This is a genomic window from Pseudobutyrivibrio sp. YE44 (assembly GCF_900104335.1).
In the GTDB taxonomy this organism is placed as follows: Bacteria; Bacillota; Clostridia; order Lachnospirales; family Lachnospiraceae; genus Pseudobutyrivibrio.
The window spans coordinates 576,716-692,058 of sequence record NZ_FMXT01000001.1 but is presented as its reverse complement, the minus strand read 5'-3'; the positions used below and the strand labels follow the sequence as shown (position 1 = coordinate 692,058).

115 protein-coding genes and 1 tRNA gene (2 of these 116 running past the window's edge) are annotated in these 115,343 nt (G+C 38.4%); 104 read left to right on the top strand and 12 right to left on the bottom strand.

Going from position 1 to position 115,343, the window contains the following annotated elements; translation table 11 throughout:
* The 9 genes from xseA to BLR54_RS03155 all read left to right on the top strand — a co-directional run.
* Positions 1–455, top strand: the 3' end of a protein-coding gene (xseA, locus tag BLR54_RS03195) for an exodeoxyribonuclease VII large subunit (protein ID WP_090416848.1). The gene continues 757 nt to the left of window position 1, outside the view; only the last 455 of its 1,212 coding nucleotides appear in the window; its start codon lies beyond the left edge, outside the window; the stop codon is at positions 453–455.
* Between the two features lie 16 nt (positions 456–471).
* Positions 472–705: an exodeoxyribonuclease VII small subunit gene (gene xseB / locus BLR54_RS03190; protein ID WP_090416846.1), complete on the top strand. Its 234-nt coding sequence runs from the start codon at positions 472–474 to the stop codon at positions 703–705.
* A 1-nt stretch (position 706) separates the two neighbouring features.
* Complete coding sequence (locus BLR54_RS03185) at positions 707–1,600, top strand: polyprenyl synthetase family protein (RefSeq protein ID WP_090416844.1); 894 nt, start codon at positions 707–709, stop codon at positions 1,598–1,600.
* A gap of 7 nt (positions 1,601–1,607) precedes the next feature.
* Positions 1,608–3,467: a 1-deoxy-D-xylulose-5-phosphate synthase gene (gene dxs / locus BLR54_RS03180; RefSeq protein WP_090416842.1), complete on the top strand. Its 1,860-nt coding sequence runs from the start codon at positions 1,608–1,610 to the stop codon at positions 3,465–3,467.
* A gap of 4 nt (positions 3,468–3,471) precedes the next feature.
* Positions 3,472–4,269 (top strand): TlyA family RNA methyltransferase, encoded by a 798-nt coding sequence (locus tag BLR54_RS03175; RefSeq protein WP_090416840.1) that lies wholly within the window; start codon positions 3,472–3,474, stop codon positions 4,267–4,269.
* Complete coding sequence (locus BLR54_RS03170; protein ID WP_090416839.1) at positions 4,269–5,114, top strand: NAD(+)/NADH kinase; 846 nt, start codon at positions 4,269–4,271, stop codon at positions 5,112–5,114. Before BLR54_RS03175 ends, BLR54_RS03170 begins: the two co-directional genes overlap by 1 nt.
* Positions 5,115–5,567 carry an arginine repressor gene (gene argR, locus BLR54_RS03165; RefSeq protein ID WP_090416837.1) on the top strand — a complete coding sequence of 151 codons (453 nt, stop codon included), beginning with the start codon at positions 5,115–5,117 and terminating at the stop codon, positions 5,565–5,567.
* A 31-nt stretch (positions 5,568–5,598) separates the two neighbouring features.
* Entirely contained in the window at positions 5,599–7,278 is a 1,680-nt protein-coding gene (gene recN / locus BLR54_RS03160) for a DNA repair protein RecN (RefSeq protein WP_090416834.1), read from the top strand.
* A 129-nt stretch (positions 7,279–7,407) separates the two neighbouring features.
* Positions 7,408–8,088 (top strand): DUF5688 family protein, encoded by a 681-nt coding sequence (locus BLR54_RS03155; protein ID WP_090416832.1) that lies wholly within the window; start codon positions 7,408–7,410, stop codon positions 8,086–8,088.
* A 148-nt stretch (positions 8,089–8,236) separates the two neighbouring features.
* Here the strand turns inward: BLR54_RS03155 and BLR54_RS03150 are convergent, their stop codons facing one another.
* From BLR54_RS03150 to BLR54_RS03130, 5 genes are all read right to left on the bottom strand, one after another.
* On the bottom strand, positions 8,237–9,304 hold the full coding sequence (locus BLR54_RS03150) for an ABC transporter substrate-binding protein (RefSeq protein WP_090416830.1): 1,068 nt from the start codon (positions 9,302–9,304) through the stop codon (positions 8,237–8,239).
* Positions 9,304–10,089 (bottom strand): ABC transporter permease, encoded by a 786-nt coding sequence (locus tag BLR54_RS03145; protein WP_090416828.1) that lies wholly within the window; start codon positions 10,087–10,089, stop codon positions 9,304–9,306. Before BLR54_RS03145 ends, BLR54_RS03150 begins: the two co-directional genes overlap by 1 nt.
* The gene (locus BLR54_RS03140; RefSeq protein ID WP_090416826.1) at positions 10,086–10,913 is read right to left on the bottom strand and encodes an ABC transporter permease; all 828 of its coding nucleotides are present in this window, start codon (positions 10,911–10,913) and stop codon (positions 10,086–10,088) included. The genes BLR54_RS03145 and BLR54_RS03140 overlap by 4 nt, the downstream gene beginning before the upstream one ends.
* Entirely contained in the window at positions 10,906–11,988 is a 1,083-nt protein-coding gene (locus BLR54_RS03135) for an ABC transporter ATP-binding protein (protein WP_090416824.1), read from the bottom strand. Before BLR54_RS03135 ends, BLR54_RS03140 begins: the two co-directional genes overlap by 8 nt.
* A 12-nt stretch (positions 11,989–12,000) precedes the next feature.
* Positions 12,001–12,073: transfer RNA gene (locus tag BLR54_RS03130), tRNA-Thr, on the bottom strand.
* Between the two features lie 223 nt (positions 12,074–12,296).
* Here BLR54_RS03130 and BLR54_RS03125 point away from each other — a divergent pair.
* The 5 genes from BLR54_RS03125 (at position 12,297) to asd (ending at position 17,796) form a co-directional block, all read left to right on the top strand.
* Entirely contained in the window at positions 12,297–14,036 is a 1,740-nt protein-coding gene (locus BLR54_RS03125; RefSeq protein WP_176761840.1) for a sensor domain-containing phosphodiesterase, read from the top strand.
* 128 nt (positions 14,037–14,164) lie between these two features.
* Entirely contained in the window at positions 14,165–14,512 is a 348-nt protein-coding gene (locus tag BLR54_RS03120; protein WP_090416820.1) for a hypothetical protein, read from the top strand.
* Entirely contained in the window at positions 14,512–15,138 is a 627-nt protein-coding gene (locus BLR54_RS03115) for an epoxyqueuosine reductase QueH (RefSeq protein ID WP_090416818.1), read from the top strand. The genes BLR54_RS03120 and BLR54_RS03115 overlap by 1 nt, the downstream gene beginning before the upstream one ends.
* A 2-nt stretch (positions 15,139–15,140) precedes the next feature.
* On the top strand, positions 15,141–16,514 hold the full coding sequence (gene argH / locus BLR54_RS03110) for an argininosuccinate lyase (protein ID WP_090416816.1): 1,374 nt from the start codon (positions 15,141–15,143) through the stop codon (positions 16,512–16,514).
* A gap of 196 nt (positions 16,515–16,710) precedes the next feature.
* On the top strand, positions 16,711–17,796 hold the full coding sequence (gene asd / locus BLR54_RS03105; RefSeq protein ID WP_090416814.1) for an aspartate-semialdehyde dehydrogenase: 1,086 nt from the start codon (positions 16,711–16,713) through the stop codon (positions 17,794–17,796).
* A 325-nt stretch (positions 17,797–18,121) separates the two neighbouring features.
* Here asd and BLR54_RS03100 read toward each other — a convergent pair whose 3' ends face one another.
* The gene (locus tag BLR54_RS03100; RefSeq protein WP_090416812.1) at positions 18,122–19,351 is read right to left on the bottom strand and encodes an argininosuccinate synthase; all 1,230 of its coding nucleotides are present in this window, start codon (positions 19,349–19,351) and stop codon (positions 18,122–18,124) included.
* Positions 19,352–19,619: 268 nt separating this feature from the next.
* Here BLR54_RS03100 and argC point away from each other — a divergent pair, with 268 nt between their 5' ends.
* From argC to holA, 25 genes are all read left to right on the top strand, one after another.
* A complete protein-coding gene (argC, locus tag BLR54_RS03095) occupies positions 19,620–20,672 on the top strand; it encodes an N-acetyl-gamma-glutamyl-phosphate reductase (RefSeq protein WP_090416810.1) in 1,053 nt (350 codons plus the stop codon).
* A 20-nt stretch (positions 20,673–20,692) separates the two neighbouring features.
* Positions 20,693–21,193, top strand: a complete 501-nt coding sequence (locus tag BLR54_RS03090) for a GNAT family N-acetyltransferase (protein ID WP_242871189.1) — start codon at positions 20,693–20,695, stop codon at positions 21,191–21,193.
* Positions 21,194–21,309: 116 nt separating this feature from the next.
* Positions 21,310–22,533: a bifunctional ornithine acetyltransferase/N-acetylglutamate synthase gene (gene argJ, locus BLR54_RS03085; protein WP_090416808.1), complete on the top strand. Its 1,224-nt coding sequence runs from the start codon at positions 21,310–21,312 to the stop codon at positions 22,531–22,533.
* A gap of 154 nt (positions 22,534–22,687) precedes the next feature.
* Positions 22,688–23,584 (top strand): acetylglutamate kinase, encoded by an 897-nt coding sequence (argB, locus tag BLR54_RS03080; protein ID WP_330388126.1) that lies wholly within the window; start codon positions 22,688–22,690, stop codon positions 23,582–23,584.
* Positions 23,577–24,782, top strand: coding sequence for an aspartate aminotransferase family protein (locus tag BLR54_RS03075; RefSeq protein WP_090416805.1), 1,206 nt, complete (start codon positions 23,577–23,579; stop codon positions 24,780–24,782). Before argB ends, BLR54_RS03075 begins: the two co-directional genes overlap by 8 nt.
* Positions 24,783–24,918: 136 nt before the next feature.
* Positions 24,919–25,512: a helix-hairpin-helix domain-containing protein gene (locus BLR54_RS03070; protein ID WP_176761839.1), complete on the top strand. Its 594-nt coding sequence runs from the start codon at positions 24,919–24,921 to the stop codon at positions 25,510–25,512.
* Between the two features lie 19 nt (positions 25,513–25,531).
* Positions 25,532–26,230, top strand: a complete 699-nt coding sequence (locus BLR54_RS03065) for a response regulator transcription factor (protein ID WP_090416802.1) — start codon at positions 25,532–25,534, stop codon at positions 26,228–26,230.
* A gap of 41 nt (positions 26,231–26,271) precedes the next feature.
* A complete protein-coding gene (locus BLR54_RS03060; protein WP_090416800.1) occupies positions 26,272–27,708 on the top strand; it encodes a sensor histidine kinase in 1,437 nt (478 codons plus the stop codon).
* Positions 27,708–28,709, top strand: a complete 1,002-nt coding sequence (locus tag BLR54_RS03055) for a GerMN domain-containing protein (RefSeq protein ID WP_090416798.1) — start codon at positions 27,708–27,710, stop codon at positions 28,707–28,709. Before BLR54_RS03060 ends, BLR54_RS03055 begins: the two co-directional genes overlap by 1 nt.
* A 14-nt stretch (positions 28,710–28,723) precedes the next feature.
* The gene (locus tag BLR54_RS03050; protein WP_090416796.1) at positions 28,724–31,165 is read left to right on the top strand and encodes a ComEC/Rec2 family competence protein; all 2,442 of its coding nucleotides are present in this window, start codon (positions 28,724–28,726) and stop codon (positions 31,163–31,165) included.
* A gap of 163 nt (positions 31,166–31,328) precedes the next feature.
* Positions 31,329–31,568 (top strand): hypothetical protein, encoded by a 240-nt coding sequence (locus tag BLR54_RS03045; RefSeq protein WP_143008393.1) that lies wholly within the window; start codon positions 31,329–31,331, stop codon positions 31,566–31,568.
* Between the two features lie 37 nt (positions 31,569–31,605).
* Entirely contained in the window at positions 31,606–32,397 is a 792-nt protein-coding gene (locus BLR54_RS03040; protein ID WP_090416790.1) for a hypothetical protein, read from the top strand.
* Between the two features lie 175 nt (positions 32,398–32,572).
* Positions 32,573–33,214: a peptidoglycan recognition protein family protein gene (locus BLR54_RS03035; protein ID WP_090416787.1), complete on the top strand. Its 642-nt coding sequence runs from the start codon at positions 32,573–32,575 to the stop codon at positions 33,212–33,214.
* A 193-nt stretch (positions 33,215–33,407) separates the two neighbouring features.
* Positions 33,408–34,379 carry a lysozyme inhibitor LprI family protein gene (locus tag BLR54_RS03030; protein WP_176761838.1) on the top strand — a complete coding sequence of 324 codons (972 nt, stop codon included), beginning with the start codon at positions 33,408–33,410 and terminating at the stop codon, positions 34,377–34,379.
* A gap of 15 nt (positions 34,380–34,394) precedes the next feature.
* Positions 34,395–34,853: an NUDIX hydrolase gene (locus BLR54_RS03025; RefSeq protein WP_090416783.1), complete on the top strand. Its 459-nt coding sequence runs from the start codon at positions 34,395–34,397 to the stop codon at positions 34,851–34,853.
* A gap of 5 nt (positions 34,854–34,858) precedes the next feature.
* On the top strand, positions 34,859–35,149 hold the full coding sequence (locus tag BLR54_RS03020) for a hypothetical protein (protein ID WP_090416781.1): 291 nt from the start codon (positions 34,859–34,861) through the stop codon (positions 35,147–35,149).
* A gap of 172 nt (positions 35,150–35,321) precedes the next feature.
* Positions 35,322–35,960, top strand: a complete 639-nt coding sequence (locus tag BLR54_RS03015; RefSeq protein WP_090416779.1) for a hypothetical protein — start codon at positions 35,322–35,324, stop codon at positions 35,958–35,960.
* A 396-nt stretch (positions 35,961–36,356) separates the two neighbouring features.
* Complete coding sequence (gene thrS / locus BLR54_RS03010) at positions 36,357–38,123, top strand: threonine--tRNA ligase (protein ID WP_090416777.1); 1,767 nt, start codon at positions 36,357–36,359, stop codon at positions 38,121–38,123.
* Positions 38,124–38,147: 24 nt separating this feature from the next.
* The gene (locus BLR54_RS03005) at positions 38,148–39,041 is read left to right on the top strand and encodes a radical SAM protein (protein ID WP_176761837.1); all 894 of its coding nucleotides are present in this window, start codon (positions 38,148–38,150) and stop codon (positions 39,039–39,041) included.
* Positions 39,042–39,059: 18 nt separating this feature from the next.
* Positions 39,060–40,067 carry an SGNH/GDSL hydrolase family protein gene (locus BLR54_RS03000; RefSeq protein ID WP_090416773.1) on the top strand — a complete coding sequence of 336 codons (1,008 nt, stop codon included), beginning with the start codon at positions 39,060–39,062 and terminating at the stop codon, positions 40,065–40,067.
* A gap of 113 nt (positions 40,068–40,180) precedes the next feature.
* On the top strand, positions 40,181–40,972 hold the full coding sequence (locus BLR54_RS02995) for a transporter substrate-binding domain-containing protein (protein ID WP_090416770.1): 792 nt from the start codon (positions 40,181–40,183) through the stop codon (positions 40,970–40,972).
* Between the two features lie 72 nt (positions 40,973–41,044).
* Positions 41,045–41,716, top strand: coding sequence for an amino acid ABC transporter permease (locus BLR54_RS02990; protein WP_090416768.1), 672 nt, complete (start codon positions 41,045–41,047; stop codon positions 41,714–41,716).
* A complete protein-coding gene (locus tag BLR54_RS02985) occupies positions 41,706–42,449 on the top strand; it encodes an amino acid ABC transporter ATP-binding protein (RefSeq protein ID WP_090416765.1) in 744 nt (247 codons plus the stop codon). The genes BLR54_RS02990 and BLR54_RS02985 overlap by 11 nt, the downstream gene beginning before the upstream one ends.
* Positions 42,450–42,468: 19 nt before the next feature.
* Positions 42,469–43,056, top strand: a complete 588-nt coding sequence (locus tag BLR54_RS02980) for a cytidylate kinase-like family protein (RefSeq protein WP_090416763.1) — start codon at positions 42,469–42,471, stop codon at positions 43,054–43,056.
* 43 nt (positions 43,057–43,099) lie between these two features.
* Positions 43,100–44,083 (top strand): DNA polymerase III subunit delta, encoded by a 984-nt coding sequence (gene holA / locus BLR54_RS02975; protein ID WP_090416761.1) that lies wholly within the window; start codon positions 43,100–43,102, stop codon positions 44,081–44,083.
* 16 nt (positions 44,084–44,099) lie between these two features.
* Here holA and BLR54_RS02970 read toward each other — a convergent pair whose 3' ends face one another.
* Positions 44,100–45,869 (bottom strand): sensor domain-containing diguanylate cyclase, encoded by a 1,770-nt coding sequence (locus BLR54_RS02970; RefSeq protein ID WP_090416759.1) that lies wholly within the window; start codon positions 45,867–45,869, stop codon positions 44,100–44,102.
* A gap of 173 nt (positions 45,870–46,042) precedes the next feature.
* Between BLR54_RS02970 and BLR54_RS02965 the strand changes: the two genes are divergently transcribed.
* On the top strand, positions 46,043–46,774 hold the full coding sequence (locus tag BLR54_RS02965; RefSeq protein WP_176761836.1) for a PilZ domain-containing protein: 732 nt from the start codon (positions 46,043–46,045) through the stop codon (positions 46,772–46,774).
* Between the two features lie 62 nt (positions 46,775–46,836).
* Here BLR54_RS02965 and rpsT read toward each other — a convergent pair whose 3' ends face one another.
* The 3 genes from rpsT to lepA all read right to left on the bottom strand — a co-directional run bounded on the left by rpsT (position 46,837) and on the right by lepA (position 50,240).
* Positions 46,837–47,100 carry a 30S ribosomal protein S20 gene (gene rpsT, locus BLR54_RS02960; protein WP_090416755.1) on the bottom strand — a complete coding sequence of 88 codons (264 nt, stop codon included), beginning with the start codon at positions 47,098–47,100 and terminating at the stop codon, positions 46,837–46,839.
* A 130-nt stretch (positions 47,101–47,230) separates the two neighbouring features.
* Entirely contained in the window at positions 47,231–48,433 is a 1,203-nt protein-coding gene (gene hemW, locus BLR54_RS02955) for a radical SAM family heme chaperone HemW (RefSeq protein WP_090416753.1), read from the bottom strand.
* A 1-nt stretch (position 48,434) separates the two neighbouring features.
* Complete coding sequence (lepA, locus tag BLR54_RS02950; protein WP_090416752.1) at positions 48,435–50,240, bottom strand: translation elongation factor 4; 1,806 nt, start codon at positions 50,238–50,240, stop codon at positions 48,435–48,437.
* Positions 50,241–50,441: 201 nt separating this feature from the next.
* On the opposite strand from lepA, the gene hrcA reads away from it, so the two are divergent.
* From hrcA to dnaJ, 4 genes are all read left to right on the top strand, one after another.
* On the top strand, positions 50,442–51,491 hold the full coding sequence (hrcA, locus tag BLR54_RS02945; protein ID WP_090416749.1) for a heat-inducible transcriptional repressor HrcA: 1,050 nt from the start codon (positions 50,442–50,444) through the stop codon (positions 51,489–51,491).
* Positions 51,492–51,536: 45 nt separating this feature from the next.
* Positions 51,537–52,142: a nucleotide exchange factor GrpE gene (gene grpE, locus BLR54_RS02940; protein ID WP_090417296.1), complete on the top strand. Its 606-nt coding sequence runs from the start codon at positions 51,537–51,539 to the stop codon at positions 52,140–52,142.
* A 35-nt stretch (positions 52,143–52,177) separates the two neighbouring features.
* Positions 52,178–54,073, top strand: coding sequence for a molecular chaperone DnaK (gene dnaK / locus BLR54_RS02935; protein WP_090416747.1), 1,896 nt, complete (start codon positions 52,178–52,180; stop codon positions 54,071–54,073).
* Between the two features lie 138 nt (positions 54,074–54,211).
* Positions 54,212–55,381: a molecular chaperone DnaJ gene (dnaJ, locus tag BLR54_RS02930; protein ID WP_090416745.1), complete on the top strand. Its 1,170-nt coding sequence runs from the start codon at positions 54,212–54,214 to the stop codon at positions 55,379–55,381.
* Between the two features lie 41 nt (positions 55,382–55,422).
* On the opposite strand, the gene BLR54_RS02925 is transcribed toward dnaJ, so the two are convergent.
* Positions 55,423–56,487, bottom strand: a complete 1,065-nt coding sequence (locus BLR54_RS02925) for a GGDEF domain-containing protein (protein ID WP_090416743.1) — start codon at positions 56,485–56,487, stop codon at positions 55,423–55,425.
* A gap of 192 nt (positions 56,488–56,679) precedes the next feature.
* Here BLR54_RS02925 and BLR54_RS02920 point away from each other — a divergent pair, with 192 nt between their 5' ends.
* The 5 genes from BLR54_RS02920 to BLR54_RS02900 all read left to right on the top strand — a co-directional run bounded on the left by BLR54_RS02920 (position 56,680) and on the right by BLR54_RS02900 (position 62,729).
* Positions 56,680–57,375 (top strand): polyphosphate polymerase domain-containing protein, encoded by a 696-nt coding sequence (locus BLR54_RS02920; RefSeq protein ID WP_090416741.1) that lies wholly within the window; start codon positions 56,680–56,682, stop codon positions 57,373–57,375.
* Positions 57,376–57,387: 12 nt separating this feature from the next.
* Positions 57,388–58,077, top strand: coding sequence for a DUF4956 domain-containing protein (locus BLR54_RS02915; RefSeq protein ID WP_090416738.1), 690 nt, complete (start codon positions 57,388–57,390; stop codon positions 58,075–58,077).
* Position 58,078: 1 nt separating this feature from the next.
* Positions 58,079–59,335 (top strand): carbohydrate-binding domain-containing protein, encoded by a 1,257-nt coding sequence (locus BLR54_RS02910; RefSeq protein WP_176761835.1) that lies wholly within the window; start codon positions 58,079–58,081, stop codon positions 59,333–59,335.
* A gap of 93 nt (positions 59,336–59,428) precedes the next feature.
* Positions 59,429–60,877, top strand: a complete 1,449-nt coding sequence (gene gltX, locus BLR54_RS02905) for a glutamate--tRNA ligase (RefSeq protein WP_090416732.1) — start codon at positions 59,429–59,431, stop codon at positions 60,875–60,877.
* 46 nt (positions 60,878–60,923) lie between these two features.
* Positions 60,924–62,729 carry an ATP-dependent helicase gene (locus BLR54_RS02900; RefSeq protein WP_090416730.1) on the top strand — a complete coding sequence of 602 codons (1,806 nt, stop codon included), beginning with the start codon at positions 60,924–60,926 and terminating at the stop codon, positions 62,727–62,729.
* Between the two features lie 7 nt (positions 62,730–62,736).
* Here BLR54_RS02900 and BLR54_RS02895 read toward each other — a convergent pair whose 3' ends face one another.
* The gene (locus tag BLR54_RS02895) at positions 62,737–63,045 is read right to left on the bottom strand and encodes a DUF1292 domain-containing protein (protein ID WP_090416728.1); all 309 of its coding nucleotides are present in this window, start codon (positions 63,043–63,045) and stop codon (positions 62,737–62,739) included.
* Positions 63,046–63,174: 129 nt separating this feature from the next.
* On the opposite strand from BLR54_RS02895, the gene BLR54_RS02890 reads away from it, so the two are divergent.
* The 55 genes from BLR54_RS02890 to BLR54_RS02620 form a co-directional block, all read left to right on the top strand.
* Entirely contained in the window at positions 63,175–65,034 is a 1,860-nt protein-coding gene (locus BLR54_RS02890; protein ID WP_090416726.1) for an alpha-amylase family glycosyl hydrolase, read from the top strand.
* A gap of 15 nt (positions 65,035–65,049) precedes the next feature.
* Positions 65,050–65,583, top strand: a complete 534-nt coding sequence (locus BLR54_RS02885) for a DUF5662 family protein (protein ID WP_090416724.1) — start codon at positions 65,050–65,052, stop codon at positions 65,581–65,583.
* 15 nt (positions 65,584–65,598) lie between these two features.
* On the top strand, positions 65,599–66,606 hold the full coding sequence (gene trpS, locus BLR54_RS02880) for a tryptophan--tRNA ligase (protein WP_090416722.1): 1,008 nt from the start codon (positions 65,599–65,601) through the stop codon (positions 66,604–66,606).
* A gap of 81 nt (positions 66,607–66,687) precedes the next feature.
* Positions 66,688–68,217: a YifB family Mg chelatase-like AAA ATPase gene (locus BLR54_RS02875; RefSeq protein ID WP_090416720.1), complete on the top strand. Its 1,530-nt coding sequence runs from the start codon at positions 66,688–66,690 to the stop codon at positions 68,215–68,217.
* Positions 68,217–69,314 (top strand): DNA-processing protein DprA, encoded by a 1,098-nt coding sequence (gene dprA, locus BLR54_RS02870; RefSeq protein ID WP_090416718.1) that lies wholly within the window; start codon positions 68,217–68,219, stop codon positions 69,312–69,314. The genes BLR54_RS02875 and dprA overlap by 1 nt, the downstream gene beginning before the upstream one ends.
* A gap of 130 nt (positions 69,315–69,444) precedes the next feature.
* Complete coding sequence (gene topA, locus BLR54_RS02865; protein WP_090416716.1) at positions 69,445–71,514, top strand: type I DNA topoisomerase; 2,070 nt, start codon at positions 69,445–69,447, stop codon at positions 71,512–71,514.
* 185 nt (positions 71,515–71,699) lie between these two features.
* The gene (gene codY, locus BLR54_RS02860; RefSeq protein WP_090162189.1) at positions 71,700–72,476 is read left to right on the top strand and encodes a GTP-sensing pleiotropic transcriptional regulator CodY; all 777 of its coding nucleotides are present in this window, start codon (positions 71,700–71,702) and stop codon (positions 72,474–72,476) included.
* 260 nt (positions 72,477–72,736) lie between these two features.
* Positions 72,737–73,135 carry a flagellar basal body rod protein FlgB gene (gene flgB, locus BLR54_RS02855; RefSeq protein ID WP_090416714.1) on the top strand — a complete coding sequence of 133 codons (399 nt, stop codon included), beginning with the start codon at positions 72,737–72,739 and terminating at the stop codon, positions 73,133–73,135.
* A gap of 32 nt (positions 73,136–73,167) precedes the next feature.
* A complete protein-coding gene (gene flgC / locus BLR54_RS02850; protein WP_090416711.1) occupies positions 73,168–73,623 on the top strand; it encodes a flagellar basal body rod protein FlgC in 456 nt (151 codons plus the stop codon).
* Between the two features lie 47 nt (positions 73,624–73,670).
* A complete protein-coding gene (fliE, locus tag BLR54_RS02845; RefSeq protein WP_090416708.1) occupies positions 73,671–73,973 on the top strand; it encodes a flagellar hook-basal body complex protein FliE in 303 nt (100 codons plus the stop codon).
* A gap of 264 nt (positions 73,974–74,237) precedes the next feature.
* The gene (gene fliF / locus BLR54_RS02840) at positions 74,238–75,851 is read left to right on the top strand and encodes a flagellar basal-body MS-ring/collar protein FliF (protein WP_090416706.1); all 1,614 of its coding nucleotides are present in this window, start codon (positions 74,238–74,240) and stop codon (positions 75,849–75,851) included.
* Positions 75,852–75,855: 4 nt separating this feature from the next.
* Positions 75,856–76,863, top strand: coding sequence for a flagellar motor switch protein FliG (gene fliG, locus BLR54_RS02835; RefSeq protein ID WP_090416704.1), 1,008 nt, complete (start codon positions 75,856–75,858; stop codon positions 76,861–76,863).
* Entirely contained in the window at positions 76,847–77,749 is a 903-nt protein-coding gene (locus BLR54_RS02830) for a FliH/SctL family protein (RefSeq protein ID WP_090416702.1), read from the top strand. The genes fliG and BLR54_RS02830 overlap by 17 nt, the downstream gene beginning before the upstream one ends.
* A 26-nt stretch (positions 77,750–77,775) precedes the next feature.
* On the top strand, positions 77,776–79,068 hold the full coding sequence (gene fliI, locus BLR54_RS02825) for a flagellar protein export ATPase FliI (protein ID WP_090417293.1): 1,293 nt from the start codon (positions 77,776–77,778) through the stop codon (positions 79,066–79,068).
* A gap of 13 nt (positions 79,069–79,081) precedes the next feature.
* A complete protein-coding gene (gene fliJ, locus BLR54_RS02820) occupies positions 79,082–79,537 on the top strand; it encodes a flagellar export protein FliJ (RefSeq protein ID WP_090416700.1) in 456 nt (151 codons plus the stop codon).
* Between the two features lie 2 nt (positions 79,538–79,539).
* A complete protein-coding gene (locus tag BLR54_RS02815) occupies positions 79,540–80,430 on the top strand; it encodes a MotE family protein (protein WP_090416698.1) in 891 nt (296 codons plus the stop codon).
* Positions 80,431–80,493: 63 nt separating this feature from the next.
* Positions 80,494–81,957, top strand: a complete 1,464-nt coding sequence (locus tag BLR54_RS02810; protein ID WP_090416696.1) for a flagellar hook-length control protein FliK — start codon at positions 80,494–80,496, stop codon at positions 81,955–81,957.
* 21 nt (positions 81,958–81,978) lie between these two features.
* Positions 81,979–82,887, top strand: coding sequence for a flagellar hook capping FlgD N-terminal domain-containing protein (locus BLR54_RS02805; protein ID WP_090416694.1), 909 nt, complete (start codon positions 81,979–81,981; stop codon positions 82,885–82,887).
* 9 nt (positions 82,888–82,896) lie between these two features.
* The gene (locus BLR54_RS02800) at positions 82,897–83,298 is read left to right on the top strand and encodes a TIGR02530 family flagellar biosynthesis protein (protein ID WP_090416692.1); all 402 of its coding nucleotides are present in this window, start codon (positions 82,897–82,899) and stop codon (positions 83,296–83,298) included.
* A gap of 87 nt (positions 83,299–83,385) precedes the next feature.
* Positions 83,386–85,050 carry a flagellar hook protein FlgE gene (locus tag BLR54_RS02795; RefSeq protein ID WP_090416690.1) on the top strand — a complete coding sequence of 555 codons (1,665 nt, stop codon included), beginning with the start codon at positions 83,386–83,388 and terminating at the stop codon, positions 85,048–85,050.
* A 520-nt stretch (positions 85,051–85,570) separates the two neighbouring features.
* On the top strand, positions 85,571–86,368 hold the full coding sequence (locus tag BLR54_RS02790) for a motility protein A (RefSeq protein WP_176761834.1): 798 nt from the start codon (positions 85,571–85,573) through the stop codon (positions 86,366–86,368).
* Positions 86,368–87,297, top strand: a complete 930-nt coding sequence (locus BLR54_RS02785) for an OmpA/MotB family protein (RefSeq protein WP_090416686.1) — start codon at positions 86,368–86,370, stop codon at positions 87,295–87,297. Before BLR54_RS02790 ends, BLR54_RS02785 begins: the two co-directional genes overlap by 1 nt.
* A gap of 20 nt (positions 87,298–87,317) precedes the next feature.
* Positions 87,318–87,842 carry a flagellar basal body-associated FliL family protein gene (locus BLR54_RS02780; protein ID WP_090416684.1) on the top strand — a complete coding sequence of 175 codons (525 nt, stop codon included), beginning with the start codon at positions 87,318–87,320 and terminating at the stop codon, positions 87,840–87,842.
* A 41-nt stretch (positions 87,843–87,883) separates the two neighbouring features.
* Entirely contained in the window at positions 87,884–88,864 is a 981-nt protein-coding gene (gene fliM / locus BLR54_RS02775; protein ID WP_090416682.1) for a flagellar motor switch protein FliM, read from the top strand.
* 1 nt (position 88,865) lies between these two features.
* Positions 88,866–90,050, top strand: a complete 1,185-nt coding sequence (gene fliY, locus BLR54_RS02770) for a flagellar motor switch phosphatase FliY (RefSeq protein ID WP_090416680.1) — start codon at positions 88,866–88,868, stop codon at positions 90,048–90,050.
* 24 nt (positions 90,051–90,074) lie between these two features.
* Positions 90,075–90,437, top strand: coding sequence for a response regulator (locus BLR54_RS02765; protein ID WP_028243865.1), 363 nt, complete (start codon positions 90,075–90,077; stop codon positions 90,435–90,437).
* Complete coding sequence (locus BLR54_RS02760) at positions 90,437–90,799, top strand: flagellar biosynthetic protein FliO (RefSeq protein WP_176761833.1); 363 nt, start codon at positions 90,437–90,439, stop codon at positions 90,797–90,799. The genes BLR54_RS02765 and BLR54_RS02760 overlap by 1 nt, the downstream gene beginning before the upstream one ends.
* A gap of 26 nt (positions 90,800–90,825) precedes the next feature.
* On the top strand, positions 90,826–91,677 hold the full coding sequence (fliP, locus tag BLR54_RS02755; RefSeq protein WP_090416677.1) for a flagellar type III secretion system pore protein FliP: 852 nt from the start codon (positions 90,826–90,828) through the stop codon (positions 91,675–91,677).
* A 30-nt stretch (positions 91,678–91,707) separates the two neighbouring features.
* The gene (gene fliQ, locus BLR54_RS02750) at positions 91,708–91,977 is read left to right on the top strand and encodes a flagellar biosynthesis protein FliQ (RefSeq protein ID WP_090416676.1); all 270 of its coding nucleotides are present in this window, start codon (positions 91,708–91,710) and stop codon (positions 91,975–91,977) included.
* A gap of 6 nt (positions 91,978–91,983) precedes the next feature.
* Positions 91,984–92,763 (top strand): flagellar biosynthetic protein FliR, encoded by a 780-nt coding sequence (locus BLR54_RS02745; RefSeq protein ID WP_090416675.1) that lies wholly within the window; start codon positions 91,984–91,986, stop codon positions 92,761–92,763.
* Positions 92,763–93,896 (top strand): flagellar biosynthesis protein FlhB, encoded by a 1,134-nt coding sequence (gene flhB, locus BLR54_RS02740; RefSeq protein ID WP_090416674.1) that lies wholly within the window; start codon positions 92,763–92,765, stop codon positions 93,894–93,896. The genes BLR54_RS02745 and flhB overlap by 1 nt, the downstream gene beginning before the upstream one ends.
* A gap of 35 nt (positions 93,897–93,931) precedes the next feature.
* Positions 93,932–95,980, top strand: coding sequence for a flagellar biosynthesis protein FlhA (gene flhA, locus BLR54_RS02735; RefSeq protein WP_090416673.1), 2,049 nt, complete (start codon positions 93,932–93,934; stop codon positions 95,978–95,980).
* Positions 95,981–95,985: 5 nt separating this feature from the next.
* Entirely contained in the window at positions 95,986–97,377 is a 1,392-nt protein-coding gene (gene flhF, locus BLR54_RS02730; RefSeq protein ID WP_090416672.1) for a flagellar biosynthesis protein FlhF, read from the top strand.
* Positions 97,378–98,253: a MinD/ParA family protein gene (locus BLR54_RS02725; RefSeq protein ID WP_090416671.1), complete on the top strand. Its 876-nt coding sequence runs from the start codon at positions 97,378–97,380 to the stop codon at positions 98,251–98,253.
* Positions 98,254–98,256: 3 nt separating this feature from the next.
* Entirely contained in the window at positions 98,257–99,000 is a 744-nt protein-coding gene (locus BLR54_RS02720; protein WP_090416670.1) for a flagellar brake protein, read from the top strand.
* A 3-nt stretch (positions 99,001–99,003) separates the two neighbouring features.
* Entirely contained in the window at positions 99,004–100,338 is a 1,335-nt protein-coding gene (cheB, locus tag BLR54_RS02715; RefSeq protein WP_090416669.1) for a chemotaxis-specific protein-glutamate methyltransferase CheB, read from the top strand.
* Positions 100,339–100,343: 5 nt separating this feature from the next.
* Complete coding sequence (locus BLR54_RS02710) at positions 100,344–102,491, top strand: chemotaxis protein CheA (RefSeq protein WP_090416668.1); 2,148 nt, start codon at positions 100,344–100,346, stop codon at positions 102,489–102,491.
* A gap of 14 nt (positions 102,492–102,505) precedes the next feature.
* Positions 102,506–102,973 carry a chemotaxis protein CheW gene (locus tag BLR54_RS02705; RefSeq protein ID WP_090416667.1) on the top strand — a complete coding sequence of 156 codons (468 nt, stop codon included), beginning with the start codon at positions 102,506–102,508 and terminating at the stop codon, positions 102,971–102,973.
* A 13-nt stretch (positions 102,974–102,986) separates the two neighbouring features.
* Entirely contained in the window at positions 102,987–103,601 is a 615-nt protein-coding gene (locus tag BLR54_RS02700; protein WP_072914342.1) for a chemotaxis protein CheC, read from the top strand.
* A 12-nt stretch (positions 103,602–103,613) separates the two neighbouring features.
* Positions 103,614–104,102, top strand: coding sequence for a chemotaxis protein CheD (locus BLR54_RS02695; protein ID WP_090416666.1), 489 nt, complete (start codon positions 103,614–103,616; stop codon positions 104,100–104,102).
* A gap of 29 nt (positions 104,103–104,131) precedes the next feature.
* Positions 104,132–104,431 (top strand): hypothetical protein, encoded by a 300-nt coding sequence (locus BLR54_RS02690; protein ID WP_090416665.1) that lies wholly within the window; start codon positions 104,132–104,134, stop codon positions 104,429–104,431.
* A 37-nt stretch (positions 104,432–104,468) separates the two neighbouring features.
* The gene (locus BLR54_RS02685) at positions 104,469–105,236 is read left to right on the top strand and encodes a FliA/WhiG family RNA polymerase sigma factor (RefSeq protein WP_090416664.1); all 768 of its coding nucleotides are present in this window, start codon (positions 104,469–104,471) and stop codon (positions 105,234–105,236) included.
* A 67-nt stretch (positions 105,237–105,303) separates the two neighbouring features.
* Positions 105,304–105,630 (top strand): hypothetical protein, encoded by a 327-nt coding sequence (locus BLR54_RS02680; protein ID WP_090416663.1) that lies wholly within the window; start codon positions 105,304–105,306, stop codon positions 105,628–105,630.
* A gap of 76 nt (positions 105,631–105,706) precedes the next feature.
* Positions 105,707–106,363, top strand: a complete 657-nt coding sequence (locus tag BLR54_RS02675) for a DUF6115 domain-containing protein (protein WP_143008390.1) — start codon at positions 105,707–105,709, stop codon at positions 106,361–106,363.
* Between the two features lie 4 nt (positions 106,364–106,367).
* A complete protein-coding gene (locus BLR54_RS02670; RefSeq protein ID WP_090416661.1) occupies positions 106,368–107,003 on the top strand; it encodes an endolytic transglycosylase MltG in 636 nt (211 codons plus the stop codon).
* Between the two features lie 151 nt (positions 107,004–107,154).
* The gene (gene rpsB / locus BLR54_RS02665; protein ID WP_090416660.1) at positions 107,155–107,886 is read left to right on the top strand and encodes a 30S ribosomal protein S2; all 732 of its coding nucleotides are present in this window, start codon (positions 107,155–107,157) and stop codon (positions 107,884–107,886) included.
* 4 nt (positions 107,887–107,890) lie between these two features.
* Positions 107,891–108,820: a translation elongation factor Ts gene (gene tsf / locus BLR54_RS02660; protein ID WP_090416659.1), complete on the top strand. Its 930-nt coding sequence runs from the start codon at positions 107,891–107,893 to the stop codon at positions 108,818–108,820.
* Positions 108,821–109,000: 180 nt separating this feature from the next.
* Positions 109,001–109,855, top strand: coding sequence for a polysaccharide deacetylase family protein (locus BLR54_RS02655; RefSeq protein ID WP_242871187.1), 855 nt, complete (start codon positions 109,001–109,003; stop codon positions 109,853–109,855).
* Positions 109,856–109,878: 23 nt separating this feature from the next.
* On the top strand, positions 109,879–110,661 hold the full coding sequence (locus BLR54_RS02650; protein ID WP_090416657.1) for a polymer-forming cytoskeletal protein: 783 nt from the start codon (positions 109,879–109,881) through the stop codon (positions 110,659–110,661).
* Between the two features lie 25 nt (positions 110,662–110,686).
* Positions 110,687–111,382: a UMP kinase gene (gene pyrH / locus BLR54_RS02645; protein WP_090416656.1), complete on the top strand. Its 696-nt coding sequence runs from the start codon at positions 110,687–110,689 to the stop codon at positions 111,380–111,382.
* A gap of 9 nt (positions 111,383–111,391) precedes the next feature.
* Positions 111,392–111,946: a ribosome recycling factor gene (gene frr / locus BLR54_RS02640; RefSeq protein WP_090416655.1), complete on the top strand. Its 555-nt coding sequence runs from the start codon at positions 111,392–111,394 to the stop codon at positions 111,944–111,946.
* Between the two features lie 67 nt (positions 111,947–112,013).
* Positions 112,014–112,712, top strand: coding sequence for an isoprenyl transferase (locus BLR54_RS02635; RefSeq protein WP_090416654.1), 699 nt, complete (start codon positions 112,014–112,016; stop codon positions 112,710–112,712).
* A gap of 13 nt (positions 112,713–112,725) precedes the next feature.
* Positions 112,726–113,529: a phosphatidate cytidylyltransferase gene (locus BLR54_RS02630; RefSeq protein ID WP_090416653.1), complete on the top strand. Its 804-nt coding sequence runs from the start codon at positions 112,726–112,728 to the stop codon at positions 113,527–113,529.
* A gap of 10 nt (positions 113,530–113,539) precedes the next feature.
* Positions 113,540–114,688 carry a 1-deoxy-D-xylulose-5-phosphate reductoisomerase gene (locus tag BLR54_RS02625; protein WP_090416652.1) on the top strand — a complete coding sequence of 383 codons (1,149 nt, stop codon included), beginning with the start codon at positions 113,540–113,542 and terminating at the stop codon, positions 114,686–114,688.
* Positions 114,682–115,343, top strand: the 5' portion of a protein-coding gene (locus tag BLR54_RS02620) for a M50 family metallopeptidase (RefSeq protein WP_242871186.1). 385 nt of this gene lie beyond the right edge of the window; only the first 662 of its 1,047 coding nucleotides appear in the window; its start codon is at positions 114,682–114,684; the stop codon falls past the right edge of the window. The genes BLR54_RS02625 and BLR54_RS02620 overlap by 7 nt, the downstream gene beginning before the upstream one ends.

Sequence of the window (115,343 nt, the reverse complement as noted above, 5' to 3'; positions counted from 1 at the left end):
CTCCATCCCAGGCGGCGGAGTTGGCTAATTTTGTATATCAGGATTTTGCTGGAAAGCTTGAACGATATTCCGACAAGCTTAACAGAGATTTAGATTTCAAAATTACGGCTTATGAAGAACGTTTGATGAGCATGAAGCAACGTCTTCAGCTTCTTAGACCTGAAAATAAAATTAAGGCCAATGAGGAGAGGTTTAAGCATTTAAGTCTTCTTATAAACAATCTTATGGATTCGAAGCTAGATAGATATTCCAATAGATTAGTAGCTCTTTCTGGTAGATTAGACGGCTTGTCCCCGGCTAAAAAGCTGGCAACAGGCTTTGGATATGTAACAGACGACTCTGGAACAAGAGTTGATTCTATTGACCAGCTCAGTGTTGGAAATGGTCTTTCAATCAGAATAAAGGATGGCCAAATAAACACTGAAATTACAGAGCTTATACCATACAAAGACTAAACATAGGAGATTTTAAGTGGGTACTAAAGAGGAAAAAAACGAAACAACAATAGAGCAGAGCTTTGAAATCCTTGAGGATATTATCACTAAAATGGAATCTTCAGATATTTCCCTGGATGAATCCTTTGCTTTGTATAAAACAGGCATGGAGGAATTACAGCATGCCTCTTCAAAAATAGAACAAACAAAAAAAGCTGTTATGGCTATTAGTAAAGACGGCAGCTTAGAAGTATTCGAAGGGGATGAATAGCATGGATTTTAAGAACGAGCTAAGCCTTAGGGTAGAGGCTGCAGAAGATGTGGTTTGCAGATTCTTACCTGATGTTGAAGGCTATCAATCAGTTGTTTTTGAGGCAATGGAATATGGCATTACAGCCGGCGGCAAAAGAGTAAGACCTATTCTTATGAATGAAACCTTCCAGCTGTTTAATGGTGAGGGAGATGTGATAGAGCCTTTTATGGCAGCCATCGAAATGATTCACACCTATTCCCTTATTCATGATGATTTGCCAGCTATGGATAATGATATGCTTCGACGAGGCAAGCCTACAGTGCATGCCGCTTATGGTGAGGCAATGGGAGTGCTTGCGGGTGATGCACTTTTAAACTATGCCTTTGAAACAGCACTTAATGCCTATGATGCAAAAACAGATGTTGTGGCAGTTACAGAGGCCATGAGAATACTTGCCAGAAAGGCCGGGGTCTTTGGTATGATTGGCGGTCAGGTGGTAGATGTTGAGGCTGAGAAAAAAGAGCTTGAAATGACAGAAGACAGGCTCAATTTTATATACGAGTTAAAGACCGGAGCCTTAATAGAGGCATCAATGATGATTGGCGCAGTGCTTGCTGGTGCAGACGAGGAGCAGGTTGAGCTTATTGAAGAAGTGGCCAGCAAAATCGGAATGGCCTTTCAGATACAAGATGATATTCTTGATGTGGAAGGTGATGAGGCAAAGCTTGGCAAGCCAATTGGTTCAGATGAACGAAATGAAAAGATAACTTATGTTACATTTGCAGGTATAGAAAAATCTAAAGAAGAGGTAAAGCGTCTTACAGATGAGGCAGTAGAGAAGCTTAACAGTTTATCATCTCACAATGATTTCCTGATCGAGCTACTTAACTACTTGGTCTATAGAGACAACTAAGACAAATATGGTTCTTGAAAAAATAAAGCAACCTAATGACATAAAGAAATTAACAGAGCAGGAGCTTAACGAACTTCCAGGAGAGATTCGTCAGTTCCTAATAGAGCATCTTTCTAAAACAGGAGGTCATTTAGCCTCTAACCTTGGAACAGTTGAGCTTACAATTGCACTTCATTTGCTTATGGACTTTCCACACGATAAGCTTGTTTGGGATGTTGGTCATCAGGCCTACACACACAAGATTCTTACAGGAAGAGCAGATGAGTTTGAGCATTTAAGACAGTTTGGTGGAATCAGTGGTTTCCCTAAACGTGTGGAAAGTGATTGCGATAGCTTTGATACTGGTCACAGTTCAACCTCTCTTTCAGCAGCTTTAGGTTATTGTGTAGCCAGAGATTTAAAGGGAGAGGATTATAAGGTTTGTGCTGTAATTGGTGATGGTGCTCTTACAGGCGGCTTGGCCTATGAGGCTCTTAATAATGCTTCCTGCCTTAAGAATTCAAACATGCTAATTATTCTTAACGACAACGAAATGTCCATCTCAAAGAATGTGGGTGGTATGTCTACCAATCTTGAGAGACTTCGTACCAGCTCAAAATATGTAGGTCTTAAGAATAATGTGCTTGCCTCTCTTGAAAACTGGCCTCATGGTGAGGGCATTATAAGAAAGATTCGAAGCACTAAAAATGGAATAAAATCCCTTATGGTTCCTAATATGGTATTTGAGGATTTAGGGGTTATGTACTTGGGTCCTGTAGATGGACACAATATAAAGGATATGCTAGAGACCTTCCAGATGGCAGTTAGAATTGAAGGTCCTGTTTTGGTTCATGTTATCACCAAAAAGGGTAATGGTTATGAGCCAGCTGAACGTCATCCATCGCGTTTCCATGGAACAGATATTTTTGAGATTGAGACTGGTCTGCCAAAGCGTAGCAATCAGCCTGGATACACAGATGTATTCTCCACTGTTATGCGAAAGATGGGAGACAGAAACCCAGAGGTAGTTGCAATCACTGCAGCCATGGCTGAGGGTGCTGGTCTTAAGCGTTTCAGAAATATGTTCCCGGACAGATTCTTTGATGTAGGTATTGCAGAGGAGCATGCAGTTACCTTTGCTGCAGGTCTTGCCTTAGGTGGACGAGTTCCGGTGTTTGCAGTTTACTCATCCTTCTTACAGCGTGCCTACGATCAGATTTTAGAGGATGTTTGCCTACAGAATCTTCATGTGGTATTCGCTATTGATAGAGCTGGTTTGGTAGGTGCAGATGGAAGTACACACCAGGGTGTATTTGATGTATCCTTCCTTACAGCTATGCCAAATATGACTGTTATGGCTCCTAAGAACAAATGGGAACTTTCAGATATGATGAAGTATGCGGTTGGAGAACATAATGGTCCTATTGCAATACGTTACCCAAGAGGAGAGGCATATTGTGGCCTGAAGGAGCATAGAGCAAAGATTGAGCTTGGCAAGGCTGAAGAAATCAAGGCTGGTTCTAAGGTAATGCTTTTTGCTTACGGTTCAATGGTTAAGAAGGCCGAAGAGGTTGAACAGCTTTTGAAGGAACATGGAATAGACGCAGGAATTTGCAATGCCCGTTTTGCAAAGCCATTTGATAAAGATTATCTTCAGTCAATAAAGGATAATTACGACCTTATTGTTACAATGGAAGAGAACGTTAATACAGGCGGCTTTGGTCAGCAGGTTCAGACATATCTTAACGATATTGGCTATAAAGGACAGGTGCTTAAAGTTTCTGTTCCTGACGAGTTTATCCAGCACGGAAGTGTTACTCTCTTATTTAAAGAGCTCAGAATGGATGCACCTTCAATTACAGAACGTATTTTAGAAGTTATAGGATAGTAGAATGAAAGAAAGACTTGATATTGTTTTAGTTGATAGAGGTTTTGCTCCTTCACGTGAAAAGGCAAAGACAATGATTATGGAAGGCAATGTTTTTGTTAAAGGAAATCGTGAGGATAAGGCCGGTACAAAAATTGATGTTGACGCAGACATTGAAATCCACGGTCAGCAGCTTAAATATGTTAGTAGAGGTGGCCTTAAGCTTGAAAAGGCTATGACTCACTTCGACCTCACTCTTGATGGAAAGGTTTGCATGGACATAGGAGCTTCTACTGGCGGGTTCACAGATTGTATGCTTCAAAACGGAGCGTCAAAGGTTTTTTCTGTAGACGTTGGCTACGGTCAGTTTGCCTGGAAGCTTAGACAAGATCCTCGAGTAGTATGCATGGAAAAAACAAATATCCGCTATGTGACTTTAGAGGATATCGGAGAGCAGCTTGACTTTGCGTCTGTAGATGTTTCTTTTATCAGTCTTACAAAGGTTTTAGGTCCAGCTAAGGCGCTGCTCAAAGATGATGCTGAAATGGTTTGCCTTATTAAACCACAGTTTGAGGCCGGCAGAGAAAAGGTTGGTAAAAAAGGTGTAGTTAGAGACCCTGCTGTTCATGAAGAAGTTATTAACACAATTATAGATTTTGTTAAAGAAATTGGTTTTTATGTGCTCCATTTGGAGTTCTCTCCAATAAAGGGGCCAGAAGGAAATATAGAATATCTTATACATATATCAACGGCAGAAAAAGAGGGGGAAGCTATTGATGTTGCAGCAACTGTAGCAGCAGCACATGGTAGTTTGGACAAATAATGAAAAACTTTTTAATTGTTGCAAGATCTTTTGGTGATTTACATGAGAAATACATTAACCTGATTCGTGATTACATAAAGTCTCATGGTGGAATGTGTATTTTAGATTTAGATACTGTATCTGACAGTTCTGACAATACCATTCATGTGGATGACGCTATTGAATGTATCATCACTGTTGGTGGAGATGGCACTGTAGTTAGAGTTGCTCAAAATGTTAATAATCGCCAGGTTCCTATTGTAGGACTTAATTGTGGTCATCTAGGTTATCTGTGTGATATGTCAATAGACAATATTGAACATTGCCTGGACCAACTTCTTTGCGACAATTATAAATTAGACAAGCGAATGATGCTTGAAGGAGAGTGCTCAAACGATTTGACTTGCAATTATAGAGCACTTAATGATATTGTAGTAGTTCCTGTGGCGGCAGGTTTATATGTTCTAAATCTTACTGTTAAGGTTAATGGAATTAGACTATATTCCCACAATTGCGATGGGCTTATAGTTTCAACACCGACAGGTTCTACAGCCTACAATCTTTCAGCAAATGGACCAATCGTTAGCCCGCATGCTGATTGTCTCATTCTTACTCCAATTAATCCTCATACCCTCAATTCCAGAAGTATTATTTTATCTTCTACAGATGAGGTGGAGGTTTCAATTGAAGCAAGACATGATGAGGATGAACCTCAGGCCAATATTGTTTATGATGGAACACTTAGGCAGACCCTTCGTAAGGGAGAAAGCCTTAGAATATATCGTTCAGAAGTAACATCAAATATGGTCATGCTTGAAAATGTAAATTTCTTGGAACGCATAAGAGCAAGAATGCAGGAGATTTAGATGAAAATAGAAAGACAGACTAAAATATTAGAATTAATTGTTAAAAATGAAATCGGTACCCAGGAGGAGCTTACTGCAAAGCTTGAGGAAGCTGGCTTTAATGCCACTCAGGCAACAGTTTCACGTGATATTCGTGAGATGAAGCTTACAAAGGTTGCCGATGCTTCAGGAAAGCTTCGCTATGTGGCTTTTAAGACCACAGAAGAAGATATGAATGAGAAATATATTCGCATTTTCCTAGATGGTTTTGTATCTATGGACAATGCTCAGAATATGCTTGTCATCAAAACTGTTTCTGGTATGGCGATGGCTGTGGCGGCAGCTCTTGATCACATGGATTTCCCAGAAATTGTTGGTTCAATTGCAGGAGACGACACTATTATGTGTGCCATCCGCTCTATTGATGACACTGTGCTTTTAATGGGTAAGCTTAAACGTATTATTGAAAAATAAGGGTTGGCTATGATTAAAAAAGGAGAATAACATGCTAGCTAGTTTGCACGTTAAAAATTTAGCCCTTATTGATGAAGAGGAAATTATTTTTTCTAAGGGGTTAAACATTCTGTCAGGAGAAACCGGTGCAGGTAAATCAATCATTCTTGGTGCACTGCATCTTTCCCTTGGTGATAAGGCTTCAAAAGATTTTCTTAGAGATAGTGATTCTGAAGCTTTTGTTGAGGCGGTATATCTTGTTAAAGACGACAAGACAAAAGAGGCTCTCAGAGATTTAGGGGTTGAGCCTTACGATGATGAAGTGATTATGAGTAGAAAAATCACAGAGTCTCGTAGTATAGCAAAGATTAATGGAGAACAGGTTCCGGCTGCCAAAATGAAAGAGGTAGGTGATATACTTCTTGATATTTATGGTCAGAAAGAACATCAGTCTTTACTTAACACACACAAGCACATGGAGTTTCTTGATGAATTTGCTAAAAAGGATATTGGCGATTTAAAGAGTCAGGTATCTGCTGCATATCGAGAATATAAAGCTCTTACAGCTGAGCTTGAGGAGGCTAAGAAAAGCGATATTTCAAAGGAACGAGAGATTGTTCTCTTGGATCATGAGATAAATGAAATCGAGTCAGCAAACCTTAAGGTAGGTGAAGATGAGGAGCTGGAAGAAGAGTATAAGCGCCTTTCTAATTTTGGTAAAACAATGGAAGCATTTGGGAAGGCACATGAGGCTATTTCAGGTGACGGAGGAGCTTCGGATGCAATTAGCGCTGCAATCTCAGAGCTTCGTCATATAGAGGCTATCGATACAAAGGCAGCTGAATATCTTTCAATGCTTAATGATGCAGATAGCATTCTTTCCGATTTTGGGCGAGATTTATCTTCTTATATGGGTGATACATCCTTCGATGAAGGCACCTTTATTCAAATTGAAAATCGATTAAATGAGATTAATAGATTAAAGGATAAATATGGTTCATCTATCGAGCTTGTTCTTAGTGCCCTTAAGGAAAGACAAGATAAAAAGGCTAAATTCGAAAGCTTTGATGAATATCTATCAGAGCTTAAAGCTAAGGTGAACGCTGCAACAGACAAGCTTGAAAAGCTTTCTACAAAGCTCTCAGATATCAGAAGTAAAAACGCTAAGATTCTTTCAGAACGAATGCAGGATGCAATGTCAGATTTGAATTTCCTTAATTCAGAGTTTGGTGTTGAGCTTAAGCGAATGGATCACTATACAGAGAATGGTTTTGATGAAGGTCAATTCCTTATTTGTACAAATCCCGGCGAGCCGCTTAGACCACTTAAGGATATTGCTTCTGGCGGTGAGATGAGTCGAATAATGCTGGCTATTAAGACGGTGCTTGCTTCTGGTGGTGGAATAGATACCCTTATCTTTGATGAGATTGATGCGGGTATTTCAGGTCGAACCGCACAGGCTGTATCTGAAAAGCTAGCAGCAGTTGCTTCAGCCCATCAGGTAATTTGCATTACCCATCTTCCTCAGATAGCAGCCATGGCTGACACACATTTCTTAATTGAAAAGAACGTGGAGAATGGTCATACAATTTCTGGTATTAAAAAGCTTTATGACAACGATACTGTATCAGAGCTTGCCAGAATGCTTGGCGGTAGTGCCATTACAGAAGCTGTTCTTACAAATGCTAAGGAAATGAAAGATATGGCTGTTGGTTTCAAACGAACGTTATAAAAATTTGTGCAAAATCACAGTTGAATAAAAATGTAATTCTTGATATATTTATGTCCGCATGTTTCTCATGCGGACTATTTGTTTTTCTTTATTATTTCCATTTTTACTTACGTCATTAGTGGAGGCTAAATGACAAACGAACAATTAAATAAAGCAACTATTAAGGTTTCAGTAGATAAAGTTCTTGATTTAGGAAAAGTTGTGTTCAAGGTAGTAGGAAAAGAGCGAAATGAAGAGCTTCTTAAAATGGTTCCTCATATTGATTATCTTGATTTAGCAATTATTTTTTATCTATATTTTAAAGAAGATGAATTATATGGTTATGGAGAGACTGGTGGCCTATTAATACAGAATTCTTTTTTGGATTATTGGAAGGTAGATGTAAATACTCTTATGATGGCTGCTATGGAAAACACTCCAAAGCATTTAGGTTTAAAGATTCGTGGTATTTTTAGTACTATTGCAACTTACCTTAATGATGACAGTCTAATGGATATTGCAGAAGAAGAGGATAAGGCCACTCCTTTATATGTGGCAACTAACAATAGTGCACTTTATGGTGCAGGAGTACTAATCTATAAAGATATGTTAAAGGCAATGGCTGCCAAGCTCGATTCAGATCTTTTTATTATTCCGTGCTCCGTACACGAAATCATAATTGGAAAGATTATGGAGGATTGCGATTATTCTCTCGATAGCCTGAAGGAGATGATTTGGTACGTAAACCGTCACGACCTACTTGAGGAGGATGTACTTAGCGATAATCTATATTACTATAAACGTAGCACCGGCGAATTAGGAATAGTTTAGGTTGCATGATTTCCTATTATGCATTTGGAACAAAAAAAGCTGGTAGGCATCAAGCTCTTAGATGTCTCAAGCGAAGCATTCTACGCTGAGCGGAGATATCTAAGGCTTGTAGCCGTAACCAGCTTATGTGTTTATTATTGAAAATATTTTAGTATGCCTTTAGCTTCTTCCAAAGGTTGGTCGTGTAGTTTAGGGTTTCGTCGTCGTAGGCTTCGTAAAGCTTGCAACGATCGAGAGTTTCTTTGGTAGGGAAGACGGTTTCATCTGCAAGTGTTTCCTCGTCTTCGTGGGCTGCAACTTTTGTGTTAGGAGTTGCATACCATACATACTCAAAGTTTTCTGTGGCTGCCTCTTCCTCGCACATGAAATCAATCCATTTCATAGCTGCATCGTAATGTTTGCAGGTACGTGGGACGAACCAGGAATCAATCCAAAGATTACCACCTTCCTTTGGAACGGTATAACTAAGGTTTTCGTTGTATTCCATTCCCATTGCAGCTTCACCAGAATAACAAACAGCCATTGCCGCATCTTCTGAAATCATACATTCATAGGTTTCATCCTGAAGATATGCATATACATATTTCTTTTCAGCACAAAGAAGGTCATAGGCTTCATCAAGCTGTTTTTTATCGGTGGTATTAATATCGTAGCCTAACTTTTCAAGAGCAACCATCATGGCATCTCTTTGAGAGTTAATCATTACGATTTTGTTTTTGTATTCTGGATTCCACAGAGAATCCCAAGATGATACAGTTTCTTCATCCACCATTTCAGTGTTGTAAAGAATACCTACAGTTCCATAAAAATAAGGAACGGTATATTCATGAGTTGGATCGAAGGCTGCTGATGCATCGATAATCTGTTTATCAATGTTTTTGTAGTTTGGAAGAGAGCTGTAATCGATTGGAATAAGCTCACCTTCATTACGAAGAGTTTCTATCATGTAATCAGAAGTACAGATTACATCATAGTTGATTGAGCCTGCTTTGTACTTAGCGTACATGTCTTCAACCTGCTCGTATTCCTCGTATTTAACAGTAATGCCGGTTTCTTTTTGGAAACGCTTAAGAACATCACTTTCTATATATTTACCGTAGTTTAATACTACTAGTGTGTCAGTAGCTTCAGCATCTGAGCCACAGCCAGTGAAGCTAAGAATAGGCGCTGCTGTCAAAATCAATATGCTAAGGAAGCTTAATAATTTATTTTTCATTATTTATGAGCCTCCTTTCTGCCTTCACCCTTGTAGTTGATTACGAGAAGTAAAACAAAGGCAAGCAAGAAGAGAATAGTAGATAAAGCATAAAGCTCTGGTTGAATACCCTTTCTTAACTGGGTGTAAAGCATTGTTGAAAGTGTGTTTACACCGGCTCCCTTTGTAAAGTAGGTGATTGTAAAGTCGTCAAGTGACATTGTAAGTGCCATTAAAAATCCTGATAAAACTCCAGGGAAAATTTCCGGCCAAACAACCTTTGCAAAGGCATAGGCAGGTGTTGCACCTAAATCCATAGCGGCTTCGTAGCAGGCTTCAGAAAGAGACTGAAGACGTGGCAATACGTTGAAGATAACGTATGGTACGGAAAAAGCTATGTGGGCAAGTACAACTGAAAACTCTCCAAGAGGAGTGAAACGGGTGAATAAAAGCATAAGAGAAATACCCGTAACAATATCAGCGTTTAAAAGTGGAATATTGGTGGCACCAAGCATTATTGCTGCATGTCTTTTTTTCATGTAATGAATACCAATGGCTGCAGAAGTACCCAGTATTGTTGCAAGGATAGATGAAGAAAGGGTAATTCTGATTGTGGTGCCAAGGGCATCCATTATATTGTCGTTTGCTGTTAGGTTAAGATACCATTTTAAGGTGAATCCGCCCCAAACAGTTCTAGACATTGAATTATTAAAAGATAAAACAATTAATACTAAAATTGGCGCGTATAAAAACAAAAATACAAGTCCGAGATAGAAGTAGGATGCTCCCTTTTTAACCTTTGTCATACAAGCATACCCCCATTCTCAGAATCATCTACCTTATTCATGATAGACATAGAAAGAAGTACGAATATCATGAGAATGATAGAAAGGCCGGAACCTAAATTCCAGTTTCTTGCAAGAGTGAACTCCTGCTCAATTACATTACCAATAAGAAGTACCTTACCGCCTCCTAAGAGGTTTGATACAACGAATGATGATAATGCAGGAACAAATACCATGATAATGCCTGAAAGAATGCCATCCTTTGAAAGAGGAACTGTGATTTTGGTGAAGGTGGTTAACCAGTTGGCACCAAGATCTGCTGCAGCCTCAATTACCTGATCATTAATCTTTGAAAGGGCATTATAAATAGGCAGAATCATATAAGGAAGGAAATCATATACCATACCAAGAGTAACAGCTGACTTGGTATAAAGAATATGAATTGTTGGTAAGCCAATAGCTGAAAGTATGCTGTTTAGTATACCGTTGTTTGAAAGAATAATCTGCCAAGCAAGGATACGAAGCATAAAGTTCATCCACATTGGAAGGATAAATAAAAACACTATAAAACCTTTGTTGGTTATCTTGAGATTATGCAAAATAAGAGCAACAGGATAAGCAATAACAAGACAAATAACTGTTGTCAAAAAAGCAACCTTTATAGATAACCAAAGAGACTTAAGATGAACAGGCTCAGCAATTGCTGTAAGGTTCTCTAGTGTAAAGCTTCCTGTGCTGGTAGTAAGGGCATATCCTAATATATAAAGCAGTGGAAGAATAGTACAAATAAGTACCCATAAAGCATAAGGACCTGCAAGGAAGCTGGTTTTAATTTTATTAGTCATCTTCCTTCATAACCTCCTCATCCTCTGACTCAGGTTTGTTCATGATCTGAATATTAAATGGAATTACATTAAGGGATACGTGCTGACCAATCTCAAAGTATTTTGTGGTGTGAACTAACCATTCGTAGCCACCGCACTGAACATCAAGCTCGTAGTGAACACCCTTAAAGAGGCAATCTGTGATAACACCATCCATAAAGCCTTTTCCTGGATAGCCAAGCTCTACATCCTCTGGACGAATTACAACGTCTACAGGCTTCATTGTACCAAAGCCTTTATCTACACAAGGAACCTGTACTCCCAGGAAGGAAACAAGCTCATCCTTAATCATTATTCCTTCTATAATATTGCTTTCACCAATGAAGTCGGCAACGAAAGCATTTTCAGGCTCATTGTAAATATCTTCTGGTGTACCAATCTGCTGAATATATCCTTGGTTCATAACAACGATTGTATCAGACATAGTAAGAGCTTCTTCCTGATCATGTGTAACATATAGGAAGGTGATTCCAAGCTCTTGCTTGATTTTCATAAGCTCGTACTGCATGTTCTGTCGAAGCTTCAAATCAAGGGCGCCAAGTGGCTCGTCTAAAAGAAGAACCTTAGGCTCATTTACAATAGCTCTTGCAATGGCGATACGTTGCTGCTGACCACCAGAAAGAGAGTCGATAGCTCTTTTTTCGAAGCCATCAAGATTAACTAGCTTAAGAGCATATTTGATTTTATCCTGGATATAATCCTTTGATTTTTTCTGGATATTTAAACCAAAAGCTATATTTTCTTCGATAGTCATGTGTGGGAAAAGTGCATACTTCTGAAAGACCGTGTTGATTGGTCTTAAGTTTGCAGGAAGTGCAGTGATGTCATTTCCGTTAAGATAGATTTTACCTGAATCAGGCTTTTCAAATCCGCCAAGAAGACGGAGAGTGGTTGTCTTGCCGCAACCAGATGGACCAAGTAAGGTGACGAAAGTGTTTTCCTTTATGTAAAGGTCAAGTTCGTCAAGAACGAGCTGCTTGTCATAGCTCTTTGAAACGTGGTCAAACTGAATAAATTCCAATAGATTACCCTCCATTATTAAATAATAAGCTCCGAATCAGACTCGAACTGACGACCCCCTCATTACGAGTGAGGTGCTCTACCAACTGAGCTATCGGAGCGTAATAAAAAATACAGGTATTTGTTTCTCAAAAAAGTTGCAAGAAGTTCAACCTTTATATAGCTTAACGCGAGTTTTAGTGTAATATAATCACCCTAAAAAATCAATTAAAAAACCACAGAAAATCAAGAAAATGAAGGTATCATATTTTTTTAATAAAATGAACACTTTTATTTGTTAAAATTCCTTATATGTGCGAAGTTGACTTTTCGTTGGAGGTTAGCATGGGGCGTGGATTTTATCAAAGCGAAAACGGTGGACAGATTCCGGTTGGATTGCCGGGTGGTTTCTTTATTTATGAGGCAGAAGGCGATGGAAAGATTCTTTATGCCGAAAATAATGTGGTCGAAATGTTTGGCTGTAGCTCCTACGAAGAGTTTCTTGACTATGTTGGGGGAACCTTTAAAGGCATGATTCATCCTGACGATTTGCCAAAAATCGAGACTCAGATAGAGGCTCAAACTGTGTATGCCGATAAGCGACATGATTATGTTCGCTACAGGATTATTGCTAAGGATGGAACCATTAAGTATTTAGAGGACTTTGGTCATCTTCTTAATTGGGATGATGGCACAAGGTTTTACTATGTATTTATAGTTGATGTAAATCAAAATCAAGATTCTGATGAGGTAAGAAGTGCCTATAATGCTGCTCAGATGCAGTCGGCAGCAAATGGTATGGATACCCTTACAGGTTTATTTAATATGCCTTTCTTTTATAGTAAGGTTCAGGCTTTGCTGTCAGCTGTTGACATTTCTAGAAAGGACATTTCCTTTATTCATTTTGATGTGCCAAACTTTAAGCTTTATAACGAACGAAATAGCTTTGCATCAGGAGATGAATTATTACAGCGTCTCGGTGAAACTATTCAAAAAACTTTTCCTAATGATGTGATTGCAAGGTTTTCAGACGATCATTTTGTGGTATATTGCACCTTGCCAAAAAATGAGGTGATTGACAGAGTTACCAAGGTTTATCAGAAGATGCTTATTAATAAGGACATTGAAAAGAAGATAAAGATTAAGGCAGGTATTTTTTTCATGGAGGATCAAAAGGTGGAAGTTGGTCTTGCCTGCGATCATGCACGCCTTGCTTGTAATAGTATTAAGAAAAGACATGATATTTTTTATTGCATTTATGAGGATATTATTAGAGATAGTCTTAGAAGGCAGCAGTTTGTTGTTGACCATATAGATGATGCTATAGCCAACGATTATCTTAGAGTTTTTTATCAGCCAATTGTAAGACTTGCAACTGATGAAATCTGTGGATACGAAGCCTTGGTAAGATGGGTGGATCCAAAGAATGGAATGCTTTCGCCAGGATATTTTATCGAGACTTTGGAAGATTTTCATTTGATTCATTTTGTAGATGAATTTGTAATAAAAAAGGTATGTCAGGACTATGTGAAAATGATTAATGATGGAGAGGCACTTGTTCCTATATCTATCAATATATCCAGACAGGATTTTGAAGTATGTGATGTTTTCAAGATGCTGGATGATTATTGTAGGATTTACGACGTACCTAGATACATGATTGATGTTGAAATCACGGAAAGTGCTTTTAACGACAATACTGGATTAATTAAAGAAGAGACTAAGCGAATCAGAGAAGCTGGATTTGAGGTGTGGATTGACGATTTTGGTAGTGGATATTCTTCATTAAATACCTTGGCGGATTACGAGTTTGATGTTTTAAAACTTGATATGGTTTTCTTGAAGAGTTCAGAGGTGAATCCTAAAACAAAACCACTTATGAGAAGCATTATCCAGACCACAAAGGAGCTTGGAGTATCGCCATTATGTGAAGGTGTTGAGACACAGGAAAACTATAATTTCCTTAAAGAGATTGGTTGTGACCGTGCCCAGGGATACTTTATTGGAAAGCCAATGCCATTAAATGATCTTTTAGATGAAATGTATGCTAAAGGAATGCAGTGGGAGTATTTTTATTATAACTAGATTCCTAACATAAAAATAAATATGGAGTTGTTTATTAAGCAGCTTTTTATTATAATCAAAAAAGATGTTTTATGGACTTTCGTATAGATTCATTACATAAATTATAAAAAATAGGAGACTAGTTTCTTATGGAGAATAATAAAAAGATTACTGTTGACACAAAGGCTATAAAAGCTTTCTTTTCAAAGGATAATTTACCAATGCTTTGCCTTATTGGCTTAGCTATTTTTGCAGTTGCTGCAATCATTGCTTCAACGGTTGCCTTCCATGTAAGCGTTGTTATTGCTTGTATTATGGTGGTACTTGAGGCATGCCTTTCAGCTTGTCTCAATAGAATTCCAATTTGGGTTCATGGTCTTGTGTTTATTGCGCAGGTTGTTTGTGGAATAATGGCATCACAGGTTCCATTCATGGTTCTTATGGCCTTTATTTATGTTTTTGCAATTACATTCTTATATATTTGGTCAAATAAATAATGAATAAAATCAATTATCAAAAGGAATTAGATAAAATAATATCAAAAATAGATAAAGAAGGCCTAGTGCCTTCTTTATTGTTACACAGCTGTTGCGGTCCATGTAGCAGCTATTGTATTGAGTACTTATCTCAGTATTTCAATGTTACCGTTTTCTATTACAATCCCAATATTTATCCAGAGGAAGAATATTATCATCGTGTAAAGGAACAGCAGCGGTTTATTAATGAGTTTCCAACAAAGTATCCTGTTTCTTTTATTGAAGGCGATTATGATACTGATAGCTTTTATAAAATGGCTAAGGGGCTAGAGAAAGAGCCTGAAAAAGGTTTACGTTGTCATAAGTGTTATGACCTTCGATTAAGAAGAACAGCTATTGTTGCAAAAGAAAAAGGGTTTGACTTTTTTACAACAACGCTTACAATATCACCAATGAAGGATTCTCAGGTCCTTAATGAAATCGGAATTCGCATAGGCGAAGAAGAGGGGATTGAGTGGCTTCCTAATGATTTTAAAAAGAAGGAGGGCTATAAGCGTTCCACTGAACTTTCAAAGGAATATGATATGTACCGACAGGACTACTGCGGCTGCGTATATTCATATAATGATAGACACAAGGAGGATTAGTTATGGCACAGTTGTGGGGAGGTAGATTCACAAAATCTACTGATCAGATGGTTTATGATTTCAATGCGTCAATTAGCTTTGACAAGAAGCTTTTTGCACAGGATGTTAGAGGTAGCAGAGCACATGTAAAAATGCTTGCTGCAGTTGGCGTTATCACTGATGCAGAAAGAGATGAAATTCTTAAAGGCTTAGATGGTATTGAAGCTGATGTTAATTCAGGAAAGCTTGAAATTACATCAGAATACGAGGATGTCCACAGCTTTGTGGAAGCTAATCTTATTGATAGAATTCGTGATGCTGGTAAGAAGCTTCATACAGGACGAAGCAGAAATGACCAGGTGGCTTTAGATATGCGCCTTTATACAAGAGACCAGGTGGAGACCACAGAGGAAGCTTTGAAGCATCTTCTTAATACTATCCTTGGCATAATGGAAGAGCATATCGATACAATTATGCCTGGCTTTACACATCTTCAGAAAGCTCAGCCAATCACCCTTGCACATCACATGGGTGCTTATTTTGAAATGTTTAAAAGAGACGTTCTTCGTCTTCAGGACATAAGAGTTCGAATGAATTATTGCCCACTTGGTTCAGGTGCCTTAGCTGGTACAACATATCCTCTCGATAGAAATATGACAGCTGAGCTTTTAGGTTTTGATGGTCCTACTCTCAACTCTATGGATGGTGTTTCTGATAGAGATTATCTTATAGAGTTTTTGTCTGCCCTTTGTACAATTCAGATGCACCTTTCTCGTTTTTCAGAAGAGGTTATTATCTGGAACAGCAATGAGTACCGTTTCGTAGAAATCGACGATGCTTACTCAACAGGCTCATCAATAATGCCTCAGAAGAAAAACCCTGATATTGCTGAGCTTGTACGTGGTAAAACAGGCCGTGTTTATGGTGCCCTTACATCACTTCTTACTACAATGAAAGGTATACCACTTGCGTATAATAAGGATATGCAGGAAGACAAGGAAATGGCCTTTGATGCCATGGAGACAGTTCAAAACTGTATCGTATTATTTGACGGTATGCTTGCTACAATGAGCTTTAATAAAGAGGTTATGGCTGACAGTTCTAAAAATGGTTTTACAAATGCCACTGATGCTGCAGATTATCTTGTAAATCACGGTGTACCATTTAGAGATGCCCACAGTATTATCGGTCAGGTTGTACTTTATTGCATAGATAAAGGCATTGCCATTGATGATATGTCTCTTGATGAGCTTAAGGCGATTTCCCCAGCCTTTGAAGAGGATATTTATGATGCTATTTCCATGGAGACTTGTGTAAATAAGAGACTTACAGTTGGTGCTCCAGGACACGATGCAATGTTAAATGAAATTGCAGCATGCAAGGATTTTTTAAAATAAAATAGACAAGTATTAGACTACATTTTCAAGAAATAAAGAGCTAAAAATGTTGAAAATGTAGGATAATACTTTTTTTGTGAGAAATTCTCAAAAAGTCCTTGCAAAAGTTAGACAATTTAATTATAATACTGTCTAAATTACTGTTACGGCGGACAAATGTCCGTGACAGAAAAACAAAATAAGGAGATTGTTTGAAATGAGCGAGAAGTTAAAAGTTGGTATTCTTGGTGGAACAGGTATGGTTGGTCAGAGATTTATATCTCTTCTTGAGAATCATCCTTGGTTCGAAGTTACTACAATCGCTGCTAGCCCAAGAAGTGCTGGTCAGAGATATGAGGATGCTGTAGGCGGAAGATGGAAGATGGACACTCCAATGCCTGCTGCTGTTAAGGATATCATCGTAAAGAATGTTAATGAGGTTGAGGAAGTTGCTAAGGAAGTAGATTTCGTTTTCTCAGCTGTTGATATGTCTAAGGATGAGATTAAGGCCATTGAGGAAGCTTATGCAAAGACAGAAACTCCAGTAGTTTCAAACAACTCTGCACATAGATGGACTCCAGATGTTCCAATGGTAGTACCTGAAATCAATCCACAGCACATGGATGTTATCGAATTCCAGAAGAAGAGACTTGGTACAACAAGAGGATTCGTTGCTGTTAAGCCTAACTGTTCAATTCAGTCATATGCTCCAGTTCTTACTGCTTGGAAGGAATTTGAGCCATATGAGGTAGTTGTTACAACATATCAGGCTATTTCTGGCGCAGGAAAGACATTTAAGGATTGGCCAGAGATGGAGCACAACATCATTCCATTTATCTCAGGCGAGGAAGAAAAGTCAGAGAAAGAGCCACTTAGAATCTGGGGCGAAATCAAAGACGGCGTTATCGTTCCAGCTGACGATGTAAAGATTACAAGCCAGTGCATCCGTGTACCTGTACTCAACGGACACACAGCAGCTGTATTTGTAAAGTTCAAGAAGCAGCCTACAAAGCAGCAGCTCATCGATGCAATCAACAACTTCTCAGGCGTACCACAGGAGCTTAAGCTTCCTAGCGCACCAAAGCAGTTTATCCGCTACATGGAAGAGGACAACCGTCCACAGGTAGCTCTCGATGTTGACTACGAGAACGGAATGGGAATTAACGTAGGTCGTCTTCGTGAGGACAGCATCTACGACTGGAAGTTCGTAGGACTTTCACACAACACAGTACGTGGTGCCGCAGGTGGTGCCGTACTTTGCGCAGAGCTTCTCAAGGCTCAGGGCTACATCACAGCAAAATAAATATCAAACCATCGGCCCCTGGATTTACTTCCAGGGGTCTTTTTTATACCCTATAACATGCCATACAGGGCCTCCCTAGCCTAATCCATGCCCGGCTCCGCCCGCCCTCCCTGGCCCGACCCCGCCCCTGTCTCTAGCATGATTGACAATGAATTTTGCATTTTCTATTCCACTAGGTTCATTTCAAAATCAGACACTTAATCCTGTATATAGTTTGAAAGAGAATAATTTATATATATAGTGTGTCTGTGTGATACATACAGTAGCGATAAAAGTGCAACGAATTGAAAAGACCCTCGAGAATGTACGAGGGTCGATGGTTTGATTAGTTGTTGTTCTGATTTTTGTTTTCCTGAAGCTTCATAGCACGAACCTTAAGTGGGAGGCCCCAAAGGGTGATGAAGCCTTCTGCGTCGTGGTGATCGTAGAGGTCGCCAGTTGTGAAGCTTGCAAGTGACTCTGAGTAAAGTGAGTATGGAGAAGTTGTGCCGGCCTTGATGATGTTGCCTTTGTAGAGTTTGAACTTAACTTCGCCAGTAACGTATTCCTGAGTGGATTTAACAAAAGCTTGGATTGCATCGCAAAGTGGTGTGAACCATTTGCCTTCGTAGCAAACCTGTGCAAGCTTGTTACCCATTTCCTTTTTCATTTCCATTGTCGCGCGGTCGAGACAAAGCTCTTCAAGCTGAGCATGTGCCTCCATAAGGATTGTTCCACCTGGTGTTTCGTATACGCCACGAGATTTCATACCAACAACACGGTTCTCAACGATATCTACAATTCCGATTCCATTTCTTCCACCAATCTCGTTAAGCTCCTTGATGATGTCTGATACCTTCATTTTCTTTCCGTTTACAGAAGTAGGTACACCTTTTTCGAATGTCATTGTTACATACTCAGGCTTTTCAGGTGCCTTCTCTGGTGGAGTAGTAAGCATGAGAAGGTGTTCGTAATTTGGTTCCTGAGATGGATCTTCAAGCTCAAGACCTTCGTGGCTGATATGCCAAAGGTTTCTGTCACGGCTGTATGACTGGTCTGTTGAGAATGGAAGATTAATACCGTGAGCCTTGCAGTAGTCAATTTCATCCTGACGAGACTGAAGCTTCCATTTGTCATTACGCCATGGAGCAATTACCTTGATGTCTGGAGCAAGAGCTTTGATACCAAGCTCAAAACGAATCTGATCGTTTCCTTTTCCTGTGGCGCCATGGCAGATAGCAACAGCACCTTCTTTTCTAGCAATTTCAACAAGCTTCTTTGCGATTCCTGGACGAGCCATTGCTGTACCAAGTAGATATTTGTTTTCATATATTGCACCAGCCTGAACACATGGAACAATATAATTATCACAGAAGTCATCTACAATATCTTCAATGTATAATTTAGAGGCTCCGGATGCTTTAGCTCTTTCTGAAAGTCCGTCTAATTCTTCTCCCTGTCCACAGTCGATGCAACAGCAAACAACTTCGTATCCATAGTTTTCCTTTAACCAAGGGATGATTGCTGTGGTGTCTAATCCACCTGAATAAGCAAGTACAACTTTTTCCTTTGCCATAGTGAGTTCTCCTTTATAAATGTATTTGTAATTTTAATCCTTCCGAATTGAAGTCTGAAAATACTGTACTACAATAAAGTGATTAATTCAAGTGGTAATTTATGCATAATCTAGGTATAAATATCAACTTTGTGCAAATTTCTATTGAAATATATATTAATCGGGTGTATATTTATGCAAAAATAATTCATAAAATTTCGCTGTAACACTTTACTTTGTGAAAGTGAAGTACTAAAATGAATTAAAAATCAATGAAAAGGAGCTTGCTATGATAAAAGTTGGAATTATAGGTGCAACTGGTTATGCAGGAGCAGAGATTGTTAGATTGCTTTATAGCCATCCAGAAGCAGAAATTATATGGTATGGATCAAGATCTTATGTGGATGAGCGTTTTGCTTCTATATATAAAAACATGTTTAAACTAGTCGAAGATAAATGCTTAGATGACAATATTGTTGAATTATCAAAGCAAGTCGATGTGATTTTTACAGCAACTCCTCAGGGATATTTGGCTGGAGTTTTGACAGAAGAGATTCTTAATAACTGCAAGGTTATAGATTTATCAGCAGATTTTAGAATTAAAGATGTTGCAACCTATGAAAAGTGGTATGGAATTGAGCATAAGTCCCCACAGTTTATAGAAGAAGCTGTATATGGCCTCTGTGAAATTAATAGAGATAAAGAAAAGAAGGCAAGACTTATTGCTAATCCTGGATGCTATACAACATGTTCTATTCTTACAGCATATCCTCTTGTTAAGGCAGGCTTAATTGATACAGATACATTAATTATTGATGCTAAGTCTGGTACATCAGGGGCTGGTAGAGGGGCAAAGCTTCCTAATCTGTATTGTGAGGTAAATGAAAGCATTAAGGCTTATGGTGTTACAAGCCATAGACATACACCGGAAATTGAAGAACAGCTTGGCTACGCTTGTGGAAAGGAAATAATGTTAAATTTCACTCCACATCTAGTTCCAATGAATAGAGGCATTCTTGTTACAGAATACGCAAATCTGGTAAAGACGGATGGAAAGCTTCCTACAAAAGAAGAGGTAATGAAAGCGTATCACGATATGTATGATTCGGAATTCTTTGTAAGAGTTTTGAATTATGGTGAATGTCCAGAAACAAAATGGGTTGAGGGCAGCAATTTTGTGGATGTAAGCTGCATGATTGATGAAAGAACTGGACGAATTGTAATGATGGGAGCCTTAGATAATCTTGTTAAGGGAGCGGCAGGACAGGCCGTACAGAATATGAATATTATCTTTGGTCTTGATGAAAAAATGGGACTTGATTTTGCACCAATGTTCCCATAAGGCAACAGAACGGAGTAGTTATGATTACAAAAGAAAGCATTAATTTTACAGTTGATTTAGGTGTTCGTTTGGATTATCAAATCAGAACCATGCACCAGGATGATTATGATGAAGTGTATAAGCTTTGGACTACAATTCATGGCTTTGCAATGCGTTCCATTGATGATTCAAAGGCAGGGGTTTCTGCTTTTCTAAATCGAAATCCTGATTTGTCTGTGGTTGCTGTGGTAGATGGAAAAATCGTCGGTACGATTTTAGTCGGAACAGATGGTAGACATGGAAGCTTTTATCATGTTTGCGTCCAGGAGGAATATCGTAAACACGGAATAGGAAAAGCTATGGTCACTGAAGCAATGTTTAGACTGAAGGATCAAGGAATAAATAAAATTCAATTAGTTGCTTTCGCAGGTAATGAGGTTGGAAATCAGTTCTGGCACGCGGAAGGCTGGCGTGAACGTGTCGACTACAACACGTACGACTTCGTATTAAACGACGAAAACATTATAAGGTTCAATAGTTAATTTGTGTTTTATGTGAGGTGGTAGGTATAAATAATGGTTGATTTTGAGAGTATAGTGAAAACGATGAAAAATCAATTATTATTTATATCTACCACCGGACATGGAGGTATAAGAGTATGAAGGTTATAGATGGAGGCATTACAGCCCCTAAAGGTTTTAAGGCAGCTAGCACAGCTGCAGGAATAAAATATCAGGGGCGCACTGATATGGCTATGGTTTATTCAGAAGTGCCAGCAGTAAGTGCAGGAACTTTTACGACTAATGTAGTGAAGGCAGCTTGTGTTCAGTGGGATATGAATATTGTTAAGAAGTCAGAGAAGATGCAGGCTGTTGTTGTTAACTCTGGTATAGCAAATGCTTGTACAGGTAAGGAAGGTTTTGATGCTTGCGAAGCTACTGCCAAGGCTGTTGAGGAAAAGCTTTCAATTCCTTATGACACAGTGGCAGTTGCATCAACAGGTGTTATAGGAATGCAGTTGCCAGTAGAAAAGCTAGTGGCTGGTGTAAATGTCATGGCTGATAATTTGGATGAAGGCCTTGTAGCAGGAACTGATGCGTCAAAGGCTATTATGACCACAGATACAGTCAATAAAGAGATTGCTGTTGAATTTGAGGTTGGAGGAATAAAGGCAGTTCTCGGTGGCATGAGCAAAGGCTCAGGAATGATTCATCCTAATATGTGCACAATGCTTGCCTTCCTTGGTACAGATGTTGCTATTACCAAAGAAATGCTTCAGAAGGCAGTAAGCGAAATAGTTTCTGATACCTTCAATATGATTACAGTAGATGGTGATACTTCTACAAATGATACTTTACTTTGTATGGCAAATGGTTTGGCAGAGAATAAATTGATTTCTTCCGAAGGAGATGACTACGAAGCCTTTAAAGAAGCTCTTGGTTTTGTTTGTGAATATCTTGCAAAGAAAATGGCCGCAGATGGAGAGGGCGCAAGTAAACTTTTTGAAGCTACTATCGTAAATGCGAAGTCCAAGGAAGATGCTAAAACATTGGCAAAGGCAATTGTTGGATCAAATCTTTCAAAGGCTGCAATCTTTGGATGTGATGCAAACTTTGGTCGCTTCCTTTGCGCAATGGGATATTCTGGAGCCCAGTTTGATCAAAATGATGTGGAACTTTTCTTTAAAGGCAGAAATGGAGAGCTTAAGGTTTTTGACAAGGGCACACCTCTTGATTTTGATGAAGATAAGGCCTTAGAAATCATGAAAGAAGATACTGTTACAGTATTTGTAAATATGAACGAAGGCAACGCTAGTGCCACAGCCTGGGGCTGCGACCTTACGTATGACTACGTCAAAATTAATGCAGATTATCGATCATGACAAATGCCTGGAGAAAAACCAGGTAAGCGCGAGCAAGAGGGTCCCATGCAAGCCAGGAGGGAGCCCCGAAGGGGAAAGTTGCCTGGCGAAGTATGGGAGATGGCTTGCGGGAGCATGAAATAGTATAGAGCAGGCATTTAGTAAGGAGGATATTATGGATAGTAGTATGCAACCAATTTTGGATAAGGCGGCAGTTTTAATTGAGGCTTTGCCATATATTCAAAGATTTAATCGTAAAATCATCGTTGTAAAGTATGGTGGAAGCGCCATGGTTGATGAAGAATTGAAAAAGCAGGTTATTCAGGATTGTACTTTGTTGAAGCTTGTAGGCTTTAAGCCTATCATTGTTCATGGTGGAGGAAAAGAAATTAGCCGTTGGGTTGAAAAAACTGGTATGGAACCAGAGTTTATCAACGGTCTTAGAAAGACAGATCTTCCTACAATGGAAATTGCTGAGATGGTTCTTAATAAGGTTAATAAATCCTTGGTGCAGAACGTTCAGGCTTTGGGTGTAAATGCTGTTGGCGTTTCAGGTAAAGATGGTGGTCTTTTAAAGGTTGAGAAAAAACTTTCCAATGGTCAGGACATTGGTTATGTTGGCGAAATTACAGAGGTAAATCCAAAGATTATCATGGATCTTCTGGATAACGATTTTCTTCCAATTGTATGTCCTATCGGTATGGATGATAATTTCGAAACCTATAATATTAATGCCGATGATGCCGCCTGTGCGATAGCAAAGGCAGTGGATGCTGAAAAGCTTGCATTCCTTACAGATATTGAGGGTGTATATAAGGATAAGGACGATCCAAATACACTTATTTCTGAATTAACTGTTGAGGAGGCAAAGGCATTGATTGGAGAAGGTTATATTGGCGGAGGAATGCTTCCAAAACTTAACAATTGCATCGAAGCTATTGAGCAGGGTGTAAATAGAGTACATATTTTGGATGGTCGAATTGCTCACTGTCTTCTCCTTGAATTCTTTACTAACAAAGGTATTGGCACAGCTATTATAGGAGATAAGGATACGAGGTATTACAATGAATAAGAAAGAATATATTGAAAAGGCAGAGGAAAACCTTCTACATGTTTATAATCGCTTCAATGTAATTTTTGATTATGGCAAGGGCGTTCATTTATATGATGAACTTGATGAAGAGTATTTGGATTTTGCATCTGGGATTGGAGTAATGGCTTTTGGTTATGGTAATGAGGATTATGAAGATGCCTTGATTACACAGCTTAAAAGAATTACTCATACCTCAAATCTGTATTATCATATTCCTATGATAGAAGCTTCTGAAAAGCTGGTAAAGGCATCCGGCATGGATAAAGTTTTCTTTACTAACTCTGGCGCAGAAGCAATTGAAGGAGCCCTTAAAACTGCAAAGAAATTCGCATATACGAAGAAGGGGCCAGGTGATTATGAAATCATTGCTATGGAAAACAGTTTTCACGGACGTACAGTTGGATCACTTTCTGTAACTGGCACGGATCATTATCGTGAGCCTTTCTATCCATTAATGTCTGGAGTAAAGTTTGCAACCTTTAATGATTTTGGCAGTGTTCTTGCAAACCTCACTGATAAAACTTGCGCTATTATTTTAGAGACTGTTCAGGGAGAGGGCGGTCTTTATCCTGCCGATGAGGATTTTTTAAAGAAGGTTAGACAGCTATGCGACGACGAAGGAATACTGCTCATCTTGGACGAGGTTCAGTGTGGTATGGGACGTACTGGAAGCATGTACGCTTTCCAACAATATGATATAAAGCCTGATATACTTACTACAGCAAAAGCTTTGGGAAATGGTGTTCCAATTGGCGCCTTCTGCGTTACTGATAAGGTGGCAGAGGCATCCCTTGTCCATGGAGATCATGGTACAACCTACGGCGGTAATCCTCTTTGTACAACAGCTGTATCGCAGGTCTTTGATATGTTTGAGGAGTATAAACTTTTAGAGCATGTAAAGGCAATTACTCCTTATTTAGAGCAGACTCTTGATAGATTTGTGGAGAAATACGACTTCGTAACTGAAAGAAGAGGTCGCGGTTTGATGCAGGGCTTGGTGCTTACAATTCCCGTGAAGGATGTGGTAAATAAAGCTCTAATGGAACAACATTTGGTGGTGCTTTCTGCAGGAAAAGATGTACTGCGTCTTCTCCCACCACTAATAATAACTGAACAAGACATTGACGAATTTAAAAATAAGTTAGAAAATGTATTTGATGGTTTCGCTGGTAAGTAGGATTATGGATTTTTTTTACAAGTGTTTCTGAAATAATACCGTAAAACTCTTGTAATATCTAAAATTATTGGCTACAATATACGAGATGATACTGCAATCTTCTAAGCTAGACATTTTGTTTAGAATAGGAGATACAATGAAAAGATATTTATTTCTCGTATTTTGCAGCCTGTTTTTGTTTACTGGTTGTGGAAATACATCTTATTTTCAATCTACAGAGCTGATTGATGAAACAGATAATTCTTCCCACGAGGAAGGCTCATCTGAGGATGAGAAGACAGATTTGTCAGAGGTTGTAAATACTAAAATATTTGTGCAGGTTTCAGGTTCTGTTATAAACCCAGGGGTTTATTCTTTATCTGTAGGCTCCAGAGTATTTCAGGCAATTGAGGCAGCCGGAGGCTTATTAGAAGAAGCTGACGATTCTGACATTAATCAAGCTACCGTTCTTGAGGATGGACAGAAGATTTATATTTATAGCAAGGATGAACGTGAAGCAATAGAAGCGGAAGAGCATGCAGATAGTCAAGCAGATGATGGCTTGATAAATATCAATTCAGCGTCAGCTTCTGAGCTTACAAATCTTCCAGGAATTGGTCAGACAAAGGCTAATCAGATTGTGTCTTATAGAGATGCGAATGGAGATTTTTCATCTATTGAAGAAATCAAAAATGTTTCTGGAATCGGGGATGGAATTTATAATCAGATTTATAAATTAATAAAAATTTAAATAACAACAGAGGATGATTATGGCAAAAAAAGTATTAGTTGTTGATGATGAAAAACTCATCGTCAAGGGAATCAGATTTTCGTTAGAGCAAGATGGAATGGAAGTGGATTGTGCCTATGATGGACAGGAAGCTCTGGACTTGGCCACCAATAATCAATATGACATGATTCTATTGGATGTTATGCTTCCAAAGCTTGGTGGATTTGAAGTCTGCCAGAGTATTCGTGAGTTCTCTAGTGTGCCAATCGTTATGCTTACAGCGAAGGGCGACGATATGGATAAAATCCTTGGCCTAGAGTATGGAGCAGATGACTACATTACAAAGCCATTTAACATTCTTGAGGTTAAGGCTAGAATCAAAGCAATTATGAGACGAGCTTCACTTGGAAATGGTTCATCTTCGGATCAGGGCTCTAGTGATGGCATAGTTAAATATGGCGATTTAGTATTAGATAAAAACAATCGTAGACTTACAATCCTTGGTATCGAGTACAATCTTACTTCAAAGGAATTTGAGCTTCTTGCGCTTCTTGTAAATAGCCCAAGAAAGGTATTTTCTCGAGAAGACTTGCTTAGAACAATTTGGGGTACAGATTATCCTGGAGATGAGAGAACAGTTGATGTTCACATTAGACGTCTTCGTGAAAAAATCGAGCCAAATCCTAAGGAACCTAAATATGTTCTTACAAAATGGGGCGTAGGCTACTATTTTCAGTAAGAGACATTTAGGGATAAACTAATTACTAAAGAGAGTTGTTAATGGAAAATAAAAATCGTTTTTCAGTACTACATAGCTTAGGATTTAAAAATGCAATCATAATAATATTAATAGGCATCATACCATTTTTGGTATGTGTGCCTATTTATTTAAGAGCGTATAAAGCTGTTTCTATTCGCACAGATGCTGCGAATCTTATGGCCCAGGCTGCTCAGTACAATAATCAAATTGTTACTAGCGGATACATTCTTGGGGAACATAATTCCTTATTAGACACAGAACTTAAAGCAATTGCCGACAGTTACAATGGTCGATTGTTGATAGTTAATTCTGGCCTTACTATTGTTAAGGATTCCTTCTCGGTTGACGTTGGAAAAACTGTAATTTGGGATAATATTATTCGTTCTATGCAGGGAGAGTCTCTCTATTATTACGATGATAATACCAAGTATCTCATTGTTTCGGTGCCACTTAGCAATTCAGACGGTAAGATTGTAGGGACATTAATTATCAATAAATCTATGGAATATATTAATCAGAACCTTGATATTTTTGCTTCTTACGGACTTATTGGGGCTGTAATTATAATTTCTTTAAGTGTAATTGTTGCTATTTTGGCTTCCTTGCATTTTTCTAAACCTATGAAGAAAATGTCAGATGGTTTGGATGCTATCATTCGAGAGTATTCAAACGAATTGCCTGACGTTAAGTCTTATAGAGAGTTAGAAGAGGTTTCTGAGAAGTTTAATGAGGTAATTAAAAAGCTACAGGCAATTGACCAGTCCCGCCAGGAGTTTGTATCTAATGTGTCCCATGAATTGAAGACACCACTTACATCTATGAAGGTTCTTGCTGATTCCTTAAATGGTTCAGAGGATGTTCCTATTGAGATGTATAGGGAATTCATGGTGGATATCGGAGATGAAATCGACAGAGAAACAAAGATTATAAATGATCTTTTAAGCTTGGTAAGAATGGATAAAAGCGGAGCTAAGCTTAATGTTTCCGCAGTCAATATTAACGAGTTAATTGAACACATACTTAAGCGTCTCAAGCCTATAGCAGAAAAGGCTGATATTGAGGTAGTTTTTGAATCTTTCAGACCTATAGTTGCTGAGGTAGATGAGGTTAAGTTTACCCTTGTTATTACTAATTTGGTAGAGAATGCTATCAAATATAACGAAGAGGGTGGATGGGTTCATATTTCTCTTAATTCAGATCATCAATTCTTCTATATCAAAGTAGAGGATAATGGCTTGGGTATTCCTGAAGAATCAGTTGATTATATCTTTGACAGATTCTACAGAGCAGATAAATCTCATTCTAGAGAGATTGGTGGAACAGGACTTGGTCTTGCCATTACTAAAAATGCTATTGCAATGCATAACGGTGAAATCAAAGTTCGCTCCAAGCTTGGAGAGGGTTCAACCTTTGATGTTAGAATTCCTCTTAACTATATTGAAAAGGAGGCCCATTAATGAAAAGGTTTTTGACTTTTTTAGTTATATGCACATTAATGCTTTCTCTTGTGGGCTGTTCTAACAATGAAGATAGTAGCGAGTTCAAGATTTACTACGTAAATACGGATAAGACAAGTATTACACCTGTGGGCTATGAGCTACAAGGGCAAAATACACATGATCAAATTGAGGAAGCCATAAGTAAGCTTCAAGAAACAACAGAAGATATCGACTACGTTACAACCATTCCAAGTGGTGTAGAGTTTAAGAGCTGGAAGTTAAATGATGGAGCTTTAGAATTGTTTTTTGTAGGAGATTATGATTCTCTTGATATCTATACCGAAATATTGGTTAGAGCAGCAATCGTGAAGACACTATCACAAATTGAAGGTGTGAAAAATATAACCTTTTATATTAACAACGTTCCTTTAACTGACTCTACTGGAGAGACTGTTGGAGCAATGACTGCAGATACTTTCATAGAAGACTTTGGGCAGGAAACAGATTCGCTATTACAAACAGATTTGACTCTTTATTTTGCAAGTGCAGATGGTATGTCACTAGTTCCTGAAAATCGTCACGTATACTATAGTCGTAACGTGTCTAGAGAAAAGGTTGTTATAGAACAGCTTATGAAGGGGCCTGATAATCAAAAGACAATAGCCTCTTTGCCAACAGGAACGAAACTTAATTCTATTTCGGTTTCTGATAATGGAGTATGTATAGTAAACTTTGATGCCACTTTAGAAACAGCCGTTTCTGGCGTTACCGAGCAGGTAACTCTATACACCATAGTTAATTCTCTGACAGAGCTTGATACTGTTAAACAGGTTCAGATTCTAGTTAACGGTGAGACACCTCATATGTCAAATATTGATGTTGATTTATCAACTGCTGTTTCAAGAAATGACAACATAATTAATAATAATTATGTTGAGGAAGATGAAACGTATGCTGAAGATGAAGAATACGTTCAAGAGGAAGAGGATGTGACCTCGGAAGAAATAACACAAGATTAGTAGTAGGAGGAATAATGCTAAAAGGACGTTTCCTTTATAGGATTTCCTTGCTGATATTGCTGCTAATTCTAATAAGCACATATGCCCCCTGGGATTTCCTGGGGGTATATGATAAAGCTCTTGCAGCTGAAAGCTCTTTGTCCACTGGAGAGCATATAAAGGCCGAAGGGTACGTATATCACAAGGAATTAAAAAACGATAAAATCGTTTATTATGTTAAAGATGCTTCTGTGAAAAACAGAAGAGGAATTCTTAAAAACACTTCTTTTATATTCAAAAGTAAATCCAAACTAATTCCAAATAATTGTAAAGTAAATATTGAGGGTGATGTAAAGCTGTTTTCCAATGGAAGAAATGACGGCTCATTTGACATGAAGAATTATTATAATTCGCTAGGTTTATATTTTGAAGTAGTTAATTCTAAGTCGCAGGTTGTGAATGTAACTCCTGTTGCAAGAATGGATTATTCCTACAGAATTAGACATGCTTTTTCAGTGGTATTTGAAGAGTATTTACCTGGTGAGGAGGCAGGCTTTTTATCTAGTGTTGTTATTGGAGAAAAAGGAGATCTTGATAATAATCTAAAGACTTTATTTCAAAATGTTGGTATTGCACACATACTTGCTGTTTCGGGCTTGCATGTATCGGTGGTATGTATGGCACTATATAATTTCTTAAGACGACGGGGGCTAGGTTTCTTTGTAAGCAGTATGTTTGCTGGAATAATTGCTGTTGGTTATGGAATCATTACAGGCGGCAGTGTTTCGGCAATTCGAGCCATTGGAATGTTTTTAATATATCTTGGAGCCCAAATTGTTGGAGAAAGCTATGATTTATTAACAGCATTATCAGTTATGGCGACGATATTGTTGATGGAAAATCCTTTATATGTGAAGAATGGCAGTTTTATTATGTCCTTTGGCGCGATTATTGGAATCGTCTATATTGTTCTTCCATTAAATGAACAATATAAAAACTATAGTAAGTTGTTTTTCAGGAAGGATAAATTGAAGGAGCTTCCTAGTGAAGGAAGAAAAGCCCTATGGTTTATCAAAGTTATAAAGAGGCTACCTGGAAAAGTGCTGCAGTATAGTTGCTCTGGCTTGATTTTTTCCTTTGGAATGACTGCGGCTATGTTACCTATTGTTACTCAGCTATATTATCAAACACCGTTATACTCTGTTGTGGTGAATGTTGTTGTTCTACCTTTTATGCCTGTGTTATTAGGTATTGGTTTACTAGGTGGCTTTTTAGGAATTATATATCTTCCTTTGGCAAAGCCAATTCTGATGATTGGACATTTTATTATTTACTGTTATGAATTGCTTTCGGACTACGTTCAAAGGCTTCCTGGTTCTACAATAATTGTTGGTCATCATTCTTTTGTGGCGGTTATATTGTATTATTTTGGATTGGTTGTGGTTATTTATGGGGGCCGGTACTTGGTTAGAGGGAGTAAGTCTCTTTCGATATGTAGAAGGAGACTAACAATATCCATATTGCTTATGGTTGCTGTTATTGCTATGTGGCTCTTTCCACGAAAAGGAAACTTTGAAATTGATATTTTAGATGTAGGACAAGGTGATGGAATTTATATAAACTCAGGTGATGGTGTGCATTTCTTTATTGATGGGGGAAGCACATCCTCAGAATCAGTTGGGCAGTATAGCATTCTTCCTTTTTTGAAATACAAAGGGGTAGGCTGTATAGACTATTGGTTTGTTTCCCATACAGATGAGGATCATATTTCTGGATTGATAGAGTTGCTCGAAGCTGGATATGAGATTAAAAATATCGTATTTACGGAGTATATACCAAAGGGTGAGAAAGAGTTGTTTGCAGGAGATATTTCTAGCGGTAATAGTGTGTTTTGGAAGATTGTTAGCTTAGCAAATAATAATAAAACAAAAATATTATACATGAATCCGGGAGATATTATTGGCTCTAAGCATCTGAGCTTTACTTGTTTATATCCTGGTAGAGATGCTGTAGGTGTTTTTGGAGATGATGTTAACGCTTTATCATTAGCGTTGCTAATGTCTTATGATGAGAACATTGATGGTGAAGTTGATTACACTGCCTTTTTGGGAGGTGACCTTGCTGCAGAGCAGGAGAGGATTGTAGCTGATCGATTATTGAAGGAATTTGAAAGTACCAGGTCAACTAATCTTTCCTATGATTTGACTGGATACGCTAATGATGGTTGTAACAGTCAATATCACGTGAATTTATTAAAGGTTAGTCATCATGGTAGTAGATATAGCTCGGATTCAGATTTTCTGGAGGTTTTATCTCCTGATGTGGCAGTTATCAGCTGTGCTGAACGTAATCGCTATGGTCATCCTGCAGATGAAGCTGTTGAACGTATAGAAGTTTCTGGTGCTCAGGTTTATTACACCATGAAATCTGGCAGGATTAGGGTGGATAAAAATGGGGTAAATAGATTTGTAAAATAGTTTTTCATATGTGGATTTACTATCTGCAGAGAAAATTATGTTACAGGAAGTAAAAGAGTCCACGGGATTACTGCTTGTAGAGATAAATTCTGTATAGGTAGTAGAAAAGTCCATGAGATTACTACCTACAAAGAAAACTTTGCTACAGGAAGTAAAAGAGTCTATGAGATTACTACCTGCAGAGAAAATCATGTTACAGGAAGTAAAAGAGTTTATGAGATTACTACCTGCAGAGAAAATCATGTTACAGGAAGTAAAAGAGTCTATGAGATTACTACCTGCAGAGAAAATTTTGCTACAGAAAGTAAAAGAGGTCTTGAAATTACTACCTGTGGAGAGAAACTCTGTACAGGTAGTAAAAAGGACAATGAGAGTACTACCTGTAGGCGGAAAGCATATTTAGGTAGTAAATTGCAGTACAAAGAAGAAGGAAAAGAAATATGAATAAAGAAATACTAAAAAATGAGGTAAAAGATCTTGAGCTAGAATTAGCTAAAGTTGAAGATAACCTAGTAAAATTAAAAGACCTGGAATCCTATAAATTAATATGTAAAAAAGGCAATGGCTATAATCAATACTGGTATAGAAATAATGAAGGTGAGCTAGTATATATACCTAAAAGGAATATTGATTTTGCGAAAAACATTGCTCAGAAGGATTATTTTATAAAGCTTAGGAATGAATTATTGAAGCAAAAAAGAGTAATTACAGGTTTCATAGATAAATATGATAATTCTTCTATTTATTATTTGTCTGAAACATGTTGTGAGGGAAAGAAAGTTTTGATTCATCCTATATATACTAATCAAACAGAGTATGTTGAAGAATGGAATGAGAACCATCCTGGATATCAAAATAATATGGAGTTCAGTAGTAGATATCCTACTGAGAGAGGGGGAGATGTAAGGTCTAAATCTGAAAAAATTCTTGCAGATTTATTTTACAAGTATGGTATTCCATACCAATATGAACCAGAGTTTAAAATGCACAATGGTTGGAATTGCTATCCTGATTTTGTTCTTCTTAATGTTAGAGAAAGAAAAACTTATTATTGGGAGCATTTTGGAATGACATCGTCTAAAGATTATGCGGATAAAAATCTTGATAGATTGGCTAAATATGAAAAATCGGGACTTGTATTAGGGGATAATTTAATCATTTCATTTGAAACTAATGGAGTTGATCTTGATGTAAAACTAGCTGATGAGAAGATTAGGAAATATCTCTTGTAATGCATAATAAAAAAATATAGGAATAGGCTATTGGTTTTTACTATTGATTATAGATATTTAAAATTAGTAATAATAATGAAAACACGTTTGATTTAGTGTATAACATACTATAACATAATTACGTTATTTTCTATCATTAATTTAGACTAGTAATAAATAAAAAGAGGCTTGGATAATGACTTCTAGATATTCAAAAAAACGAATTAATCGTCAACGAGAAAGACGTCGAAAAAGACAAAGAAAACTATTTTTATTATTTTTAGAAATTCTTCTTATTATTGGTTTAGCTTTTCTTGGATATATACATTTTTATCATAGAGATAGATTAGAGATAGCAGAGAATATTGAAACTCCTGAGTGGATTGATGTGCAATATATCGATGAGGGTAATCCATCTAGAACAGGTCTTAGGCTTGATGGCTTAAATAATATAGTTGTTCATTATGTAGGAAATCCAGACACTACTGCTCAGCAGAATAGAGATTACTACAATCATGAAGATTCCGATGTATGCTCACATTTTGTAATTGGAATGGATGGAGAAATTATTCAATGTGTTCCACTTATTGAGCGCTCATCTGCAAGTAATGATAGAAACCATGATACAATATCTATTGAGGTTTGCCATCCTGATGAATCGGGGAAGTTTACAGATGCTTCCTATGCTTCTTTAATCAAGCTTGTTGATTGGCTATTGGATGAGTTTTATATGGAACCTGACGATGTTATTAGACACTATGATGTCACAGGTAAAGAGTGTCCTATTTACTATGTAAGAAATCCTGAAGCCTGGGATCAGTTTAAAAATGATTTATAAATCTTTTATTTAATTATAATTAAGATGGTAAAAGCACCACTGTTGTATTAGAATACACTAAGTGGTGCTTTTGTGTACTAGAAAGGGATAATAAATGAGTAAGAGACATAGCAAAAGAAAACAGAGAAATATTAGCATAATATTAATAATAATAGCTTTAGTGTTACTTGCAGGCTGTGGCATTTATTTCTTAATGAATAAGAACAGTGTTGATGAAAATAATGGTAACAATAATAGTAGTACTGCAAGTATAGGAAGTAGCGGTGATAATAGCGCTGAAGCTAAAAAAGCGGATGACAATAAGGATGACAATAGTTCTGACATCACTTTTGAGGATTTATCAAAGTATTATTATACATTCTCAAGTGGAGCTGGTGGATGGTCTGATGATTTCTCAATAGAAAAAGATGGGTATTTCCATGGAAGCTATCATGATTCTGAGATGGGGGATACTTCAGATGAACATCCTAATGGTAGTGTATACTTCTGTCAGTATGAAGGACATTTTGAAAATATTCAAAAGATTGATGAGTATACCTTCTCAATGACTATGAAGGATATCAAAGTGACTAATGATCAGAATGAGTATGTTGAAGATGGAATGCTGTTTATCCCTTCAGAGCCTTATGCTTTAAACAATGCCAAAGAGGTGCAGATATACTTGCCTGGAAAGCCTGTTGATGGAATGGATGAAGAGCTTCAGATGTGGTTGTCTATAAACTATCAGGATCAGAAGGACACTGTAGAAAAATTTTCCCTTGTTAATGTTAATGAAAATCAGGGTATTACAACTTGTGAAAGAATGAGTGCAAAGGAAGAAGCTCAGAGTAGTTATGATTCTGCAAAGAATAGTTATGATTATTATGGGCAGCAGCTTCAGGAGGCAACTGCAACTCCAGAGATGGTAGAGATAACTGGTGCTCAGGTAAAAGAAGCTGATTATGCTCTTAATGATATTTGGAGATTGGTAAAGTACAATGTTGATGAGGACACCTATAACAAAGCACTTGCGGAACAGCGTCAGTGGCTGAAGGATAGAGATGCACAGGCTGAAAAAGACGCAGCTGAATTTGAAGGTGGTACATTTGAGCCTGTTATGTATAATGACACAGTTGCGTCCATGACATTGGAACGCTGCAAGGAATTGCTCAAATACTTTGAATAGTTGAAAGGTCACAATATGCGAATCACAACTCTTTGCTACTTAATCAAAGACAATCAATATCTTATGCTTCATCGTACCAAGAAGGAGCAGGATATTAACGCTGGCAAATATATAGGTGTTGGAGGTCATGTTGAGGAAGGTGAATCTCCAATAGATTGTATAAAGCGTGAGGTTCTAGAAGAAACTGGACTCACACTTAATAGTGTGAAAACCAGGGGCTATTTGACCTTTGTTTTAGGCGATGAGACTGAGCATACTATTCTATTTACTAGTGAAGATTTTAGTGGAGAATTGAATTCTGATTGTAACGAAGGTGAACTTACTTGGGTTAATATTGATAAGGTACCTAGTCTTAACCTTTGGGAAGGGGATTTGGTTTTCCTTAACCTTCTAAAGGAGCGCGAAGATTTCTTTTCTGTAAAGCTTGTATATGACAAGCAGGATAATCTTATTGATACAATTATTGAAGGATAAAGACAATGGACAAGTTAAAACTAGAAGAATTATATAGCAAGATGATGCAGCTTCATGAACGAGCAGAAATCGTTTTTTCCCAGGACGGTGTACCATCTATGATGAAAAACGAATTCAAAAACAAGGTTTCTCAATATAATGAGATGTACGAAAACTGCGAGACTATGAAGCTTATGACATCAAAGCAGGAAACCATTGATAATCTTTTAAATCAGCAGGCTGAGATTCTTAACGTGCGAATTAATTGGGAGTTGGGTTGGGTAAAAACTGTTTTGGAGCATATATCTAACAAATAAGAATAAACAGTTAAAATAAGTTTCACCTCATCTATAAACTTTAGAGGTCAAGATACCGAAACATAAAGAGTAGGAGAAATTGCACTTTCCAAGGATGGAAAATCTTTGGAAAGTGCTTTTTTATAATTCATAAAGAAAAATGGTGCCAAGTCAAAAGGATGAGGTGAAACTTATGAGTAAAATCAATAATTCACTGGAATATTATCAGAGTAATCAGAGTCTTCTTTCTATGCTAAATAAAGGCAAGACCGGAAATCCTCTTATTAATCAGTTGATATCTAAAAATGAAGCTGCATATCAAAAGAAGATGGAGTCCTTGGGACTTACAGGTGGCAAGTCAAATGCCAAGTATAAGAACGTTGATACTGCAGCCACTAATCTTGTTGATGCTATAGAAAAGCTTGGTAAGAAAGAATTGTATACTGCTGAAGAAGGTAAAGAATATGATAAGACAAACCTACTGAAGAGCGTGAACAATTTTGTGACAGCCTATAATAGCACAATTTCAAATTTATCTAGCTGCGGTGGCGCTCTTAATAATAGCTTCAAAACAGAGTTTGAAGAGGCTTTCAAGGAAAAGCGGGCCGAGTTTGAAAAGCTTGGAATTAGCATGACTATAGACAAAAAACTAGAGCTTAATCAAGAAAAGCTAGAGACAGCAGCTGTAATGGATATACAGAAGCTACTTGGCACTGATTCAAATTATATGAAGAACATTTCTTCCAGTGCAGATTCAATCAATACCATTATTGGTAAAGCCTTATCTTTAGGTTCTAGCAACTATACTTCAAAAGGTGTGACTTTGTTTTAGAACCATAAATAAGGGATAAAACACTAAAATTACAAAAACTGGTGTCTTGAGAAATCCTTTAATTTATGTTAGGATAAGACACGAAAAAGCGATGACAGAAACAGTAGTATTTGCGGAAGCTAAGAGAGAGGACGCCTAGGCTGGAAGCGTCTAGTGGAAGCTTATATGAACACCATTCTCGAGCTGAACGTAGAACCTTATTATTTTATTAATAAAAGGGAAGCGTCTCCGGGTAGTTCCGTTAAAGACAAAATGAGTGAAACACTAAGGTGGAACCGTGTGAAATGTTTATTCGCACCCTTAGGATTGGCGAATTGCCAGTTCTATGGGTGCTTTTTTGTTTTACACCCTTAGTACCAGTAGGTAAAATCACATTCATTTTAAAGGAGAAAAACAATGGTTAATTTCAAAGAAGATGAGTCTTTAAACATGCTCAATCACTCTTGTGCCCACATGATGGCACAGGCTGTAAAGCACCTTTATCCAAACGCTAAGTTTTGGGTAGGCCCAGTAGTAGAGGAAGGTTTCTACTATGATATGGATCTTGGCGATGTTATGCTCACAGATGAGGACATTGCTAAAATCGAAAAGGAAATGAAGAAGGTAGCTAAGTCTGGCTGCAAGATTTACAGAAGAGAAATCTCTAAAGCTGAAGCTCTTGAGATGTTCAAGGACGACCCATACAAGATTGATCTTATTAATAATATGGATGAGGATACACAGACAATTTCATGCTACGATCAGGGTGATTTCACTGATCTTTGCCGTGGACCTCACGTAGATAATGTTAAGCTTTGCCGTTACTTCAAGCTTATTAAGCACTCTGGTGCTTACTGGAAGGGCGATGCTGAGAACCAGGTTCTTAACCGTGTATACGGTGTTTGCTTCCCAACACAGGAGGCACTTGATGAGCACCTTGCACTTCTTGAGGAAGCTAAGGAGCGCGATCACAGAAAGATTGGTAAGGATATGCAGCTTTTCATGGCTGATGATCTTATCGGTCGTGGTCTTCCAATGTATCTTCCAAATGGTTATACAATCTGGACAGAGCTTGAGAACTACATCCGTAACAAGGAGCGTAAGCTTGGTTACCTCCACGTTATGACACCTTGCGTTGGTACAGTTCAGCTTTACCAGACATCGGGTCACTGGGATCACTACAAGGAGAACATGTTCCCAGCTATGGAAGTTGAGGGAGAGAACTTCGTTCTTCGTCCTATGAACTGCCCACACCACATGAGAATTTTTGCAAACCGTCCACACTCATATAAGGAGCTTCCTATCCGTATCGCTGAGATCGCTCATGATTTCCGTTTCGAGTCTTCAGGAACTCTTAAGGGTATTGAGAGAGGACGTCACTTCTGCCAGAACGATTCACATATCTTCTGTACAATGGAGCAGATTAAGGATGAGGTTAAGAGCGTATGCGACCTTATCTTCAGCACATACGAGGATTTTGGTATCACAGATTACAGATGTGTTCTTTCACTTCGTGATCCTGCAGATACAAAGAAATATCATCAGGATGATGAGATGTGGAACACAGCAGAGCAGGCTCTTCGTGAGACTCTTACAGAAATCGGTATTGAGTTCACAGAAGAAATCGGTGAGGCTGCCTTCTACGGTCCAAAGCTTGATGTAAATGTTAAGCCAGCTATTGGTAATGAAATCACACTTTCTACATGTCAGCTTGATTTCTGCCTTCCAGCTAAGTTTGATCTTACATACACAGATGCTGATTCTAACAAACAGACACCAGTAGTAATCCACAGAGCTATTCTTGGATCACTTGATAGATTTATGGCATACATTCTTGAGGAGACAAAGGGTAACCTTCCAACATGGCTTGCTCCTACACAGGTTAAGGTTCTTCCAGTTAAGAATGATGATGCTGATCTTAATGCATACTCACAGAAGCTTGTTGATGCACTTGCAGACGCAGATGTTCGTGTAGAGTTTGATACACGTTCAGAGAAGCTTGGTTACAAGATGCGTGAGGCTCAGATTCAGAAGGTTCCTTACCTTGCAGTTCTTGGTAAGAATGAAGAGGCTGAGGGAACTGTATCTTACAGACTTCACGGTGAGCAGGGCACTACAACAGTTAAGTTTGATGAGTTTGTAGAGCTTATTGTAAACGAGATTAAGACAAAGGGACGTAAATAGGCTTTCCCTTGAGGTATTTCAATAATGAACTTCTACAGTAAATGCAATCTTTGCCCTAGAAACTGCGGAGTCAACCGAGATAATTCACGTGGTGTATGTCAGGTTTCATCCACTGTTAAGGTGGCTAGGGCTGCTCTTCACTATTGGGAGGAGCCATGCATTTCTGGTGAAAATGGTAGTGGAGCGGTATTCTTCAGTGGATGTCCGCTCCACTGTGTATTTTGTCAGAATGAAGAAATTAGTCACGGTTTGGTAGGCAAAGAAATTACAATAGAACAGCTGTCTCAGGTATATCTTGATTTACAAGCTAAGGGAGCTAATAACATTAATCTTGTTACAGGTACACATTATATACCTGCGATAGTAGAATCTGTTACTAGGGCTAGAGCTCATGGGTTAAATATTCCAATTATTTATAATACTAGTGGTTATGAAAAGGTAGAAAGCTTGAAAATGCTTGATGGTATCGTAAATGCGTATTTGCCGGATTTTAAGTATTGGGATAGCTCATTGGCTAAAACTTACTCTAAAGCAGCTGATTATCCTGAAGTAGCAAAGGTCGCCATAGATGAAATGGTGCGTCAATGTCCACAGGTGATTTTTGATGATCGTGGCTTTATTCAATCAGGAGTTATAGTACGACAGCTATTATTACCTAGACATACTAGGGATTCAAAGGCTATAATAAAGTATCTGTTTGAAACCTATGGAAATAGCATTTATATGAGCATTATGAGTCAATATACTCCTATGCCACAAATTAAGGATACATATCCTGAATTAAATCGTCGTGTTACAAAACGTGAATACGAATCGGTAATTGATTATGCTATAGCCTTAGGCGTTGATCAGGCATTTATACAAGATAGAAAAGTTGCAAAGGAAAGTTTTATTCCATCCTTTGGAAACGAGATTTAAAAGTAAAGGTGATAGGTGATGATTACAAATAAGAATTTTACAACTAGAATTAAGAAAACACTTTTAGCACTTACAGTATCTACCATGGTAATGGGAATGGCACTCGTTCCATCTCAGGCTGTTAGGGCAGAGGAGACTAAGCAAAGCACTGAAGAGGCAGCTTCAACTGAAACAGCTTTTGATGCAACATATTATGCTAGTCAGTATCCTGATGTAGTAGCCATCTTTGGAAACGACCCTCAGACACTTTATTGGCATTATGTTAATTATGGTAAGGCTGAAGGCAGATATGCTAATGCCCAGGACGCAGCCAATGCATTGGCCCAGGCTAATCAGTCTACAAATCCTGCAACAGAACAAACTGAGCAGCCTGGAGCAACTCCAGATGCAACAGCTAAAGCACCACAAGTAATAGATGATGGCGTATACAATATTCTTGCCATTGGAAACTCAATTACTTTACATCCAGTGTGTGGTTATTGGTGGGGTTCTTGGGGTATGGCAGCTTCTAGCATGGATAAGGATTATGTACATCAGGTTCAGGTAGGACTTGCTCAAAAATATCAGAACACAAGTTTAGATATCATTTCTGTTCAAAGTTGGGAAACAAGCTCAGCAAGAAACAGACAGTTGTCAAAGTTTGATTCTAAGCTTGCAAATCAGTATGATTTGGTAATCATCCAGCTTGGTGAGAATGTTAATAACATGACCACCTTTAAAAAGGATTTTAATAAATTGGTTTCTTATGTAAAGACAGCTCAGCCTAATGCAAGGGTTGTTGTGGTTGGTGACTATTGGTATAGAAGTGGCCGTGATGCTGCAAAAAAGGATGTTGCAGCTAAGCAGGGTTGTGGTTATGCTGATATTTCTGCAATCAGAGGAAAAGCTGCTTATCGCGCAGCTAGTGGCTCAAAGGTACTTGGTGATGACGGAAAGTATCATACAGTTAAAAATCAGGCAGTCTTGAAGCACCCTAATGATGCAGGTATGAAATATATTGCTGATAGAATCTTAGAAGTATTGTAATTGTAGTTAGGCTTACTTTTATGATAAAATAACCAAAAGCAATAAATGCTAATTGGTAAAGATGCTATAAGTATCTACGGATGCTTGTAAATATATTGAAAAGGAGAAACCTTATGAGAAAAAGACTTATTAGTGGATTATTAACAGGTATTATGGCGTTGTCTTTAGTTGCTTGTGGCGGCGCATCAGACAAAGGAGCTTCTGATAATCAGTCAGCTTCATCAGATAAGGTATGGAAAATCGCTACAGATACATCTTTCAAACCATTTGAGTACACAGCAGATAATGGTGATTTTGTGGGAATTGATATGGATATTCTTGCAGCTATTGCGGAGGATCAGGGCTTCAAGTACGAAGTTCAGGTTCTTGGCTGGGATGCATCTATTGCAGCATGCCAGGCTGGTCAGGCAGATGGTATGATTGCCGGAGCATCTATCACAGATGAGAGAAAAGATTCAGGCTGGATTTTCTCTGATGGATATTACGATGCAAATCAGAGTATGGCAGTAGAGTCTTCTTCAGATATTAAAGGCTTTGAGGATTTATCTGGAAAATCAGTTGCTGTAAAGACAGGTACAATGAGTGCTACTTACGCAGAGAGTCTTTCTAGTGAGTATGGCTTCACAGTTACATATTTTGAGGATTCACCAACAATGTATCAGGCAGTTGTAGGTGGGCAGGTTGCCGCTTGCTTCGATGATACCCCTATCATGGCTTCAAACATCAAAGACACAGGCATCGCTATGAAAATAGTTGATGGCACTGGTAACGACCCTGCATCTTATGGTTTTGCAATCTTTAATGCAGACAATCAGGAACTTGTTGATATGTTCAATGCCGGTCTTAAGAATATTAAGGCAAACGGCAAATATGATGAGATTATTGCCAAGTACTTAGGCGAATAATAGTCTTTGAGTTTTGTATGGGTAGGGTATATAATTGCCTTGCCCATATTATTTTTAGAAAGGTTTAATTTTATGATTAAGATTATTACAGGATATGGTCCTATGCTTACGATTGCATTGGGACGAACCTTGCTGTTGGCTTTATTAGGATTATTCTTTGCCTGCATCATTGGTATGATTTTCGGAATTATGGGAGTGCTTAAGAACCGAGTATGCAATGTAATCTCTCAGATTTTCGTTGATGTTATTCGAGGAGTGCCTATGATTGTTTTGGCATTCTTTATTTACTTTGGTATTCCATATTTATTTAATAATATTATTGGTGGGTTCTCTATGAATCTAACTGCGCTTCAGGCTGGTACAGCATGTCTTGCGTTAAACTGTGGCGCTTATATGGCAGAGATTATTCGTGCAGGTATTCAGTCTGTTGATATTGGTCAGATGGAAGCTGCACGTTCATTAGGTCTCACATATGGTCAGGCTATGAGAAAGGTAGTTTTGCCACAGGCTATCAGAACAATGATTCCTACCTTTATTAATCAGTTTATTATTACATTGAAGGATACATCCATCCTTTCAGTTATCGGTTTCCCTGAACTTGTTAACACTGCAAAAAATGTTCAGGCTAATACATTTATGTCTTTCCAGACATGGGCAATCGTTGGAATTATGTACTTGATTGTCATCACAATCCTTTCACGCAGTGCAAAGGTTGTTGAGAGGAGGCTAAACGTTGGTAGATAAGAATGAAGTAAAGATTAGTGTAAAAAATCTTAAGAAAACCTTTGGAGAACTAGAGGTTTTAAAGGATATTAGTACTGATGTACACAAGGGCGAGGTGCTTTGTATTATCGGACCTTCTGGTTCAGGTAAATCCACCTTTTTAAGATGCCTTAACAAGCTTGAAAAGCCTACGGGCGGTAGCATCATTATTAATGATGAAGATATTGTTTATAAAAATGTAAATATCAATAAGGTTAGGGAAAACATTGGAATGGTATTCCAGCATTTCAATCTATTTAATAATCTCAACATTATTGATAACCTTACATTAGCACCTGTTCAGTTAAAGAAATGCTCCAAGGAAGAAGCTGTTGAACGTGCTAAGAAAATGCTTGCTAGAGTTGGCTTGGCAGAGAAAGCAGAAAGCTATCCAAATCAGCTTTCAGGTGGACAGAAGCAGCGTGTGGCTATTGCACGTGCACTATGTATGCAGCCAGATATAATGCTTTTTGATGAGCCTACTTCAGCTCTTGATCCAGAAATGGTAGGTGAAGTTTTGCAAGTAATGAAGGATTTGGCTGCCGAGGGTATGACCATGGTTATTGTTACTCATGAAATGGGCTTTGCCAGAGAAGTTGCAGATAGAGTTATCTTTATGGATGGCGGTTATATTATTGAAGAAGGTACTCCACAGGAAGTGTTAGGAGCACCTAAAGAAGCTAGAACCATCGATTTCTTGAATAAAGTATTATAAAAGGGGACTTTGAGAGGGTATGAAAAACATAATTACAATCAGTCGTCAGTTCGGGGCTGGTGGAAGCACCATTGGAATGAAAGTGGCAGAAGAATTAGGCTATTATTATTGCGATAAGGATATGATAGTAAGAGCTGCCATTGAAAGTGGTAACCTTACGCCTGATGAAGTGCGATTCTACGATGAAAAGGTACCAAAGCAGTTTGGTTTTGGTCAGAGTCTTTTTGATTTTTATAACAAGCCTCTTGATGAAAAGCTTTTTAGAGCTCAATCAGAAGCCATCAAAAAAGTTGCCGAAAAGGGGAACTGCGTTATTGTTGGTCGTAACGCAAACATTATCTTAAAAGAGTATGATCATACTTTACATGTGTTTATTTCTGCCTCCGAACATTTTAGAATTAATAGAATGATGGGAAAAATGCCTGGTGTTTCTGAAGAAAAGGTTATTGAGAGAATTCATTCTGTAGACAAAATGAGAAAGAAATACTGCAAATATTATACTGACACAGAGTTTGGTAATGCTGCATATTATGATTTGTCAGTGAAGAGTTCTACCCTAGGAATTGATAATTGTGTTAAGCTTATTTGTGATGCTGCAAAAGCATAATGAACACTTTTAAGGACCATGAAATTAAGGTATACTCTTATCTATGAGACGAATTGATGAAGACATAAATAGTGGACAATTTCAAAACTTATATTTGCTTTATGGTGAAGAAGATTATCTGAAGCTTCAATACCGCAATAAATTGTTAGCTGCTCTTGTTAATGAAGGAGATACAATGAATTTCTCCAAGTATCAGGATAGCGGTATTAATGAATTGCAGGTGATAGATCAGGCAGAGACAATGCCCTTTTTTGCTGATAGAAGAGTGATTCTTATTGAGAATAGCGGCTTTGGAAAGAAGATGCCTGAAAAGCTGGGGGAATATCTTTCTACCATTCCGGATTTTACTACCTTTATCTTTGTAGAGCCTACAGCAGACAAGCGAGGAAAGCTTTATAAGGCTGCAAAGGCTGCTGGCCGTGATATAGAGATAAATATGCCTAATGAGTCTGATTTGGCTAAGTGGGTTGGCGGAATGCTTAAAGATTCTGGAAAGCAAATGAAAAAGGAAGCTTGGAGTCAGTTTCTTATTATGACTCACGACAGTATGGATAATATGGCTCGTGAGCTTGAAAAGCTTATTACCTATGTTGGAGATAGACCACAAATCACTTTAGAGGATGTTAACGCAATCTGCATTGCTAGAGTTGAAACCAAAATCTTTGACATGATAAATGCAATTGCTGCAAAGGATCTTCATAAAACTCTTGATTTATATCAGGATATGCTTGCGGCAAAAGAACCTCCTATGAGGGTGCTTTATATGATTGTTCGTCAGTTTAGACAGATGAAGGTGATTAAAGAGCTTTCAGGTTTTGGAGATAGCGTAAGCTCTATTGCAAGAAAGGTTGGTTCTCCAGATTTTGCGGTAAAGAGAACTCTGCAGCTAGTAAATAATTTTTCAGCAAAAGAAATAAAAGATCTTCTTAAGGATGCGGCTACATACGAGCAACAGGTTAAGACTGGTCTTCTAGACGAAAAGCTTGCTGTTGAATTGATTATAATGAAATACGCTGGAAAGGGTTGACCTTCCCAGCGTTTTTTTATTTTATACACATCTTATTCTTTCCGGAATTTTTGGCTTCGTATAGGGCTTCATCAGCTCGCTTAAATACTGTTTCCCAGGTATCTCCAGGTGCGAATTCTGTGACACCTATGCTTATAGTTCTAATACCTATGCCATCGATTTCAATTGATGAAACTCTTTTTCTTGCAGCTTCAATATTCGCAGCTATTTTATCCAGTTCTAGAGTTGGAGCTAAGAATAGAAATTCTTCGCCTCCCCAGCGGCCGAATATTCCACTTGGTAGTTTATCAACCTCATGAAACATTGCTTTAGATAGCTCTTTTAATACTATATCACCTGCATCATGTCCATAGGTGTCATTAACCTCTTTGAAATCATCAATATCAATTATTCCTAGCGACATTTTTATATTGTACTTATTGGCTCTATAAATTGCATCTGAAAGGAGTTTATCTAACATACGTCTATTATAGAAGCCTGTTAATTCATCAGTATCAGCCATTTCCTGGAGCTTATCATTTGCTTCCTGTAACTCGGCAGCAGTTACATTAATAAAGTTTGCCAGGCGTCGTACCATTGAAATCTGAGAATGCATTTTTTGTTCAGCGGTCATTGGGAGCTTTTTATCACCGTTTCCTGTTGGTTGAGCTATAGCTTTTCCGCCTTCACGCATACTTATTGCAATCAAGGTAACATGGTGTTCCACAATATAGTCACCTATACGCATTATTTCGCCACTTGAATAGAAACCACATACTGGTGCGATAGAAGAGAAAATACCTGTTTCTTTGTTTATTAAATATTTCCAGTATAAACGTCTAACTCCACAGCTATATAAAAATACAGCTTGAGGAGCAAAATCCTCCACGATATTTTTAAGTTCGTTTACATCAGCTCTAATTACCTCAGGGTCACCATAGGAAAGGTTAATAGGTGTTCCTTCATCAATATCTGCTGCCAGTATAATTGAACCATCGTCTCGATTGCAGGAGAATGGTAGACGAAGCACTTCATTTCCGTGTTGGTAGGACATAATAGGAAATTCAAGTATATTATTAAAGAAATCCTCATCTGGCTGAATGTCTAAGTATTTACTATATATTTTTCCGGCAGGAACATTATCCAGCTCGTATAAACGTTTACCAACGATTTTAGTAGCAGTAAGAGTTTTTCCAAGTGGTTTCCAACCTATAGCATGGTGTATATCAATATTAAAATCATCTCCAGAATATGTTATTAATAAAACGCCATTATGACAGATATCCTCATTGCTAATAACCATAGTATCTGTACTAGCAACATCTATTGAAGAACTTCCTCCTCCAAATACCGCAATATCCTTGTGACACTTTTCTGTTAGGTCAAGGATAGTGTGGCTGTTAATTGATTTTAAGGTAATTAGAATTTCAGCAGCCTTAATATTGTCAGTGGCATCTATTATTTGCTGTACCTTTAATCCTACCTGAGATTCATCACCTGGCTGGCACTCAATAAGTTGTACTTCTGTTTTTGTGCTTTCAAAAAGTGACACCGCCATAACAAGACCGTATTCTGCCAAGTGACCGTCACAAATATCTCCATTAGTGGTTGTTCCACATATCTGTGCAGAAGGAAAAGAGTCTATAATAAGCTGCTGTAACTCCTTAATTTCCTCTTGGTTAAATTGAATAGTGTATAGATGGAATAAAATTGAAGAGTAAGGAATATCAGCTATTTGTTCAAATATATTATTAATTGCGTTATGAGCCTGATCAATACTTGTAAGCTCATAATTATACTGTTTCATAGACAAATCCTCATTTTACAACATTACCCTTTTATAACTATACTATTCAATTAAGAAGAAAATATGCATATTACGTGAAGTTTTTCTGTTATAATACAAATATGAGTACGAAAGACACTACTAAGTTTTTAATTTCAGATATAAATTCTTTGGCATCTCTAACTATTACAGCCATGTTAGGCAAAAAAAAGATAGAGTTGCCGGCTGAGTACGCCTCTTTATCAGAGGCGGAGCATAAGGAGTTGTTTGATAAATATGGGACTAGAGTTGTTCCTATTGAAAATATCCTAACTCATCTTCAAGAAAAGATTGTCGAGGTGTCTTTTAAAGGTAATCATTTATCAGATACGGAGCTGCTTGCGGTTACATCCGTTGGTGTTTTTAGATGGAAAAATGTTAAGATTTTCAAGGTGACTCTTACCACAGGAAAGGTTATTCATATTATTTTCTCAGCCCGAGAAGATGGAGAGAAGTTTAACAGACGACGTGGCGTTAGACTTAACCTAGATAAGCAAATGGATATTGAACTTAACGGTGAGAGGTTTAAGGCTGTTGTACGTGATATATCTTACTGTGGAATGAGTTTTGTTAAACCAGAAGGTTTGGAAATTGAGCCAGGAATGCCTATCGTGCTGCATCTGTCAGAACTTGCCGATGATGAGGATGATAGGGTTGTTGGCGCTTTTGAGGGTAAGGTTCTGAACAAACGAATCATATCCTCTGGAGCTGAGGTTTGCGGATGTGTCATCTCTGCTGAACACGCTGCATTTCTTCAGAGATACATCGCTATTAAGCAGATGGAAAGAGCTAGTGGTAAACGTTCGGAGAAAACACTTACCAAGGTTAAAACAGGAGAGTACTGGCAGAATGATTTGGCAGAGGTTTTGAATGAATCTATAACATAAAAATAGGTAAAAAAATAGCCTGGGGCTGACGGGACCCTAGGCTATTATAATATTTAAATTAATTAAGCAAGTGTGTTTACAAGCTTTGTAAGACGAGATACCTTACGGCTAACAGTGTTGTCATGATAAACACCCTTTGAACCAGCCATCTCGATAACCTTGATAGCAGCCTTAAGCTCAGACTCAGCAAGTGCCTTATCCTTCTTCTCAACAGCAGCCTCAACACGCTTAACGTATGTCTTAACCTCTGATCTGATTGCCTTATTGCGCTCAGTCTTAACAGCTGTTACCTGAACACGCTTCTTAGCAGACTTAATATTTGCCATGTGTTGCTACACCTCCAATTTGTGAAATAATAATATTGTTCAAATTAAATACGTTGTAGCCGGACACGGACAGTTCAACGCATACTCGAATATAATAGATAATAAACAGTAATTTGTCAAGATGTAAAAGCTATTTATCCAATAAAAATTTTGATAAAACTTGATTGCTTACATCTATTCCAATATCTGTAAGGAATAAGCGCCCCTCTTTTGCATCCATGAAACCTTGATTTCTAAGAGCTGTAATAATAGGACCATATATGGCTTCGATATCTATGTCAAATATTTGATAAAAATCTGAGCGGGCAATTCCGTTTATCTTTCTAAGGCCTAGGAACATAAATTCTTCCATGGCTTCTTTTTTAGAAATAATCTCTTCGGTTTCTAAGTAAGGAGAGGATAGTTCATAATCTAAATTCTTCCCCTGGGCAATGCTTTCTGAAATCTCACAGTATTTGTAAATGTCTCTGATATTGTTGGTTCTAACATTATCAAACAATGATGCGGAACCTAGGCCTAAGCCAAGATATGGAACTCTATCCCAGTAGCCTACATTATGACGGCATATTTTGCCGTTTCTTGCATAGTTTGATATTTCGTATCTCTTATATCCCTTGCTTTCCAAATACTGCATTGTGTATTTATAAAGCTTGTAAGATTCTTCGTCTGTAGGTAAATCCTCTGTTTCCATGCCAGCTTGTTGTTTGACAGCATCGAATTTATATTTCTCATAGAAAGGCGTACCTTTTTCAATAATGAGAGAGTAAGCCGAGATATGCTCTGGTCTAAGCATCGTGACCGAACTAAGAGTTTTCTCAAGTTTTTGCAGGTTTTGATGTGGTAAACCAGTCATTATATCCACATTTACATTTTCGAAGCCTGCTTTACGAACCAAGTCGTAGGTGTGAAGAAAACGATTGTAATCATGAATACGGCCAAGCTCTTTTAGCTCGTCATCATTTGCGGATTGCAAACCAATGCTAAGTCGGTTAATTCCGATAGAACGATATACATTAAGTTTTTCTGCTGAAAGGGTACCAGGATTGCATTCCACCGATACTTCAGCCAGAGGGTCTAGCTTAAAGCATTTTTTTACAGTTGTAATAATGGCGTCCATTAAGTCTTCGGAAAGCCATGAAGGAGTACCTCCACCTACATAAATGGTGGAAACAATGCATCCAGGATGAGTTTTTGCTACATATTGTATCTCAGTGCACAAAGCAGCGACATAACGTCGCTGCATTTTCTCATCAAATACTCCAGAAAGGAAATCGCAATATAAACATTTTTTTACACAGAATGGTATATGAATATAAATTTCTATTCCGGTCATTTTAGTCCTCGTCAAGTTTAAGAACGCTCATGAAGGCTGCCTGTGGGATTTCCACATTACCTACCTGACGCATTCGTTTCTTACCTTCTTTTTGTTTCTCGAGAAGTTTCTTCTTACGCGAGATATCTCCACCGTAACACTTAGCAAGTACATCTTTTCTCATGGCCTTAACGGTTTCGCGGGCAATAACCTTTGAACCGACAGCGGCCTGAATAGGTATTTCGAAAAGATGACGTGGAATCTCTTCTTTGAGTTTTTCGCACATTCTTCTGCCACGCTCGTAAGCAGTGCCAGAGAAGACAATGAAGGAAAGGGCATCAACTTCTTCTTTATTAATAAGGATATCAAGCTTTACAAGCTCAGACTTCATATAACCCTTCATTTCATAATCAAAGGATGCGTATCCACGTGAACGGCTCTTAAGAGCGTCGAAGAAATCATAAATGATTTCGTTAAGTGGAAGAATATACTTTATTAAAGCACGTGTTTCTTCAATATATTCCATGCTTATATACTGGCCTCGACGTTCTTGGCAAAGGTCCATAATAGCACCAATGTAATCAGAAGAAACCATGATTTCCGCTTCAACGATTGGTTCTTCCATGTAATCGATTTCTGAAGGATCCGGAAGATTGCTAGGGTTTGTCAGCTCAATCATAGTGCCGTCTGTTTTATAAACTCTATATACAACAGATGGAGCAGTGGTAACAAGGTCAAGATTGTATTCACGCTCAAGACGCTCCTGGATAATCTCGAGATGGAGAAGACCAAGGAAACCGCATCGGAAACCAAAACCAAGTGCTATAGAAGTTTCTGGCTCGAACTGGAGCGCAGCATCGTTAAGTTGAAGCTTTTCAAGTGCATCTCTTAAGTCAGGATACTTGGCACCATCTGCAGGATACAATCCACAGTAAACCATTGGATTAACCTTTTTATAGCCAGGAAGTGGTTCTGCTGCAGGCTTATTAACGTGAGTGATAGTATCACCTACACGAGTGTCACGTACATTTTTGATGGAAGCTGTCATGTATCCAACCATACCAGCAGGAAGCTCTTCACATGGAATAAACTGTCCAGCACCAAAATATCCAACTTCGACAACGTCGAACTCAGCACCGGTGGCCATCATGCGAACAGAGTCTCCAACTTTAAGAGTTCCTTCTTTAACTCGACAGAAAACAATTACGCCCTTGTAAGGATCGTAAAGTGAGTCAAAGATAAGTGCCTGTAAAGGCGCTTTTGTATCACCCTTTGGAGCTGGAAGCTGATGCACGATTGCTTCTAAAACATCGTGAATATTCAGACCAGTTTTTGCTGAAATTTGAGGAGCATCCTGGGCTTCAAGACCAATGATATCTTCAATTTCTTCAATAACTCGCTCTGGGTCTGCTGATGGTAAATCTATTTTATTGATAACTGGGATAACATCCAAATCGTGATCTAAAGCCAGATAAACATTTGCAAGAGTCTGTGCTTCGATACCCTGTGCTGCATCGACAACAAGGATCGCGCCATCACAAGCAGCGAGAGAGCGGGAAACCTCGTAATTGAAATCCACATGACCTGGAGTGTCTATAAGATTGAAGATGTACTCCTGACCGTCATCTGCTTTATATATAATACGAACAGCCTGGGACTTGATAGTAATTCCTCGTTCACGCTCAAGATCCATATTATCAAGAACCTGTGCTTGCATCTCACGGTCTGTGAGAGTGCCAGTCATCTGTATGATACGATCAGCAAGTGTAGACTTGCCGTGATCAATATGTGCAACTATACAAAAATTTCTGATTTTACTTTGATCCATATGTTCCTCTTCTTATTTAAATAATTCTTAATCTTGAATAGTTTAACATGTTTGACGTTTTTTATCTATTTATAAATATAAAAAAAGGATAAAGTCTGTTGACAAAGATACTATCAAGGTGTAAATTAACATCAGAAAATGATTAGCACTCCAATTAGATGAGTGCTAACAACGAAAATCGAATGGAGAAGAGGTGAATGTATGGCAGATACAGAGCTTGATGAGAGAAAAGTTAAAATCTTAAATGCAATTATCAAGAATTATCTAGAAACTGGCGAACCTGTTGGTTCCCGTACCATTTCTAAATATACTGATTTGAACTTAAGCTCAGCCACCATTCGAAATGAAATGTCTGATTTGGAGGATTTAGGTTATATCGTTCAGCCCCATACTTCTGCTGGCCGTATTCCTTCAGATAAAGGATATAGATTCTATGTTAACAATCTAATCGCTGCCAAGGACAAAGAAGTTTCAGAGATGCAGGAGTGGATGATTGAAAAGACTGAGAAAATGGAAAGTCTTCTCAAGAATGTGGCTAAGGTTCTTGCAACAAATACTCAGTACGCCACAATGATTTCCGCACCAGCTGTTGTTTCTAACAGATTAAAGTTTGTTCAGCTTTCAGCTGTTGACGAACATCAGGTCCTTTCAGTAGTGGTTATGGATGGCAATATTGTTAAAAACAAAATCATCCATGTGGATAAGCCACTTGATAACGAGACACTGCTAAAACTTAATATGCTTCTCAATACAAATCTTAATGGTTTATCAGTAGAGCAGATTAATCTTGGTCTTATCACCAGACTTAAAGAACAGGCAGGAATTCACGACGAGATAGTATCACAGGTTTTAGACACTGTAGCAGATACAATTACAGAAGATGAAGATTTACAGGTATACACCTCAGGTGCTACCAATATTTTCAAATACCCTGAGCTTTCAGATTCAAAGAAAGCATCAGAGCTTTTAGATACATTTGAAGAAAAGCAATCACTGATAGAGCTTCTCTCAGATAATAATACATCTGAGGAGACTGGAATACAGGTTTACATAGGTGATGAATCACCAATATCTACTATGAAGGATTGCTCGATTGTTACAGCAACATATGAGCTTGGCGATGGAGTTAAAGGTACCATCGGTATTGTTGGTCCAAAGAGAATGGACTATGAAAATGTTGTTGATAATATAAAAAGTCTCAAGGGACAACTTGATAAGCTACTTAAAAACGAAAACAAAAAAGAGACTTAATGAATCAGATTAAGGAGATAGATAATAGTGTCAGAAAAAGAAAAGATGGAAGAGTTTTCTACAGAAGAGGCCGTTAAAGAGGCAGTTGAAAACGCTGAGGCAATGACTGAAGAGACAGCTACTGAAGAGGCTGAGGCAACAGAAACTACTGAAGCTTCTGAGGAAGCTGACGAAGCTAAGGACTCAAAGAAAATCTTCAAGAAAAAGGAAAAAAAGAAAGACAAAAGAGACGAGCAAATTGAACAGCTTAATGACAGAGTAATGCGTCAGATGGCTGAATTTGAAAACTTCAGACGTAGAACTGAGGTTGAAAAGTCTCAGATGTTTGGAAATGGTGCTAAGAGCATCGTAGAAAAGATTCTTCCTGTAGTTGATAACTTCGAGAGAGGTCTTGCTACAGTTGAGGAGGGAGCTGATCCATTTTCAGATGGAATGCTCATGATATATAAGCAATTGCTTACAACACTTGATGAGGCAGGAGTTAAGCCTATCGAGGCTGTAGGACAGGAATTCAACCCAGACTTCCACAACGCAGTAATGCATGTTGAAGACGAAGAAGTTGGTGAGAACATCATCGTAGAAGAATTCCAAAAGGGCTATATGTATAATGACAGTGTAGTTCGTCATTCAATGGTAAAGGTTGCTAACTAATTTATTTTTGATAAACCCAAAAGGAGGAAATAATAATGGGAAAGATTATTGGTATCGATTTAGGAACAACTAACAGCTGTGTTGCTGTTATGGAAGGTGGAAAGCCTACTGTTATCGCAAATACAGAGGGTGCTAGAACAACACCATCTATCGTAGCATTTACAAAGACAGGTGAGAGACTTGTTGGTGAGCCAGCAAAGCGTCAGGCTGTTACAAATGCTGAGAAGACAATCGCTTCTATAAAGAGAGATATGGGTACAGACAATGGCCGTATCATCGATGACAAGAAGTACAGCCCACAGCAGATTTCAGCTATGATTCTTCAGAAGCTTAAGAGCGATGCAGAGAGCTACTTAAATGAGAAGGTTACAGAGGCAGTTATCACTGTTCCTGCATACTTCAACGATGCTCAGCGTCAGGCTACAAAGGATGCAGGTAAGATTGCAGGTCTTGATGTAAAGCGTATCATCAACGAGCCTACAGCAGCTGCACTTGCTTATGGTCTTGATAACGAGCAGGAGCAGAAGATTATGGTATATGACCTTGGTGGTGGTACATTTGATGTATCTATCATCGAGATTGGTGATGGTGTTATCGAGGTTCTTGCTACAGCTGGTAACAACAGACTTGGTGGTGATGACTTCGATCAGAAGATTACAGATTGGATGCTTGCTGAGTTTAAGGCAGCTGAAGGCGTAGATCTTTCAACAGATAAGATGGCTCTTCAGAGACTCAAGGAAGCAGCAGAGAAGGCTAAGAAGGAGCTTTCTTCAGCTACTACAACAAACATCAACCTTCCATTCATCACAGCTACAGCAGAAGGTCCAAAGCACTTTGATATGAACCTTACACGTGCTAAGTTTGATGAGTTAACACATGATTTAGTAGAGGCTACAGCAGGCCCAGTTAACCAGGCTCTTAAGGATGCTGGTCTTAATGCATCAGAGCTTTCAAAGGTACTTCTTGTTGGTGGTTCTACAAGAATCCCAGCAGTTCAGGATAAGGTAAAGGCTCTTACAGGTCATGAGCCAAGCAAGACTCTTAACCCAGATGAGTGCGTAGCTATCGGTGCATCTATCCAGGGTGGTAAGCTCGCTGGTGATGCTGGTGCAGGCGATATCCTTCTTCTTGATGTAACACCACTTTCACTTTCAATCGAGACAATGGGTGGTATTGCTACAAGACTTATTGAGAGAAACACAACAATTCCTACAAAGAAGAGCCAGATCTTCTCTACAGCAGCTGACAACCAGACAGCAGTTGATATCAACGTTGTACAGGGTGAGCGTCAGTTCGCAAAGGATAACAAGTCACTTGGACAGTTCAGACTTGATGGTATCCCACCAGCAATGAGAGGTGTTCCACAGATCGAGGTTACATTCGATATTGATGCAAACGGTATTGTAAACGTATCTGCTAAGGATCTTGGTACAGGTAAGGAGCAGCATATCACAATCACAGCTGGTTCTAACATGTCTGATGACGATATCGAGAAGGCAGTTAAGGAAGCAGCTGAGTTCGAGGCTCAGGATAAGAAGCGTAAGGAAGCTGTTGATACAAGAAACGATGTTGAGAGCTTTGTATTCCAGACAAAGAAGGCTCTTGATGAAGTAGGCGACAAGATTGATGCAGCTGATAAGGCAGCAGTTGAAGCTGATATTGAGGCAGCTCAGAAGCTTCTTGATCAGTACAGCACTCCAGAGGAAATGTCTGATTCACAGATTGGTGAGCTTAAGGCAGCTCAGGAGAAGCTTACAGAGTCAGCTCAGAAGGTATTTGCTAAGATGTATGAGCAGTCACAGGCAGCTCAGGGAGCAGCTGGTGCAGGCCCAGATATGAGCCAGTTCACAGGTGCAGGTGCTGGAGCAGGAGCAGGCGCTCAGGGCCCAGCAAATGACGACGTAGTAGACGCAGACTTCAAGGAGGTATAAGAATTTCATCAGAAATTCTTATGCCGATGTGGCAGGATTTTTTGAATGAAATGAAAAAAATCATGTCTGGCTGTAGCCAGATTACAGGGCGCTTTACCGATTGCGCCCTGTAACCTTATGTAGAAAAGGAAAAAAATTATGGCAGATAAACGTGATTATTATGAGGTACTTGGAGTTTCCAAGACAGCCTCAGATAGTGAGCTTAAAAGTGCATACAGAAAGCTTGCAAAGAAGTATCACCCGGATATGAATCCGGGTGATGCTGAGGCTGAGAAGAAATTCAAGGAAGCCTCAGAAGCTTATGCGATTCTTTCTGATCCAGACAAGAGACGTCAGTATGACCAGTTTGGACATGCGGCCTTTGAAAATGGCGGTGGCGGAGCAGGAGGCTTTGACTTCTCAGGTATGGACTTTGGAGATATTTTCGGAGATATCTTTGGAAGTTTCTTCGGAGGTGGTGGCGCAAGCCGTGCTTCTAATGGTCCAATGCGTGGTGCAAACCTTCGTGCTGCTGTTCATATCAGCTTTGAAGAAGCTGCTTTTGGTTGTGAAAAGCAGATTGAAATTGTTCTTAAGGAAGAGTGTGCAAATTGTCACGGAACTGGTGCTAAGCCTGGTACTTCAAAGCGCACATGTTCAAAGTGTGGTGGTAAGGGCCGAGTAATGGTTACTCAGCAGTCACTTTTTGGAATGGTTCAAAATGTTACTACCTGTCCTGATTGTCACGGTACTGGTGAAGTAATTGATACTCCATGTCCAGATTGTAATGGAACAGGCTACGTTCCTCGTAAGAAAAAGATTGCTGTATCAATTCCAGCTGGTATTGATAATGGTCAAAGTGTACGTATTCGTGAAAAGGGTGAACCAGGCAGAAATGGAGGCCCAAGAGGTGATTTGTTAGTTGAAGTTATCGTTTCAAATCATCCTACCTTCCATCGTAGAGATTATGATATTTATTCAGAGGCTCCTATTTCCTTTGCACAAGCTGCTCTTGGTGGAGAGGTTATTATTGAGACTCTTGATGGAAAAGTATCATATGAGGTTAAGCCTGGTACACAGACTAATACTCAGATTCGTTTAAAGGGTAAGGGAATTCCATCCCTTAGAAATAAGGCTGTGAGAGGAGATCATTACGTTACTCTTATAGTTCAGGTTCCAACTAGTCTTTCAAAGGATGCTAAGGAAGCTCTTCGTAAGTATGATGAGCTTACTGGCAATACAACAGTTGGTGGTCCTAAGTCTGTAAAGGCTGAAAAGAAGCGCAAAGGCTTCGCTGATAAAATTAAGGATGCAATTGATGATTTATAAAATTAAAACCTCTGGTTTAAGCTTTGCTTACCAGAGGTTTTTTATAAGTCTTCGTATTTTATTACTTGATCACGACCATGTTCCTTTGCATAATAAAGGGCTTGATCGGATTTATCGATGGCTTCTTTGTAGGTATCCACATTATTATATTTACTAAACCCTATCGATATAGTGATCGGACATATTTCATTATCAATAGTCTTAATATCATTTCTTAGTTTTTCGGCTAGATTAAAGGCTGTCTCATCATCATAATCCACCAATAAAACTATAAATTCTTCGCCGCCCCAACGAATAACATAGTCTGTTTTATATATCTGGCTTTTAATTTGTAGGGCAACAAATTTTAATATTTCATCACCTGCTTCGTGACCATAGTTATCATTAACATCCTTGAAATGGTCTATATCAAGCATAAGAATAAATAAGTCATTGGCGCGAAGTTTAAATTTCTCAGAGCGGCTGCCAGTTATTTCATTCATAATAAAGCGATTATAGATGCCTGTAAGACGGTCTGAAACAGAGTTGGTTTCTAGTTGTTGTTTTGTAAGATAAGCATCTGCATAGGTGTTTTCTATGATTGTTAGCATAACAAATACACCTAGAACAAGTGGAAAAGCTAGGGTAATCATCATGTCGTAATGCTCATAGTGGTTAAAGCAATTTGATATATAGATGTTGAATAGCAGTAATAAGTGGAAAGGAATGTGGTATATAAGAGGCATAGCCATTCCAATAGCAAGAAAGGCAAAATGCATAACAATAAAGCCTTCACGGGCAAAATCACGATTTTCAAGGTGATAAATGGCCCATATAGTGCTCCACATAGCAGCATGAGGGATTAGATAATATAGAAAAACACCTTGTTTGTAGGATTTAATTCTAGGAGCAAGCACACAAAAAATAGCTAGCGGTAATAGAACAGATAGTCTTGGAATAAGTGTTTCACTGGCAAATCGTCCATACAACTGACAATCAGTAATAAAGTATAGAATCTCTAGTACGCATATAGTGATAGCACAATATCCACCAACTTTTCTATAATAGCTAAACTTCGCTTGATAGAAATTATCTAATTCTTCTTTCTTGATTTTTCTGTACAGCATACTAGTATTATATACCTTGAAAAAATATAAAAGGCGTATATTTCCTTAAAAATGTACGCTTATTTTGTGAACACTGATTCACAATTTTTTCTATTCTATTCTTAAAAACTTCCGTAGATGTTTCTTTTTCATTCACCTAGTCATCACTTTCAACCTTTAAAGTTTACTCATACAAATCAAGGAGGAATCCACATGGGACAAATTCAAAAGGTATTCAACAGGTACGAAAAAAAGTTTCTTTTGGATGAAAAGACTTATTTGGTTTTTAAGAAAGAATTAGATGAATATATGAATGAAGATGAGTATGGCCTACATACTATTAGAAACATATATTACGATACTCCAACGGACGAATTGATTAGAACTTCAATTGAGGGTCCAAAATACAAAGAAAAATTTAGAGTTCGTTGTTATGGAAAGCCTACCTACGACAGCATGTGCTTTTTAGAGATTAAAAAGAAATATAAAGGATTGGTAAATAAACGGAGAGTGGCAATTCCTATGGAAGAAGCGGAAAGCTATTTGATAGATGGACAGATGCCCTCTAATCCTAATCAGATTTTTAAGGAAATAGATTATTTTTTTAGTCGCTATCCGTTGGAACCCAAAAGATATATAGCCTATGATAGGTTGGCTATGTATGGCAAGGAGGATCCTGAGTTTAGAGTAACCTTTGATATAAATATTCGAAGTAGAGATTACAATTTAACGCTCTATAGTGATGAGGACAATGAATATTTATTAGAACCTGGTCAGAGATTAATGGAAGTAAAAATTTCAGATTCAATGCCTCTCTGGTTTGCAAGATTATTATCTAAATACCAGATATACCCAACGTCATTTTCTAAGTATGGAAATTTTTATAAGAAACAATTAAAGGAAGCATAGAAGGAGTAAAATATGGAAGCAATTTTATCAGCAATTCAGGGAGCTAGTGTGGAAAGCACGTTTACAATTTATGATGCAATGGTAGATGCGGCAATCGCCGCAATTTTAGGATTAATCATTTCGTTGACATATATTAATACAGGAAAGAATTCTAAAAATTTTTCCAGAACCCTAATCATTCTGCCAGTATTAGTTTGTATAGTTATGTTGGCGGTAAATGGTAATTTTGGTACAAGCTTGGCTGTTGTAGGTGCCTTTTCACTAGTAAGATTTAGATCATTACAGGGAAGCTCACGAGACATTGGTTTTATTTTCTTTGCAATGGCAATTGGAATTGTATGTGCCATTGGAGAGTTGCCACTGGCTTTTATAGTAACAGCTTTTGTTTGCCTTATTCATTTTGCCTTGTATATCTTCAAGTATGGTGAAAAGGATATGGAGGAAAAGGATCTTAGAGTAACTATTCCTGAAAATCTCGATTATAACGATATATTCGATGATTTGTTTGCAAAGTATACTAAATCAGCTAGACAGATTGCAGTAAAAACAACTAATATGGGTTCAATGTATGAGATTAACTATCGAATCAAGCTTAACAATCAAAAGGAAGAGAAAAGCTTTTTGGATGAAATCCGCATGAGAAATGGTAATTTAACAGTAGTTTGTGGACGTTGCGATGTTAATGAAGCAGAGGAATTATAGTATGAAAAAAAGATTATTGATGAGTCTTTTAGGGGTACTGATAGTTGGTACACTGGCTGGGTGTAGTATTAATTCATCAGCAGCTTCTAAAAATAACACAGTAAAAACAACAGAAGTTACAAAAAGCACAGAAGATGTTTCCGCAGAAACAACCTATAGTGATGCAGAGACTGCATCTGCTGCATATAAAGAGCTAACAATAAAAACAGATTGGGAAGAGAAAGCAACTATCACATTTTCAGAGGATGGAATGACTATTGAAGGTAGTGGATGTGTTGATGAAAATGGTGTGCTTTACATAACTGAGGGCGGTTCGTATACGCTTACAGGAAGCTCGTCTTCTGCATCTATATTGGTTAACACTGATGAAAACGTAAAATTAATTCTAAATGGTGTAGAGCTAAAGAGTGAAGTGGGGCCTGTTATTTATGGCCAGCAGGTTAAGAATCTATATATTGAGCTTGCTGACGGGACAACAAACACTTTAGAAGACAGTTCAGAATATGAAACTGATTCAGAAGGTGAGGATATAGGAAAGGCAACCATTTCATGCAACGATGATTTGATTATTTTAGGAGAAGGAACTCTTAATATTACTGGCAACTACAAACATGTTATTGCTGGAGACGACAAGCTTTACATAGAGTCAGGTACAATTAATGTTGTATCTAATGTTAAAGATGGAATAAGGGCAAATGACTTGTTAAGTATAGATGGAGGTACAATTACCGTTACTAGCGAAAATGAAGGAATTGAGTCTAAAAGTTTATTATTTATTAATGGAGGGGAAATAACAGTAAATGCAGTAGATGATGGGATTAATTGCAGCTCTTATATTGAAATTAATGATGGAAAAATTACGGTAACAAGCTCAGAAAATGATGCTATTGATAGTAATGGAGGTTTTGATGGTTGCATCACTATTAATGGAGGCGAAATAAATGCCACTGGCGCACAGATTCCGGAAGGTGCTCTTGATACAGATGAGGCATCTGTGATAATTAATGGTGGCAAAGTTACAGCAACAGGAGGATGCAATAGTCCTGTAATTGAAAATGGTGGCGAAAATAATATTACAGGGGAAACCTTTTCAGGGGGAGGTCTAGGTGGTGCTGGAGGACCAGGAGGAAAAGGCGATTTTGATCCAGACAATCTTCCAGAGGATTTTGATCCGGATAATATGCCTGAACCACCAGAAGGATTTGATGGGCAAGTACCTCCAAGTGGTGAAAGACCTGATAAATCAGATAAGAATTGAAAGTACTTGAAAAATTAGAATTTTGGTATAAAATGATTAAGGACTGCGTCGGTGCAGTCCTTAGTTCATTTTTCATATTGAGAGGAAATAAAAATGAGTAAAGTAAGAACACGTTTCGCACCTTCACCAACAGGTCGTATGCACGTTGGTAATCTTCGTACAGCTCTTTATGCATATTTAGTAGCAAAGCACGAGGGAGGAGATTTCCTTCTTAGAATTGAAGATACAGACCAGGAACGTCTAGTTGAGGGTGCTGTTGATATTATTTATAGAACACTTGCAGCAACAGGTCTTATTCATGATGAAGGCCCAGATAAGGACAAGGGTGTTGGCCCTTATGTTCAGTCAGAACGACAGGCTGCAGGTATTTATCTTGAGTATGCTAAGAAGCTCGTTGAAAAAGGTGAAGCATATTATTGCTTCTGTGATGATGAGCGTCTTGCAGAGTGTAAGCAGGTTATTGGAGATAAGGAAATCCACATCTATGACAAGCACTGTCTCAATCTTTCAAAGGAAGAGGTAGAGGCAAATCTTGCAGCTGGAAAGCCTTATGTTATCCGTCAGAACAATCCTCGTACAGGCACCACTACATTTGTAGATGAGCTTTACGGAGAGATTACTGTAGATAATGCAGAGCTTGATGATATGATTCTTATCAAGTCTGATGGATATCCTACATATAATTTTGCAAACGTAGTAGATGATCACCTTATGGGAATCACACACGTTGTTCGTGGAAATGAGTACATTTCTTCATCACCAAAGTACAATCGTCTCTATGAGGCATTTGGTTGGGAGGTACCAAAGTACATTCATTGCCCACTTATTACAAATGAGGAACACCAGAAGCTTTCAAAGCGCTCAGGACATTCTTCTTACGAAGATTTAATTGAACAGGGCTTCCTTACAGAGGCTGTTGTAAACTTTGTAGCACTTCTTGGATGGTCTCCAGAAAACGATAACGAGATTTTCTCTTTAGAGGAGCTTGTTAAGGAGTTTGATTATCATCGTATTTCAAAGTCACCTGCAGTATTTGACATTACAAAGCTTAAGTGGATGAATGGTGAATACATGAAGGCTATGGACTTTGATAAGTTCTATGAGATGGCAGAGCCATATCTTAAGGAATACATCAAGAGCGATGTAGATCTTAAGAAGATTGCAAAAATGGTTCAGACTCGTATAGAGGTATTCCCTGACATCAAGGATCACGTTGATTTCTTTGATGCAGTTCCTGAGTATGACAGTGCTATGTATACTCACAAGAAGATGAAGACAAACGAGGAGTCATCACTTTCTGTACTCAAAGAGCTTTTACCAGTTCTTGAGGCTCAGGATGATTACTCAAATGATGCTCTTTATGCACTTCTTTCAGGATTTGCTACTGAGCATGAATATAAAAATGGATACGTTCTCTGGCCAGTTCGTACAGCTGTTTCAGGAAAGCAGATGACACCTGGCGGCGCAACAGAATTGATGGAAATCCTTGGCAAGGAAGAGTCTATCAAACGTATCAAGGCAGCTATCGAAAAGTTGTCATAATTTAATTAGAAAAATAATTGGTTGACTATGATTAAGCTTATGCGTTATGGAGCTTAATTCATCACAAAGACAGGCGGTCCTTCATAAAGAAGGGCCTTGTCTTGTTATTGCAGGCCCTGGTAGTGGGAAGACTGCAGTTTTAACGAGACGTGTAAATCAGCTTGTGGATTCTGGTGTGTCAGCCAATGATATATTAGTAATTACCTTTACTAAAGCAGCGGCAATTGAAATGAAGGAACGTTTCAATAGGTTATCAGAGTCTATTAGGCCAGTAACCTTTGGAACGTTCCATTCTTTATTTTGGGGAATTCTTCAAAAGGAGCTAGGGTATAAAGCAAGTGACATTATAATGGGAAACCAGAGAACCAGAATCCTAAGAGAAGCTTTAAGTCTTGCGAAGATTAACACAGAGGATTCGGTCCTAGTTAATGCCTATTTTAGTGAGCTTTCCAATGTTAATAATTCAATGATTGATTTGGATTCATATTCTCCTAAGTATGTGGATTTGGATGGGCTGAAACGATTCATAAGAGCCTATGAATTTTTGAAGGATAAGTATAAGGTGCTAGACTTTGATGATATGTTAATAAAGACATATAACCTATTTTTGACTAATCCACAGATATTAAGTAAATGGCAACATCGCTTTTCTTATTTTTTAGTTGACGAAATGCAGGATATGAATGATTTACAATTTAAGCTTATTAGAATGCTTAGTAGCCTTACAGATAATCTTTTCTGTGTAGGGGATGATGATCAGTCTATTTATGGCTTTAGAGGCGCGAACCCTAAAATTATGCAGGATTTTATGATTGTTTTCCCTGAGGCAACTAAAATTATTCTTGACCATAATTACAGGAATCCAAAGAATGTTGTTGAAGCCGCCAGCAAAGTAATAGCTCGAAATAGCAATAGGTTTGTAAAAGATATTAAAAGTACGGGTGACTTAGGACAAATAGCTATTGTCGAAAAAGAAACGCCAGCAGAAGAGGCGGAATACATAATAAATGAGATCAAAAGAATGGTTATTGAAGGCATACCGTATCAAGAAATCGCGGTGCTTTATAGAAATCATTCAGATGCTAGATATTTAGTGGATGCCTTAGTAGAGCAAAAGCTACCTTTTTATTTGAAAGAGCAAATACCTAATGTATACTCACATTTTATTATTGCAGATATTGAAAGCTACTTTCAGATTGCTGTGGGTAATTGTACAAAAGCTAGAATGCTTTCAATTTTAAACAGACCCAATAGATTTCTACATAGACAATGTGTTGCATACAGCGCAGATAGAAGGAGCATGCTGGATTTTTATCAAATAAATCCATCTTCCTATAGGCGAGTTGAGGCACTTTGGTCTGATATTGATTTGTTAGGTAAAATGTCCCCGGTTGCTGCAATAAATTACATTAGAAAAGTGATTGGATATGATAAGTTTTTATACGAGGAAGCTTTGAAAAAGGAGGGAGAGTACGAAGAGTATTTAGAAGTATTAGACTTTATAGCTGATATATTTAAGGATTTAAGAACATTATCTCAGGCTATTGACAGATTAAATATGCTCAAGCTGAAAATAGATTATGAAAACAAGAATCGCAATGTGAATAAGAATGGAAAAATTGGCCTATATACCTTACATTCTAGTAAAGGCTTAGAGTTTGATACTGTGTTTATTCTTTCTTGTAATGATGGGGTTATTCCCACTAATAGGGTGGAATCCAAAGAGGATATTGAGGCGGAAAGACGTCTTTTTTATGTAGGAATTACCAGATGTAAGAAGCATTTATATCTTACCTACAACAACAAAAAAAATCGGGACAAGTCCCGATTTTTAGATGAAATGTGTTTGTAGTCTATAATTACTCACCGAAATCTTCATCGCAGATTTCATCGAAGCGCTTTGAAACAGCAGCGTATTCATCATCATTGTCAATATTATCAAGTGATGGTGCGCCTGTTTCATCCTCGAAATAGCGGTAGATATATACTTCGCCATCCTCATTTGGCTCGCCATTTTCGTCTAATGGTAAAAGAACAATGTAATCCTGATCATTTACATCAAAAATAGTAAGGATTTCACAGGTTACCTCTGAGCCATCGTCTAAATTTAGTGTAACAACTACATCATCATCCTCGTTGTCTACTGGAAAGAACTGATTTTCGTCCATTTGATACTCCTTATAAAGATTTATTTGTTTAAGACATAGCCTTATGATATAATTCATCAGTGGTTATGTCTAGTCATTTATTGTATTTTAGACAAATTTATACACTACAATCAAAAGATGGGGCTTTTTATGAACATTTCAAGAGGAGATTTTAGAGAATATGGTCCACGTATCTGTGGAAGGGAATCCGTTATCTTTACATTTTCAGTAGAACCAACTTCACAGAAAATCTCTATCATTTTATTTGATAAATCCACATATAAGCAGATTTCAACAATTGAATTGACTGAGGAATATGCAGTTGGAAGAGTGTATTCAGTAGAAGTATCAGGCATTAATCCTGATAAGGTTTGTTATCTTCTAAAGGAGGATGCAAAGAGCTATATAGATCCTTATGCTACAACAGTCGTTGGAAGAGACAATTGGGCAGATGTTGAAGCTAGAAGAAAGCATCAGTTTGCTGTTTATTCTGGTATTTCTCATATTGAGAAGGACTGGAAGGATACTAAGGTAAGTATTGCCCCTAGCGATATGGTTATGTACAAGCTTCATATGCGAGGCTTTACAGCTGGATTCAATATGTCAGAAGCAAAGATTGGTACCTATAAGGGCCTGGTGTCTAAGCTTTCTTACTTAAAAAAGCTTGGTATTACATCCCTTGAAATTATGCCAATTTATGATTTTGAAGAGCTTTTTCTTGAAAGTAAGGCTAGTATTTCCCCTAAGGGTAAAATTATCCACGAATTAGAATATACAGATAAAATAAACTATTGGGGCTTTGGTTTAGCTAATTATTTCGCCCCAAAGGCTTCGTATTTTGGTGGTTCTGCAAGTGCAGTTGAAGGAATGCGTTCTTTTGTAGGTACATTGCATTCAAAGGGCTTTGAGGTCATTATGGAAATGGCCTTCTCCACTGAAACTACAGCGGACATGCAGCTTGCTTGTCTTAAGTATTATGTTAAGTATTTCCATATAGATGGATTTCATATCGTAGGCTGCAATGCTCCAATTGAGCGTATAGCAGCTGATCCATATCTGGCAAACACAAAGATTTTCTACGAGTTTATTCCTGAGGAGCTTCTTTGTGCTGAGGCAGGAAGAAAGCATCTGTTTATTTACAATGATTCCTTTATGAATGTGACTCGTCAGATTCAAAATCATATGAATGGAAGCATGCTTCAGTTTGCCAATCATATGCGAAGACAAAACAGTTCTTACGGTTTTGTTAATTACATGGCTAATGTTAATGGTTTTTCCCTTTGGGATTCTTATTCTTATGGAGAAAAGCACAATTATGATAACGGAGAAGAAAACAGAGATGGAACAAATAATAACTTCTCCTTTAACTATGGTATTGAAGGTAAAACTACAAACAAAACTATTAATGCTAATAGATTTAGGGAAATGAGAAACGCTTTTACAGCACTTATGATGTCTCAAAGTGTTCCTCTTTTTGTGGCAGCTGATGAAATGGCTGCCAGTCATATGGGCAATAACAACCCATATTGTCAGGATAATAAAATCGGCTACACAAGTTTTGCTAAAAATAAAAGCAAGGCTACTTTACAAAGATTTGTTACAGAATTAATTGAATTTAGAAAAAACCATAAATGTCTTAGAGTTGAGACACCATTTTACATGAATGATTATAAGCATTTAGGGCTTCCTGATATGTCCTTCCATGGCTCGGAGCCTTGGATGATGAGCATTGGAGAGGAACAGAAATCCTTGGGCGTTCTTTATAATGGTGCATATGTAAAGGAAAATGAGGAAGTTTTTGTATGCTATAACTTCCATTATGATAGTGTGAATATGGCATTGCCTTTACTTTCCCCTGGAAAACGATGGCGTCTGTGCTTTAACACAGCTGAATTCACTGAGGAAAGCGATTTTGTGCCAAAGCCAATTCATGATCAGCAGTCTATAAAAGTACCAGGCAGCTCGATAAGCGTCTTGGTGGGCATCAAGGTTGAACGAAATAAAGCTTAGGAGAGTTATGCATTAATGAAAGCTTGGCAACATTTAAAAACTATTAATCATCATAGACATCTTGTAATGAAAGGATGTTTTGCCGTTGGTTTATACTGGCAGGGACTTACTCATGATTTATCAAAATATTCATGGGTTGAGTTTTCTGTTGGTGCAAAATATTTTCAGGGTGACAAAATTCCTAATAATGCAGAAAGAGAAGCTACAGGGGTTTCCAAAGCGTGGTTACACCACAAGGGAAGAAATAAGCATCACCTTGAGTATTGGATTGATTATGGCTTAGACGAGAATCATACTATGACTGGTATGGAGATGCCTGTTAGATATGTTGTAGAGATGTATTGTGATCGTGTGGCAGCGTGTAAGACCTATCAAAAGGATCAATATACTGATAGAAGTGCCCTTGAATATTATGAAAAGGGCAAGAGCCACTATATGCTACATGAAAAAACAGCAGCTCTTTTAGAATCAATGCTTAAGCATCTTGCAGAGCACGGTGAAGAGGCTACAAACGACTTTATTAGACGAGAAATACTGAAAAACAAATAAAATGGAGACATAATTATGGAAAAGGAAAGAAAAGTTTTATATTCAGGTATGCAGGCTACAGGCAAGCTTACCATTGGTAATTATATAGGAGCTCTTAAAAACTGGGTAAATTTACATGAGGATTATGATTGTTTCTTTGGTGTAATGGATTTACATTCTCTTACTGTTCGACAGAATCCTACAGAGTTTAAGCAGAATGCTAGAAGAATCTATACACAGTACGTTGCAGCTGGTCTTGATCCAAAGAAGAATTGTATTTATTTTCAATCACATGTACCAGCACATGCAGAGCTTGGTTGGGTGTTAGATTGCTTCACATATATGGGCGAGCTTAATCGTATGACACAGTTTAAGGACAAGTCAGCAAAGCACGCTGATAATATTAATGCAGGTCTTTTCACTTACCCTGCACTTATGGCTGCTGATATTCTTTTATATCAGACAGATTTGGTACCTATCGGTGCAGATCAGAAACAGCATCTTGAAATTTGTCGTGACGTTGCTGAGCGTTTCAATAATATTTACGGTGATGTTTTCACAATTCCAGAGGGCTTTATTGCAAAAAGTGGTGCAAGAATTATGTCTCTTGCAGAGCCTACAAAGAAAATGTCTAAATCAGACGAAAATGCAAATGCAACAATTTATCTTGTTGATGATAGAGATACAATCATTCGTAAGTTTAAGAAAGCTGTTACAGATTCTGATGCAGAGGTTCGCTACGATGTAGAAAACAAGCCTGGCGTATCTAATCTTATGGATATCTATGGTGTTGTTACAGGCAAAACAATGGATGAAGTTGAAAAAGAGTTTGAAGGTAAGGGTTATGGTGACTTTAAGCTTGCTGTTGGCGAGTCAGTAGCAGATATGCTTGATCCATTCCATAAGCGTTGTGCAGAACTTGAGCAGGATAAAACCTATATCAATGAATGCATCAAAGAAAACGCTGAAAAGGCTTCTTATTTTGCCAACAAAACATTACGCAAGGTTCACAAGAAGTTAGGACTCACAGAAAGAATTCGTTAAAAATAATATTGTTTTTCAGACAGGTGTATGTTAATATAACACCTGTCTTTTTTATTCAAAAATAAATCCCCAGGAGATTAATTGTATAGTATTGTAAATACCGCTACCATTTTTGGTATTGATTCAAAGCTTATATCTGTAGAAGCAGATATATCTGAGGGTATGCCCGTTTTTGAGATGGTGGGCTACCTGTCTTCAGAGGTGAAGGAGGCTAAAGAGCGGGTACGAGCAGCTCTTAAGAACGAAGGCTATGCTTTACCTATAAAACGAATAACAGTAAATTTATCCCCAGCTAGTATTAGAAAAACAGGTGCCGGATTTGATTTACCCATTGCAGTGGCGATTTTATCCGCTGTAGGCATTGTTGACGTAGATAACCTAAATAATATATGTCTTATTGGAGAAATTGGCTTAGATGGCAAAATACAGCCTGTTAACGGTGTGTTATCTATGGTGATGGAGGCAAAAAAGAACAATATAGGTATTGTTATTGTTCCTGATGAGAATTTAATGGAGGCCAGATTGGTTCCAGGAGTAATCTCTATAGGTGCAAAAAGATTAAAAGATGTTATAGATATAATTAACGAAGGCAGATTTGAAAGTACACCTATAGAAATGGCAGAGATTAAGGGAAATGGCCAAAATAACTATGATTTTTCCATGATAAATGGCCAAAAAGCTTTAAGAAGAGCCTGTGAAGTGTCTATTTCAGGTATGCACAATCTTCTTATGGTTGGGCCACCTGGTGCTGGAAAGTCGATGATAGCCAAGTGCATTCCTTCGATACTTCCACCTATGGATCCAGAAGAACAGATGGAGCTTTCTAAGATATATTCAGTTTCTGGTTTGTTTGATGAGAGACTGGGGCTTATTAAAAATAGACCCTTTAGGAATCCGCATCATACTATTTCTGCACAGGGACTGGTTGGAGGTGGGTTAGTACCTCATCCAGGAGAAATATCTCTTGCCCATGGAGGGGTTCTATTCTTAGATGAATTAACAGAGTTTAATAAAGCTACCTTAGAGATTTTGAGACAGCCTTTAGAGGATAAAAAGGTAAATATTTCCAGATCAGCAGGAAGCTTTACATTTCCAGCAGATTTTGTTTTAGTGGCAGCTATGAATCCTTGTTCTTGTGGCTATTATCCAGATTTAAATCGTTGTCATTGTACACGAGCTTCTATACAGAGATATATGTCAAAAATATCGCAACCTTTGTTAGATAGGATAGATATTTGCGTGGAAGCTCCAACTCTTCAGTTTAAACATATTGCAATAAAAGATAAAAATGAATCCTCCGAAGTTATTAGAAATCGAGTATGTTCAGCCCATGAGATTCAAAGACAGCGATATAAGGATTTTGGCTTTTTCTATAACAGTCAAATTCCAAGTAACCTTATAGATAGATTTTGCAAATTATCTCCAGAGGATGCTGAATATATGGAAGAAATGTATGACCGTTATTCTCTTACAGCTCGAACCTATCATAAGGTGTTGAAGGTTGCCAGAACTATTGCAGATATGGATGGTTCCCTGGATATTCAAAGAATTCACTTGCAGGAAGCTCTTTTATATAGAGGTTTGGATAAAAAATACTGGGAGGAGATGTAATGAACAATTTAATCTACCAGTATTGGTTTATGAAAAATGAGGATGTAAGCTATGGGAAAAAGAGTAAACTATTAGAATATTTTTTTGATTCCTATCATATTTATAATGCTAGTAGAAAGGAGTTACTGGCTTCGGGGTTATTAGACGAAAGGAAAATTGACACTTTCCTTGAGAATCGAAAAAAGTTCGATATAAATAAAGAATATGAAGAATTTCTTCAGTCACCTTTTTCTTTTATTACTATGGAAGATTCAAATTATCCCGAAAAGCTTAGAAATATTTATGATCCTCCTTATGGACTATTCTATATAGGAAAACTTCCGGATTTTTCAAAGTGTGTTTCTATCGTAGGTGCTAGAAGATGCAGCGCATATGGCAAGAAAATGGCTTATGAGCTTGGCAAGGAACTTGGTAAGCTTGGTATTGTTGTTATTAGTGGTATGGCTAGAGGAATTGATGCCTATGGCCACCAAGGAGCATTGGATGCTGGAGGGGAAACTATAGCGGTCCTTGGTTCTGGGTGCGATGTGATTTATCCATACGATAATAGAGGTCTATATGAAAACATTGCAAGAAACGGAGCTGTGATTTCTGAATATCAAATGGGGACTGGTCCTACCGCAATGAATTTCCCTCGTAGAAATCGTATTGTTTCTGCTTTATCTGATGTTGTGATAGTTGTTGAGGCAAGAGAAAAATCAGGTTCTCTAATAACTGCTGATTTTGCATTGGAGCATGGGAAAGAAATATACGTTGTGCCAGGAAGAGTAGGAGATGGTCTATCCTTAGGATGTAATAAACTTATTTCGCAAGGAGCTGGGGTTATCTGGTCTATGGAACAATTTTTGAAGGAATTGTCAGAATTGTATGGGACTGGAAATTCTACTGGTTTTACAGTTAAGGAAAAGCCCGAAATTCAGCTTACTACAGAACAAAAGAAAATATACAATTTATTTGATTTATATCCAAAAAGTTTAGCTCAAGTGGCGGAGGAAAATGACATTGATCAACTTAAGCTTTTAGGCCAAATACTAGAGCTGGAGCGTCTTGGATTACTATGTGAGATTTTTAAAAATAACTACATAAAGCAACAATAATTTGTTTGTGTAACCCACATATTTTAATAAAATGTTCAGTCAATAAATAAAATTTTCCTTGAAAATAAAAAATTATTGTTGTATAGTGAGTAACGTTTCAACGATTAAAAATATTGGAGATGAAAATTTCATGGCAAAAAATCTGGTTATTGTAGAGTCGCCAGCAAAGGTGCATACCATAAAGAAATTTTTAGGAAGTAATTATGAGGTTATGGCCTCTCAGGGACACGTGAGAGATATGCCTAAATCTCAGCTTGGTTTTGACCCTGAAAATGATTTTGAACCTAAATATATAACAATAAGAGGAAAGGGAGAATTGCTTGCCGCACTTCGTAAGGAAGTAAAAAAAGCAGATAAAATTTATCTGGCAACTGATCCCGACCGTGAGGGAGAAGCTATTTCTTGGCATCTTACTCACGCTCTCAATTTACAAGATAAAAAGGTATATAGAATTACCTTTAACGAAATTACAAAGACTGCTGTTAAGAATTCGCTAAAAAATCCGCGTGAGATTGACATGGATTTAGTTGACGCTCAGCAAGCACGTCGTATGCTTGATAGAATGGTAGGTTACGAAATTTCACCACTTCTTTGGGCTAAGGTTAAGCGTGGCCTTTCTGCTGGTCGTGTTCAGTCTGTTGCACTTCGTATTATTTGTGACAGAGAAAAGGAAATTGAACAGTTTATTCCGCAGGAATATTACACATTGGATGTTCTTTTAGATGCTGCAGGAGCTAAGAAGCCTATTATTGCAAAGTATTATGGTGATGCTTCTGGCAAGAAGGATATCTCAGATAAAGTTAGTCTTGATAGAATTATGGCTGAACTTAAGGGTGCTGATTTTTCAATTGATACTATCAAAAAGGGCACTCGTGAAAAGAAGGCTCCACTACCTTTTACTACATCTACTATGCAACAGGAAGCTTCAAAGGCTTTGAATTTCTCAATTCAAAAGACAATGAGCGTTGCACAGCAGCTTTATGAAGGCGTTAGTGTGAAGGGCCATGGAACAATCGGTCTTATTACTTACCTTCGTACTGATTCTACTCGTGTATCAGATGAAGCTAGAGCTAATGCAGAGAGCTTTATTACTGAAAATTATGGAGAGAAATATCTTTCTGCACCAGTAAATTCAGGAAAGAAGAATTCTGGTAAGGTTCAGGATGCACATGAAGCTATTCGTCCTGCAAATATAGAGCTTGTTCCATCAGAAATAAAAGAAAGTCTTACTCGTGATCAATTCAGATTGTATCAGCTTGTTTGGAAGCGTTTTGTAGCTAGCCAGATGGCAAATGCAATCTATGATACAATATCGCTTACTGTAAAAGCCAAAGATCAGCGCTTTACTGCATCAGAGTCAGCTGTTAACTTCGACGGCTTTATGATGATTTATACAGCCGCTGATGATGAGGAGGATTCAAAAACTCATCCACTTTCAAAGCTTACAGAGGATACAAAGCTCAAGTTTAATAGTTTTGAGGAAAAGCAGCATTTTACGCAGCCATCACCTCACTTTACTGAAGCTTCATTGGTTAAGACTCTTGAAGAGCTTGGTATTGGTCGTCCAAGTACTTATTCGCCAACAATCACAACTCTTCTTAAGAGACATTACATCACCAAAGAAGCTAAGAATATCTTTGTAACTGAGCTTGGTGAAGTTGTTAATTCAATTATGGTTGATTCATTCCCAATCATTGTTGATGATAAATTTACTGCTAATCTAGAGCTGCTACTTGATGGAGTTGAAGAGGGAACTGTTGAATGGAAGTCAGTTGTTAGAAACTTCTATCCAGACCTTGATAAAGCTGTTAAGGTGGCTCAGGAAGAGTTAGCAAAGATAGAAATACATGATGAGGTTACTGATGTTATCTGTGAAGAATGCGGACGTAACATGGTCATTAAGTTTGGTCCTCATGGAAAGTTCTTGGCATGTCCTGGCTTCCCAGAGTGCCGTAACACAAAGCCTTTCTTAGAAAAGATTGGTGTGCCTTGTCCAAAATGTGGCGGAGACGTGGTTATTAGAAAGTCTCAGAAGGGTAGAAAATTCTTTGGCTGTGCTAATCACCCTGATTGTGATTTTATCAGCTGGTCAAAGCCAACCACTGAAAAATGTCCAAAGTGTGGAAGCTACATGGTGGAAAAGGGAAATAAGCTTGTATGCGCTAATGATGAGTGCAGATTTGTTCAGAGTCAAAATTAGCAACAACTGTTTGAAATGGTTATAATATTCTGAATTTTATTGCTATTTGTTTGAATCGGTGCTATAATTTGAACTATTCAAAAACACTTGAGGTTTTTGAAGACAAAAGGGTTGTTAAACCTAGGGGAAGCTGATGCTATGAAATATGTTATTTTTTGTTTAGATTTAGGAGGAATATAGTTTAAATGAGTGTACAGTTATTAGATAAGACAAGAAAGATAGGAAAGCTTCTTCACAATAATAACTCTTCAAAGGTAGTATTTAATGATATTTGTTCTGTTTTAACAGAAATTCTTGATTCATCAGTACTTGTTATTTCTAAGAAGGGTAAGGTTCTTGGACTTTCACATCTTCCAAATACAACAGAAATTGGTGAGCTTATTGTTGATGAGGTTGGTGGCTTTATCGATCCACTTCTTAACGAGAGATTACTTTCAATTCTTTCTACAAAGGAAAATGTAAATCTTAAGACTCTCGGTTTTGAAAAGTCTGATATCGATATGTATTCAGCTATTATTGCTCCAATCGATATTGCTGGTGAGCGTCTTGGAACACTTTTCGTATATAGATTCGATAAGCAGTACGATATTGATGATATTATTCTTACTGAGTATGGTACAACAGTAGTTGGTCTTGAAATGATGCGTTCAGTAAATGAGGAGTCTGCTGAAGAAAATCGTAAGCTTCAGGTAGTAAAAAGTGCTATTTCTACACTTTCTTACTCAGAGCTTGAAGCAATCATTCACATCTTTGATGAATTAGATGGTAACGAAGGGGTGTTGGTTGCATCAAAAATTGCCGATAGAGTAGGTATAACAAGATCAGTTATCGTAAATGCTCTTCGTAAGTTTGAATCAGCAGGTGTTATTGAGTCTCGTTCTTCAGGTATGAAGGGTACTTACATTAAGGTATTAAATGATGTGGTATTCGATGAGCTTGAAGAGATTAAGAAGAACAAATAATTTGATATTAATGGATTTATGCAGTAAAAGGACTTAGGGTATCTTAAGTCCTTTTTTGTATTTTTAGGTTATTTTTCATAACTTTTACACATTATTGGATTATTATAGATAATATTCTAATAACCCTTGTTAATACTAACAATATGATACTACTTATTGTATCTATTGTTTACAATTTACACTATATAGTGTAAAAAGTACTTTGTTTTTTAGACAACTTTTAATATAATTTATTTAAGTAATCTAGGAGGATTGTAGGTATGCTTAGTTCAGATGCTTTCTCTTATGTTAATTTGTTGGATTGCACTGCTGATGCCAGCTGGCAAAGGCAGACCCTTATTATGAACAATATTGCTAATGGCGATACTCCTGGATATAAGCGACAAGAACTGGAATTTCAGAGTGTCCTTAGACGAGAGCTCCTTAGCACTCATGAGAAGACCTTAGATAAGGCTGTAGATGTTTTAGATGATGATGGTAATCATGTAGATGGTATAGAATTTACAGATTACGAGCATTATTCATACAGACTTGATGGTAACAATTCAGACCCTGACACAGAACAGGTAGAGTTGGCTTCTGAAACCCTTAGGTATCAGGAAGTTATGACCAGCCTACAAAATGAGTTTAGTAGGTTCGCTATGGTATGTTCTAAGTAATTGGTGTATTAGGGTAGAATAGGAGGTTTGCTATGGGACTATTTCAACCTTTTGATATTGCAGCTACAGGAATGACAGCTCAACGCTTTAGAATGGACATTATTGCTGAAAATATTGCTAATGTCAGCACTACACGTACTGAAAACGGTGGACCTTACAGAAGAAAGATTGTAACCTTCCAGGAAAAGAAGCTTAATGCAGGTATTCCAAATTTTAAGAATATTTTAAAGGATGCAAGCAAAGCTTACTACGGAAATGGTGTGAAGGTTTCTAAGGTCTCTGAGGATACCGAAACAGATTTCATTATGGAATATGATCCATCTCATCCAGATGCAGATGAGAATGGTTACGTTAGATACCCTAATGTCAATACAGTTACAGAAATGACTAATTTGATAAGTGCCAGTCGTTCTTACGAGGCTAATGTAACTGCTTTTGATGCTATAAAATCCATGGCCCAATCTGGAATTCAGTTGGGACAGAGTTAATACAGTTATTAGTTTTGAGTTTTGAAGGTATTTATGGGGGAAACTAAATGAGTATTTCTGCTATTCATGGATTGTATGGTACAACACCTATCACTAATGAGGATACAAAGGTTGATCCTAAAAAAGGTTTTCAGAGCATGCTTGATTCTGTTATGAACCTTATGGATGATACCAATGCTCAGATTAAAAAGGCGAATCAGGAACAGGTTGCCTTTGCATTGGGTGAGACAGATAACACTCATGATTTGATGATTGCTGAAAAGAAGGCAAATATTGCACTGCAGTATACAGTTGCAGTAAGAGATAGAATTCTCGATGCATATCAGCAGATCATGCAGATGCAGGTCTAATGTTACTATTCAAAGTTTGAAATATTTAAGGAGCAATTCTTGTTAAGCTTGCTTATAAAAGAATGCTAATTAAATATTTCATAACTGGAATCAGTGACTTCTCAAGCATGAATAATGTTAGGTGCAAAGCACCGGGAAAGAAAGCTGAAAGCTTTCCATTATGAATGCTTGTGAAGTCAGTTTGAATAGTAACAAGGATAATGTTCCTTAGCCAAGTAGGTGCTTTAGCACCGAGAAAAAGTCTACAATAAAGGGGGAATCTAAATGCCAGAACAAATTCAGGCTTTACTGAATAGGTTTCTAGAATGGTGGAGAAAGTTTACAAGACGGCAGCAGGTATTGATTGTGTCAATTACTGCTGTTGTTATTGTGTCTTTTATCATTTTGGCAGTGGTTATAACACGCCCTACTATGGTTCAACTTATTGCTTGTGAGGATGGAAAACAAGCATCTACTGTTAAGACTCTCTTAGAGGATAATAATATTAAGTATGAGCTTAGTGAGGATGGTTTTACCTTCTACATTAACGAGAAGGATTTGTCTGCTGCAAATATTCTTCTTGGCTCTAATGAAATCCCTACATCAGACTACACAATTGACAATGTTATAGATGGCAGCTTCTCAACTACAGAGGCAGATAAACAAAAGAGATACAAGGTTCTTTTGGAACAAAAATTTGGAAAAACAATATCTAGTCTTAACATGGTTGAAAAGGCAGATGTTACCTTAAATATTCCTGAGGATGACGGAACTATTATTGCTAAAAATGAAGATGGCTACGCAACTGTCATGCTTACACTTTCTGAGCCTATACCAGATGCTACAGTTGCAGGCATTGCCAAGTTACTATCTACGAACCTTGGTAATTTGACAGATGACAATATTACTATCATGGATACAGATGGAAACCTCTTATATCCTAACGCTAATACTGGTACAGCAGCTGGAGCTGCGTCGGCAAATCAGGATGTAAGGGATAAAGCTAGAAACGAGATTTCATCAAGAGTTCAAACAGTACTTGAGGGCACGAATCTTTATGATACTGTTTCTGTTGGTGTAAATCTTTCAATGAATTTTGATGAGCATGCTTACACTGACTATAAGTACTACGTAGATGAAGGACGTACAGAAGGTTATCTTGATAGTGAATCGGGTTCTAGCTCTACATCTACAAGTGGTGCCGGTGGTGTTCCGGGTACAGATTCAAACGATGATGATACCACTTATGTAATAGAAGATGAGAATAAGACTTCAACCTCTACAGAGGAGTTTGAAAAGGATTATTTACCAAGTGAGACAATAACCACTCACAAGGATGAAATGGGTAAACAGGTATTAGAGGATTCGTCAATATCTGTAACCTGCAAGAAGTTCGCGATTTATAATCAAGACAAGATGGAAAAGGATGGTACTCTTGAGGAGGCTGGACAGACCTTTGATGAATTCGTTAAGGCCAACTCAAATCCTGTTCAGCAGGAAGTATCCGACGACATCGTTGAAGTGGTTGCAAGGACTACAGGCTTCCCAACTGCCAACGTAAAGGTAGTAGCATACGAAATTCCTATGTTCCAGTATTCTGAAGGCTCTGGAATCGAGCTTACAGATATTCTTCAGATTATACTTGCTTTACTTATCTTTGCAATGCTTGGCTTCGTTGTATTTAGAAGTCTTAAGGTTGAGGAAGAGGAGCCTGTTGAAGAAGAACTTACTATTGATGATCTTATTGCTTCTACTGCTCAGGAAGAGGAGGAGGAGCTTGAAGATATTGGTTATACAGAGAAATCTGAAGCCCGCTTACTTATTGAAAAGTTTGTGGATGAGAAACCAGAAGCTGTTGCTCAGCTTTTGAGAAATTGGCTAAACGAGGATTGGGGATAAGGTTATGGCTGCAGAAGACATGAATGGCGTACAAAAAGCCGCAATACTTTTAATCGCCCTAGGACCAGAGAAATCAGCTCAGATTTTTAAACATCTCAAGGAAGAGGAAATTGAAGAATTGACTCTGGAGATTGCTAATACGAGAAGTATTTCTCCTGCGCTCAAGGAAGAGGTTATCGAAGAATTTTATCAGGTATGCTTGGCTCAGCAATACATCGCAGAAGGTGGTATTGGTTATGCCAAAGAGCTTTTGGAGAAGGCTCTTGGAGACGACCGTGCCCAGGATGTTATTACCAAGCTTACTGCATCACTACAGGTTCGTCCTTTCGAGTTTATCAGAAAGACAGAACCTTCTCAGGTGCTGAACTTTATACAGGAGGAGCATCCTCAGACAATTGCTATGATTTTGTCATATTTGTCTGCTGGACAGGCGTCGTTGATTATCGGTGCTCTTCCTCCGGAAAAACAGGCTGATGTTGCTAGACGTATAGCACTTATGGATAGAACCAGCCCAGAAGTTATTAAAGAGGTTGAACGTGTACTTGAACGTAAGCTTTCATCTCTTATTAATCAGGATTACACTATCGCCGGCGGCGTAGATGCGGTAGTAAATATCTTGAACACAGTAGACCGTGGTACAGAAAAACGTATCATGGAGTCTCTTGAAATTGAAGAGCCAGAGCTTGCTGAAGAAATCAGAAAGAAGATGTTCGTATTCGAGGATATTCTTCTTCTGGACGACAGAGCTATTCAGCGTGTGCTTAGAGATGTTGATAATTCAGATCTTGGCGTGGCACTTAAGGGAGCTAATGATGAGGTTCAGGCTGCAATCTTTAAGAACCTTTCTTCTCGTCTTGCAGCTATGATTAAGGAAGATATGGAATTCATGGGTCCTGTACGTATGAAGGATGTTGAAGAGGCTCAGCAGAAGATTGTTGGTATTATCAGAAAGCTTGAGGATTCTGCAGAAATCGTAATTTCAAGAGGAGGTTCGGATGAGCTCGTTGTCTAGTCACAATGTGGTTTATGGTTTCTTGGTTGCTCCTAACGAAGCAACTGAGGATGGGGAGACTAATGAACTTGTTATTGACTCGAACGATAAAGCTAGAGAACTGATTTTAAAACAAGAAAAGGCTTATAAGGCCCGTCTTTTAGAACTTGAGCGCGAGCGAAGGCTTGAGGCTATGAGAGAGTCTGGTGAGGAGATTCCTGAAGGAATGGACCCAGATGAGTTTTTAGGCTTGGCGGATACAATTATGCAACAGGAGGAGCCTGAGGTTATACCTTCTGTGGATACTCAAGCAATTATTGATGAGGCTAATGAAGAGGCAGCGCGAATTATCGCTGACGCAAATGCTCAGGCTGAGGAGATTTTAAATGCAGCTCAGCTAAATGCTGATGCTATGAAAAATTTAGCCAGACAGGATGGCGAAAAGGAAGGCTATAACGAAGGTACCCAGAGAGCTGCTTTAGAACTGGCAAATGCCAGAGATAATATGCAGGCGGAAGTGGATCGTATTGAAAATGAATATATGCAAAAGCAGATTGAGATGGAACGAGAAATCGTTGAAATGTGTCTTCCTGTTTTTGAAAGGGTATTTTCTGCGGAGCTTTCTGGAAAGAAAGATGTTATTTATCATCTTTTAGACCACTGTATTATGAAAATTGAACGCACCGGCCAGATGCAAATCAAGGTTAGTGACGCAAATGCAGAATTTATTAAAAGCAAAAAGGATGAGATTCAAGGAAAAGTTGGAGCAGAGGTTGGATTGGATGTAATTGCTGATCCTCTTTTGAACGACAGCCAATGTATTATAGAGACTGATGGTGGAATATTTGATTGTAGTATAGACACGGAATTAGATAATCTTATAAGAGAAATTAAAGCTCTAAGCTAGGAGGCAAAGTGGATCAGGGATTATTGATGCAGCTGACAGAGAAAGATTACTTTAAATCTCTTGGCAAGGTTGTAAAGGTAGTAGGACTTACAATTGAATCAGTAGGACCAGAGGCTAAGCTTCGTGATTTATGTGAAATTATCGTAGAGGGCTCTGATCAGAGAATAAAAGCAGAGGTTGTCGGATTTAAAGACAAACGTCTGCTTTTGATGCCTTATGAGAATGTTGAAGGTATTGGTGTTGGATGCATGGTGGAAAATACAGGACATCCTCTCGGGGTTGCTGTAGGCGACCAGTTGTTGGGGCATCTCGTCGACGGTCTTGGCGTTCCATCGGACGTAGATGATTTGACGGAGTTTGATAATCTAAAGGAATATCCTGCAGAAGCAGACCCACCTGATCCTATGTCTAGAGTAATTATTAAGGAGCATTTGTCTCTGGGAGTTAAGGCTGTAGATGGTCTTATAACTGTTGGAAAGGGCCAAAGAATTGGTATATTTGCAGGCTCAGGCGTTGGTAAATCTACTTTGATGGGCATGTTTGCAAGAAACACCAAGGCTCAGATAAATGTTATTGCTTTAATTGGAGAGCGTGGTCGTGAGGTTAGAGAGTTTGTAGAAAATGACTTAGGCCCTGAGGGTATGGCTCGTTCTGTTGTGGTTTGCGCAACCTCTGATAAACCAGCTCTTATAAGAAAAAAGGCTGCCCTTACAGCTACAGCGATAGCAGAATATTTCAGAGATCAAGGTAAGGATGTTCTTCTTATGATGGACTCACTTACACGTTTTTCTATGGCACAAAGAGAGATAGGTCTGGCGTCAGGTGAGCCGCCTGTAACAAGGGGTTACCCACCTTCGGTTTATTCAGAGATGCCTCGTCTTCTCGAACGTGCAGGAAATTCAAATGTGGGTTCAATAACGGGGCTTTATACGGTTCTTGTAGATGGTGATGATTTTAATGAACCAATTACTGATACAGCTCGATCTATTCTTGATGGACATATTATGTTAAACAGAAAGCTGGCCCAGAAGAATCATTATCCTGCAATTGATGTGCTGCAGTCTATTTCCAGAGTTATGTCTGCTGTGGCAACTCCGGAGCATAAGGCTGTTGCTGGTAAGCTGAAAAACGTCCTTGCTACCTATCAGGAGGCAGAGGATTTGATTAATATTGGTGCCTATAAAAATGGTTCTAATAAATCTATAGATTATGCTATTCAAAAGATAGATGCTGTTAATGATTTCCTTTTACAGCAGACTCATGACAAGTTTGAGTTTGATGAAATTATTCAGATGATGACTGATATCTTTCAGGAATAAGGGGTGATGCATTTTGGCTAAGTTTGTTTATCGAATGCAAAATATTCTTGAATTGAAACAGAAATTAGAAGAACAGGAAAAAGCCAATTTTGGTATGGCTACTGCCAGGTTTAATGAAGAACAGCAAAAGCTTCGAGACTTAATGATTAGACAGGCAGGCTATGAGCGTCAACTTAAGGAACTTTCTGTTGGTAATATCGATATAAAACAAATTAAAACCTGTAAAAGTGCTATTACCTCCATAAAGGTTGCCCTACGCGATCAGATGATTGAGGTTTCCAAGGCTCAGAAGGCCTTGGAAAATGCGAGAAAACGACTTAATACGGTAATGATGGAAAGAAAGATGCATGAAAAACTAAGAGAGCATGCCTTCGAGGAATTCGTGGCAGAGCTTGATTATGAAGAAAATAAGATAACAGATGAATTAGTTAGTTCAAGGTTTTTTAATCCAGAGGAAGAGGGAGAGTAGATATGGCAGATGTAGCAGAAACTCAGAGCACAGCACCAGCAGCAGACGATAAGGAAGCAAAAAAGGCGGCTAAAAAGGCTGAAAAAGAAGCAAAAAAGGCGGAAAAGGCGGCTTTAAAGGAAAGACGTAAAGAAGCAAAGGCCAACGGTGAAACGCTACCAGAGGATGAGGAACGCCTAGGTATTGGTGGTGGCATTATTATGGCCTTTGTTGTGTTGCTTATAATTCTTATTTGGCTCGTTATATTTGCGTTCCTGGTAAAGATGGATGTAGGCGGATTTGGGTCTACTGTTCTTTTTCCTGTTTTAAAGGATGTACCATATGTTAATAGAATTCTTCCAGGTATTGAGGAATATTTACCTGAGGAAGTTGTAGATGATCCTTATGCACAATATAGCACCGTTGAAGATGCAGTGGATAGGATTAAAGAGCTTGAAAAAGAATTGGAAGAGCTGAAGAATGCAAATACAGAAAATGCTGATTATGTTAAGGAATTAGAAACAGCTGCAGCTGAACTGGCGGAATATAAGGCCAACGAAGCTGCCTTTGAACAGACCAAAGAAAAATTTTATGAAGAGGTTGTTTTTTCTGAAAATGCACCCGATATAAATGAATATAAGACATATTATGAGTCCATTGATGCGGAAAACGCAGCAGCAATCTATAAGCAGGTTGTTACACAGCTTCAAACTGACAAAGAGATTGAGGATTACGTAAAAACCTACACTAGCATGAAGGCAAAAAATGCAGCCGCAATTTTTGATGAGATGACTGATGATTTTGATTTGGTAGCTCAAATCCTTCAGGCAATGGATGCAAGTACACGATCAAATATTCTAGCAGCAATGAGTACGGAAAATGCTGCAACACTTACAAAGATGATGGAACCATAAGTTCCAATGGAAGCATAAGTCTTATAGTAGCTTGAAAACAGAATATGTGAAAGGAGGGATTACATGACAAGTAGCAATGTGTCAAACTTGCTGGTTCAGGTAAAACAGATTGATGTTACTGTTGCCGCTGATAAAGCAGCCGCAGCCAACTCCACTGGATTATTTGAAAAGGCTTTGAAGAACGTTGCTGACAATGTCCCTAAGGCAGACAGTAATACTGATTCTACTGTTAAGCAGGTTTCCAGCGAGAAGCAGGATTCTAAGGATTCTTCCCTGAAGGTATCCTCTCAAAAAAGAGAGATAACCACAGATAATTCAGTGGAGGATAAGAATAATCCTGAGGAAATTATTGAGAAAGTAGATGAGGTGATAGAGGAAGTCGTAGAAGTGATTAAAGAAGAGCTTGATGTGACCGAGGAAGATATTAAGCTTGCAATGGAAAATCTAGGGCTTACCTTTATTGATTTACTTAATCCTCAGAGTCTGGCTCAGGTCGTAGCTGAGATTACAGGCGAAACTGATTCTATTTCCCTTATTATGGATGATCAGTTTGCAGGGATATTGGAGAAGGTAACGGATCTTACAAATCAGTTGTTTGACGAAAATTTACAATCCTTCGTGGAAATCAAAGATCTTTATGAGACTGCAGTTACACAGCTAGAAACTGAAAATATTCCTTTTGAGGATATTGAAGTTCCAAAAGAGAAGGTAGTTGAAGAGGAAACTCCAGAGATTACAGTTCCAAAGGAAGAAGCTGCTTCGCCTGTAACAGTTGAGGTTATTAAAAAGAATGAACCTATCGAAAAGGTTGAGACTCCTGTTGAAAAGACAGTTGTTGAAGCTAAGAATGAACCTCAAGTAGTTATAAAACAGGAAAATAAAGAGTCTTTTGAACAGCCACAGGATAAAAAAGAGAATTCCTTTGATTTTAACCGGGAACACAAGACTGTTAAAGAAACAGAGGTAAGAGCAGACGCTACGGTTCCAATGACTCAAAGTGAAGCTCCTCAATTTGTACCTGAACAGAAGATTGTTTATCTTCCAACAGGAGAAACAGTTACTGCAGAGGATATTGCAAATCAGTTTATTGAACAGGCAAGAGTTCTTACAAGTACAGAAAGTACAACAATGGAATTAACTTTAAATCCAGAAGGATTAGGAAAGATTTTCCTTGAAGTTACTCAGAAGGGTAACGAAATTACTGCAAAAATCTTTACAGAGAATGATGCAGTAAAAACTGCACTTGAATCACAGATGGCAAACCTTAGAACAGAGATGAATCAAAGCTCTACAAAGGTCACTTCCATTGAAGTTTCTGTTGGAACACATGAGTTTGAAAGAAATCTCGAAGATAACCAAAGAAATGATTCAAGACGTGAGGAGCAATCAAGGGAACAGTCCTCTAAGAGAAGTAATCGAATCGATTTAAATAGCTTAGATGGATTGACAGGTATGATGTCCGAAGAAGACATTCTTATTGCTCAGATGATGCAGGACAATGGTGGAACCCTAGATTTTATGGCGTAATAACAGGAAAGGAGAAGTTGTATGGCAGAACCTCTCTTAGTTGGAGCTGTAACAAATGGTGAATATACAAAGACTAAGGCGTCACAGGAAACAACTAAAGCTAATGAAACTACCACAACCTCTAAATCAGAAGCTAAACGTGATACTGGATACAACAAAGATATGTTTTTACAGCTCCTTGTAGCTGAAATGCAATATCAGGATCCATTGGAACCAAGCGATAATAGCCAGTACGTAGCACAGCTAGCATCCTTTACTCAGATAGAGGCTATGCAGTCAGTTCAAGACAACATGGAAACTATACAGAGTAACAGCATTGTTGGCAAGGTTGTGGCACTTAACATTAATGGCCAGGAATTAACTGGCAAGGTAGATTTCGTAACCAAGGACGATAAGAAAGGCACAATGCTTTCTATCGACGGTGAGCTTTACGAAATGTCAAAAATGATATCTGTAATCGATGAAGAATACTACAACGCAAAATACATGGCTAGTCTTCTTACAGATGCAATCAAAAAGCTTCCAGATGCTGAACAGGTTACTATCAGAGATCAAGAGCTTATTAGACAGGCAGCTGGTGTATACAATGCAATGAATGATTACGATAGAAGCTTCGTTAGTGAAGATCTTCTTAAGAAGTATCAAGAGGTATTGACGCAGCTTACGAAGTTAATGGAAGCAATGGAAACAGCCGATAAAGAAAAAGAGAAGGAACCTACTGTTGCTCCATCAGAGGAGGTAACGGCAGGGACTGAAGAACAAGGCGCTGAGTCAACGACTCCAGTTGATGAAAATCCAGTGCCAGAAGGTAGCAAGGAAGCTTCCGAAAATGTCATTTTAGATGAGGAAAAGCCAGCTGAGGTTGATAACTCAGAGGAATCTGATTCAGAGGATAATGGACTTTCGGAGATCCCAGCACAGGAAGTGTAGGAGGAAGATATGAGTAATTTAAACATTAATCCAAATTTTACCTCCATTGAAAAAGTCGCTGGTACTTATTTAAATCCAGCAGCTGAGTCCAAGCCACTCGGTAATTACAAGGGAGCAAGCTTTGAAGAGATTTTTAAGCAGAAGTTAGATTCTACCTCTGCACTTAAGTTCTCTAAGCATGCTACACAAAGGCTTGATGATAGAAATATCGAATTGACCGATGAACAGTCCCAAAGGCTAGAGGAAGGCGTTATGAAGGCGTCTGCAAAGGGGATTACTGATTCTTTGGTATTGGTAGATACACTTGCTTTTATAGTAAACGTACCTAATCAGACCGTAGTTACAGCTATGGACCAAACAGAATCAGAAGAGAACATTTTTACAAATATTGATGGTGCTGTAATAGTATAGCTGGACCTTAATGGAAGCTAAGCCGTGGACTGACAGAAGCGGCAAACAGTTCACCCTCAATTATAGGTATTGAGGAGGTCATTCATTATGATGAGATCACTTTTCTCTGGTGTGGCAGGTCTTAAAACTCACCAGACAAAGATGGATGTTATCGGTAATAACATCGCGAACGTTAACACAGTTGCGTTCAAATCTTCCGCAACAACTTTCTCTGATATTATGTATCAGACAACTCAACAGGCTTCAGGTGCAACTGCAACTCGAGGTGGTACAAATGCTAAGCAGATAGGTCTTGGTGTTACTAATGGTGCAACCAAGGTTTCTATTACTTCAGCTGGTGCTGCACAATCAACAGGCGATGCACTTGATATTCGACTTACAGATGCAAACTCAACTAATTTCTTTATCGTTAATAATGGTTCTAAGAACCTGTTTACAAGAGCAGGCTCCTTCTACATTGATGGAATGGGTAACCTTGCTATGACAACAACAGGTTATTTAGTAATGGGCTGGCAGGTTGATCCTGAGAATAATGCAAACATTATCAAGGATACAGTTTCTGCACTTCGTATTATGAAGACTGAAAACCTTACTTCAGCACCAGAGGCTACAACAAAAGCTTACTTCCATGGCGTTATCGATAAGAATGATAGTCAGTTCAACTCTACAAATGGTTATGTTCGTTCCTTCACTTTGTACGATAACTTAGGTTATTCATACACAGCGAAGTTTTCTATCAAGAAGGTTGATGGAACAAAGGGCGACTATTCAATTGAATTGACAAACATTTATGATGCAGATAACAATGATAAATTAGCTGAGTATATTGCAAATGCTCCAGAAGGTGAAACTCGTTCTAAGGCTGATGTATTTGGACAGTCTATCACTGTACCAACAGATTATGATGCAACAGCACAGAACTACAAGTTCTCTCAAAACGATGAGACGCCACCTGTTGTTTCACTTACTGTTGGAGAGGGTGCAGATGCAAAAACATATACTTTGAACGGTACTACATTTGTTAATAATGCAGATAGCAGTGATACAAAGTCTCTTTCAGAGGTTTGTGGAGTAGCTGCGGATAAGATTGACAGTGTTACTGGTGTAACAGTAAAGGATGATAATACTTTAACAGTTAATATTACCACTATTGGTGAATATATTAATTTTGATACCAGCGAAGGTTTCTTGAACTATGCTGGTGCTCCTGGTAGCAAGACTCTCCTTATGAAGTCCTTCAAGCTTGGACCTAACGAGGATGACCCAGCTCTTTCTGATATCGAAATCGATTTTTCAAGATTATTGAACTACGATAATGGTGGAACATCTACTGCAGTGGCAGATAGAGGTTGGCCAGATGGTAATTCACTAATAGGTGAAGGTAAGAAGCTTGGTACAATGACAGGTCTTTCTATCCAGACAGATGGTAAGATTTATGGTTCATACTCAAATGGTAATACCGTTCTCTTAGGACAGATTGCTGTTGCTCAGTTTGCAAATGCATCAGGTCTTGAGGAGAAGGGCGATAACTGTTACGATACAACCCTTAACTCTGGTGAGTTTGATGGAATCGGTATGGATATTTCTGCTGATGGTTCTTCTATGAACACAGGACAGCTGGAAATGGCTAATGTAGACCTTTCTAGCGAGTTCACAGATATGATTACCACACAGCGTGGATTCCAGGCTAACTCACGTATCATCACAGTATCAGACACCATGCTCGAGGAACTCATCAACCTTAAGCGTTAATTAAGTAACGCGGTATCCTAGGTTTTCATGCTCCCGCAGGGCAACCCTCATACCTTCGCTAGGCAACTTTCCGCTGCGCGGCTCCCTCCTAGCTCGGCATGATACTTCCCTGCTCGCGCTTGCGTAATATTTGCAACCGCGTTCTATATTAGGTGTAGAGATAGCCCCTGGTAGGCATCAAGCTCTTAGATCTCTCAAGCGAAGCTTTTTTCAGCTGAGTCGAGAGATACTAAGGCTTGTAGACGTAACCAGGGGCTTTGTCATGCTCTGTCGTAAAGGACGCGGGTGTGTATAATTTTCGAATAATTCCTAAAAATTTTGTGAATACTCAATATATAGTGGTTTGGACATAAAAATTACACAATAATATGCGACCATTTTACTGAGAAAAGTAGACAATAGTATATAAATCTAGTAAAATAAACACAAAAGTGGAGACGTGTAATACTATACATTATTTTTCTGGATTTATAGATTGGGGACTATTAATCAAGAATAATTAACGGGGTGGTGAGAAGGTTTGGATTTAGCGTCTTTAGTAGGAATGGTATTGGGTGTCGTAATGGTCGTTTTCGGTATCGTATCATCCGGTGGCGTTGCGGCTATGGCCAACTTCATAGATGTTCCATCTGTTATCATCACAATTGGTGGTTCCATTTCATCGGTTATGGTTAGTAATAAGATGCCTGATTTCGTTGGTGGACTAAAGGCCTTTGGCGTTGCCATGAAGGAACCAGCTATTCCAAATGCTGCTGATAGTATTGGACAGATTATAAACTTAGCTAATATTTCCCGAAAGGAAGGTATCCTTGCTCTTGAAGAAGCTGCTCACAGCATCGAGGATGATTTCTTAAAAAAGGGAATTAACCTGGTAGTAGATGGTACTGATCCTGAATTGGTTAGAGCGATTTTGGAAACAGACCTGGCAAACATGTCAGACAGACATGGTGTTCGTAAAAAATTCTGGGATAAATGGGGTGAGATGGGACCTGCTTGGGGAATGATTGGTACCCTTGTTGGACTTGTTAATATGTTAAAGAACCTTTCTGATGCATCCACCATCGGACCATCAATGGCGGTTGCGTTACTTACAACACTTTATGGTTCTTTGATTGCTAACTGGATGACTGGTCCTATCAGTGCAAAGCTTGCGGTTAATGATAATTTGGAAGTAATGTCTAGGAGCATCACTGTAGAAGGCCTTCTTTCTATTCAGGCAGGTGAAAACCCTAGAGTTATTGAAGAAAAACTTAAATCATTCCTTCCACCTTCAGCTAGAGAAGGCATCGGCGGTGACGGCGGAGGAGGTGAGGGCTAATGGCAAAGAAGAAGCCGGAAGAGGCTCCTGCTGGGTCGCCTGCGTGGATGGCCACTTTCTCCGACTTGATGAACTTGCTACTTTGCTTCTTCGTATTGCTGTTTTCAATGAGTAGTACCGATACCGCTAAATTCGAGGAGGTTATCGCAAGTATTCAATCAAGCTTTAGTATTTTTTCATCAGGAGGAACCTCCATTGGTGAAGGCCACATGATTTCATCTGGTATTAGCCAATTAGAGATGTTTGACGATTATTTTAACAGTGTTCACGATGGCGATGATGAACAGTTTGAAAAAGAAGGTGCAACAGACAGTCAGAGTGAATCTGAAATTCAAGAGAATGGACAAGCAGAAGGGGTAAATGAAGGAGGCAACGAAGGCGAAAATCCTGATGAGGCTTCCAAGTCAGATGTATCTGTAGAAGAAGCTAAGGAAGCCTTGAAAGAGGCTGGTGCTTCAGAAAGCGAATCCATTGCTGAATCCATTGAAGAGAAACTTAAGGCCTTTGGTCTTCAAGACCAGGTAGAGGTGGATTTCAATGCAAATTATGTAATGATAACCATCAATGGTGCGTTGTTATTTAATTCAGGTAAGGCAACTCTTACGGAGGATGCACTAGGTATTGTAGATAACCTGGCGCAGATTCTTGCAGAGTATGATCACAACATCATAGAGGTTGAGGGGCATACAGATAACGTACCAATGTCTTCAGGAACATATGCTAATAACGATGTACTTTCTATGTATAGAGCTTTGTATGTTGCTGAAAGAATTAGAAGTGTAACTAATCTGAATCCTGCATATATAAAATCTGCCGGTAGAGGCGAATATGTTCCTATAGCAGATAACAGTACTGCAGAAGGTCGAGCTAGAAACCGAAGAGTAGAAATTAAGATTTTCAATTCTTATTCTTCTGATGTTGCGGAATAGTAGGAAAGAAAGGATAAGCTATGAAGAAGAATTTGATTACAGTTGTAATACTTGCGCTTGTCGTAGTTAATCTTGTTCTTACAGCGGTTCTTACAATTTCAATAGTGCCAGAGACAAAAAAGGCTAACGAGCTTATTACAAAGGTTTGTTCAGCTATTGATTTGGATTTGGTGGCTGGCGATACAGCTGGTTCACTATCTGTTGATGTGTCAGATATGGTTAATTACGCTGTTAATGGCGGAGCTACAATGACTATCAACCTAAAGGATAGTGGAGATGGTGAAATGCATTACGCAGTTCTTGGTATTTCTCTTTCTCAGGATAGTACAAATGCAGATTACACTGAAAAGTACTCTTCAGGAGATTTATCAACCTACGACAGCATTATTACTGATACCATCAAGACAGTTGTAGCTAATCATACAATCGAAGATATGAGAACAAAGGAAGATGATGTTAAGGAAGAAATCCTTGAAGCTCTTCAGGGGCTGTTTAAATCATCCTTCATAGTTCGAGTTAATTTTTCAAGCGCTACCTACCAATAGCGCTGACGTGAAATTTTTGGGACGAATGGTGGTGAGAAAGCTTGGGTGATGTTCTTTCACAAAACGAAATAGATAACCTGCTGCACGCTCTTACTTCAGGTGAAGTTGATGCAGAGGAGATGAAAAACAATAAGGAAAAGCCTGTAAAGAATTACGACTTTGCCCGTCCATCGAAGTTTTCAAAAGAACACCTTCGAACAATGGAAATCATCTTCGAGCACTATGGTAGATTGTTATCTACGAACCTGCCGATTTTTCTTAGAAAGAATATACAGGTAGAGGTAATGAACTCTGAGGCTGTTACCTACATGGAGTTTTCAAATTCTCTTTCAAATCCTGTACTTCTTGGAGTTGTTGATTTTGCTCCCTTAGAGGGGAACATTATCGTAGAAATGGCATCAAACCTTGGATTCGCCATGGTTGATAGAATGCTTGGAGGAATTGGTGAACCTCTTGATAAGGTTAGAGATTTCTCCGAAATTGAGCTTTTGCTAATCGAACGTGTCATGAGTTCTTGTATTGATTTGTTGAGAGAACCATGGGAAAACGTTTTGGATTTACATCCTAGATTAGAGCGAATCGAGACAAACTCTCAGTTCGCACAGATTATATCGCCATCAGAAATGATAGCGATTGTCACCTTGAATATTAAGATAGGTGATGTGGAAGGACTTATGAATATTTGTCTTCCGTTCATAACTTTAGAACCAGTTATGGACAAATTGAACACAAAGTTCTGGTATAGTAGTCAAAAGGAGAAGGCAGGGGAAAGCTATTCAGATACTGTTGAAGCTCTTATTAGTAGGGCTAAAATCCCAGTTACAGCTGTATTGGGCAATAGTACTATTACAGTAGCAGATTTCTCTCAACTCCAGGTGGGCGATATTGTCAGACTTAACAGAAAGGTTGACGAAGAACTGGATGTTTTTGTGGGCGACATTAGGAAATTCGCTGCCCTACCAGGTGCGTCAGGAAAAGACTATGCAGTCAGAGTGACAGAAATCATAAGGGAGGAGCAGTAGAATGGGCGACGGTGTATTATCACAGGATGAGATAAATGCACTACTTAGTGGTGGAATTCCAGATGCTGCACCAGCAGATGATTCTTCTGGTGGTGGAGGCGGAGAGCTTACTAGCCAGGAAATCGACACTATTGGCGAGGTTGCCAATATTAGTATGGGTAGTGCAGCAACATCATTGTTTGCACTGGTAAATATTAAAGTTGAGATTTCTACTCCTGTAGTTACAGAAACTAACTGGGATGATTTATCTTCCCAATACACGGATAATTGTGTTGTAGTTAGAATTGGTTATACCAAGGGTATTGATGGTAGTAACGTTCTTGTTTTAAAGGAAAACGATGTAAAGGTTATCACTGACTTGATGATGGGTGGTGATGGAACCAATACTGATGCAGAGATTTCAGAATTACATCTTTCCGCTATATCAGAGGCAATGAATCAGATGATGGGTGCCTCGGCAACATCAATATCATCCATGCTTAATAAGATGGTTGATATTTCACCACCTAATGCAACACTTACGGATATGACATCAATCAGTCCAGGTGAAATCGATGCCTTCCTTGAAGGTAACTTCGTTAGAATTGCTTTCAAGATGGAAATAGGAGACTTGGTTAATTCAGAGATGATGCAGTTGTATCCAATCTCTCTTGCCAAGGAAATGTGCGCAGCAGTGCTTAGCAACATGGAAGGAGATGCACAATCCACCGTTGATGATGGTGGCGGTGGCGCTCCTGAACCAGCACCTGCTCCTGCACCGGCTCCACCTCCTGAGGCAGCTCCTCAGGCAGCTGCAGCACCACCACCTGCTGCACCGCAGATGGATCCAAACATGATGCAAGGACAGCCAATGATGGCACCACCTTACATGTATGCTCCTGGACCTCAAATAAATGTGCAACCTGCACAATTCACACCGTTTGGTCCTGGATTTGCTGCTCAGTTTGCACAAGAAAATATCGACCTGATTCTTGACGTACCTTTGGAGGTTACAGTAGAATTAGGACGTACCAACAAAACAATCCAAGATATTTTGGATTTTGCTCCCGGTACTATCATCGAGCTAAATAAAATAGCCGGTGAACCAATAGATGTGCTTGTTAACGGCAAGTACGTGGCCAAAGGAGAGGTAGTAGTTATCGAAGAATCCTTTGGAGTACGTATAACAGAAATCATCAAAGAATAAATACATATTTAAGGAGATGAAGACATGGCAAAAAACATTTTAATCTGTGACGATGCTGCATTTATGAGAATGATGATCAAGGACATTCTCACCAAGAATGGCTACAATGTTGTAGGCGAAGCTGAAAATGGCAAGATTGCCGTTGATAAGTATGCTGAGCTTAGCCCAGATCTTGTTCTTCTCGACATCACAATGCCTGAGATGGATGGTATTGGAGCCTTAAAAGCTATTAAAGAAAAAGACCCTAACGCATGCGTAATCATGTGCTCTGCTATGGGACAGCAGGCTATGGTTATTGAGGCTATTCAGTCAGGAGCTAAGGATTTCATTGTAAAACCATTCCAGGCTGAAAGAGTACTAGAAGCTGTAAAGAAGGTTATCGGATAGTGGCTTTGCTTTCTTCTGCTGGCGAGAGTTTTTTTCAGCTGATATTTATATTAGTTGTATTTGTTGGTGTTCTTGCATTGACTTATTACGTTACTAAGTGGATAGCAGGTTATCAAAAGACTCAAGGCCTTAATAAAAACCTTGAAATTATTGAGGCAATTAGAATCTCCAGCAATAAATATGTTCAGATAATTAGAGCTGGTTCGGACAGATATTTCGTGGTTGCCATTGGCAAGGATGAGGTTGTGCCTCTGGGTGAAATATCTGCCGATCAGCTTATTGAAATCGGGGAGTATGATAGCAGTCAAATAAAGACTGTAGATTTCAAGAGTATTCTGGACAAAATTTCCAAGAAGAAATAACTTCAATCGTTAGGGCAAAATATGTTATGAATAAATTTAAAAAAGCTTATTTAATCGTAAGTTTCTTTTTCGCGATGATGGTAGCTGGCTTTACTCTTTACCATACAGGTATTACAGTTAAGGCCAGTGAGTATGACAACACTACATATGGGGCAAACAATGGAACCTATGGTGCAACTGAAAACGCACCAAATGCTTCTGATGAAGTGGTAGGTGATGGTGGGTTCACATTGACTTTCAATGGTGAGGATGGAAATTTTACTTCCACCCTTAGAATGCTTGTAATTCTTACCATTCTTACACTGTCGCCTTCAATTCTTATAATGTTAACATCCTTTACCAGATGCGTTATAGTGTTACACTTTATTCGCGCTGCTATTGGAACAAACACGGCGCCTCCAAATCAGGTATTGATTGGTTTGGCGTTGTTTTTAACATTATTCATTATGTCACCTGTAATTACACAGGTTAAGACTGAAGCTATTGACCCCTTTGATGCAGGAGAGATTACTCAAGAGCAGGCAATTGATGCTGCTATTACTCCTATAAGGGAGTTTATGTATGGACAGACTCAGACAAAGGATTTAAATCTCTTTTGTGAGATTGCAGGTATCACCTATGAAGAGTTTGATGATGTTCCATTTACAGTTGTAGTTCCAGCATTTATCTTGTCGGAACTTAGAACAGCCTTTATTATAGGCTTTTTGATTTATGTACCATTTATTGTTATAGACATGGTTGTTGCATCGGTACTTATGTCAATGGGTATGATGATGCTTCCACCTACTACAATATCTTTACCATTTAAGATATTGCTTTTTATCATAGTAGATGGTTGGGACCTGTGTATTGGTGGATTGGTGAAAACTTTTTACTGACGCTTACACGAGACGAGGAGAGGATAGGTTATGACTGAGGGGCAGGTATTAGACATTATCAGAGATGCGATATATACACTTCTAATGACATCTTTGCCACTTTTGCTAGTATCTCTTATCATCGGTTTGATTATCAGTATTTTTCAAACCGTCACATCTATTCAAGAGCAGACACTTACCTTTATTCCAAAGATTGTAGGGGTGTTTGCCGCTCTTATGTTTTTTGGTCCATGGATGCTTACAGTGTTACAAGAATACATTACTGACTTATGGCAAAATTTCAGTATTTACCTGGGCTAGAATAGGATGTTTAGTATACATTTTACCTTACAAAATTTTGAATATTTCTTGTTGATACTTACCCGCATATCCATGTTTGTAGTAGTAGCACCATTTTTTAACACCAGCAACACGCCTGCTAGGGTTAAGGTGGGATTTTCTGCCTTAGTTTCACTGCTTTTATATTTTGTTGTTGATTTTAGTGCGCTAAATTATTCTACGGTTATTGGATATGCTTTTTTAGTTGTAAGGGAAGCGATTACAGGACTTATTATTGGGTTCTCAACCTATTGCTGTAATTTTATTATTCTTTTGGCTGGAAATATGATTGATATGAATACTGGTCTTTCCATGGCTCAAGAATATGATCCGACCCTTAGAACGGAGGCGAGTGTAACAGGTACCTTATATAACAACTTTATTATGATATTATTGGTTTTATCAGGGATGCACAGATATATTTTTAGAAGCTTCTGTGATGCATTTTCTCTGATTCCAATTGGAGGAACCATCTTTCAGTGGGATTCTCTTTTAAACACCACGATAAAATTTATTGGAGATGTTTTTGTTATTGCCTTTAGAATAACTCTTCCTGTATTTGCTGTAATAATGATTCTCAATGCGATACTTGGAGTTATGGTTAAGGTCGCACCACAGATTCACATGTTTTCTGTTGGTGCTCAGCTCAAGATTATAGTTGGATTTACAGTATTATTCTTAACTGTATTTCTTTTACCAGATATAGCAGCCTTTATTTTCAAGGAAATGAAGGAGATGATGGCTTCGTATATTCAGGGGTTGTATTGATGGAAGAAAAGTACCAAGTTTTGATTCCCCTCAATCTTCAGTTCTTTGCTAAAGACGGTGAGGGTGGTGAGAAAACTGAACAGCCTACCAGTAAAAAGCTTTCTGATGCCAGAAAGGAAGGTAAGGTTGCTAAGAGTAAAGAGGTGGTAAACGGAGTTGCCCTTCTTGGCTTTTTCTTATCACTTAGAATCTTTTTGGGCTTTGCAGGTGTTCGTTTTGAAGAGATATTTGCATGGATATACGCCATTATACCTGACATCATTAAAATGAATGGTGATGGTTTTACTATACAGACCGCCACTGGTATATTTCGAATTTTAGTGGTGAAGATGCTGATAATTCTTTTACCATTTTTGCTTATAGGCTTTGTTACGGGCTTTGTAGGGAATCTTATTCAGGTGGGATGGAAACCAACCATGAAGCCTCTTCAGCCTAAGCTAAGTAAGTTTAATCCTATAAGTGGATTTAAGCGTATTTTTTCCAAGGATTCAATTGTTAACCTGATATTAGCCATTGCTAAAATATCCTTGGTTTGTATTATTGCTTACAATAGTATTAAGGATCAGGCAAATCACTTGTTCCTTCTATATGACATAGGCTTTAAAGCTGCTTTAAGCTTGATTTTTCAAATTATTGTAAACATCGGAATGAAGATTAGTATTGTTTATATAATCCTTGGTCTTGCTGATTATGTATATCAAAAATGGAAATTCACAGATGATATGAAAATGACAAAGCAAGAGGTTAAGGACGAATATAAAAATACAGAAGGAGATCCTCAAATTAAGGGAAAACAGCGTCAGCGAATGATGGAAAGCTCTCAGCGTCGTATGATGAAAAATGTTCCTCAGGCTGATGTGGTTATTACAAACCCTACGCATATTGCTGTTGCAATTCTATATGACAACACAAAGGATGAGGCCCCAAGAGTTGTGGCGAAGGGCGAGGATTATCTGGCTAATCGAATTAAAGAGACTGCTAAAGAGGCTAATGTTCCTATTGTTGAGGACAAACCTTTAGCGAGAGCCTTATATGCAACTGTTGATGTGGATGAAACTATTCCGCCTGAATTATATCAAGCTGTGGCAGAAATCCTTGCAGTAGTATATACAGAAAGGAATAAGGCAGTTTAATTTTTCGATTAAATAATTGAAAGGGGGAGGAGAGAATGGATTTAGCAGCATCTGTCAAGAAATCGGATGTGGGTGTAGCTTTATACTTATTGGCTGCAGTGGCATTCTTCGTTATTCCTATCCCAAATTTTGTTTTGGATATAATGATTGCCTTCAATATATCCATAGCACTTATTGTTTTAATGAACGTTCTTTTTGTGCAGGAAGTATTGGACATGTCCTTCTTCCCTACACTTTTACTTTTTACGACTATTTTTAGAATTTCACTTAATGTAAGTTCCACAAGACTTATTCTTTCAACAGGAAATCCTGGTAATGTTGTTTCTACCTTCGGTACCTTCGTCGGTGGAAATGACCTTATTATCGGCGCAATCATTTTCCTGGTTCTGATTATTATTCAGTTTATGGTTATCAATAAAGGTTCTGAGCGTGTAGCTGAAGTTTCAGCTCGTTTCACCTTGGACGCTATGCCTGGTAAGCAGATGGCAATTGATGCAGATTTAAATACTGGTGCCATAGATGATGCTGAGGCTAAAAGACGAAGAGATAAGATTCAAGAAGAATCAGCTTTCTTCGGAGCTATGGATGGTGCTACTAAGTATGTAAAAGGAGATGCAACAGCAGGTCTTATTATTACTGTTATTAACTTAGCTGGCGGCTCTGCCATGGGAATGATTAATCAAGGCTTGCCTTTTGCAGAGGCTATTCAACAGTTTGGTATTCTTACAATAGGTGATGGCCTTGTATCCCAGATTCCATCCCTTTTGATTTCGTTATCAACAGGTATTCTTGTTACTAAGGGATCTAAAGCCGCTGATTTTTCAGGCGTACTTATTCGTCAGCTTTTTGGAATACCAAAGGTTTTATATATCGTTGGTGCTTCAATGGCTGTACTTGCCTTTACACCTCTTAACACAGTATTATTCCTTGGCTTTGCGGCAGCTTTTATCGCTACTGGTTATTCAATGTCTAAGACTATAGGCGAAGAGGAAATTGAGCAGGAGGTTGCTGCAGAAGAAACCGAAGCTGAGGAAATCAGAAAGCCAGAAAATGTTGTATCCCTACTTCAGGTTGATCCAATTGAGCTTGAGTTTGGTTATGGAATTATTCCTCTTGCAGATGTTAATCAAGGCGGTGATTTGTTAGATAGAGTTGTAATGATTCGAAGGCAGATTGCTCTTGAGCTTGGTACTGTAGTTCCAATCATTAGACTTAGAGATAATATTCAGCTTAATCCTAATCAATATATTATTAAAATTAAGGGCATACAGGTTACTGAAGGAGAAATTCTTTTTGACCATTATATGGCTATGAATCCAGGCTATGTTGAAGAAGAAATAACAGGTATTCCTACCTTTGAACCATCCTTCCATCTTCCAGCTCTTTGGATTACAGAAAGTCAGCGAGAGAGAGCAGAATCTCTTGGCTATACGGTTGTGGATCCTCCATCAATTATAGCAACCCATCTTACAGAGATTATTAGATCTCATATTGCTGAGCTTCTTACAAGGCAGGATGTTCAAAATCTTATTGATAATCTTAAGGAATCTAATCCTGTTATTGTTGAAGAGCTTGTTCCAAAACTTATGGGACTTGGCGATGTTCAAAAGGTATTACAGAATTTACTATCAGAGGGAGTTTCTATCAGAGACTTGCTTTCGATATTTGAAGTGTTGGCAGATCATGCCACAACAACCCATGATACAGATGTACTTACAGAGTATGTAAGACAAGGCTTGAAACGAGCAATCTCAGGACGCTACTTCCCAGCCAATGAGGTAACTCAGGTTATAACTGTAGACCCTAAGGTTGAGCAAGATATTATGGCTTCTATTAAGCAGACTGAACAGGGGGCATACTTAACACTTGATCCTGAAAGAATCAAAGCCATTGTTGCTTCTTTAGAGGATGAAATTAAGAAGCTTGAGGAACTTGGTCGAACTCCAATTGTAGTAACGTCTCCTATAGTACGAATGTACTTTAAGAGCATGATACAAGATTACTTTAAGGACTTAATTGTTGTTTCTTACAACGAAATTGATTCAAATGTTGAACTTTCATCAGTAGGAATGGTTACAGGGTGAATTAAATGACTATTAACAAGTATACTGGAAAAACTGAAGAAGAGGCTATGTCTAAGGTTCGTGAGGAATTAGGCGGTGCCGCGGTTATTATGAATGTTAAGGTAATTAAACCTAAGGGTATAAGGGGTATTTTTAGGGGAAATACTTACGAGGTAACTGCTGCTGTGGAGGATGAAGGTTTCTCTAAGGATGCGTTGGATTTCGCTGTTCCTGCCCGTGAAGAAAAAACAAGTACCTTTGATGCCGTTGCAGATGATGCAATTATTTTAAAGGATGCTTTTTCTGCGGTTAATGAGGTGCTTGAAAAGCAAGTACCTACATCCTCTGATAAGGAGGCAAACCAGGTTTTAGAACAGCCAAAGGAGAATAATACAGAGGAGGTGCAAAACGATATGACCAAGTCAAATGTTGATTTTGAACCACTTTCAGGCTCAGTCCCTAGAGCAAAGATTTTAGAGCCTATATATTCAAAGCCTACCTCTGTAAAGCCTGTTCCTAAGGAAAACAAGGAAAATGTGATTCCTGATACGAAAGAGCCTGTAGTATTACCAGTAGAGGCAGCGTCTACAGAAAAACTTTCTATAGATAATGATAATCACATGTTTGTAAAGATGCTTTACAACGTGCTGCTCGACAATGAAGTTCAGGAAAAATATATAAATCAGGTTTTGGGTGATATGGATAAGGTTCTTCGTACCAGCCATTCTCTGGATAATTTATTGTCTTCGGTTTATCAAAAAATGGTATTGAAGCTAGGAACTCCTACTAGAATTCAAACTGGTGAAAAGAAACCTAAGGTGGTTTTCTTTATTGGACCTACTGGAGTTGGAAAAACAACTACAATAGCTAAAATTGCTTCTAAATTTAAGGTTGAGGAAGGGAAGAAGGTTGGGCTTATTACAGCTGACACTTACAGAATGGCTGCTGCAAATCAGCTTCAAACCTATGCCAATATCCTAGGTGTTCCTTTGAATGTTATTTATTCTGCGGAGGAGCTTTTGGACACAGTAAAAAAACAGATGAGAGAGTACCAGGATTTAGATGTTATTTTAGTGGATACTATTGGCTTTTCACATAGAAATGAAGAGCAAAAGGCCGACACTAAAAAGCTTGTGACAGCCCTTACCGGATATTATGAAAGCGAAGTATATTTAGTGCTTTCTGCAACTACAAAGCAAAAGGATTTATTTGATATAGCAAATTCCTACATGGAATTTACAGAGTTTAATATGATTTTTACTAAGCTTGATGAAACAAAAAGTCTTGGAAATATTTTCAACATGAAGCTTTATACCGGGGCACCTCTTTCTTATATCACCACTGGACAGAACGTTCCTGATGATATTGAGATTGTTAATGCCCAGAAGCTGGTAAAGCAATTGTTGGGAGGAAACTAAATGGACCAAGCCCAGAATTTACGTAATGTTATAAAAGCTCAAAACATCAAGAATATAGAAAACACTAAGGTTATAACAATTACCTCGGGAAAAGGTGGAGTTGGAAAATCTAATATGGCGGTTAACCTAGCGGTTCAATTCACCAATATGGGTAAGAAAGTTATTATTTTAGATGCTGATTTTGGCCTTGCGAATGTAGAGGTTATGTTTGGAACACTGCCAAACTACAATTTGTCTGATGTAATTTTTAATGGTAGAAGCCTTAGAGATATTATTACTACCGGACCTATGGGAATAGGATTTATATCTGGTGGTTCTGGAGTTGTGGGCTTAAATAATCTAAATCGTGAACAAATTACGTTTTTAGTGCATAATCTATCACTTTTAAATGACTTATGTGATATTCTTATAATAGATACTGGTGCGGGCGTTTCGGACCAGGTTTTGGAGTTTGTACTGGCCTCACCTGAGGTGCTGCTGGTTTCAACTCCTGAACCAAGCTCGCTCACAGATTCCTATTCTCTTATGAAGGCTATGTGTAAAAGCTCGAAATATCTTAAGGATGGGACAAATGTACACTTGATAGCAAATAAGGTAACAAGCGAATCGGAAGGCTTGGCTGTTTATCAGAAGATGCAATCAGTGGTGAAGAAATTTCTAGGTGGAGATTTAGATTATTTAGGCTATGTGCCTTATGATGCCTCCTTAGAGAAGGCTGTTAGAAATCAAAAGGTTGTATCCTTGGAATACCCTATGAGTAAATCGTCTAAGAGTTTCGAGTCTATAGCTGCAAAATTGCTTCAGAAGGACGAGTCTACTCATTTCAAATGGGGTGTTTCTCATATATTTAGTGCATTGTTAAGGGACAGGGCATAGCATATGGAAATATTTGATCTTAGACCTGGCACACCTATAGAGTTTACAATTGCCAGCATGAATTCTGATGTTGAAAACAACATAGAGGAAGATCGAAGTGTGTATATCTCTAGTGTTTTTGGCGTTACTAAAAAAGAAGAAATAATATTACATATTCCAACCAGAAAGGGACATATAGTTACGATTCCTATGAATGTTCCTTTTAATGCAATCTTTAATACAAAAGGAGGAATGTTCCAACTTACTGGTGAAATTACTAAAAGAGGAAAGCTTGAAAACTTTCCTGTATACGTTTTTGAACCTTCAACCTCACTAATGAAGGTTCAAAGAAGAGATTACTATAGGTTCCAATGTTTGGTACCTGTTAAAATTCTTCCAATACCAGAGGATGTTGCAATTTTACCTAATATGTCTTTGGTAGAGGATGATTTGGAAAAATATGGAAACACATATGGTTCACCAGTGTCTGGTAATATTGTTGATATAAGTGGCGGCGGAGCCAAGATTTACGCTAACAAGGATGTTGAAACTGACCGATATATGTATGTAAGCTTTAAACTCGTCAGTCATAACATTAACCAGGTGATTAATGTTGTAGCTCGTAGAGTTAGAAGTGAGTATAGAGAAGAACTAACAGTTTTTGAACACAGAATAGAGTTTTTATTTAAAGAGCCAGAGGACAGAGAAACTATAATAAAGTACATTTTTGACGAAGAGAGACGCTTAAGAAAGAAGGATCAAGGGTAAAGAATGTATAAGATTTTGGTTGTTGATGACTCTGCACTTATGCGAAGGATTATCTGTGATATTATCAACGCAGATAATGATTTTCGTGTAGTTGACGTTAGTGCGGACGGCGAAGATGCATACAACAAAATAAAGAACAATCCATATGACATCGTGGTTCTTGATATGGTCCTTCCTAAGCTTACAGGACTTCAGCTCCTTGAGCGTTTAACCAGTGAAAGGATACCATTCAATATAGTCCTTATTAGTTCTGTTTTGAAAGAAGACGCAGATGAAACTGTGAGGGCTATGGAGCTAGGGGCTCTTGAATTTGTAGTCAAGCCAATTAGATCTGGTTCTGACACGAGAGATGTGTTTGGAAATCAGTTGAAAACCACCCTACATAATGTTACAAAGCTTTCAAGCTTTAAGAACATTAGTAGGCCAGGTGGCTCAAGTGACAATACCAGAGCTATTGAGGAATCTAGAAGATCTACTCAGGCTAGAATGGAGAACGTTAGAAACAAGTTGGCGGAAGCCAGGTCAAACTCAGGTAGTGCGCATACCGAGACACCTGCTTCAAGACCTGCGAGCAGCGTGCAAAGGCCAGCTTCTTCCACGACTTCTACAGGTTCTTCAGCTACAAGAAGTCAAACGACTTCAGCACCTCGACCAAGTGCTCAAAGCACATCGTCTCCTGGTGCATCAGTTTCATGTAATGTTTCTAGCGGCGAACGAAAAACTCCATCTTCCTCTAAACCATCAGGAAGCGGAGTTAGAACCAAGAAGTTTATTGCACTTGCCTGTTCAACAGGCGGGCCTCAGGCTTTACACACCTTTGTTCCAATGTTACCTGCAAATTTGTCGGTACCATTGGTGCTTGTTCAGCATATGCCGGAAGGTTTTACAGCCTCATTGGCCCAGAGATTAGATCAAATTTCTGCTATTCACGTAAAGGAAGCAGAAGATGGAGAGTTCTTTAAACCTGGATGGGTTTATGTAACTCCAGGTGGTAAGCACATGGAAATCTGCGAAGACGGAAGTCATGCAGCTTACTGTCATCTGAATGACAGTCCTCCTGTAAATAGCTTGAAACCTTGTGCGGATGTAATGTATAGATCCCTCAAGAATTCCAGCTTTGATGAGATTATTTGTGTGGTACTTACAGGAATGGGAGCTGATGGTTCAGAAGGAATAAAATACTTGAAGCAATACAAAAAGACTTACGTTATTTCGCAAGAGGCATCTACCTGCGTTGTTTATGGTATGCCTAAAGCGGTGGAACAAGGTGGTCTAGCCAACGAGGTGGCACCACTTAAATCAGTTGCTAATTCAATTGTTAAAAGACTTGGAGGTTAGTAGGTATGGATGTAAGTCAATATTTGGATATCTTTATCGATGAGACAAGTGGTCATATTCAGAGTCTTTCAGACAACATTATGGAGTTGGAGAAAGAGCCTGAGAATAAGGATGTTGTTAATGAAATCTTCCGTGCAGCACACTCTCTAAAGGGTATGGCTGGTACTATGGGCTTCAAGAGAATGCAACGTCTTACTCATGATATGGAAAACGTATTCCAGGAAGTTCGTAATGATAATGTTCATGTTAATTCTGCCCTTATTGATATTCTTTTCAAGTGTTTGGATGCTATTGAGGGGTATCTTGACACTGTAAAAGCTACATCAAATGAAGGTGAAGAAGAAAACGAAGCATTAATTAAGCTTTTAAACGATTATCTTCAGGGCGCAGAAGGTGGCGGTGGTGACGCACCTGCAGAAGGAGGAGAGGCTCCTGCAGCTGATGCAGCACCTGCATCTGAAGAAGGCGGTGGCGAGGCAGCTGCTGATGATTCAGACGGTCCTTTATACAAAAAGATTCCTGTGGATCCAGAACTTTGCGAGAAGCTTAAAGGCGAAAAACAGCTTTATGGCTTCACTGTTCATATCAATAAGGAGTGCTTGTTAAAGGCAGCTAGAGCTTTCCTTGTATTTAAAGCTGTAGAAGACTTTGGTCAGATTATGGCTTTCAATCCAAGTTCAGGTGATATTGAAGATGAGAATTTCGAGTTTGACTTTTCATTTATCCTTTCAACAGAGGCAGAGCTTGCTCCTATTTTAGAGGCAGTTAAGGCTGTTTCTGAAATAGAATCAGTTGAAGCTGATAAGGTAACTCCTGAAATGTATGAAAAGAAGGAAGAGGCACCTGCTCCTGAGCCAGCACCAGAGGCAGCAGCGCCTACACCAGCACCTGCTCCAGCGGCAGCAGCACCTGCTCCAGCACCTGCCCAGGCGCCTGCAGCACCTGCTCCAGCTGCAAAATCATCAGGTGGTAAGACAAATCAGCCTGCTAATAAGCCTGTTACTTCACGTACAATCCGTGTAGATATCGAAAAGCTTGACGCTTTAATGAATCAGGTATCAGAGCTTATTATTGCTAAGAACTCTTTGGCTTCACAGTCAAATAGCTCTGGCGAAATAGATGGACAGACTTTACATGAGAATATTGAATACCTAGAGAGAATTACAACAAACCTTCATGAATCAGTTATGAAGGTACGAATGGTTCCTATCGAATCAGTTGTAGCTAAATTCCCTCGTATGATTCGTGACCTTGACAGAAAGCTCAATAAGCCAATGGAGCTTGTAATGACTGGTGAGGACACCGAGCTTGATAGAACTGTTGTTGATCAGTTAGGTGATCCATTACAGCACTTGCTTAGAAATTCTGCTGACCATGGTATCGAGTCTCCAGAAGACAGAAAAGCTGCTGGCAAGCCAGAAAAGGGAACTATTTTCCTTAACGCTTTCCAAGAGGGTAACAATGTCATCATCGAAGTAGGTGATGATGGTGGCGGTATTAACACTGACAAGGTTAGAGAAAAGGCCATCGAAAGAGGTATTGTAACTCCTGAAGAAGCTGAAAATCTCAGCCAGAAGGAAATCATCGACTTCTTGTTTATGCCATCCTTCTCAATGGCAAAGCAGATTACAGATATTTCAGGTCGAGGCGTTGGTCTTGATGTTGTTAAGAGTAATATTGAAGCCCTTGGTGGTGATGTTACAGTTAAGTCTGTAATGGGTGAAGGTTCTACTTTCACAGTAAGACTTCCACTTACACTTGCTATTATTCAGGCTCTGATGGTAGAAATCAGAGATGAGAAGTATGCAATTGCCCTTGCTTCAATTATGAATATTGAAAATATTCCTGTTTCGGATATCAAGTATGTAGAGTCTAAGGAGGTTATCCACCTTAGAGGTCAGGTTATTCCTCTGATTCATCTTGATAAGATTCTTGATTTTGAACCACAGGAAAATACAGAAGATACAATGACAGTTGTTATTTGTAAGAAGGGTGATACTCTTGGCGGTATCATAGTTGATAATCTTATTGGTCAGCTGGAAATTGTTATTAAGTCACTTGGTAAGCTAGACAACAACAAGCTCATCAGCGGTGCTACAATCCTTGGTGATGGTGAAATCGCTATGATTCTTGATGTGAACGCTGTCATTTAGTAGGAGGTGAGACCATGTCTGATTTAGCTATCTATGATGTTGTTGAAAAAGAAAAAAAGCAATACATTGCAGTTAAAATTGGTGGCGAGCATTATGGTATCGACATTTCCTATATTGATAATATTGTTCGTATGAGCAAGATTACACGTGTACCAAAGGCTCCATCATATTATCGTGGTGTTATCAACCTTCGTGGTGAGGTTGTGCCAGTTATGAGTCTTCGCCGTAGAATGAATCTTGAGGATGATGAATTCACAGGAGCTTCAAGAATTATTATTCTTAAGCTTGAACAGGGCGGACTTATGGGTGTTATTGTTGATGAAGTAAAGGAAGTTCTCTCTCTTTCAGAGGATGATATTGAGGCACCTTCATCTACACTCAAGAGTAAGAATTCATTTATTAATGGCGTCGGAAAGAATGGAGATGAGCTTATTTCTATTTTTGAAATTAGTTCAATTATAGGAGAGAGCGAAGCTTCATAATGGGAGGTACTTAATGCTCACACTTAACGAAGTTAATGAAAAGTATTTTGATGTCCTCAAAGAAATAGGCAATATTGGCGCTGGTAATGCTACAACAGCCATCGCCAATATGCTTGGCCTTCGAATAGATATGAGCGTTCCAGAGGTTGCTTTTTTGCCAGTAGAAGAACTGGGTGGTGCTATTGGCGCAGAAGATGAAATAATCGTTGGAATTATGCTTGGAGTTGAAGAGGATATTGATGGTTCCATGATGTTCTTAATGGATATGCAATCTGCTCATCACATTGTAAATAAGCTTATGATGAGACCAGATGATTATTCGGAACCTTTTGATGAAATGGATTTATCGGCAATCAAGGAAGTTGGAAATATTATTGCAGGTTCTTACCTTTCAGCATTGTCTGGATTGACAAACCTTACAATAGCTCCATCTGTTCCTTTTGTTGCTGTTGATATGGCAGCTGCTATTTTATCAGTACCAGCTGTTCAATTTGGTATCTTTGGTGATAATGCTCTTATGATTAATACAGAGTTTTCTGATGATTTAGGAATTAAGGGTCACTTTATTCTTATGCCAGAGGAAGATTCCTATGCAAAGATTCTAACAGCACTTGGTATACCAGTATAAGGAGAGTGAAAAATGGGGCAGATGATTAAAGTCGGCATGGCTGATCTTAAAATATGTAAAGCTCCTGATGCACTGACGACTATTGGTTTGGGATCATGCATTGGAATTGCCATCTATGACCCATCCACAAAAATCAGTGGATTAGCTCATATTATGCTTCCAGATAGCACTGCTATTAGAAATAATTCTAATATTGCTAAGTTTGCAGATACTGGCATTCAAAAGCTATATGACGATATGATTAAGGCAGGTGCTAATAAGGCTAGAATGGTTGCTAAAATTGCGGGAGGCGCCAAAATGTTTGAAATGCCTGGTGGAGCTGCATCAGGTATCAATGTTGGTGACCGAAACGCTGAGGCAAGCCGTGCTATGTTAAAAAAGCTGGGAGTTAAGCTAGTGGCTGAAGACTGTGGCCTTAACTTTGGTCGTACTGTTGAGCTGTATAGTGAGACAGGGGAGTATTACATCAAGGCGGTTGGCAAACCAGTTAAAATTATTTAGAATAATATCTATGAAAGATGGAGGCACACATGAACACAAAGCCTATACCAATTATTATAACCTTGGCTGCAGCTTTTATTTCTTGTGTTATGTCCATTGTACAGGATGTTGATTTTTCTGTTTTTGTTGGAAGATTAGTTGTTGTAGTCCTAATATTTATGTTTTTAGGGACTGTAATAAAACTTATTTTAGATTATGCTTTCAGAACTTTAGAGCCTGTTTCTATTGATGGTGAACCATCAGAGGAAGATGCTATGGAGGATGAAGAAGGTAATTTGGAAGACGTAGAAGCTTCTCAAGTTGGGGAAAGTGAATCAGGGGAAGGTTAAATATGCGCTGATTCTTTATTGTCTTAAGGGGGCATAAATGAAGGCAAGTGACAGGGAAAAGCTTTGGGATAAGTATAAAGTTAATCCTACGCAAGAGCTTAGAGAACAACTTATTCTTGAATACGCGCCGCTTGTTAAGATTGTTGCTGGCAGACTCTGCATGTATTTAGGAAATACTGTAGAGTATGAAGATTTGTGTAGCTATGGAATTTTTGGTCTTATTGATGCTATCGATAAATTTGATTTAGCTAAGGACGTTAAATTCGAAACCTATGCAAGTCTTAGAATTCGTGGTTCAATTTTGGATCAGATTCGAAAGATGGATTGGATTCCACGTACAATTCGCCAGCGTCAGCGAATGATTGATGATGCAATTAAAGCTGTAGAAGCTCGCACTGGACATAGTGCAAGTGACGAAGATATAGCTGCGGAATTAAATATATCTTCAGATGAGTTTTTAAAGTGGCAATCTCAGCTGAATGTTACAAATGTAGTTTCTCTTAATGAATTTGTAGAAGCGGGAAATGAGCCAGTTATGGAGGCGGAACATAACTCTCATTTTATTCAGCCGGAGGATAATATATCCAAACAAGAGCTTTCTCAAAAGCTAAAGGAAGCGTTGGATTTACTTACTGAAAAAGAAAAGCAGGTAATTCTTTTATATTATTATGAAGATATGACTCTTAAAGAGATTAGTGCTGCATTGGAGGTTTCTGAATCAAGAGTTTCTCAGCTTCACACAAAGGCATTACAGAAAATGCGTAATGTTCTTGGTGAATACATGGGAATACTTACTGATAATTAAGGTTACATTGGTTGTTCATTGATGATATAATGTTATCCGAAAGGGTGATTGAAAAGGGGGAAATGGTATGTCAATCAGTCCAATCAATTTTAATGGAATGATCCAAAACACTAATGAGGTAAGCCATACAAAGGCTACCGAGGATCAAAAACCTATGCTTCAGCAAGATCATCTCACTCATACTGTTGAAAAACAACAGGAACAGCAAGCTAAGCAGGTGAATGATTTATACAAAGCTGACAGAGAGGACGAGCGCTACGATAGAGAAGGAAACGGTAGGGGTTACGAAGGTAATCGCAATCGAAAAAAACAGCAAAAGAAGGAGGAAAATCAAAAGAATCCTGACGGTGCGGTTTTAAAGAAAAATACCCAATCCTTTGATATGAGAATCTAAGAGGGAGACTATAATGAGTATACTTGAAATTGTGCTCCTAATCATTGGGCTTTGCCTGTGCATTGGGAGTTTTTTTGTGTCTGAAAGATTATCTGAAAAAGATAGAGAAAATCTCAGCAAACTTACAAAAGAGCAAATTGAAGAAATAATAAAAGATAAAATGGCTGATGCCAAGGTGGAAACTGAAGATAAGCTTACAGCTACCATTGATGAGGCTATGGAGGAGCTTGATAGGCGTACTGATAAGGAAACAAATGAAAAGATAATGGAGATTTCCCAGTATTCCGATACAGTCCTTGAAGCCGTGGACAAATCACATAAAGAGGTTACTTTTATGTATTCCATGCTTAATGATAAGCATCAGGCTACAGTTGATATGACTAAAAAGCTTGCGGAGCTTCAAGATACCTTAGTGGCTCTTGATGCTTCTGTTACAAGAAAGCTTGATTTATTAAAAGATAAAGAGCTTGAAATAGAAGAAGAGCTTAAACAATTAGATGAGAAAAGAGCACAGGTTTCAGCTGAAAATGAAAAGGTTGTGGAACCAGAGGTTCCTTTTACAGAAGCCTTAGCTCAAAAGTTTTCAGAAGAAAATCATCCTATCAAGGCTAATGACAATATGGAAATCCTTGCACTTGCGGATACAGGGCTTTCAGAAGTTGAAATTGCCAAAAAGCTTGGTAGAGGTTTAGGGGAGGTTAAGTTTGTCCTAGGTTTATATAAGGAGGGATAATGTTATGAGATTAAAGTACTATTTAAGAGGAATTGGAATTGGTATTACTTTTGCTACCTTGCTTCTTACAGTAAGCTTTTACTTTGGAAGAGATTCCTTACTTAAGGATACCATTTCAGATGAAGAAATTATTGAAAGAGCTACAGAGCTTGGTATGACAATGCCTGAGGAAGAGATTAGTTCTCAGGATAAGGGCTCAGATAAAAATGATATTGAGACTACAGAAGAGCCTGATGTTTCCCTTGAGGAGTCTTCTGAAGAGGCATCTACTGAAATTGCAGAGGAAGCTGTTCCTACATCAGGGGAAAATGCTACAGAAACAGCTACAGAATCTTCTGAAGACACATCTGTTACTTACATTCCTTTTTCTGTAAAACCAGGACAGTCTTCTGAAGTAATTTGCAAGAATCTTGAAAAGGCGGGGTTGGTAGACTCTGCTGATAAATTCAATAAATATCTAAACTCTCTAAAGGTAGACAATCTTGTAAAGACAGGCACCTTCTACATTCAATCTGGTGCCAGCTATGACGATATAGTTGCTTTACTTGTAAACAAGAAAGTTAGAACAACTACACCACCTAAGGCACAGGAAGCTGAGCAGGCCCCTGAAAAGCCTAAAACTCCAAAGGCTGGTGAATAAATAATAGTTGATTTTTTAGAATTTTTATGATAAATTCTAAGAGCTGTTTATAATTATACACGCATAAGGACTGACAATGGTTCCTAGCCTATCGTAGGTCGGGTTTTTGTTGGGAAGAATTATGCGGAAGAACAAACCAGGAGGTATTAAAATGAGTGTTATTTCAATGAAGCAGTTACTTGAGGCAGGTGTTCACTTCGGACATCAGACACGTAGATGGAACCCTAAGATGGCTCCTTACATCTACACAGAGCGTAATGGTATCCACATTATCGACCTTCAGAAGTCTGTAGGTATGGTAGACGATGCTTATGACGTTATCTTTGATATCGCACAGCAGGGCGGTACAATTCTTTTCGTTGGTACAAAGAAGCAGGCTCAGGATGCTATCGCATCAGAGGCAGAGCGTTGCGGTATGTACTATGTAAACGAGAGATGGCTCGGTGGTATGCTTACAAACTTTAAGACAGTTCAGACAAGAATTGCACGTCTTAAGGAAATCGAGAAGATGGAAGCAGACGGAGTATTTGAGCAGCTTCCAAAGAAGGAAGTTATTCTTCTTAAGAAGGAGCAGGAGAAGCTTACAAAGGTTCTCGGCGGAATCAAGGAGATGAACAGAATTCCAGACGCTATCTTCATTATTGATCCTAAGAAGGAGCACATCTGTGTTCAAGAAGCACACGCACTCGGTATTCCACTTGTAGGTGTTTGTGATACTAACTGTGATCCAGATGAGCTTGATTATGTAATCCCTGGTAACGATGACGCTATCCGTGCAGTAAAGCTTATCGTTGCAAAGATGGCAGATGCTGTTATCGAGGCAAAGCAGGGTGAAATGAACGAAGTTGCTGAGGATTCAGCAGAAGCAGTAGAGGAGGCATAAGATTATGGCAGCTATTACAGCAGCAATGGTAAAGGACCTTCGCGAGCAGTCTGGCGCAGGTATGATGGATTGTAAGAAGGCACTCGCTGAGTGCGATGGTGATATGGATGCAGCTTTCGAGCTCCTTCGTAAGAATGGTGCAGCTAAGGCTGAAAAGAAGGCATCTCGTATCGCAGCAGAGGGTATCTGCAAGGTAGTTGTAGAAGGCAATACAGCAGTTGTTCTTGAGGTTAACTCAGAGACTGACTTCGTTGCTAAGAACGATAAGTTCCAGACATATGTAGAGCAGGTTGCAAACCAGATTCTTAAGTCTGATGTTAACTCAATCGATGAGTTATTAACTCAGCCATGGGCAGAGGATTCATCAAAGACAGTTAACGATGTTCACGTAGAGATGGTTGCTACAATCGGTGAGAAGCTTTCTCTTAGAAGATTTGAGAAGGTTACATCTGATGGTTTCGTAGTATCTTATACTCACGGTGGCGGACGTATCGGCGTTATCGTTGATATGGACGGTGCTGAAAGCGATGCTGCTAAGGAAGCTGCTACAAATCTTGCTATGCAGATTGCAGCACTTAATCCTAAGTATGTTAGCCGTGATGAAGTATCAGCTGATTACATTGCTCACGAGAAGGAAATCCTTCTTGCTCAGATTATGAACGATCCTAAGGAGTCACAGAAGCCTGAGAAGGTTATCAATGGCATGATCGAAGGTCGTGTATCTAAGGAGCTTAAGGAAATCTGCTTACTTGATCAGGTATACGTTAAGGCTGAGGATGGAAAGCAGACAGTTGCTAAGTACTTAGAGCAGGTTTCTAAGGAGACAGGTTCTAACCTTACAGTAAAGCGTTTTGTTCGTTTTGAGACTGGTGAAGGTCTTGAAAAGAAGAACGAAGACTTTGCAGCTGAAGTTGCAGCTCAGATGAATGCTTAATTAGATTCATATAAAGGGTGTACAACATATATGTTGTGCATCCTTTATTTTTTTACCCTTTATCTTGTAAGTTCATTGTGCTAAAATATTAGAGAAACTTTAAGGGGGAGGATGAGTGCCTTGGATATAGCAAGAGAAGGGCTAGAAAGGCAACGCGCTAAGCGGAAACGCGTAGCCCGAATGAAAAAAATGATTATCTACACTTTAGTTGGATTCATGATACTAACGCTTTGTGTTATGACCTTTTTATGTGTAGAGGTATTATCGCTGCAAAGACAAATTGATGAGTTGTCTTCTCACGTTGCAACCTCACAGGAGGTAGATAATCCTGAACAAATGGTTGAGGATAGCTATTTAGACGACCTTTACAAGGTTGACAATGCTGAGAATGAGGCAAAAGAGGGGGATATTCCAATGGTGTATCTCACCTTCGATGATGGCCCTAGCGACAACACAAACAAAATTCTTGATATCCTTGATGATTACAACGTAAAAGCAACTTTTTTTGTCGTTGGTCAGGATACTTCAAAATATGGTGATGCCTATCGTAGAATAGTGGATGAAGGGCATACTATTGGTATGCATTCTTACAGCCATAAGTATTCGGAAATATATAGCTCAAAGGAATCCTTTGAAGCTGACTATAACAAGATTCATGATTTGATTCTTGAGACCACAGGAGTGGACACTAAATACTACAGATTTCCTGGTGGAAGTAGCAACATCGTGGGAAAATGTAGCATGTCTGTATTTATCAATTCATTAAACGAAAAAGGGACAGTATATTATGACTGGAATGTAGTGTCTGGAGATGCTACTTCTAGGGCGTTTACAGCGGATGAACTTGTTGATAATGTAATGTCCGATGTGGTAAAATACAAGACGTCTGTAGTATTGTTCCATGATGCATCAAATAAGGATGCAACTGTGGAAGCACTGCCTAAATTAATTGAAAAATTAAACGAAGCAGGAGCTATGATTTTACCAATTACGGATGATACAACAGTGATACAGTCAGTAAATGTTGTTCAATAAAATAATGTTATGGAGGAATTGTAATGGGCTTTTTCAAGGATTTTAAAGAGGATTTTAACGATGCTGTAAATGAGCTCGTACCAGGTGGAGAAGAAGCACCTGCTGAGGAGGTTATGGTTAATACTCTTGATGGAGATATTGACGTAGAGTCTGAGCTTACAAAGCTTGATGGTCTTCTTGAACAGGTATCTGCTAAGGTAGATACACCAGCTGCGAATCCGGCTGTACAGCCAGCTGCAAAGGAAGCAGTTGAGCCAGAGAAGAAATCTTTCTTCTCAGATGTAAAGAAAGAAAACAAAATGGAGGCACCAAAGACAATGGATGTTATGGGAAATGCTACTGAGGCAAAGTCAGTTGCTTCAGATGAGAATGCAGTTATCACAGCCGGAATGAAGATTTCTGGTAACGTTGAGTCAGTTGGCTCAATCGAAGTGCAGGGAGAGATTGTTGGTGATGTTACATGTAATGGAAAGCTTGTTGTAGCTGGAAAGGTTAATGGTAATTCATCTTCAGCCGAGTTCTTTGCTGATGCAGCTAAGATTGAAGGTGAGGTTGTTACAACTGGTACAGCAAAGGTTGGTGTTGGTTCTGTAATCATCGGAAACATCACTGCTACATCTGCAGTTATTGCAGGCGCTGTTAAGGGTGACATTGATGTAAATGGTCCTGTTGTTGTTGATACATCTGCTGTCGTAATGGGAAATATTAAGTCTCGTTCAGTTCAGATTAACAATGGTGCTGTTATCGAGGGCTTCTGCTCACAGAGCTACTCTGACGTTGATGTTAACAGCGTATTTGCTATCTAATAAACAAGTAAAGGATTTTAATTAAATGAAAAGAGTTGTATTAAAACTTAGCGGAGAAGCACTTTCTGGGGATAAGGGTTTTGGTTTTGATGAAGCTACATGCGTAATGGTAGCAAAGCAGGTTAAGAAGCTTGTTGATGATGGTATCCAGGTTGGTGTCGTTATCGGTGGCGGAAATTTCTGGAGAGGTCGTTCATCTGAAAAGATTGATAGAACTAAGGCTGACCAGATTGGAATGCTTGCTACAGTTATGAACTGTATTTATGTTTCTGAAATCTTCAGAACAGAAGGCATGAAGACAGCTGTCCTTACTCCATTTGAGTGTGGCAATGTTTCTAAGCTTTACTCTAAGGATAGAGCTAATAAGTACTTTGAAAAGGGTATGGTTGTATTCTTCGCAGGTGGTTTAGGACATCCTTATTTCTCTACAGATACACCTACAGTTCTTAGAGCTGTTGAAATTGAGGCTGATTGCATTCTTCTTGCAAAGTCAATTGACGGTGTATATGATAGCGATCCTGCTAAGAACCCTGATGCTAAGCGCTATGATGAGATTAGCATTCAGGAGGTTATTGATAAGAAGCTTCAGGTTGTTGATATGACAGCATCAATCATTGCTATGGAGCAGAAAATGCCAATGTATGTATTCTCTCTTAACGAAGAGGATTCGATTATTAAGGCTATTTCAGGAAAATTTAATGGTACTGTTGTTACAGTATAAGGAGGAGCAATGGATAATATACTTTCGCTTTACGAAGAGAAAATGACAAAGAGCTACAACAATCTTGAAAGTGAGTTTACAACAATTAGAGCTGGACGTGCTAACCCACATATCTTAGATAAGATTACTGTTGATTATTACGGAGCACCAACTCCACTTCAGCAGGTGGCAAATATTTCAGTTCCAGAGCCAAGACTTATTCAGATTCAGCCATGGGAGGCATCATTAGTTAAGGAAATTGAGAAGGCAATTAATATGTCAGATATTGGAATCAATCCTACAAATGATGGAAAGCTTATTCGTCTTGTTTTCCCAGAGCTTACAGAGGAACGCCGTAAGGAAATCGCAAAAGATGTTAAGAAGCACGGCGAGGATGCTAAGGTTGCAATCAGAAATATCAGAAGAGATGCTATTGATGCTTTAAAGAAGCATTCAAAGGATGAGGGTGTTTCTGAGGATGAAATCAAGGATCTTGAAGATAAGTGCCAGAAGATGACAGACAAGTTTATCGGTGAGGTAGACAAGGCTGTTGAGGCTAAGACAAAAGAGATTATGACTGTTTAACAGTATAACCGTTCAACAGGGCACTTTATGTGCCCTGTTTCATTATTTTGTACTATTAGGAGGCATTATGAACGTACCAGAGCATATTGCGATAATTCTTGACGGAAATGGCCGTTGGGCTAAGTCTAAAGGAATGCCACGTACTTATGGACATACAGTTGGAGCTAAGAATGTTGAAACAATTTGTAGAGCTGCCAATGAAATGGGTGTTAAGTATGTAACCATGTATGCATTCTCTACTGAAAATTGGTCTAGACCGGCAGATGAGGTTAAGGCTTTGATGAAGCTTCTTGGCGAATATGTTAAGACCTGTATGAGAACTGCTAAAAAAGACAATCTTCGAGTTAGATTTATTGGTGATTTAACTAAGCTTGATCCAAAGTTAATATCAGCTATAAACGAGTTAACTGAGTATTCATCACAGTTTACAGGCCTTACACTTACAATTGCTATTAACTATGGAAGTAGAGATGAAATGACTCGAGCTATCAGACAGGTTGCCACTGATGCAAAGGATGGTAAGCTTGAGATAGAAGATATTAATGAAGAGTTGTTTTCATCTTATCTAGATACAAAGGATATACCTGATCCTGACTTTATGATTAGAACTTCTGGAGAACAGAGGCTGTCTAATTATTTATTATGGCAGTTAGCCTACGCTGAGTTTTACTTTACTCCAGTGGCTTGGCCAGAATTTACACCGGATGAATTAAAGAAAGCAATAGAAGAATACGACAAGAGAAACCGTCGTTTTGGTGGAATATAAGAGAGGATTTTAAATGTTTAAGACAAGATTAATTAGTGGAATTGTATTGGTGGCACTAGCGTTGTTTTTTATTTGTACAGGTGGCACGGTATTGTTAAATGTGATGCTGGTTCTTTCTTTGATTGGAATGTTTGAACTGTATCGTATATTTAAGGTGGAAAATACAATTCTTATGGCCTTGGGAGCTGCTGCATGTTGTGCTTATTACATCAATTTGAAGTTCCATTATATTGATGATGTAATGGTTATTATGCTTGCATTTTTAATTGCTCTTTTAGCTGTTTATGTATTTGCATATCCTAAGTACAATGCGCATCAGATAATGGCTGCATTCTTTGGCTTATTTTATGTTGGAGTAATGCTTTCTTTCCTTTATCAAACAAGAATGCTTGAGATGGGACAATTTATTGTATGGCTCATTTTTCTTTGTTCTTGGGGCTGTGATACCTGTGCATACTGTGTAGGTGTTTTGTTTGGTAAACACAAGATGTCGCCTTTATTATCACCTAAGAAATCTATTGAAGGTGCAGTAGGTGGTGTGGTTGGAGCAATGCTTCTTACAGCACTTTACTGTGTGATTATTTCAAAGGTGTTTGCTATTGAAGAGTTTGCAATTTTACCACTAGTATGTATTTCAGGTGTAGGTGCGCTTATCTCGATGGTTGGTGATTTGGCTGCATCTGCAATTAAGAGAAATTTTGATATTAAGGATTATGGAAAGTTGATTCCTGGTCATGGTGGTGTACTTGATAGATTCGACAGTATTATAATCACTGCACCCCTTGTATATTTTTTAGCTTATTATATTTATCTATAGAGGTAGGGACATGGCACAAAAATTATCTATTTTAGGTTCAACTGGTTCAATCGGCACACAGACACTTGATATTGTTTCACAGAATCCTGAGGATTTATCAGTTGTTGCAATGTCATGTGGAAGCAATATTGAGCTTTTTGAAAAACAGATTAGAAAATACAATCCTTCTCTTGTTTCTGTTGGAACAGAAGAACTTGCAAAGGATTTAAAGCTTAGACTTTCAGATTTAAAAATAGAAATCAAGTTTGGCATGGAGGGACTTATTGCTGTTGCAACTTACCCTGATGCTGATACAGTAGTTACTGCTGTGGTAGGTATGATTGGTGTTCAGCCTACAATTGCAGCTATAAATGCAGGTAAGACAATTGCTTTAGCAAATAAAGAAACTCTAGTTACTGCTGGACATATTATTATGCCGTTAGCTAAAGAAAAGGGTGTTTCAATCCTTCCGGTTGATAGCGAACACAGTGCTATTTTTCAGTCGCTAAATGGCGAAAGACATAACAAAATCTCTAAGATTTTACTTACAGCTTCAGGCGGTCCTTTTAGAGGACGTACTTTAGAAGACCTTGAAAAGGTTACCCTTGAAGATGCCCTTAAGCATCCTAACTGGTCTATGGGAGCAAAGATTACAATTGATTCTGCTACCATGATTAATAAAGGTCTTGAGGTTATGGAGGCTAAATGGTTATTTGACGTTAATTTAGCACAGGTTGAAGTTGTTGTTCATCCTCAGAGTATTTTACATTCAGCTGTTGAGTTTATGGATGGAGCTGTTATTGGACAGATGGGTACACCTGATATGCGTCTACCAATTCTTTATGCATTGTTCTATCCTAACAGAAAGACTTTATATGCTGAGCCTCTTGATTTGTTTAAAGTAGGTACTCTTACCTTTGAAAAGCCAGATATGGAGACCTTTTACGGCTTATCTCTTGCATATGATGCTATGGATGCAGGCGGCAATATGCCAACTGTTTTCAATGCAGCAAATGAGAGAGCTGTTGCTAAATTCCTTAAGAACAAAATTAAGTTCTTAGAGATTCCAGAAATTGTTTCTGAAGCTATGATTAACGTAGATTTCATTAACAATCCTACTATTGAGCAGGTGCTTGAGACTGAGCAAATGACTTATGATTTCATAGAGAGCAGGTGGTAGTTATTATAAAGATAATACTTGCTATACTTATATTTAGTTTTATTATTATTTTTCATGAGCTAGGACATTTTCTTTTTGCAAAAAAATGTGATGTTAAGGTTAACGAATTTACTCTTGGCTTAGGACCGACTCTTGTTTCTTGGGGAAAAGGAGAAACAAAGTATTGTATCAAGCTACTTCCATTTGGTGGAAGCTGTGTTATGGAAGGCGAGGATGAAGAGTCTGATAGTGATAGAGCTTTTAGTAGCAAATCACTTTGGCAGCGTTTTCAAATTGTTTTCGGTGGTCCATTATTTAATTTCATTTTGGCTTACATTTTATCTGTGGTTTATATTGCTTCAATAGGTGTTAATGACACTACAATCACAGATGTGATTGTAGGCTATGCTGCAGATGAAGCCGGTATGCAGGCTGGAGATGAGATTATCAGCTTGGGCGGTTATCGAGTACATTTTTATAGTGAAATTAGCCTTTATACATTCCTACATTCTGAAGATGAATCCATTGATGTGGTTTACGAGAGAGATGGGCAGCGACACAAAGCTACCATTATACCTAAATATTCAGAAGAATCTGGTCGTAAGCTTATTGGTATTACAAAGACAAACGAGTTTGTTAAAGTGTCGCCTTTGAGAGTATTAGAATATGCTGCATA

Coding starts and splice junctions, on each gene's coding strand:
- BLR54_RS03185 (WP_090416844.1), top strand. CDS start 707: ATGGATTTTAAGAACGAGCTAAGCCTTAGGGTAGAGGCTGCAGAAGAT.
- dxs (WP_090416842.1), top strand. CDS start 1,608: ATGGTTCTTGAAAAAATAAAGCAACCTAATGACATAAAGAAATTAACA.
- BLR54_RS03175 (WP_090416840.1), top strand. CDS start 3,472: ATGAAAGAAAGACTTGATATTGTTTTAGTTGATAGAGGTTTTGCTCCT.
- BLR54_RS03170 (WP_090416839.1), top strand. CDS start 4,269: ATGAAAAACTTTTTAATTGTTGCAAGATCTTTTGGTGATTTACATGAG.
- argR (WP_090416837.1), top strand. CDS start 5,115: ATGAAAATAGAAAGACAGACTAAAATATTAGAATTAATTGTTAAAAAT.
- recN (WP_090416834.1), top strand. CDS start 5,599: ATGCTAGCTAGTTTGCACGTTAAAAATTTAGCCCTTATTGATGAAGAG.
- BLR54_RS03155 (WP_090416832.1), top strand. CDS start 7,408: ATGACAAACGAACAATTAAATAAAGCAACTATTAAGGTTTCAGTAGAT.
- BLR54_RS03150 (WP_090416830.1), bottom strand. CDS start 9,304: ATGAAAAATAAATTATTAAGCTTCCTTAGCATATTGATTTTGACAGCA.
- BLR54_RS03145 (WP_090416828.1), bottom strand. CDS start 10,089: ATGACAAAGGTTAAAAAGGGAGCATCCTACTTCTATCTCGGACTTGTA.
- BLR54_RS03140 (WP_090416826.1), bottom strand. CDS start 10,913: ATGACTAATAAAATTAAAACCAGCTTCCTTGCAGGTCCTTATGCTTTA.
- BLR54_RS03135 (WP_090416824.1), bottom strand. CDS start 11,988: ATGGAGGGTAATCTATTGGAATTTATTCAGTTTGACCACGTTTCAAAG.
- BLR54_RS03125 (WP_176761840.1), top strand. CDS start 12,297: ATGGGGCGTGGATTTTATCAAAGCGAAAACGGTGGACAGATTCCGGTT.
- BLR54_RS03120 (WP_090416820.1), top strand. CDS start 14,165: ATGGAGAATAATAAAAAGATTACTGTTGACACAAAGGCTATAAAAGCT.
- BLR54_RS03115 (WP_090416818.1), top strand. CDS start 14,512: ATGAATAAAATCAATTATCAAAAGGAATTAGATAAAATAATATCAAAA.
- argH (WP_090416816.1), top strand. CDS start 15,141: ATGGCACAGTTGTGGGGAGGTAGATTCACAAAATCTACTGATCAGATG.
- asd (WP_090416814.1), top strand. CDS start 16,711: ATGAGCGAGAAGTTAAAAGTTGGTATTCTTGGTGGAACAGGTATGGTT.
- BLR54_RS03100 (WP_090416812.1), bottom strand. CDS start 19,351: ATGGCAAAGGAAAAAGTTGTACTTGCTTATTCAGGTGGATTAGACACC.
- argC (WP_090416810.1), top strand. CDS start 19,620: ATGATAAAAGTTGGAATTATAGGTGCAACTGGTTATGCAGGAGCAGAG.
- BLR54_RS03090 (WP_242871189.1), top strand. CDS start 20,693: ATGATTACAAAAGAAAGCATTAATTTTACAGTTGATTTAGGTGTTCGT.
- argJ (WP_090416808.1), top strand. CDS start 21,310: ATGAAGGTTATAGATGGAGGCATTACAGCCCCTAAAGGTTTTAAGGCA.
- argB (WP_330388126.1), top strand. CDS start 22,688: ATGGATAGTAGTATGCAACCAATTTTGGATAAGGCGGCAGTTTTAATT.
- BLR54_RS03075 (WP_090416805.1), top strand. CDS start 23,577: ATGAATAAGAAAGAATATATTGAAAAGGCAGAGGAAAACCTTCTACAT.
- BLR54_RS03070 (WP_176761839.1), top strand. CDS start 24,919: ATGAAAAGATATTTATTTCTCGTATTTTGCAGCCTGTTTTTGTTTACT.
- BLR54_RS03065 (WP_090416802.1), top strand. CDS start 25,532: ATGGCAAAAAAAGTATTAGTTGTTGATGATGAAAAACTCATCGTCAAG.
- BLR54_RS03060 (WP_090416800.1), top strand. CDS start 26,272: ATGGAAAATAAAAATCGTTTTTCAGTACTACATAGCTTAGGATTTAAA.
- BLR54_RS03055 (WP_090416798.1), top strand. CDS start 27,708: ATGAAAAGGTTTTTGACTTTTTTAGTTATATGCACATTAATGCTTTCT.
- BLR54_RS03050 (WP_090416796.1), top strand. CDS start 28,724: ATGCTAAAAGGACGTTTCCTTTATAGGATTTCCTTGCTGATATTGCTG.
- BLR54_RS03045 (WP_143008393.1), top strand. CDS start 31,329: ATGAGATTACTACCTGCAGAGAAAATCATGTTACAGGAAGTAAAAGAG.
- BLR54_RS03040 (WP_090416790.1), top strand. CDS start 31,606: ATGAATAAAGAAATACTAAAAAATGAGGTAAAAGATCTTGAGCTAGAA.
- BLR54_RS03035 (WP_090416787.1), top strand. CDS start 32,573: ATGACTTCTAGATATTCAAAAAAACGAATTAATCGTCAACGAGAAAGA.
- BLR54_RS03030 (WP_176761838.1), top strand. CDS start 33,408: ATGAATAAGAACAGTGTTGATGAAAATAATGGTAACAATAATAGTAGT.
- BLR54_RS03025 (WP_090416783.1), top strand. CDS start 34,395: ATGCGAATCACAACTCTTTGCTACTTAATCAAAGACAATCAATATCTT.
- BLR54_RS03020 (WP_090416781.1), top strand. CDS start 34,859: ATGGACAAGTTAAAACTAGAAGAATTATATAGCAAGATGATGCAGCTT.
- BLR54_RS03015 (WP_090416779.1), top strand. CDS start 35,322: ATGAGTAAAATCAATAATTCACTGGAATATTATCAGAGTAATCAGAGT.
- thrS (WP_090416777.1), top strand. CDS start 36,357: ATGGTTAATTTCAAAGAAGATGAGTCTTTAAACATGCTCAATCACTCT.
- BLR54_RS03005 (WP_176761837.1), top strand. CDS start 38,148: ATGAACTTCTACAGTAAATGCAATCTTTGCCCTAGAAACTGCGGAGTC.
- BLR54_RS03000 (WP_090416773.1), top strand. CDS start 39,060: ATGATTACAAATAAGAATTTTACAACTAGAATTAAGAAAACACTTTTA.
- BLR54_RS02995 (WP_090416770.1), top strand. CDS start 40,181: ATGAGAAAAAGACTTATTAGTGGATTATTAACAGGTATTATGGCGTTG.
- BLR54_RS02990 (WP_090416768.1), top strand. CDS start 41,045: ATGATTAAGATTATTACAGGATATGGTCCTATGCTTACGATTGCATTG.
- BLR54_RS02980 (WP_090416763.1), top strand. CDS start 42,469: ATGAAAAACATAATTACAATCAGTCGTCAGTTCGGGGCTGGTGGAAGC.
- holA (WP_090416761.1), top strand. CDS start 43,100: ATGAGACGAATTGATGAAGACATAAATAGTGGACAATTTCAAAACTTA.
- BLR54_RS02970 (WP_090416759.1), bottom strand. CDS start 45,869: ATGAAACAGTATAATTATGAGCTTACAAGTATTGATCAGGCTCATAAC.
- BLR54_RS02965 (WP_176761836.1), top strand. CDS start 46,043: ATGTTAGGCAAAAAAAAGATAGAGTTGCCGGCTGAGTACGCCTCTTTA.
- rpsT (WP_090416755.1), bottom strand. CDS start 47,100: ATGGCAAATATTAAGTCTGCTAAGAAGCGTGTTCAGGTAACAGCTGTT.
- hemW (WP_090416753.1), bottom strand. CDS start 48,433: ATGACCGGAATAGAAATTTATATTCATATACCATTCTGTGTAAAAAAA.
- lepA (WP_090416752.1), bottom strand. CDS start 50,240: ATGGATCAAAGTAAAATCAGAAATTTTTGTATAGTTGCACATATTGAT.
- hrcA (WP_090416749.1), top strand. CDS start 50,442: ATGGCAGATACAGAGCTTGATGAGAGAAAAGTTAAAATCTTAAATGCA.
- grpE (WP_090417296.1), top strand. CDS start 51,537: ATGGAAGAGTTTTCTACAGAAGAGGCCGTTAAAGAGGCAGTTGAAAAC.
- dnaK (WP_090416747.1), top strand. CDS start 52,178: ATGGGAAAGATTATTGGTATCGATTTAGGAACAACTAACAGCTGTGTT.
- dnaJ (WP_090416745.1), top strand. CDS start 54,212: ATGGCAGATAAACGTGATTATTATGAGGTACTTGGAGTTTCCAAGACA.
- BLR54_RS02925 (WP_090416743.1), bottom strand. CDS start 56,487: ATGCTGTACAGAAAAATCAAGAAAGAAGAATTAGATAATTTCTATCAA.
- BLR54_RS02920 (WP_090416741.1), top strand. CDS start 56,680: ATGGGACAAATTCAAAAGGTATTCAACAGGTACGAAAAAAAGTTTCTT.
- BLR54_RS02915 (WP_090416738.1), top strand. CDS start 57,388: ATGGAAGCAATTTTATCAGCAATTCAGGGAGCTAGTGTGGAAAGCACG.
- BLR54_RS02910 (WP_176761835.1), top strand. CDS start 58,079: ATGAAAAAAAGATTATTGATGAGTCTTTTAGGGGTACTGATAGTTGGT.
- gltX (WP_090416732.1), top strand. CDS start 59,429: ATGAGTAAAGTAAGAACACGTTTCGCACCTTCACCAACAGGTCGTATG.
- BLR54_RS02900 (WP_090416730.1), top strand. CDS start 60,924: ATGGAGCTTAATTCATCACAAAGACAGGCGGTCCTTCATAAAGAAGGG.
- BLR54_RS02895 (WP_090416728.1), bottom strand. CDS start 63,045: ATGGACGAAAATCAGTTCTTTCCAGTAGACAACGAGGATGATGATGTA.
- BLR54_RS02890 (WP_090416726.1), top strand. CDS start 63,175: ATGAACATTTCAAGAGGAGATTTTAGAGAATATGGTCCACGTATCTGT.
- BLR54_RS02885 (WP_090416724.1), top strand. CDS start 65,050: ATGAAAGCTTGGCAACATTTAAAAACTATTAATCATCATAGACATCTT.
- trpS (WP_090416722.1), top strand. CDS start 65,599: ATGGAAAAGGAAAGAAAAGTTTTATATTCAGGTATGCAGGCTACAGGC.
- dprA (WP_090416718.1), top strand. CDS start 68,217: ATGAACAATTTAATCTACCAGTATTGGTTTATGAAAAATGAGGATGTA.
- topA (WP_090416716.1), top strand. CDS start 69,445: ATGGCAAAAAATCTGGTTATTGTAGAGTCGCCAGCAAAGGTGCATACC.
- codY (WP_090162189.1), top strand. CDS start 71,700: ATGAGTGTACAGTTATTAGATAAGACAAGAAAGATAGGAAAGCTTCTT.
- flgB (WP_090416714.1), top strand. CDS start 72,737: ATGCTTAGTTCAGATGCTTTCTCTTATGTTAATTTGTTGGATTGCACT.
- flgC (WP_090416711.1), top strand. CDS start 73,168: ATGGGACTATTTCAACCTTTTGATATTGCAGCTACAGGAATGACAGCT.
- fliE (WP_090416708.1), top strand. CDS start 73,671: ATGAGTATTTCTGCTATTCATGGATTGTATGGTACAACACCTATCACT.
- fliF (WP_090416706.1), top strand. CDS start 74,238: ATGCCAGAACAAATTCAGGCTTTACTGAATAGGTTTCTAGAATGGTGG.
- fliG (WP_090416704.1), top strand. CDS start 75,856: ATGGCTGCAGAAGACATGAATGGCGTACAAAAAGCCGCAATACTTTTA.
- BLR54_RS02830 (WP_090416702.1), top strand. CDS start 76,847: ATGAGCTCGTTGTCTAGTCACAATGTGGTTTATGGTTTCTTGGTTGCT.
- fliI (WP_090417293.1), top strand. CDS start 77,776: ATGCAGCTGACAGAGAAAGATTACTTTAAATCTCTTGGCAAGGTTGTA.
- BLR54_RS02815 (WP_090416698.1), top strand. CDS start 79,540: ATGGCAGATGTAGCAGAAACTCAGAGCACAGCACCAGCAGCAGACGAT.
- BLR54_RS02810 (WP_090416696.1), top strand. CDS start 80,494: ATGACAAGTAGCAATGTGTCAAACTTGCTGGTTCAGGTAAAACAGATT.
- BLR54_RS02805 (WP_090416694.1), top strand. CDS start 81,979: ATGGCAGAACCTCTCTTAGTTGGAGCTGTAACAAATGGTGAATATACA.
- BLR54_RS02800 (WP_090416692.1), top strand. CDS start 82,897: ATGAGTAATTTAAACATTAATCCAAATTTTACCTCCATTGAAAAAGTC.
- BLR54_RS02795 (WP_090416690.1), top strand. CDS start 83,386: ATGATGAGATCACTTTTCTCTGGTGTGGCAGGTCTTAAAACTCACCAG.
- BLR54_RS02785 (WP_090416686.1), top strand. CDS start 86,368: ATGGCAAAGAAGAAGCCGGAAGAGGCTCCTGCTGGGTCGCCTGCGTGG.
- BLR54_RS02780 (WP_090416684.1), top strand. CDS start 87,318: ATGAAGAAGAATTTGATTACAGTTGTAATACTTGCGCTTGTCGTAGTT.
- fliY (WP_090416680.1), top strand. CDS start 88,866: ATGGGCGACGGTGTATTATCACAGGATGAGATAAATGCACTACTTAGT.
- BLR54_RS02765 (WP_028243865.1), top strand. CDS start 90,075: ATGGCAAAAAACATTTTAATCTGTGACGATGCTGCATTTATGAGAATG.
- fliP (WP_090416677.1), top strand. CDS start 90,826: ATGAATAAATTTAAAAAAGCTTATTTAATCGTAAGTTTCTTTTTCGCG.
- fliQ (WP_090416676.1), top strand. CDS start 91,708: ATGACTGAGGGGCAGGTATTAGACATTATCAGAGATGCGATATATACA.
- BLR54_RS02745 (WP_090416675.1), top strand. CDS start 91,984: ATGTTTAGTATACATTTTACCTTACAAAATTTTGAATATTTCTTGTTG.
- flhB (WP_090416674.1), top strand. CDS start 92,763: ATGGAAGAAAAGTACCAAGTTTTGATTCCCCTCAATCTTCAGTTCTTT.
- flhA (WP_090416673.1), top strand. CDS start 93,932: ATGGATTTAGCAGCATCTGTCAAGAAATCGGATGTGGGTGTAGCTTTA.
- flhF (WP_090416672.1), top strand. CDS start 95,986: ATGACTATTAACAAGTATACTGGAAAAACTGAAGAAGAGGCTATGTCT.
- BLR54_RS02725 (WP_090416671.1), top strand. CDS start 97,378: ATGGACCAAGCCCAGAATTTACGTAATGTTATAAAAGCTCAAAACATC.
- BLR54_RS02720 (WP_090416670.1), top strand. CDS start 98,257: ATGGAAATATTTGATCTTAGACCTGGCACACCTATAGAGTTTACAATT.
- cheB (WP_090416669.1), top strand. CDS start 99,004: ATGTATAAGATTTTGGTTGTTGATGACTCTGCACTTATGCGAAGGATT.
- BLR54_RS02710 (WP_090416668.1), top strand. CDS start 100,344: ATGGATGTAAGTCAATATTTGGATATCTTTATCGATGAGACAAGTGGT.
- BLR54_RS02705 (WP_090416667.1), top strand. CDS start 102,506: ATGTCTGATTTAGCTATCTATGATGTTGTTGAAAAAGAAAAAAAGCAA.
- BLR54_RS02700 (WP_072914342.1), top strand. CDS start 102,987: ATGCTCACACTTAACGAAGTTAATGAAAAGTATTTTGATGTCCTCAAA.
- BLR54_RS02695 (WP_090416666.1), top strand. CDS start 103,614: ATGGGGCAGATGATTAAAGTCGGCATGGCTGATCTTAAAATATGTAAA.
- BLR54_RS02690 (WP_090416665.1), top strand. CDS start 104,132: ATGAACACAAAGCCTATACCAATTATTATAACCTTGGCTGCAGCTTTT.
- BLR54_RS02685 (WP_090416664.1), top strand. CDS start 104,469: ATGAAGGCAAGTGACAGGGAAAAGCTTTGGGATAAGTATAAAGTTAAT.
- BLR54_RS02680 (WP_090416663.1), top strand. CDS start 105,304: ATGTCAATCAGTCCAATCAATTTTAATGGAATGATCCAAAACACTAAT.
- BLR54_RS02670 (WP_090416661.1), top strand. CDS start 106,368: ATGAGATTAAAGTACTATTTAAGAGGAATTGGAATTGGTATTACTTTT.
- rpsB (WP_090416660.1), top strand. CDS start 107,155: ATGAGTGTTATTTCAATGAAGCAGTTACTTGAGGCAGGTGTTCACTTC.
- tsf (WP_090416659.1), top strand. CDS start 107,891: ATGGCAGCTATTACAGCAGCAATGGTAAAGGACCTTCGCGAGCAGTCT.
- BLR54_RS02655 (WP_242871187.1), top strand. CDS start 109,001: ATGAAAAAAATGATTATCTACACTTTAGTTGGATTCATGATACTAACG.
- BLR54_RS02650 (WP_090416657.1), top strand. CDS start 109,879: ATGGGCTTTTTCAAGGATTTTAAAGAGGATTTTAACGATGCTGTAAAT.
- pyrH (WP_090416656.1), top strand. CDS start 110,687: ATGAAAAGAGTTGTATTAAAACTTAGCGGAGAAGCACTTTCTGGGGAT.
- frr (WP_090416655.1), top strand. CDS start 111,392: ATGGATAATATACTTTCGCTTTACGAAGAGAAAATGACAAAGAGCTAC.
- BLR54_RS02635 (WP_090416654.1), top strand. CDS start 112,014: ATGAACGTACCAGAGCATATTGCGATAATTCTTGACGGAAATGGCCGT.
- BLR54_RS02630 (WP_090416653.1), top strand. CDS start 112,726: ATGTTTAAGACAAGATTAATTAGTGGAATTGTATTGGTGGCACTAGCG.
- BLR54_RS02625 (WP_090416652.1), top strand. CDS start 113,540: ATGGCACAAAAATTATCTATTTTAGGTTCAACTGGTTCAATCGGCACA.